The following is a 109980-nucleotide window of genomic DNA, read 5'->3' as shown; positions in this document are numbered from 1 at the left end:
AGGCGATCTCGCCACGGTTCGCAATGAGGATCTTGGTGAACATGGAAACTTCCTAGGCGGGGGCGGTGAAGAAGGAGCGCGCACGGCGAAACACCGCGCGCAGGAACTTGAAAAGCATCCAGGTGACGATCCACATCAGCACCACGGTGATGACCAGCAGGACGATGAAGACGACGGGGTTGTTGGTCGCGAGCCAGACGGCACCGACCACCAGCCCGTCTTCGACCAGGCTCATGGCGACGTTGGAAAAAGGTTCTGGCGAGCTGTTGATGGCCGCACGCGTGGTGGTTTTGGCGGCCTGGCTGGTGGCGGCCAGCGAGCCACCGAGCAGCGCCGCGGCCAACGCCATGGCGCCGCCGTCGGCCCCGAACACGCCGGCGGCCAGCGCGGCGCCAGCAGGGATGCGCACCACGCTGTTGACCATGTCCCAGAGCGAGTCGACCACCGGAATCTTGTCGGCGAAGAACTCGACGAACAGCATGAAGCCGCTTGCACCAAGCAGCGCCGGGTGCTGCAGCACTTGCAGCCCCGTGGGCAGGTCCATCCAGCCCAGCGCGCCTGCCGCGCCCACCAGAAACACCACCGCATACAGGCGGAAGCCACTGGCCCAGCCGAGTGCGCCGGCCAGCGCCAGCAGTTCAGGGGTACCCAGGGTGGAGAACCAGTCGGCCATGGTCGTGAACCTGCGGCGGTGCCTCAGTCGGCCGGCAGCCAGGCGGGCGCGCGCTTGTTCAGGAACGACTGCAGGCCTTCGCGGCCTTCGTCGCTGGCGCGCACATCGGCAATGCGGCGTGCCGTCTCGGCGCGCAGGGCTTCGGTGATGGGCACACCCACCACGTCTCGCACCAGCCGCTTGCATTCGCGGGAGGCTTTGGAGCCGTTGGCCACCAGCGTGCGAACGAGTTCATCGACTTTTTCGTCCAGCGCCTCAGCGCTGGTGAGTTCGTGCACGAAGCCCAGCGCATGGGCGCGCGCGGCGCTGAAGCGCTCGGCCGTGACCATGTAGCGGCGCGAGGCCTGTGCGCCCATGGCGCGTGCCACATAGGGACTGATGGTGGCGGGCAGCAGGCCCAGGCGCGCTTCCGACAGGCAGAAGGTCGCGCCCTCCACCGCCACCAGCACATCGCAGATGGCCGCCAGCCCCATGCCGCCGGCATAACAGTCGCCCTGAATGCGGCCAATCACCGGCACCGGGCACTGGTCCAGCGTCCAGAGCATGTCGGCCAGCTTCTGCGCGTCGGCGCGGTTCTGGTCCCAGTCGTAGCCTGCCATGGTCTTCATCCAGTTCAGGTCGGCACCGGCACAGAAGGCCTTGCCGTGCGCGCCGAGCACCACCACGCGCAGGTCTTCATCCCTGGCCAGACCTTCAAAAGTGGCCGTGAGCGCAGCGATCACGTCGTCGTTGAAGGCGTTGCGCACGTCGGGGCGGTTCAGCCACACGCGCGCCACGTGCGGCGTGGGGCGGGTCACATCGATCACATTGCTCATGGTGTTCCTCAATACCTCTTGGCCACTTCTTCCAGCATCACCTCGGTGGCGCCACCGCCAATGGCGAGCACGCGCGCATCCCGCCACAGGCGTTCAATCGCCGTTTCGCGGATGAAACCCATGCCGCCGTGAAACTGCTGGCAGGTCTGCACCACCTCGTTCACGAGCTCGCCGGTGAGCGCCTTCAGCATGGACACCTCCTGCACGATGTCCTTGCCCTGCGAGACGCTCCAGGCGCAGTGGTACATGAACTGGCGCGCCGCGCGCACCTTGGCGTCGAGCATCGAGATGCGCTGACGGATGGTCTGCTTGTCCCACAGCGTGGCACCGAAGGCCTGACGCTGGCGCACGTAGTCCAGCGTGATCTGCAAGGCCTGTGTGCAGTGGCCGATGGCCATGGCGCCCAGGGCGATGCGCTCGGTCTGGAAGTTCTTCATCACCGAATAGAAGCCCTTGCCCACGTCACCCAGCACGTTCTCCTGCGGAACCCGCACGTTGTCCAGTACGAGTTCCGCTGTGTCGCTGGAGAGCCAGCCGGTTTTCTTGAGCGCGCGGCCCACCGAGAAACCCGGCGTGCCCTTCTCCACGATGAACATGGTCATGTCGTGGCGCCCGCTGCCGGTTTTGGCGGCGATGAAATACAGGTCGGCGTGAACGCCGTTGGTGATGAACATCTTGGTGCCGTTGAGCACCCAGTCATTTCCTTCCTGTCGCGCCGAGGTGCGGATGCCCGCCACATCAGAACCCGCGCCGGGCTCGGTGATGCCCACCGCCGTGATCATCTCGCCCGAAGTCACCTTCTTCAGGTACTTCGCCTTCTGCGCCGCATTACCGGCGTGGTGCAGGTGCGGGCCAGCCATGTCGGTGTGCACGAGCACGGTGATGATGAAGCCGGCGAAGGTGGACTGCGAAAGCGCCTCGGCAAACACCAGATTGGTCATGGCGTCGGCCTCGCCACCACCGTACTCGCCCTCAAACGCAATGCCCAGCAGGCCAGCCTGCCCCATGCGGCGCAGCACGTCGCGCGGCACCATGCCGGTTTCTTCCCAGGCGGCGGCGTGCGGTTCCACTTCGCGTGCCAGAAAACGCGCAACCTGGTCGCGCAGCAGTTCGTGGTCGGGGTTGTCGTAGATCGTGCTGGTCATGCCCATGTCCTTGGCTGTTGCGGCGCCGAAGACGGCGCAGGGGTGCAGATTGCTACATCCGGAAAATGCCGAATTTCGGTTCGCCGATCGGCGTGTTCAGCGCGGCCGACAAAGCGAGCCCCAGCACGCGGCGGGTGTCGGCAGGGTCGATCACGCCGTCGTCCCAGAGGCGCGCGCTTGAGTAGTAAGGGTGCGACTGGTGGGCGAACTGGTCGAGCACCGGCTGCTTGAATTTCGCTTCCTCTTCGGCGCTCCAGGTACCGCCTTTGGCCTCGATGCCATCGCGCTTGACGGTGGCCAGCACGCCAGCGGCCTGCTCGCCGCCCATGACGCAGATGCGCGCGTTGGGCCACATCCAGAGGAAGCGCGGGCTGTAGGCGCGGCCGCACATGCCGTAGTTGCCGGCGCCATAGCTGCCGCCGATGATCACCGTGAACTTGGGCACCTGCGCGGTGGCCACGGCCGTGACCATCTTGGCGCCGTGGCGGGCAATGCCTTCGCTCTCGTACTTCTTGCCCACCATGAAGCCGGTGATGTTCTGCAGGAACAGCAGCGGCACCTTGCGCTGGCAGCAGAGTTCGATGAAGTGCGCGCCCTTCTGCGCGCTCTCGGAAAACAGCACGCCGTTGTTGGCGACGATGCCGATCGGCATGCCCTCGATGTGCGCGAAGCCGCAGACCAGGGTGGCGCCGTAACGCGCCTTGAACTCGTGGAACTCGCTGCCGTCAACGATGCGGGCGATGATTTCGCGCACGTCGTAAGGCTTGCGCGTGTCGACCGGGATCACGCCGTAGACCTCTTGCGGGTCGTAGAGCGGCGCGCGGGGTTCGCGCAGCGCCTGCGTCGCGATTTTTCGGCGGTTCAGAGTGGCCACCGCCTGGCGCGCCAGGGCGAGTGCGTGGGCATCGTTCTGCGCCAGGTGATCGGCCACCCCCGAGAGGCGCGTGTGCACGTCGCCACCGCCCAGGTCTTCAGCGCTCACGATCTCGCCAATCGCCGCCTTCACCAGCGGCGGGCCGCCCAGGAAAATGGTGCCCTGGTTTTTCACGATGATGGTTTCGTCGCTCATGGCGGGCACGTAGGCGCCACCGGCGGTGCACGAGCCCATCACCACGGCAATCTGCGCGATGCCGTTGGCCGACATGTTGGCCTGGTTGTAGAAGATCCGGCCGAAATGGTCGCGGTCGGGAAACACGTCGTCCTGGTTGGGCAGGTTGGCGCCGCCCGAGTCCACCAGGTAGATGCATATCAGGTTGTTCTGCATCGCCACCTCTTGCGCCCGCAGGTGTTTCTTCACCGTCATCGGGTAGTAGGTGCCGCCCTTCACCGTGGCGTCGTTGCAGACAATCATGCAGTCCACACCGCTCACCCGGCCAATGCCGGTGATGACGCCAGCGCAGGGTGCGCTGTCGGTGCCATCGCGATCGGGGTACATGTTCAGCGCGGCCAGCGGGCTGAGTTCGAGGAAGGGCGTGCCGGGGTCCAGCAGCATCTGCACGCGGTCCCGGGGCAGCAGCTTGCCCCGCTTGGTGTGCTTGGCGCGGGCAGCCTCGCCACCGCCCAGCGTGGCTTTTTCCACCTGCGCCCGGAGGTCGTCGACCACCGCGCGCATGGCCTGGGCGTTGGCCTGGAAGTCGGCGGAACGGGCGTTGAGTTGTGTCTCCAGGATCGACATGGTGGCATCCGTGGTTGTTTTTGGGGATTGTGGAGGATAGACATCGCGCCGACGCGCAGTGGGCCATGCAGGTTGCAAATCGCGCCAATCCGGTAGAAACTTCCCCGATGCCCAGTTCGACCGATACCGCCTCACCCTTTCAAGGCCCTGCGCTGACGCCAATGGCCTTCGTAAGAGCGATGGTGCAGGCCTATGCTGCTCGAAGCCTGGACCCGACTGCGGCCCTGGAACAGGCACAAATCAAGACAGAAGATATCGATGACCCCGCTGCGCGGATCACCGCCACGCAGATGGAGGTGATCTCCGGTGCCGCCATGCGTGAGCTCGACGACGAGGCCCTGGGTTGCTTCGACCGCGCCCTGCCCTGGGGCAGTTATGGGTTGCTCGCGCGCGCCTCGCTGTCATCGCCCACGCTGGGCGTGGCGCTCAAGCGCTGGTGCCGTCACCACGGCTTGCTGGCCACCGACCCGCTGCCGATGCTGGAAATCGAAGGCGACGTGGCGCGCATCGCCGTGCGCCTGCAGCGCGATGTCGGCGCCATGACCGAACTCTGCGTGGTCTCGCTCCTGCGCAACATCCATGGCCTGGCCTGCTGGTACGTGGACTCGCGCATCCCGCTGCGGGGCGCACAGTTGCCCTACCCTGCGCCGCCACACGTCGACGCCTATGCCCTGCTGTTCGACGGCCCTTCGCATTTCGACGCCGGGCACGCCGCCATCCAGTTCGACGCGCGCTACCTCGCCCTGCCGTTGCGCCGTGACGAAGCAGCCATGACGCAACTGCTGCAACGCGCGCTGCCGCTGACCGTGCGCTCTTTCCGGCGCGACCGCCTGCTGGTGCAGCGCGTGCGCCAGGTGCTGGCCACACAACCGCTGGACGCGCACAACGCCGACGACCTGGCGGTTCTGCTCAACCTCTCGGCCCGCACGCTGCACCGCCAGTTGAAAGAGGAAGGCGCCTCGCTGCAGGCCCTGAAAGACGAGGTGCGCCGCCAGCGCGCCACCGAATTGCTGCTGCGCACGAAGCGCCCCATCAAGCAGGTGGCGCAGGCGGCCGGGTTTCAGAACGAGAAGAGCTTCATCCGGGCGTTCAAGGCGTGGACAGGGGAATCACCGGGCGAGTGGCGCGGCAAACAGGTTCTGTAGCTCGTCCATGTGGGCAAACACCCGCTCCACCGCCAAGCCCTCGAACGACCGACCGTGCCCCTCCGGGCAATACCCCCACACCGTCGCCCCCGCCGCAAGCCCTGCCTGTGCGCCGGTGGCCGTGTCTTCAATCACAAGGCAGCGCGCCGGGTCCACACCCAGGTGGGCGGCAGCGGCCAGGTAGACGTCGGGCGCTGGCTTGGAGCGCGGCTGATCGTGGCCGCTGAAGATGCGCTCGCCGAAATAAGGCAGCATGCCCACGTGGTCCAGTTGCATCACCACCTTGGGCCGGTCGGCGCCAGAGGCGCAGGCGATGCGGCCATCGACGTGGCGGTGGATCGCTGCCACCGCTTCCACCGCACCCTGCACCGCCTTGAGCTCGGCCAGCAGGCGCGTGTTGCGCCGTTCGTAGAAGGCCTGCATCCAGGCCTCGGTGAGGGGTTGGCCCGTTTCGGCTTCGATGCGCGCGCGCTCATCGCGCACCGCCTTGCCAATGAACACCTGCATGCACTCGGCCTGCGTGATGGCCCAGCCGCTCTCGTTCAAAACCTCGCGCAGCACGCCATTGGTGATGGGCTCGCTGTCCACCAGCACGCCATCGCAATCAAAAAGAACCGCTTCGAACATGTCGTCCTTCAAGGGAGGATGTCGCCATCCACATAAAACCACTGGCCATCTTCCTGCACGAACTGGCTGCGTTCGTGCAGGCGCTGGCCCCGACCCTGGATGCGAGACCGGGCCACGAACTCGACCTCGGCATGTGAGGCGTCCAGGACCTTGTGGTGCTTCACCTCCAGACCCAGCCATTTCACGCTGCCATCCAGTTCCAGCGACGCGGGTCGATGGCTGGGATGCCAGGTCGCCTGCAGATGCGGCACATCGCCGCGCACAAAGGCGGTGAAGCGCGAGCGCATGAGCAACTCGGCGTCGGGGGCGGGCACACCGGTGCCCATGTAACGGCCGCAGCAGCTGTCGAAAACCGTGCCACGGCCGCAGGGGCAGCTGTCCTTCATCCGGTCTTCTTCGCCTTGCGTTGCTCCAGCGTTTCGGTGGGAGCGCCCTGCTGCACCCACTCTGTGAATCCGCCGTCGATGTGGGCCACGTTGTCCATGCCCATGCGCTTGAGGGTCTCGGTGGCCAGAGCGCTGCGCCAGCCGGCACCGCAGAACAGCACGAATTCCTTGCCTTCGTCGCCGAACACCGGCTTGAAATAGGGCGACGCAGGGTCAACCCAGAATTCGAGCATGCCGCGCGGCGCGTGCAGTGCACCCGGGGCTGTGCCTTCGCGCTCGAGTTCACGCACATCGCGAATGTCCACCAGCTGCAGGGTGGGGTCGCCGGTCTGCATGCGCTCGCGCACCTGGGCAACGCTGTAGGTGGTGATTTGCGCGGTGGCTTCGTCCACGAGCGCGCGGAATCCTTTGGTGACGGGCATGGTCGGGTTCTCCGTAGATGCCGAATTATCGATGTCCTTGCGCGCTGGCGGGTCTTGCCGCGGCGGGTTCCAATGGCGGCTTGTCTTCACCGCAGCCAAGGACCCCCAGATGAGCGCACTCGACAGTTTTCCCATCACGAAGAAGTGGCCCGCCACCTACCCCGATCGCCTGCAACTCTATTCACTGCCCACACCCAACGGCGTGAAGGTGTCGATCATGCTGGAGGAGACCGGCCTGCCCTACGAACCGCACCTGGTCAGCTTCGAGACCAACGACCAGATGTCGCCGGCCTTTCTCTCGCTCAACCCGAACAACAAGATCCCGGCCATCCTGGACCCGAACGGTCCTGATGGTCTACCGCTGGCGTTGTGGGAATCGGGCGCCATCCTGATCTACCTGGCGGGCAAGACCGGCAAGCTGCTGCCCGCTGACGTGGCGGCGCGCTTTGAGACCCTGCAGTGGTTGATGTTCCAGATGGGTGGCGTGGGGCCGATGTTTGGTCAGCTCGGCTTCTTCCACAAGTTCGCCGGCAAGGAATTCGAGGACAAACGCCCACGAGACCGTTACGTGGGGGAGACGAAGCGGCTGCTGGGTGTGCTGAACCAGCGCCTGGAAGGACGCGACTGGATCATGGGCGACGAATACACCATCGCCGACATCGCCACCTGGCCGTGGGTGCGCAACCTGGTGGGTTTCTACGGCGCGGGCGACCTCGTGGGGTTCAAGGATTTCCCCAACCTGGCGCGTGTGCTCGAAGCCTTTGGCGCGCGTCCGGCCGTGCAGCGCGGCCTGAACATCCCACCGCGCGGCTGAACCTACTTCTTCCAGAAGTGGCCGGTGAATAAGACCAGGACGGCAAGCAGTTCGAGGCGACCAAGCAGCATCGCAAAAGTCAGCACCCAGATCTGCACCTGGTTGAGCACGCCGAAGTTGCTCGCCGGGCCCACTTCGCCCAGGCCGGGCCCAATGTTGTTCACGGTGGCGACCACCGCCGAGAACGCGGTGACGATGTCCAGCCCCGTGAACAGCAGCACCATGGTCAGGCCCATGGTGGCCGCGCCGTAGATCAGCATGTAGCCGAGCACGGCGGTCATGACCGTGGGTGGCATGACACGCCCGCCCAGCGTGACGGGGTTGACCACGCGCGGATGGATGATGCGGACCAGCTCACGCCGCGCCTGCTTGACCAGCAGCACCATGCGAACGAGCTTGATGCCGCCGCCGGTGGAACCCGCGCAGGAAACGAAGCAGCCCAGGAACATGAGCAGCACCGGCGCGAACACCGGCCACTGCGCGTAGTCGGTCGACGCGTAACCGGTGGTGGTGGCCACCGACACCACGTGAAAGGCGCTGGTGCGCAAGGCTTCGGGGAAATCGGCCACCACGCCGTGCGCCGTGAGCAGGATGGCCACGGCCACGATGGACACGGTCAGGATGGCGATGTAGGTGCGGATCTCGCGGTCGTTGGTGAGTGGGCGCAGTGTGCGGTGCCGCAGCACGATGAAATAGCGCATGAAGCTCACGCCAGCCAGGGTCATGAAGACGGTGGCCACGGCCTCGATGGCGTGCGAATCCCAGTGACCGAAGCTTGCATCGTGCGACGAAAAGCCCCCCAGACCCATGGTGGTGCACATGTGCATGAAGGCGTCGGCCCAGTCCATGCCGGCCCAGCGGTAAGACAACATGCAGGCCACGGAAAACATCACATACACGCCCCACAGGCCACGCGCCGTCTCCGATATTCGCGGCGTGAACTTGGTGTCTTTCATCGGGCCCGGCGTCTCGGCCCGGTAGAGCTGCACGCCGCCCAGGCCCAGCAGCGGCAGCACCGCCACCACCAGCAGCATGATGCCCAGCCCCCCCACGAGCTGCAGGAAACAGCGCCAGACGTTGACCGAAATGGGCAGAGCATCCAGGCCAGACAACGCGGTGGCACCGGTGGCGGTGAGCGCGCTCATGGCTTCGAAATAGGCCTTGGTCCAGGTGATGTCGGGCACGGTGAACATCAGCGGCACTGCCGCAAAAGCGGGCAACAGCGTCCACACCAGGTTAACCAGGAGAAAGCCATCCTTGGCCTGGAGTTCACGCCGGTGTCTGCGGGTGGTCTGCCAGAGAATCAGGCCGCAGGTGGTGGTGAACGCGAAGCCGTAGGCCCACACCAGCGCATGGTGGCGCTCGTCCAGAAACCAGGCCCAGGCCAGCGGCACCAGAAAAGCCGGCGAGAACGCCAGCACGATGCGCGAGAAGACCGAGAGAACAGGGAGCAGGCTGTGCAGCACGAAAAGATTCCGCCAGGCGTCAGCCGAAGAAGGTGGCACCCACCTGGAACAGCTTTTCCACTTCGCGCACGAGGCGCTTGTTCGGGATGAACATGATGATGTGGTCGTCGGCCTGGATCACGGTGTCGTGGTGCGGCATCAGCACCTCGGACTTGCGGCCTTCCCCGCGAACGATGGCGCCAATGCGCGTCCCCTTGGGCAGCTTGACCTCTTCCACCTTGCGGCCCACGAGCTTGCTGGTCTTCACATCGCCGCGCGCAATGCCTTCCAGCGCCTCGGCCGCACCCCGGCGCAGGCTGTGCACCGCCGCCACATCGCCACGGCGCAGGTGCGTGAGCAGCTCGCCGATGACGGTCTGTGAGGGCGAGATGGCGATGTCAATCGTGCTGCCCTGCATCATGTCGGCGTAGGCGCGGCGGTTGATCAGGGACAGGACTCGGTTGGCGCCCATGCGCTTGGCCAGCATGGCCGACATGATGTTGTCCTCGTCGTCGCTGGTGAGCGCGAGGAACATGTCCATCTGGCCCACGTTTTCTTCAAGCAGCAGGTCCTCGTCGGCACCGTCGCCCTGCAGGATGAGCATGCTGGAAGGCAACTGGCTGGCCAGATACTCGCACCGCTTCTGGTCGCGCTCGATGATCTTGACCTCGCACTGGCCCGACAGCGTTCGAGCCAGACGCAGACCGACCTTGCCGCCCCCGGCGATCATGATGCGGCGCACCGGCTCGTCGATGTTGTGGATCGCGCCCAGCACGTAGCGGATCTTCTGCGTGTCGGCCAGCACAAAGACTTCGTCGCCCGCGAGGATGCGCGTTTCCGGCGTGGCCCCCATCTCGGTGTCGAGGCGGTAGAGGGCCACCACGCGCATCTCGGCCTGAGGAAAGCGATCGCGGAACTCACCGATGGTGTGGCCCACGAGCGCGCCCCCGTGTGCGGCACGCACCGCGATGAGGCTGGCTCGTCCATCGGCAAACTCCAGCACCTGCAGGGCTTCGGGGTAGCTGATGAGCTGGTGGATGTAGCGGGTCACCGACTCTTCGGGGCAGATCACATGGTCCACCGCAAAGCCATTCTTGCCCAGCAGTGCGTCGCCTTCGTTGAACTCGGGAGAGCGCAGGCGCGCAATGGTGCTGGGCACGTTGAAAATGTCGTGCGCAATCTTGCAGACCACCAGGTTGGCTTCGTCGTTGGCGGCGCAGGCAATCAACATATCGGCGTCTTTGGCGCCGGCTTCCTGCAGCACCGAGGGCTGGATGCCGTTGCCGACCACGCCTCGAAGATCGATGCGCTCTTCCAGGCTGCGCAATCGGGCCGGATCCATGTCGATTACGGTGATGTCGTTCTGCTCGGAGACCAGGCTCTCTGCGACGCTTTCTCCGACGCGACCTGCACCCAGGATGATGATGTTCATGGTTTGGAATGGTACCCCCCGCGCCGCCTTCGGCGTCACCCCCCAGGGGGCGATGCCTGTGGCCCGGCAAAGCCGGTTCCACGGCATCCTGAAAAAATGCAGCCTCGCCCGCCGGAAGGTCGCCGGTGACCGGGTTGCCCGGCGCAGCGAAATTAAGGAGGAGGGGGCCGAAGGCCACCGGGGGACATTCGCGGAGCCGGGCAACCCGGTCACCGACGACCGCTCCCACCGGAGAGCTCTAAATTGGTCAAGCCAGCGCGCGCTGAATGATGATCTTCTGCACGTCCGACGTGCCTTCGTAGATCTGGCATACCCGCACGTCCCGATAAATGCGCTCGACCGGAAAGTCGTTCACATAGCCATAGCCACCATGCACCTGAATGGCCGCCGAGCACACCGCCTCGGCCATTTCGCTGGCAAACAACTTGGCCATGGCCGCCTCCTTCAGACAGGGCTCGCCCGCATCCCGCAGCGTGGCTGCATGGTGCGTTAGCGCGCGCGCAGCCTCGATCTGCGTGGCCATGTCGGCCAACCGAAAGCCCACGGCTTGGTGGTTAAAAATCGGCTGGCCAAAACTTTCGCGCTGCTTGGAATACGTGAGCGCACACTCAAATGCGCTGCGCGCCATGCCGATGCTCTGCGCGGCAATCCCGATGCGACCGCCCTCCAGCGCCGACAAGGCGATCTTGTAGCCCTCCCCCTCAGCGCCGATCAGGTTCTCCGCAGGAATCCGGCAGTTCTCGAAACGGATCTGCGCTGTGTCGCTGCTGTGCTGGCCCAGCTTTTCCTCCAGGCGCTCCACCAGATAACCCGGCGTGCTGGTGGGCACTACAAAGGCGCTCATGCCCTTCTTGCCAGCGCCCTTGTCCGTGACCGCGATCACGATGGCCAGGTGCCCGTTCTTGCCGCTGGTGATGAACTGCTTCACGCCGTTGATCACATACTCGTCGCCCTGCTTCACAGCCGTGGCGCGCAAGGCCGACGCATCCGACCCCACATGCGGCTCCGTGAGGCAGAACACGCCGAGCATCTGGCCAGCGGCCAGCGGTCGCAGCCATTGCTCCTGCTGACGGGCATTGCCGTAGCGCATCAGGATCGCATTCACCGGGCAGTTGGTGACACTGATGGCGGTGCTGGTGCCGCCATCGCCAGCGGCGATTTCCTCCAGCACCACGGCCAGCGTCACGTAGTCCAGCCCGGCGCCACCCAGGGCCTCGGGCACGCAGATGCCGTAGGCGCCCAGCTCGGCCAGCCCCTGGTGCACATCCTTCGGAAAATGGTGCTCCTTGTCCCAACGCGCGGCGTTCGGCCACAGCTGCTCCTGGGCGAATGCGCGCACCGCGTCGCGGATCATGAGTTGGTCCTGGTTCAGCATGGCTTGGGTCCAGTTCTGATCACATCAACTCGACAGCCATGGCGGTGGCTTCGCCGCCGCCAATGCACAGCGTCGCCACGCCCTTCTTGCCACCGCGCGCCTTCAGCGCATGGATCAACGTGACCAGAATGCGCGCACCGCTGGCGCCGATGGGGTGGCCCAGCGCGCAGGCGCCGCCGTTCACGTTCACCTTCTCGTGCGGAATGCTCAGCTCGGTCATGAGCGCCATGGGCACCACAGCGAAAGCTTCGTTGATTTCCCACAGGTCCACATCCGACACGGCCCAGCCGGTTTTTTCCAGCAGCTTCTGCGTGGCGCCGACCGGCGCGGTGGCGAACCAGTTGGGCTCCTGCGCGTGGGTGGTGTGGCCCACGATGCGCGCCAGCGGCTTGGCGCCCAGCTTCTGCGCGGTGGACTGGCGCATGAGCACCAGCGCGGCCGCGCCGTCGTTGATGGAGGAGCTCGAGGCCGCCGTGATGGTGCCGTCCTTCTTGAAGGCGGGCTTCAGGCTGGTGACCTTGTCGAGCTTGACCTTGCCCGGACCTTCGTCGGTGGACACCACGCGCTCGCCGCTGCGGTCCTTCACCGTCACGGGCGTGATCTCCACTGCAAAGGCGCCACTCTCGGTGGCCGCCTTGGCGCGCGTAACCGAGGCGATGGCGAAAGCGTCCTGCTGCTCGCGCGTGAAGCTGTACTTGGCCGCGCAATCTTCACCGAACGTGCCCATGGATCGGCCAGGTTCGTAGGCATCTTCCAGGCCGTCGAGCATCATGTGATCAAAGATCTTGTCGTGGCCCATGCGGTAGCCGCCCCGGCCCTTCTGCAGCAGGTAGGGTGCGTTGGTCATGCTTTCCATGCCGCCCGCCACCATCACGGTGGCGCTGCCGGCCGCCAGCATGTCGTGCGCGAGCATGGTGGCCTTCATGCCGGAACCGCACATTTTTGAGAGCGTGACGGCGCCGGCCGACTTCGGCAGGCCGCCCTTGAAGGCCGCTTGCCGCGCGGGGGCCTGACCCTGGCCGGCCATCAGGCAGTTGCCGAACAGCACCTCGTCAACCAGTGCGGGGTCGATGCCGGCGCGCTGCACCGCCGCCTGGATGGCAGCGCCGCCGAGGTCGTGCGCGGACAGGCTGGCAAAGTCGCTCTGGAACGAGCCCATGGGAGTGCGCGCGGCACCGACGATGACGATGGGATCTGCTTGTGACATGAAGGGTCTCCTTGAAGGGATGAAGAAAAAGGGTCAGGCGAGCGCATGCGCCAGGAAACGGCGATCGCGCTCGTAGGGGAAAACATCGTGCACATGGCCAGCGGCAATGCGCTCCTTGTGCTGCTGCCAGAAGTCGGCGTCGAGCAGGTCGGCGTGGTGCTTCATGAACACCTCGCGCACCCATTGATTGCCGAGCAGGAAAGGGCCGAAGGTTTCGGGAAACACATCGTGCTTGCCCACCGGGTACCAGACCTCGCCGGACAACTCGTCTTCTTCGTTGCGCGGCGCGGGCACGCGGCGGAACTGGCAATCGGTGAGGTACTCGATCTCGTCGTAGTCGTAGAACACCACCTTGCCGTGGCGGGTGATGCCAAAGTTCTTCCACAGCATGTCGCCCGGAAAAATGTTGCCGGCCACCAGGTCCTTGATGGCGTTGCCGTATTCGATCACTGCGCGCTCGACCTGCGCCTTCGCCCCGGTGTCGAAGGCCTCCTGCAGGTAGATGTTGAGCGGGATCATTCGGCGTTCGATGTAGACGTGTTTCAGCACCACTTCGATGGTGCCGTCGCCATCGCGGTCGCTGATCTCGAGCTGGCTGGGCGCGAACTGCTGGATTTCGGCAATCAGTTCATCGGTGAAGCGTTCACGCGGGAACCCCACTTCAGAGAACTCCAGCGTATCTGCCATGCGACCCACGCGATCGTGCTGCTTGACCAGCAGGTACTTGCCACGAATCTGCTCGCGCGAGGTGTCCTTCTGCGGCGGGTAGTAATCTTTGATGAGCTTGAACACGAACGGAAAACTCGGCAGATCAAACACCAGCATGACCATGCCCTTGATGCCGGGCGCGATGCGGAACCGGTCGGTGCTGTGGCGCATGTGGAAGAGGAAGTCGCGGTAGAACAGCGTCTTGCCCTGCTTGGCCAGGCCGAGCGCGTTGTAGAGCTCGGCGCGCGGCTTGCGCGGCATCATGCCGCGCAAGAACTGCACATACGCGCTGGGCACTTCCATGTCGACCATGAAATACGCGCGCGCAAAACTGAACAGCATGAGCAGGTCGTCGTCGCCAAACAGCGCGGCGTCGATCACCAGCTGGCCACCGATGTTGTGCAACACCGGCAGGGCGAACGGCACTTCCTGGAAGCCATTGATGATCTTGCCGACCACGTAGGCACCCTTGTTCCGGTAGAACAGGCTGGAGAGCACCTGGAACTGGAAGTTCGCACGCAAGCGGGTGTGGTCAAAGTGCTGCAGCATCGCGCCCAGCACCAGGCCCGCATCGCGCGGCAGGTCTTCAAAGGGCACGCGCAGATCGAAGTCTTCGAGCAGGTGAAGCAACTCGGCCTTCATGTTGTCGGCCGTGGGGTAGTAGCAGCGGTAGGTCGGTTTTGCGCTCGGTTCTTCGTTTTCGATGTACTCGGTCGAGACCGCCGGGCGCACGAAGATGAAGTCGTTTTGAAAGTACGCGCGCTTCAGAATCTTGGTGGTGACCGAATTGAAAAAGGTCTCGGCCAGCTCGGGCTGGTGGTGGTTCACCAGCAGCCCGATGTAGTGCAGCTTGACCTGCTCCCACACCGCCATGGGCTGCTGGTCGGCCTGGAATTCCTTCATGAGGCGCATGAGGCATTCCTTGACCCGCAGGTCGTAGAACTCGATGCGCTCGCGCTGCGCCCGCTGCTGCCCCAGCCAGTCACGCGTCTCGAACCGGTGCTTGGCGCGGGCCGACTCGGTGCGGAACAGCCGGTAGTGCCGGTTGAAGCCGTCCAGCATGGCCTTGGCGATGGCGTAGGCCTGCGGAGCGTCAAGGCGTTGAGGAAACATGGTGCGGGGTGGCTGGGTTGTCCCGCGATGTGGGTGAGCAGGGTCGAGCCGGCGCTCAGCTCTGCCGCACCGCCCCCACGCCTGCCACCGCCGCGCGGTAGACCGCTTCGATCTGGTCCTTCCCGTCGACGGTCATGTGCATGTCGTGCAGCAAGCCGTCGCGCAGGCCGTACACCCAGCCGTGCAGTGTCAGCGACTGTCCGCGCGCCCAGGCGTCCTGCACCACGGTGGTCTGTGCCACGTTCATCACCTGCTCGATGGCGTTGAGCTCACACAACACGTCGCCGCGGTGCTGCTCAGGTGTGGCTTCAATCAGCGCTGCGTGCCGGTCGCGCACATCCTTGATGTGGCGCAGCCAGTTGTCGGCCAGGCCCACGCGCACGTCGCGCAGCGCGGCCTGCACGCCACCACATCCGTAATGCCCCACCACCATGAGGTGCTGCACCTTGAGCATGTCCACCGCGTACTGGATGGTGGAGAGGCAGTTCAGGTCGGTCGGCACCACCACGTTGGCCACGTTGCGGTGCACGAACACCTCGCCGGGGTCCAGGCCGGTGATCTGGTTGGCTGGCACGCGGCTGTCCGAACAACCGATCCACATGTAGCGCGGGCTCTGTTGCGAGAGCAGGTCGGTGAAGAAGGTAGGACGCGCGGCCACCATCTCGGCGGCCCAGGCGCGGTTGCGATGAAACAGGTCGGTGAGTTGGGCGGTCATGGGGCGATCTTAATCAGCACGTTTCGGCAAACAGCTCCCGGCCGATCAGCATGCGGCGGATTTCGCTCGTGCCAGCGCCGATTTCGTAGAGCTTGGCATCCCGCCAGAGGCGTCCCAGCGGGTATTCGTTGATGTAGCCGTTGCCGCCAAAAATCTGGATGCCGTTGCCGGCCATTTTGGTGGCCTCTTCAGCGCACCACAGAATGACGGACGCGCAGTCCTTTCGGACCTGGCGGACATGTTCGGCGCCCAGCAAATCCAGGTTCTTTGCCACCGTGTAGGCAAACGAACGGCCGGCCTGCAGCACGGTGTACATGTCGGCCACTTTGCCCTGGATGAGCTGGAACTCGCCGATGCTCTGGCCGAACTGCTTGCGGTCGTGAATGTAGGGAACGATGTTGTCCATGACGGCCTGCATGATGCCCAGCGGTCCGCCGGTGAGCACGGCGCGCTCGTAGTCCAGTCCGCTCATAAGCACCTTGGCGCCGTTGTTCAGGCCGCCCAGGATGTTCTCGACCGGCACTTCGACGTTGTTGAACACCATCTCACCGGTGTGACTGCCGCGCATGCCGAGCTTGTCCAGCTTCTGCGCGGTGCTGAAACCTTTCATGCCTTTCTCGACGAGGAAAGCGGTGACGCCACGCGCGCCCATCTCGGGCTCGGACTTGGCATAGACCACCATGGTGTCGGCATCGGGCCCGTTGGTGATCCACATCTTGCTGCCGTTGAGCAGGTAGTAGCCGCCCTTGTCCTCGGCCTTGAGTTTCATGGAAATCACATCCGAGCCCGCACCGGGTTCGCTCATCGCCAGCGCGCCCACGTGTTCGCCCGAAATGAGCTTGGGCAGGTATTTCTTGCGCTGCGCGTCGTTGCCGTTGCGCTTGATCTGGTTCACGCACAGGTTGCTGTGCGCGCCGTAAGACAGTCCCACCGACGCACTGGCGCGGCTGATTTCCTCCATGGCGATCATGTGCGCCAGATAGCCCATGCCGGCGCCACCGTATTCCTCGCCCACGGTGATGCCGAGCACGCCAAGGTCGCCCATCTTGCGCCACAGGTCCATCGGAAACTGGTCGCTGGCGTCGATCTCGCCTGCGCGTGGGGCAATCTCGGCCTGGGCAAAATCGCGCACCGCGTCGCGCAGGGCATCGATGTCTTCGCCAAGCTGGAAATTCAGGCCGGGGAGCTGGTTCATGGTGGTCTTCCTCTTTGTGTTGATGTGTGTTGTCGGGCTCAGCCCTGGATGTGGTCTCGACCGACCACCGCCATGAGCGTGCAGCCCATGGTGGCCACCAGTTTTTCGCGCCCACCCTCGATGGCAAAAGCCTGGCCTTCGCACACCGTGACGGTGCGCCCGGGCTTGATCACGGTGCCGACCATGCGGAAATGTTCGCCTTGCGCGGGTGCCAGCAGGTTGATCTTGAACTCGATGGTCAGCACGGCTGCGTCCTCTGCCATCAGGGTGAAACCCGCGTAGCCACAGGCCGAATCGAGCGCGGTGGCGACCATGCCGGCGTGCAGAAAACCGTGTTGCTGGGTCAGCGGCTCGGCCCAGGGCAGCGTGATCACCACTTGGCCGGGCCTCACCTCGGCCAGGCTGGCACCCAGCGTCCGCATGGCCGCCTGGCGCGCGAAGCTCTCGCGCGTGCGGGCGTCAAACAGAGGGTTCCGGGGTTCGAATGCGGGTGGGTTCACGACAGCCTCGATGGTGCGGACAGCCCGCGATTCTACGTTGACGTTTACGTAAACGTCAACTCACGACAACTGGTGGAATCAGGCCGCGCTGCGGCTCAGGTAGAGCAGCACCAGGCCCACGGCCGCAGGCAGCGCCTGCACATAAAGAATCTTGCGGCTGGCGGTGGCCGCGCCGTACAGCCCGGCCACCAGCACGCAGGCCAGGAAGAACACCTTCACGCCGAAACCTTCGGCGCCGAGCCACAGGCCCCAGACCAGGCCCGCAGCCAGGAACCCGTTGTAGAGGCCCTGATTGGCGGCCAGCACCTTGGTGGCGGCCGCGGAAGCGGGCGTCTGGCCAAAGGCGCGCAGGCCAGCGGGCTTGTCCCAGAGAAACATCTCCAGCACCAGGAAGTAAACATGCAGAAGTGCGACGAGACCGATGACGACACTGGCGACCACTGACATGACGAATCCTTGTTGATGCAAGACACGGGCGCGAAAGCTTACGCCTTCTTCTCCACCTTGCCCAGCAAGGAGCGGGCTTCCTTCTCGTGCGTTTTCACCTCGTCGAGGTTGGCCACCAGATCGGCCATTTGCTCTTCGAGTTCGCGGCGGTGATCGGCCAGCACCGCGAGAAACTTGCGCAGCTGTGGCCCGGTGTCGCGCGGGCTGTCGTACATGTCGATGATCTCGCGCGCTTCGGTGAGTGAGAGCCCCAGCCTTTTGGCGCGCAAGGTGAGCTTGAGACGCGTGCGATCGCGCGAGGTGTAGACGCGGTTGCGTCCGCCCGGGCCTTCTCGCTGTGGCTGCAGCAGCCCCATGTCTTCATAGAAACGAATGGCGCGGGTGGTCAGGTCGAACTCGCGCGCCAGGTCGCTGATGGTGTAGGTCGGGTTCGTCGCCATGGGTTGGAAATGACCTTGCGTGCCGTGTCGGGTTTCAGACAGTGCGAGACGCCGTCGCTCCTTAGAATGCCGGGAGTCTTTACGTTTACGTCAACGTCACTTGGCGATCTTAACGGAATCCCGCCTCCATGAGCCTCTCCCGCGAGCAGCTTGAAGCCCGGCTGCACTACCCCCTGGGTGATACGTTGCCCGACACCGGCCGATCCCTGGAGGTCGCGCCCGGTGTGCGATGGGTCCGCATGGGGCTGCCCTTTGCCCTCGACCACATCAACCTGTGGTTGCTGCGTGACCATCTCGACGGCCGTGAAGGCTGGACGGTGGTGGATTGCTGCATTGCGCATGAGGCCGCTCAGGCGCAGTGGGAAACGATCTTCTCCAATGAGCTGCAGGGCCTGCCCGTGCTGCGCGTGATCGTCACCCACATGCACCCGGACCACATCGGCCTGGCCGACTGGCTGTGCGAAAAGTGGAACTGCCGGCTGTGGGTCAGCGCGACCGACTTCTCCATGGCGCGCCTCGGCTCGCAAAGCACCACCGGCTTCGGTGGCGAGGCGGCCGCGAACTTCTTTGCCGCGAACGGCCTCAGCGACCCTGAGAGCCTGGCGAAGATTCGGGGCCGAGCCAGCTACTACCCCAGCCTCGTGCCTTCGGTACCCAGCGAGTACCGCCGTCTCTACGACGGCCTGCTAGTCCCGATCGGCGGTCACCACTGGCGCTGCATCAGCGGCTACGGTCATGCACCGGAACACATGGCGCTGCACTGCGAGACACTCGGCGTGCTGATCAGTGGCGACATGGTGTTGCCGCGCATCTCCACCAACGTGAGCGTTTACGACCAGGAGCCCGAGGCCGACTCGCTCACGCTGTTCCTCGATTCGCTGGAGAAATACCTGCCGCTGCCGACCACCACCTTGGTATTGCCTTCCCACGGCAAACCGTTCACCGGGTTGCACGAGCGCATTCAGCAACTGAAAGACCACCACCGCGATCGCCTCGCCGAAGTCAGGCAGGCCTGCGGCGAAAAACCCTGTAGCGGCGCGGACGTGCTGCCGGTGCTGTTCCCGCGCGCCCTCGACCTGCACCAGACCACCTTCGCCATGGGCGAGGCGGTGGCACACCTGCACTGGTTGTGGATGGCCGGTGAGCTCAGGCGCGAGCGCGACGCGCAGGGCGTGTGGCGGTTCAGCGCCGCCTGATCACTCGTCCAGCGGCACCGCCGCCTCCCGCAGCGCGCGCCGCCGATCGGCGTGGTCGGGCAGCACGCTGGCCACCACGTCCCAGAAACGCGGGCTGTGGTCCATGTGGCGCAGGTGGCTGAGTTCGTGCACCACCACGTAGTCCACCATGTCCAGCTTCAGGTGGATGAGCCGCCAGTTCAGGCGGATGCTGCCGTCGGCGCTGGCGCTGCCCCAGCGCGTGCCGGCGCTCGACAGCCGAAGCTTCGTGTAGCGCACGCCAAGCTGCGGCGCGAAGTGGTCGAGCCGTTCGATGAAGAGCGCCCTCGCCTGACGCATGAGCCAGGCTTGCGCCGCATCGCGGATCTGGCCTTCGTTGGCGTTGTGGGCCAGCCCCAGGCGCAGCGTGGCCAGCTCCCCGTCGGTGTCGAGCACGGCACCCACCTGCGTGAAGCCATGCGCCGGGTCGAGCACAAGCCGCAGACGGCGGCCCAGGTAATCGAGCTCGGCGCCATCGGCCCAGACGATCCGGGCCTGGTCGAGCTCGCTGGCGCGTTCGCGAGCGCTCTGCAGCTTCTCAAGCACCCAGGCCGATTTGTCGTGAAGCAGCGCCTCGACCTCGCCCACCGGGGTCCAGCGCGGCGCCCGCACGCTCAGGCCATCGGTGCTGATGGACAAGCCGATGGTGCGGCGCTTGGCGCGCTTGAATTCGTAGCCCACTTCACAGGAGCCAAGTCGCAACATGCGGTTGGCGCGCGGGTGGTGCCATGCAGCAGGCTGGAACACCTGCGTCATCGAAAGCGCAGGCGGCTCCTGCTTGCGGGGTGCAGGCGCAGCGGGCGCCACGGTGGCCTCGGACCCACCGAAAAAATCGAGCGCCAGTTGCACGAAGCGCTGCATGCTGTGCCTCAGGCGGCGCGGTACGCCTCGGGGTCGAGGCGCCGCATCTCGGCTTCGATCCATGCCTCGACTTCGCGCATCAGCTCATCGGGCTCGCGACCCTGGCTGGGAATGGGCTTGCCAATGGAGAACTCCACCACACCCGGCTTCTTGATGAACGCCTTGCGCGGCCAGCACTTGGCGGAGGTCACGGCAATGGGAATCACCGGCGCGCCGGTTTCCACGGCCAGCCGCGTGCCGCCACTTTTGTAGGTGCCCTTCTGTCCGCGCGGGATGCGCGTGCCTTCGGGGAACATGATGACCCAGGTGCCCTGGTTCAACAGCCGCTGGCCCTGTTCCACCACCTTGTTGAAGGCCTGCGCGCGCTTGCTGCGATCGATGTGGATCATGTCCATGCGGCCCATGGCCCAACCGAAGAACGGCACGTAGAGCAGCTCCTTCTTGAACACGTAGGCCAGCGGATGCGGCATCAGCGTGGGCATGCAGAAGGTTTCCCAGGTGGACTGGTGCTTGAGCAGCAGAATGGCTGGCGCGGTGCTGCCCACGGGCAGGTTCTCGAAGCCGATCACCTCGTTGCGGATGCCCAGCATCAGCTTGCCGCTGTTGACCGCCAGCCGCAGCCAGCCAGCGCACATCCAGTAGATCTGGGTGCTGTTGAGAAACGGTGCGGCCACGAGCACGGCCAGCGCCCAGGGAACGACGGTGATCGCCATGAACACGGTGTGAAGAATGGCGCGCAGCAGGTTGACCAGGATCATGTTGTGGGGGGTGTCAGTTCGTGGTCGGCTGCGCGAGCAGCCAGTCGGCGAAGGCGCCGAGGTCTTCGTGGGTCATCGTGGCGGGTGGCAGGTTGGGCGCCAGCGCAGCGAGGTCTTGCGCACCGCCCAGACCCAGCCGACCGCGAAGGTGTTCGGATTTGCCGGTGAGCAGCAGGTGCGTGGGGCAGCCGGCACGCGCCGCCGCCTCCATGTGGCGGATGGAATTGCCGGCGGCCGGTGCACTTGCCAGAGGCGAACCGAAACGCTCGCCGATCTGCTCGAACAGGCCGGGCGCGGGCTTGCGGCAACGGCAGGCATCCTCAGGCGCGTGCGGACAGAAAAACACGGCCTCCACACGCGCACCCACCGCCGCGAGCTGGCGGTGCATCTTGGCGTGAATGGCGTTGAGCGAGGCCATGTCGAACAAGCCGCGCCCGATTCCCGACTGGTTGGTGGCCAGCACCACGCGCCAGCCGCCCTGGTTCAGCCTCGCCACCGCTTCCAGCGCACCGGGCAGCGCCTCCCACTCGTCCGGCGAGGCGACGTAGTCGTCGCGGCTGCGGTTGAGCGTGCCGTCGCGGTCGAGGATGAGGAGCTTCATGGCGTCAGGCCAGACGGGAAAGGTCGGCCACGCGGTTCATGGCTTCATGCAATTGCTTCAGCAAGCCCAGGCGGTTGGCCTTGAGCGCGGGGTCTTCGGCGTTGACCATCACACCATCGAAGAAGGCATCGACCGGCGCGCGCAGTGCGGCGAGCGATTGCAGTGAAGCGGTGTAGTCACCCGCCTCAAATTTTGCGTTGGCGGCGGGCACGGTGGACTGCATGGCGGCGAACAGGCCTTTCTCGGCGGCTTCGACCAGCATCGCCTCGTCGACCGTCGCCACAACTTCTCCTTCGGCCTTCTTCAGGATGTTCGAGATTCGCTTGTTGGCGGCAGCCAGCGAGGGCGCTTCGGGCAGTGCGGCGAAGGCGCGCACTGCGGCCAGCCTGGCTGGGATGGACGACCACTGGCCGAGTTGCCGCGCATAGATGGCGGCATCCACTTCGGCGGCGGAGAAGCCCGCGTCGCGCAGATAACCTTTGAGCCGCTCGATCAGGAACTCATCGAGCTCCACGCTTCGGTCCTGCAACAACCCGGCAGGGAATGCGGCAAACGCCAGCCGCGTGAGCTCATGGAATTGCAGCGCGAGCTTGCCCTCCATGAGCATGCGCACCACGCCCAACGCATGCCGCCGCAAAGCGAACGGATCCTTGTCGCCGGTGGGCACATTGCCAATGCCGAACATGCCCGCCAACGTTTCCAGCTTGTCGGCCAGCGCCACCACCACACCCGTTGTGTTGCGCGGCAAATCGTCGCCGGCAAAGCGTGGCTTGTAGTGGTCTTCAATGGCGAAGGCGATGTCTTCAGAGAGTCCGTCGTGGCGCGCGTAGTAGCCGCCCATGATGCCCTGCAGTTCGGGGAACTCACCCACCATGTCGGTGAGCAGATCGGTCTTGGCCAGCTGCGCGGCGGTGTCGGCGCCTTTTGCGAGCACTTCGCCACCGAGTTGCTGGCCGATGGCGCGCGCGATGGCGCGTACGCGCTCCACACGCTCGCCCTGTGTGCCGAGCTTGTTGTGATAGACCACCTTTGCCAGGCCTTCGACGCGCGAGGCCAGGGTTTTCTTGCGGTCCTGGTCGAAGAAAAACTTGGCATCGGCCAGGCGCGGGCGCACCACGCGCTCGTTGCCACCAATCACGGCGCTCGCGTCGTCGGGCGTGATGTTGCTGACCACCAGAAACTGGTGGGTCAGGCGGCCTTGCGAATCGAGCAGCGGGAAGTACTTCTGGTTCGCCTTCATCGTGAGGATCAGGCATTCCTGCGGCACGTCGAGGAACTGCTTCTCGAAAGCGCAGACGAGCACGTTGGGGCGCTCCACCAGCGCGGTCACTTCGTCGAGCAGGGCGTCGTCCTCGATCGGCTTGCAGCCGCCACCCACCTTCGCAGCCGCCGCTGCAAGCTGGCGCACGATCTCGGCCTTGCGTTCGACGAACGAGGCGATGACAGCGCCATCCTTCGCGAGCGTGGCGGCATAGCTGTCGGCATTCTTCAGCACCACTGGCGAAACGGCCGCTTCAAAGCGGTGTCCGTGCGTGGTGTGGCCCGCCTTGAGGCCAAGTGCTTTCACCGGCACGACCGCGCCGCCGTGCAAGGCCACCAGGCCGTGCGCGGGCCGCACGAAGTTGACGCTGCTCCAGCCGGGCATTTCGCAGTCCGTCTCGAGCTGGTAGCTCATGACCTTGGGAATGGGCAACTTCGCGATGGCTTCGTCGAGTGCCCTCTGCAGGCCGGTGCTCAGATCCGCGCCAGGCTGCACGCTGTCGAAGAACAGGGCTTCGGCCTTGCCATCGGGCGCGCGCTTGAGCCCCGCAACCGCCGATGCATCTGCACCCAGCGCGGCCAGTCGTTTCAGCAGCGCGGGCGTGGGTTGACCGGCTGCATCCAGCCCCACGCTCACCGGCATGAGCTTTTGCGACACGGCCTTGTCGGCAGCGCGAGCAAGCACGCCGTTCACGTGTGCAGCCAGCCGGCGCGGCGAAGCAAACGCCGTCACGGCAGCGTCGGCAGGGGCCAGCCCCTGGGCTTTGAGCTGGTCCGCCAGCACGGTGGCAAACGCATCGCCAAGTTTCTTCAATGCCTTGGGGGGCAGTTCTTCAACGAACAGCTCGACGAGCAGGTTCTGTGCAGTCATTCTTGTACTTTCACGCGGCCTTCAAGCGGCCTTCTTCTCAATCTGTGCCACCCACTCGCGCGGCGCCATGGGAAAGCCCAGACGCTCGCGGCTTTCGTAGTAGCTCTGCGCCACGGCACGCGCCAGGTTGCGGATGCGGCCGATGTAGGCGGCACGTTCGGTGACGCTGATGGCCCCGCGCGCGTCCAGCAGGTTGAAGCTGTGTGCGCATTTCAGGACCTGCTCGTAGGCGGGCAGCGCGAGCTGCTGCTCCATCAGGTACTTCGCCTGTTTTTCGTGTGCACCGAAGGCGGTGAACAGGAAGTCGGCGTCCGAGTGCTCGAAGTTGTAGGCCGACTGCTCCTTTTCGTTCTGGAGATACACGTCCCCATAACTCATGGTGTCGGTCCACTTGAGGTTGTAGACGTTGTCCACGCCCTGCAGGTACATGGCCAGGCGCTCCAGGCCATAGGTGATCTCGCCGGTGATGGGCTTGCAGTCGATGCCGCCCACTTGCTGGAAGTAGGTGAACTGCGTGACTTCCATGCCGTTCAGCCACACCTCCCAGCCCAGGCCCCAGGCACCCAGCGTGGGGTTCTCCCAGTCGTCTTCCACGAAGCGGATGTCGTTTTTCTTGAGATCGAAGCCGAGCGCCTCCAGGCTGCCCAGGTACAGCTCGAGGATGTTGGAAGGCGCGGGCTTCAGCACCACCTGGTACTGGTAGTAGTGCTGCAGGCGGTTGGGGTTCTCGCCGTAGCGGCCATCTTTAGGGCGGCGGCTGGGTTGCACATAGGCGGCCTTCCAGGGCTCAGGCCCGAGCGCGCGCAAGAAGGTGGCGGTGTGGCTGGTGCCTGCGCCGACTTCCATGTCGTAGGGCTGCAGCAGCGCGCAGCCCTGGCGGTCCCAATAGGACTGCAGGGTCAGGATGATTTGCTGGAAGGTCAACATGCAGGAAGGCCGGGGCGCTGCCCGGCGAGAGGGATCGGGATTGGGGAGGCGGGCGACCAGCCGATCGCGCCGGCCGATCGCGTGATTTTACGGGCCGCGCTCAGCGGCGGCGCGTGCGCCCGCCGCGCCGGCCCAGGCCCCGCATCGCGGCGATCAGCAGCACGAGCGTGAGGCAGCCGATCCAGAGGGGCGCCAGGCCCCAGCGCGCGGCCCAGTCGGCATAGGGCGTGAGGCCACTGCGGCCTTCCACCGTGGCTTCAAGCCGGCCGCGGGTGAGGCGCTCCAGCGCGTGCGTCACCTGGCCGCGGTGGTCAATGACAGCGGTGGCGCCGGTGTTGGTGGCTCGCAGCATGGGCCGCCCCAGTTCAATGGCGCGCAGGCGTGAAGCGTGAAGGTGCTGATCGATCGCGATGGTGTCGCCAAACCAGGCTATGTTGCTCAGGTTCACCAGCAAGGTGGGCGCGACCTCGGGATCCCGGAATGAGGCCGCGAGCTCTTCGCCGAACAAATCCTCATAGCAGATGTTGGGTGAGATGCGCTGGCTGCCCAGCACCCAGGCGGGTTGAGGCAATGCGCCCCGGTTGAAGTCGCCAAGCGGGATGTTCATGAGGTTGGTGAACCAGCGGAACAGGGGCGGGATGAACTCGCCGAAGGGCACGAGGTGGTGTTTGTCGTAGGTGTAGATGCCGTTGTCGCTGGCGTTGAGCCGGCCAGCTGCCTGACGCGCCGAATCGGCGGTGAGGCCCCACACCGAATTGGTGTACCCCGTTTCCATGCTGCCCAGTGGCAAACCCACCAGCACGCCCACGGCGTTGCTGCCGCTGGGCTGCTGCGCCAGGTCGCCCAGCAGCGGCTGCCAGAACGCCGGGCCCAGTTGGTCCGGCAGCAGGGGCACGGCGGTCTCGGGTGCCACCACCAGCTGCGGCCCGCTGGTGGGGGAGGCCCGGGTGGCGGCCACGGCCTCGGCGATCTGGCGTGGGTACCACTCCAGAGCCTGGGCGATGCCGGTGCCCGGCACAAATTTCTGATCCTGCGCGATGTTGCCCTGCAACAACCACACCCGCAGCTCACCCGTGCTGGCGGTATGGCGCTGGCCGAGATTGCGCCAGGCCTGGCCACCCCCGACCACGCTGGTCAGCAGCAGGCCTACCGAGAGGAGCAGCAAAAGCGTGCGCGCGAGCCCCCACCAGCCATCGGACAAGCCCGGCACGATGCGGGCCTGGACCCGAGCACCCGGCGCCGCCACGCGGGAACCTGCAGCAGTGCGCCCGGTGGGGCGGCTCACGGGTGAGAGCATCCACACGCTCAGCCGCCGCCACAACCCGGATACCACCGAGGCCAGCGTGTAGGCCAGCACCGCCGCAATGAAACCCATGCCGTACACGCCCACCAGAGGCGCCCACACGGCCATGAGATCGACCTGGGCGTAACCGCCCGCGCCCCACGGAAAGCCGGTGAACCAGTGACCGCGCGCGAGTTCGGCCAGCGTCCACAGCGAGGCGAACATGAGTGCTTGCGCCGTGCGGGAAACGGGCGCCCACGCACACAGAAAGCCGACGCCCACCGCGTAATAGATCGAGAGGAAACCGGCGAGAGCCAGCACCGCCAGCACCGCCAGCCACGCGGGCAGCCCGCCATAGGTGTGCATGGAAACGAACAGCCACCAGAACGTGCCGGCCAGCCACACCGTGGAGAACACCCAGCCGCGCCACACGGCCTGCCCGACGCGGGTGGCAAACTGCAGCGCCAGCACCAGCAGGGCCAGCGACACGATTTGCCAGAAACCATTGGGCTGGCCCGGCACCGCGCCGGGCAAGGCCCAGTCCTTCAGCGGCCAGGCGATGGAGGCCGCCTGCAAGGCGCCACCCAGCAGGCAGAGCAACCACCAGAAGAATCCGCTGCCGCGCGCGCTGCGCCCTGGCGGGCGCCGGCTCATCGGGTTGAAACTCGACGGCGTGTGCAGCGATCCGAACAGGCTTCGCATGGGTCAGGCGGCCTCAGGCCTCACCCGGTACAGGCGCGACCTTGAACCACTTCACCGCGCCACCCTTGGTGTGCAGCACGACAAAGCGCAGGCCTTCGAGTTCGTGCGTCTCTCCGCGTTTGGGCACATGACCCATGGCGTGCGCGATCATGCCGCCAATGGTGTCGAAATCTTCCTCGGGCAGTTTGAGGCCGAAGGACTCGTTGATGCGCTCGATCGGCGTGTCGCCGCTCACGCGCCAGGTGCCGTCGGCCAGGGCGAAAATGTCGCCCTCATCTTCAGCCACATCGAATTCATCCTCGATCTCGCCCACGATTTCCTCAAGCACATCTTCGATGGTGATGAGGCCGGCCACGCGGCCGAACTCGTCGATCACGATGGCGAGGTGGTTGCGGTTGCCACGGAACTCGCGCAACAGGTCGTTGAGACCCTTGGTTTCGGGCACAAAGGTGGCCGGGCGCAACAGGGCACGAATGTTGAGCTCGGGCGCGCGCTGCAACTTGAGCAGATCCTTGGCCAGCAGGATGCCGATGATGTTTTCCCGCTCCCCCTCGTAGACCGGAAAGCGCGAGTGCGCGGTGTCGATGACGAGGTGAAGCAACTCGTCGTACGGAGCGTCGATATCGAGCACGTCCATGCGCGGGGTGGCCACCATCACGTCGCCTGCGGTCATGTCGGCGATGCGGATCACACCTTCGAGCATCACCCGCGATTCGGCGTTGATGATGTCGTTGTCCTCGGCCTCGGCAAGGGTCTCGATCAGCTCGTCCTTGGAGTCCGGCCCGGGGTGGATGAATTCCGCGAGCTTTTGCAGGAAACCACGTTTGTCGGCATGCCGCAGGCTGCGCTGCGGCCCACTACTGGGAGGGGATTCGGCCACTGAAGATAGTTAGGGGGTTGTAACGGTCCGAAAGGATACCCCAAGCAGGTGGCGCGGCGCAAAGCAACGCCGCCCGTCGGTGCCGGGCGGCGCCTCAGCCGCGAACGCGTTCGCGCGCGTCGCGTACGCCGCGCCGAATGTCCTGCAGCACCGAGAGCAAACCCCAGAACTGCTTGGCCTGAGCCTTGAAGTGGTAGTCGGTGATGGCCACTTGCTGGTTGACCATTTCGGTCACGCGCGAATCGAAGTCGGCCGGGGGCAGGCGCAGGTGCGCCTCGGACTCCGAGCCATCTCGCTCGATGACCGCGCCGGCATGGCGTGCGATCTTGAGCATGGCCGTGTTCTCCGACAGCGCATGGATGAACAGCATGTTCACCCCCTCGTTGCGCGCGTGCATGACCGCGCGCTCGAACAGGCGGCTGCCGTAGCCCCGGCCGCGCGCGCTCTTCGCCACCGACACGCCGAACTCGGCGCAACTCGTGTACTTGGGGTCGAGCGAGAAGGCCAGGTGGGCCATGGCGATGAGTTCGAGCTTGCGGTTGAAAATGCCGAACAGCTCGTCTCGATCGAAATTCAACTGCGCCACGTAGCGCTGGATCTGCTCGTCGTTGGCCGCGTAGCCAAAACGCAGGTACCGGTCGTGCGGCTCCAGCGCCAGCAGGTGCGCCTCAATGCGCTCCACCTGCCCCGGGCCGATGGAGCGGATGGGCACGACGGGCGTGGAGGTTTTCTCGGAATTCACCATGCGGCGAATGTACGGGTTTTCCCTATATTCACAAGGACTGAGACCCCTAAAGCAAGGGGAACCGACGAGCGGGGCACTGGTGCGGCCTCAAACCGGCAGCGCCGTGGTGCTTTTCACGCGGTCCATCACGAAGCTGGTCTTGCAGTCCTGCACGCTGGGGTGTTTGAGCAGGGTGTCCATCATGAAGCGCGAGTAGGCCGCCATGTCGGCCACCACCAGGCGCAGCTGGAAGTCCATCTCGCCGGTGAGCGCTGCACACTCCACCACCTCCGGCCAGCTCAGCACGCTCGCTCGGAACTGGTCCATGGGGCTGCGTTTGGCGCTGCCAGCGTGTTTCTCCAGCCGCACGTTCACATGCGCCGTAAGCCCCAGCCCCACTGCCTCCGGCCGCACGAGCGCCACGTAGCGGTCGATCACATGCGCCTCTTCCAGGCGCCGCACACGGCGCAGCACCGCGCTGGGCGAGAGGCCCACGGATTCCGCAATCTGGTCGTAGGTGGCCCGGCCATCGGCCTGCAGGCTGCGGAGAATCTGGCGATCGAGCTTGTCAAGTGCATCCATAGGCGGAAGTTTGCAGGTTTCCTGCAATCCAGACAAGTGGGACGCCCCGAAACGCCGAAATCGTGACACGCTGCGCCGATACAGTGGCGCAATCCGCCAACCAATATGGAGACAGACATGAACAGCGCACTGCCCGCCGCCGCCCAGACCGCCGCGACCCCTTGGGAGAACCCCATGGGCACCGATGGCTTTGAGTTCATCGAATACGCCGCGCCCGATCCCGTGGCCATGGGTGCTCTGTTCGAGCGCATGGGATTCAAGCCGATCGCAAAGCACCGCCACAAGGCTGTCACGCTGTACCGCCAGGGGGAGATCAACTTCATCATCAACGCCGAACCCGACAGCTTCGCCCAGCGTTTCGCTCGTCTGCACGGGCCCAGCGTCTGCGCGATCGCTTTCCGGGTGAAAGACGCCAAGGCGGCCTATGAGCGCGCCATTTCGCTCGGCGCCTGGGGTTACGCGCAATCCGCCGGCCCGGGTGAACTCAACATCCCCGCCATCAAGGGCATCGGCGACTCCATCATCTATTTCATCGACCGGTGGCGCGGCAAGAATGGGGCCAAAGAAGGTGAAATCGGCAACATCGGGTTCTTCGACGTGGACTTCGAGCCCCTGCCCGGCGCCGAGCTCAACCCGGCGGGCCATGGCCTGACCTACATCGACCACCTCACCCACAACGTGCACCGCGGCCGCATGGAGGAGTGGGCTGGCTTCTACGAGCGCCTGTTCAACTTCCGCGAGGTGCGCTACTTCGACATCGAGGGCCAGGCCACCGGGGTGAAGAGCAAGGCCATGACCAGCCCCTGCGGCAAGATCCGCATCCCCATCAATGAAGAGGGCAACGAAAAAGCCGGCCAGATCCAGGAGTACCTGGACCGTTACCACGGCGAGGGCATCCAGCACATTGCCATGGGCTCGACCAACCTGTACGACACCGTGGACGCGCTCGAGCTCAGTGGCGTGAAGCTGCTCAACACCAGCGAGACCTACTACGAGCTGCTGCCCAAGCGCATTCCAGACCATGGCGAAAACCTGGAGGCCCTGAAGCAGCGCAACATCCTCGTCGATGGTGTGCCCGGCGAGCTGCTGCTCCAGATCTTCAGCGAGAACCAGCTCGGCCCGATCTTTTTCGAGTTCATCCAGCGCAAGGGCAACCAGGGTTTTGGTGAGGGCAATTTCAAGGCGCTGTTTGAAACCATGGAACTGGACCAGGTGCGCCGCGGCGTGCTGAAGGCATGAGGGGCCACCGCCATGGCCGTTGAACCTGTTGTGTATGGCGCCAGCGAGCGCCCACCCCGTGGCGACTACGAGCGCGCCCACGCCGACTACACCTGCCCACAAAACTGGGCGTCGTACACCGACGCCGACCACGACACCTACCGCCGGCTCTACGCACGCCAGACCGCGCTGCTGCCCGGCCTTGCGTGCGATGCGTTCATCGAGGCCCTGCCCTCGCTGGGCGTGCGCGACCGCATTCCACGCTTTGAAGAAATCAACGAGCGCCTGAAGCCCGCCACTGGCTGGGAGATCGTGGCGGTGCCGGGCCTGATCCCGGAGCGACCGTTCTTCGATCTGCTGGCGAACCGCCGCTTTCCGGTGACGGACTGGATCCGCACGCCCGAAGAATTCGACTACATCGTCGAGCCGGACGTGTTCCACGACCTGTTCGGCCACGTGCCGCTGCTGTTCAACCCGGTGTTCGCCGACTACGTGCAGCGATACGGCGCCGGTGGCCTCAAGGCGCATGATCTGGGCGCGGGGGAGCTGCTCTCGCGGCTGTACTGGTACACGATCGAGTTCGGCCTGATACGCCAGCCCGATGGCCTGCGGGCCTACGGGGCGGGCATTCTGAGTTCTTCCAGCGAGCTCAAGCACAGCGTGACCAGCCAGCACCCTCAACGGGTGAAGCTGGATTTGCTGCGCTGCATGCGCACGCGCTACAAGATCGACGATTTCCAGGCCACTTACTTTGTCATCGACAGCTTCAAACAGCTGTTCGACATGACCGCTCCCGACTTCGCGCCGCTTTATGCAGCGGTGCGCTCGCTGGGGGAACTCGCGGCCGACGAGAGCAGCGCGAGCGATTCGCTCATCACCCTGGGGTGAAACGCCATGGCCACGTGGGCTGCGCCGGGGAGCAGCCGGTTGTCGGCGCCGGGCAAGGTGGCGGTGGACGCCGGGAACACAATGTTGTCGGCGTTCGAGTACCAGCAGACAAACCGTGCGTAGGTGTGCGTCGGGTTGATCTGCGCTTCGCGCGCTTGCAGCGCCCGCAACCAGTCGCCGCCCAACCGCATCTGCCGGCCATTGGCGACCCGACTGAAGCGCCCCAGCCAGGTGCCCCGGTGCGGGCTGCCGATGGTGACCACCCGGTGCACCGGTGTCTCTGGCTCGCTGGCCAGCCAGACGCGCGCGGCCAGCCCCCCCATGCTGTGACAGACCAGCATCGGCGGTGCGCCCGTCAGGGCCTGCGCGCGCCGCACACCTTCGGAAATCAGCTGGGCATAGTCGTCGATGCTGCCGAACACCGGTTCGAGATTGACCGACACATAGGGCACGCCCTGATCGCGCAGGCGCTTCATCCAGGGGAGCCAGAGGCCGCGGTTGCAGACGAAGCCGTGGATGAACACCACGGCAGGCGTGCCGGAGCCTGAGGGCTCGTCGGAATCGGGCAGGCTGGCCCAGCGAAACGGCTGGCGCCAGGCGAACACCTGCGGGGCCACGCGAACTTCTTGCCACCAGGCCCCCAGCAGATCGCGCCATCCCGCGCGAGGCGCTTCATCGAGCCGGTTCAACCAGGCGGCCGCAAGGCCTTCAAGCGCCAGCACAAACGCGTAACCGCCCACACTCAGCACCACGCCCAGCAGCGCAACAAACGGCGAACGCGGCCACCAGAAAATCAGCCAGAACACGGTGAAGAGCAGCGTGGCCGCCATCAGCCACTGCTGCAGGCGCGCCAGGGCCGAACCGGCCCGCACCAGAGGCTCTGCGAGTTCTGTGGGTGGGATTTTGGAGATCGGTTCCTGCATCGCCACACTATCGCACGCGGCAGCCGCATCGAATTAGACTGGTCCGTCTTTCCCAGATCATCATTTCCCATGAGCCAGCCCGACCGTGCCGCCGACCGCATCCGCACCCATCTGGACCGCGTGCAACAACTGCGCCTGCAGGCCCAGGTGGCGGGCATGGCCGCGGCGGTGAACGAGGTAAAACACCTGCAGGCCCAGAGGTTCAGGGCCACCTATGCCGACCTTGCCCAGGAACCAACCTTTGCACCGGCGACACGCTTTTTTCTGGATGAGCTTTACGGGGTTCGAGACTTCGCCCAGCGCGACGCGCAGTTCGGCCGCATCGCGGGTGCGCTGGAGCGGCTGTTCCCCGAAGCGGTTGCGCAGCTCGCGGTGGACCTGGCCGAAGCGCATGCGCTGACCGAAGTGCTCGACCACGAGCTCGCCCGCCACTGGCTCGCCCAGGACGCTTCACTTCCTCCCGCCCGGCGCTACACGCTGAGCTGGCGCCTGGCCGGCGACCGACCCGCGCGCGAGCGGCAGCTCGCGGTGGTGCAGCACATGGGGTCTGAGCTGCAGCGGCTCACGCGCATGAAAGCGCTCCGTCTGGCCCTGCGGATGATGCGCAACCCGGCACGCGCGGCAGGCCTGGATTCGCTGCAGCACTTCCTTGAAAGCGGCTTCGACGCTTTTGCGGCGCTGGGCGATGCGCGCCCTTTTCTGGACCACATCCGCCAGAGGGAATCGCGCTGGATCACCACCCTGTTCGACGCACCCCTGGAAGATTGCAGCCTCGCACTGGCCGCCGAACTCGCTCGCGCTGACGGTTCGTCTCCGTGATGAGGCGCCGGTGTGCTTTGTGTGACAGACCCCTAGGGCTCGCCCGGTTCCCCGCCTCTCACTGCCTTGCCAGAATGCCTGTTCCGATCCACGCACACCCCGGACCACCATGACCCGTCACTGGCTATCCCAATACCCCGAAGGCGTTGCCCACGACGTGGCGCCCGAGCGCTACCGGTCGCTGGCAGCGCTGCTGGAAGAATCGTTCAAACAGCACGCGCGCGAGCCTGTCAGCGTCTGCATGGAACGCTGGACGACCTACGGCGAGCTGGACGAATACAGCAGCGCCCTGGGGGCCTGGCTGCAAGGGAAGGGACTTGCGCCAGGTGCGCGGGTGGCCATCATGCTGCCCAACATTCCCCAGTTTCTGGTGGCCATGGCGGCCGTGGTGCGCGCGGGATACACCGTGGTCAACGTCAATCCGCTCTACACCGCGCGCGAGCTGGAGCACCAGCTCAAGGATTCGGGCGCGCAGGCCATCATCATTCTCGAGAACTTTGCGCACACTTTGGAAGAAGTGATCGACCGCACGGCGCTGGAACACGTGGTGGTGAGCAGCCTCGGCGATCTTCTCGGCTTCTGGTACGGGCGCTGGCTGACGTTTGCGGTGCGTCACCTTGCCAGGATGGTGCCCTCTTACAAATTGCCGCTCACCGGCGCAGTGGGTGCACGCACCATCGTCTCGTTTCGCCAGGCGCTGGCAGAAGGCGCGGCCCGCCACCTCCAGCCCAGCGGCGAGACGCTCGATTCGGTGGCCTTCCTCCAGTACACCGGCGGCACCACCGGGCTGTCCAAAGGCGCGGTGCTGACCCACCGGAACGTGATCGCCGCCATCCTTCAGGCCGAGGCCTGGTTTTCGCCGGCGCTGCAGCGCGTGGGCGATCTGCGCCGCGTGAACGGCATTGCCGCCTTGCCGCTGTACCACATCTTCGCGCTGACGCTGAGCCTGCTGTGCATCCGCTGGGGCGCGCACATGACGTTGATTCCCAACCCCAGGGACATCCCGAAATTCGTGGAGACGCTCAAGCGCCGGCCTTTCCACCTGCTGCCCGCCGTCAACACGCTTTTCAACGCCTTGTTGCAAAACCCCCAGTTCCGCCAACTCGACTTTTCGCAACTGGTGATGTCGCAGGCTGGAGGCATGGCCGCTTCCGAAGGCACGGCACGGCAATGGATGTCGGTGACAGGCTGCGCCATGATCGAAGGCTGGGGCATGAGCGAGACCTGCGCCATCGGCACCAACAACCCGGTGAACGCGCGCGAATTCAGCGGCACCATCGGGCTGCCGCTGCCGGGCATCGACATCGCCATCAAGGACGAAGCCGGCAACAGCCTTGCGCTGGGCGAAACCGGTGAAATCTGCATCAAGGGCCCCAACGTGATGCAGGGCTACTACAACCAGCCCGAAGAAACAGCCAACGCATTCACTGCCGACGGATTCATGCGCACCGGCGACGTGGGCGTGATGGACGAGCGAGGCTACACGCGCATCGTCGACCGCAAGAAGGACATGATCCTGGTGTCGGGCTTCAACGTGTTCCCCAGCGAACTGGAGAACACCATCTCGCTGTGCCCCGGCGTACTGGAATGCGCAGCCATTGGCGTGGAAGACGACAAGCAGGGCGAAGCGGTCAAGGTCTTTGTGGTGCGCTCGGACCCCAGCCTCCGGGAGGAAGACGTGGCCCGCTTCTGCCAGGAGAACCTCACGGGCTACAAGCGGCCGCGCCACATCGAGTTTCGCGACGAGTTGCCCAAGAGCAATGTGGGGAAAATCCTCCGCCGGGCCTTGCGCACACCGGCCCCGCACTGAGCATGGCGACGTCTGGCTCATCTGCAGACCTGCTACTGGCCGGCGTGACCGTTCTGGAGCGTGGCTGGCTTTCGTCCAACAACACGCTCATTCAGGGCGATGGTCCAGCCACCCTGGTGGACTCCGGCTATTCAAGCCACGCCGAACAGACCGTGGCCCTGGTGGATGCCGCGCTCCAGGGGCGACCGCTCGAGCATCTGTTCAACACCCACCTGCACAGCGACCACTGCGGGGGAAACGCGGCGCTTCAACATGCCCATCCGTCGCTCGAGACCTGGATACCCCCAGGTCAGGCCGATGCGGTTCGGCGATGGGACGCCGTGGCCCTGACCTACGAGCCCACCGGCCAGACCTGCCCACGGTTCAGACACCAGCATCTGCTGACACCCGGGACCTCGGTGCAGATGGGTTCGCTGCTCTGGGAGGTTCACGCGGCCAAGGGCCACGACCCGCATTCCATCGTGCTCTTTCAACCCGAGCTGCGCGTGCTGATTTCGGCGGACGCGCTGTGGGAGAACGGCTTCGGCATCGTGTTTCCCGAACTCGAAGGCGAATCGGCGTTTGACGACGTGGCCCAGACCCTGGACCTGATTGAACGCCTGCAGCCCGCCACCGTCATTCCCGGGCACGGCGCGGTATTCCAGGATCTGGATGGCGCACTCGCACGGGCCCGCAGCCGCCTGGAACAGTTCGTCACGCAGCCCGAGAAACACCGGCGCCATGCGCACAAGGTGTTGATCAAGTTCAAGCTGCTTGAATGGCAGAGCATCCCGCTGGAAACGCTGCACAACTGGGTCCTGCAGACCGACTACTTCGCGCGCGGCCTGTCCCCTGAACTCAAGAGCGATGCCGCGGCCAGCAGAGCGTGGCTCATCGAATTGCTCAACGAGCTCGAGCGCGTCAACGCGCTTCGACGGGAAGGCGAATTGGTGGTGAACCTTTGACCACCCTCTGCAGCGAGAAACGCCCACAAAAAAGCCCTCGTTTCCGAGGGCTTCGATGACAAGCAAGTGCTTGATTTTGTTGGTTGCGGAGGCAAGATTTGAACTTGCGACCTTTGGGTTATGAGCCCAACGAGCTACCAGGCTGCTCCACTCCGCGTCAAGCCTTATATTCTATCACGCCTTGTCGGCATCTGCAGCCGGCGCCGCATCTTCTGCGCGGTCCACCAGCTCGACCAGCGCCATTGGTGCGTTGTCGCCCACGCGGTAACCCATTTTCAGGATGCGCGTGTAACCACCAGGACGGGCCTTGAAGCGCGGGCCCAGCTCGTTGAACAGCTTGACGACCACATCGCGGTCGCGCAGGCGGTCAAAAGCGAGGCGGCGGTTGGCCACCGTGGCCACTTTGGCCAGCGTGATCATGGGTTCGACCACGCGGCGCAGCTCTTTGGCCTTGGGCACCGTGGTCTTGATGACTTCGTGCGTGAGCAGCGAGTTCATCATGTTGCGCAGCATGGCGAGGCGGTGCTCGCTGGTGCGGTTGAGTTTACGAAGTCCGTGTCCGTGACGCATTTGAGTTTCCTTTTCAGTGTTTTGCCCCCAGCCGTATCAGGTACTGGGAGTTCGTCAGACAGTTGACTGTCTTCAGTGCTTGTCGAGGCCGGCGGGCGGCCAGTTTTCCAGCTTCATGCCCAAGGTCAGGCCGCGTGAAGCGAGCACTTCCTTGATCTCGTTGAGCGACTTGCGACCCAGGTTGGGGGTCTTGAGCAGCTCGTTCTCGGTGCGCTGGATCAGGTCACCGATGTAGTAAATGTTCTCGGCCTTGAGGCAGTTGGCCGAACGCACGGTGAGTTCGAGCTCGTCCACAGGGCGGAGCAGGATCGGATCGAACTGTTGCGAGCTGCGCTGGGCCGGTGCATCGAAAGCGGAGAGTTCCACGCCTTCGAGCTGCGCGAACACCGCGAGCTGTTCCACCAGGATCTTGGCCGAAGCGCGCACGGCTTCTTCCGGACCGATCGAACCGTTGGTCTCGATCTCCAGCACAAGCTTGTCGAGGTCGGTGCGCTGCTCGACGCGTGCACTCTCCACGGTGTAGCTCACGCGCTTGACAGGAGAGAACGAAGCGTCAAGCACGATGCGACCGATGGAACGCGCTTGGTCGTCGTTGCGGCGCAGGCTGCCGGGCACGTAGCCGCGGCCTTTCTCCACCTTGATCTGCATGTCCAGCTTGGCGCCGGCAGACAGCGTGGCGATTACGTGGCCCGGGTTGACGATCTCGACGTCGTGCGGCGTCTGGATGTCGGCGGCCGTAACCAGGCCTTCGCCATCCTTGCGCAGGCTCAGCGTGACTTCATCGCGGTTGTGGAGCTTGAACACCACGCCCTTGAGGTTCAGCAGCATGTTGACGACGTCTTCCTGGACGCCATCAATGGAGGAGTACTCGTGCACCACCCCGGCGATGGTGACTTCGGTCGGCGCGTGGCCGGTCATGGAAGACAACAGGACCCGACGCAGGGCGTTGCCCAGCGTGTGTCCGTAGCCGCGCTCGAAAGGCTCGAGCGTGACTTTGGCGCGATTGGTCGACACTTGTTCGACGTTGATGGTCTTGGGCTTGAGCAGATTGTTCAGCATTCAAACTTCCTTCAGTACCCTCGGCTCGTTACACCGATAAGGCAGACGGAGCATGGCCCGATCGCGCCGAAGGCGTGACCGGGAACGAAATTAACGGGAATACAGTTCGACGATCAGCGATTCGTTCACGTCGGACGCGAACTCATCACGATCAGGCGATTTCTTGAACACGCCTTCGACCTTGTCGACGGAGACGTCGACCCAGGCGGGGAAGCCAATTTGCTTGGCCAGTTCGAGCGCCTCGATCACACGGCCCTGCTTCTTGGACTTCTCGCGCACGGCGATCACGTCGCCGGCCTTGACCGAGTAGGAAGGAATGTTGACCGCTTTGCCGTTGACCGTGATCGCCTTGTGCGAAACGATTTGGCGGGCTTCGGCACGGGTGGATGCGAACCCCATGCGGAAAACGACGTTGTCCAGACGGGCTTCCAACAGGAAAAGGAGGTTGGCGCCGGTGTTGCCACGGCGGCGATCGGCTTCAGCGAAGTAACGGCGGAACTGGCGTTCCAGCACGCCATAGGTGCGCTTGACCTTCTGCTTCTCGCGCAGCTGCACGCCGAAATCGGAGGTGCGCTGGCCAGAGGTGCGGCCATGCTGGCCGGGCTTGGAGTCGAACTTGGCCTTGTCGCTGATGGAGCGGCGGGCGCTCTTGAGCAACAGGTCGGAGCCTTCCCGACGGGAGAGTTTGGCCTTGGGGCCGAGGTAACGTGCCACTTTGGTTTCCTTGTATCACTGCCGCAACCTGTTGTTGCGGGAGCCATCTCGCGGTGGAGGTGGCGGTGGGCTTAGCAAAAATGCCACCGCAGGCGACTGCGGTGGCGCTCGAAAAAAGCTTTCGATTATACCGCGTCAGCGGTCACGCATCAGATGCGGCGGCGCTTCTGTGGGCGGCAGCCGTTGTGCGGCACCGGCGTCACATCGGAAATCGAGTTGATGCGGATGCCCAGAGCACCCAGAGCACGCACCGAAGACTCGCGACCCGGGCCTGGGCCCTTGATCTCGACGTCCAGGTTCTTGATGCCCTGTTCAATGGCAGCGCGGCCCGCCACTTCGGACGCCACCTGGGCGGCGAACGGCGTCGACTTGCGCGAACCCTTGAACCCCTGACCACCCGACGATGCCCACGACAAGGCGTTGCCCTGGCGATCGGTGATGGTGATGATGGTGTTGTTGAACGACGCGTGCACGTGCGCGATGCCGTCGGCAATGTTCTTGCGGACTTTTTTGCGAACGCGGGCGGATGCGCTGGTGGAGGGAGACTTGGCCATGAGGGTCCTTCTTACCGATTACTTCTTCAGCGACTGGGCGGCCTTGCGGGGACCCTTGCGCGTACGGGCGTTGGTCTTGGTGCGCTGACCACGCAGCGGCAGACCACGGCGATGACGGAAACCACGGTAGCAACCGATGTCCATCAAACGCTTGATGTTCATGGTGGTTTCACGGCGCAGGTCACCCTCGATCGTGAACACACCGACCTGATCGCGCACTTTTTCAAGCTCCGCGTCGCTCAGGTCTTTGATCTTCTTCGAATAGTCGATTCCACAGGCTTCGCAGATTTTGCGAGCGCGTGTGCGACCAATGCCGAAGATTGCCGTCAAGCCGATTTCGGCGTGCTTGTGCGGCGGAATGTTGATGCCTGCAATACGAGCCATGTTGGGTCCTCTGAACTAAACAATCAGCCTTGGCGCTGCTTGTGACGCGGGTCGGTGCAAATGACTCGCACAACACCATGCCGCTTGATGATCTTACAGTTGCGGCACATTTTCTTGACCGAAGCCGAAACTCTCATAGTCTTCTCCTAGATATTCCAAAAACATTCAACAGCTGACCACTCACTTCGAGCGAAACACGATCCGCGCCCGCGTGAGGTCGTAGGGCGTGAGCTCTACCTTGACCTTGTCTCCCGGCAGGATCCGGATGTAGTGCATCCGCATCTTTCCGGAGATGTGCCCCAGAACCACATGTCCGTTTTCGAGTTTGACCCTGAAGGTCGCATTGGGGAGGTTTTCAACAACCTCTCCTTGCATCTCGATCACGTCATCCTTGGCCATAAAAACTAATTGCCGAGGGAGGTCTTGAAGTTGGCCTTTTTCAACAGCGACTCATATTGCTGCGACATCATGTAATTCTGAACCTGGGCCATGAAGTCCATGGTGACCACCACGATGATCAACAGGGAGGTGCCGCCAAAATAGAACGGCACGTTGTACTTCAGGATCAGGAACTCGGGCAGCAGGCAGACGGCGGTGATGTAAATGGCACCGGCCAGCGTCAGCCGCAAAAGTATCTTGTCGATGTAGCGGGCGGTCTGGTCACCAGGGCGAATACCAGGAATGAACGCGCCGCTCTTCTTCAGGTTGTCTGCGGTTTCGCGGCTGTTGAACACCAGCGCCGTGTAGAAAAAGCAGAAGAAGATGATGGCCGCCGCGTACAGCGCCACGTAAATCGGTTGTCCTGGCGACAGCGCCGAAGCGATATCGCGCAACCAGCGGGTGGAATCACCGGTACTCACCCAGCTCACCACCGTGGTGGGCAGCAGGATGATGCTGGACGCAAAGATGGGCGGAATCACGCCAGCCATGTTCAGCTTGAGCGGCAGGTGTGAGGACTGGCCCCCGTACACCTTGTTGCCCACCTGACGGCGCGCGTAATTCACCAGAATCTTGCGCTGACCGCGCTCGACGAAAACCACAAAGTAGGTGACGAGGACCACGAGCGCGATGATGAAGATCGACACCAGGATGTTCATGGCACCGGTGCGCACCAGTTCCAGCAGGCCACCCACGGCACTTGGCAACCCGGCAGCAATGCCTGCAAAAATCAGGATGGAGATGCCATTGCCGAGACCGCGCTCGGTGATTTGCTCACCCAGCCACATCAGGAACATCGTGCCCGCCACCAGGCTCACCACCGCAGTCAGTCGGAAGCCCATGCCTGGATCAATCACCAGACCGGCCTGACCTTCCAGCGCAAGTGCAATGCCCATGGACTGGAAGATGGCCAGACCCAGCGTGCCGTAGCGCGTGTACTGGGTGATCTTGCGGCGACCGGCTTCGCCCTCTTTCTTCAACTGCTCGAACGTGGGCACCACGTAGGTCATGAGCTGCATGATGATCGAGGCCGAGATGTACGGCATGATCCCCAGCGCGAACACGGTGAAGCGCGAAAGTGCGCCGCCCGAGAACATGTTGAACAGGCTCAGAATGCCGCCCTGCTGCCCCTGGAACAGTCGTTCCAGTTGAGCGGGGTCGATGCCGGGCACAGGAATGTGCGCCCCGATGCGATACACCACCAGCGCCAGCAACAGAAAGACCAGCCGGCGACGCAAGTCGCCGAACTTTCCGGTTTTGGCCAGGGACGTCGAACCAGTTGCCACAGATAGCTTCCGTTCAGTTCCAGTCAGGCTGCCAGGGAGCCGCCAGCGGCTTCAATGGCCAGCTTGGCACCAGCGGTGACGCCGATGTCCTTGAGCGTGACTGCGCGGGTGATTTCGCCGGTCTTGACGACCTTCACGCGCTTGGCCAGGTGCGGAACCAGGCCGGCCTGCTTCAGCACGAGCATGTCCACCTCGACAGCCTCGAGGGCGTTGAGGTCACTCAGCGTGACTTCGGCGTTGTACTGCAATTGCGTGGACTTGAAGCCACGCTTGGGCAGGCGACGTTGCAGGGGCATCTGGCCGCCTTCAAAGCCCACCTTGTGGTAGCCGCCCGAGCGCGACTTTTGACCCTTGTGGCCACGACCGGCGGTCTTGCCCAGGCCGGAGCCAATGCCACGGCCAACGCGGCGCTTGGCATGCTTGGAGCCTTCAGAAGGCTTGATGGTATTGAGTTGCATACAGTGACTCCGATCAGACGATCTTGACCAGATAGCTGATCTTGTTGATCATGCCGCGCACGGCGGGCGTGTCCTGCAGCTCGCTGATGCTGTTGAGCTTGCGCAGGCCAAGGCCGCGAACGGTGTCGCGGTGCGACTGCTTGGTACCAATGGGGCTGCGCACCAGTTGGACCTTGACGGTGTTTTGAGTGGTCATGTTCGCTCCAGTCAGCCCACGATTTCTTCGACCGACTTGCCGCGCTTGGCAGCCACGTCAGCAGGAGTGGTCGAGTTCTTCAGCGCGTCCAGAGTGGCGCGCACGAGGTTGTAGGGATTGCTCGAGCCATGGCTCTTGGCCACGACATCGGTGATGCCCAGGACTTCGAAGACTGCACGCATCGGGCCGCCGGCAATGATGCCGGTACCCTTGGCGGCGGGCAGCATCATGACGTTCGAAGCGCCGTGCTCGCCGTGCACGCTGTGGTGCAGCGAGCCGTTCTTGAGCGACACCTTGATCATGTTGCGGCGTGCCTGCTCCATGGCCTTCTGCACGGCCACCGGCACTTCACGCGCCTTGCCCTTGCCCATGCCGACGCGTCCATCGCCATCACCGACCACGGTGAGGGCAGCGAAACCGAGGATGCGGCCGCCCTTGACCACCTTGGTCACGCGGTTGATGGCGATCATCTTCTCGCGCAGGCCGTCTTCGTTCGCTTCGTTCTTGATGTTTGCCGTAAATTTAGCCATTTTGAGTATTCCGTTTGATCAGAACTGCAGACCGGCTTCACGGGCCGCGTCAGCAAGGGCTTTCACCCGGCCGTGATAGGCAAAACCGGAGCGGTCGAAGGCGACCTTCTCGATACCGGCGGCTTTCGCCTTCTCGGCGATGCGCTTGCCGATGATGGCGGCAGCGGCGGCATTGCCACCCTTGCCGGCGCCACCGATCTGGGCGCGCACTTCGGCTTCGGCCGTGGAGGCAGAGGCCAGCACCTTCGAGCCGTCGTCGGAAATGACGTTGGCGTAGATGTGCAGGTTGGTGCGGTTCACGGTCAGGCGCACGGCACCTTGCTGTGCAATGCGGATGCGCGTTTGACGCGCGCGGCGCAGACGTTGCTCTTTCTTGGTCAACATGATCCTGATCCTTATTTCTTCTTGGTTTCCTTGATCACGACCTTTTCATCCGCATAGCGGATGCCCTTGCCCTTGTAGGGCTCGGGGGGGCGAACGGCTCGCACCTCGGAAGCGATCTGGCCCACACGCTGACGGTCCGAACCCTTGATCACGATCTCGGTCGGCGTCGGCGTTTCCACCTTGATACCGGCGGGCATGTCCATCACCACGGGGTGCGAATAGCCGACGGTGAGGTTGAGCTTGGCACCCTGTGCCTGGGCCTTGTAGCCCACGCCCAGCAGAGTCAGCTTCTTTTCGAAACCCTTGCTGACGCCATTGACCATGTTGTTGACCAGCTGACGCATGGTGCCCGACATGGCATTGGCTTCGCGAGATTCGTTGGCAGGAACAAAGGTCAGCACGCCGGCCTTGTTCTCCACCTTGACCAGCGCGTTCTGCGCCAGCGCCAGGGCACCCAGGGTGCCCTTGACATTGATCAGGTCGTCCTTGACGGCAACTTCCACCCCATTAGGGACGGTGACCGGCAGTTTTCCAATACGTGACATTAAATTCTCCTCAATGCCCGCATCAGGCGACGTAACACAGGACTTCACCACCGACACCGGTGGCGCGCGCCTTGCGGTCGGTCATCACACCCTGGGGCGTCGTGACGATCGCCACGCCCAGACCGTTCTGGACCTGGGGGATGGCATTGCGACCGCGGTAGACACGAAGGCCGGGACGGCTCACGCGTTCGATGCGCTCGATGACGGGGCGACCGGCGTAGTACTTGAGGGCAATCTCGAGTTCGTTCTTGCCATCGGTGCTCTTCACCTGGAATCCGTCGATATAACCCTCGTCCTTCAGGACTTGGGCAATCGCGGCCTTGACCTTGGAGGCCGGCATCGAAACGCTGGCCTTTTCGACCATCTGCGCGTTGCGAATGCGGGTCAACATGTCAGCAATAGGATCACTCATGCTCATTTGTGGTTCTCCTAGGGCTTACCAGCTGGCTTTGGTGATGCCGGGGATTTCACCGGCAAACGCCATCTCACGAACCTTGGCGCGAGCCAGGCCGAAGTGGGCAAAGGTGCCGCGCGGACGACCGGTGATCTCGCAGCGGTTGCGCTGACGGGTCGGGTTCGAATTGCGCGGCAGCTTCTGCAGACCCAGACGGGCCGCATCTCGCTCTTCGTCGCTCTTCTTCGCGTCGTTGGCGGTCGCCTTCAACTCGGTGTATTTCTTGGCGAACTTGGCCGCGAGCTTTTCGCGCTTGAGTTCACGTTGCAGTAGTGCTTGTTTAGCCACGCGCCACCTCAGTTCTTGAACGGGAAACGGAAACCGGCCAGAAGAGCCTTGCACTCTTCATCGTTCTTGGCGGTCGTCGTGATGCTGATGTTGAGACCGCGCAAGGCATCAACCTTGTCGTACTCGATCTCAGGGAAAATGATCTGTTCCTTGACGCCGACGTTGTAGTTGCCACGGCCATCAAAGGAGCGACCGGAGATACCGCGGAAGTCGCGCACGCGGGGCAATGCCACGGTGACGAAACGGTCCAGGAATTCGTACATGCGGGCGCCGCGCAGGGTCACCATGCAGCCAATGGCCTGCTGCTCGCGAATCTTGAAACCCGCGATGGCCTTGCGGGCCTTGGTCACCACTGGCTTCTGGCCAGCGATCTTGGTCAGGTCGCCCACGGCGTTGTCCATGACCTTCTTGTCGGCCACGGCCTCGCTCACACCCATGTTGAGCGTGATCTTGGTGATGCGGGGCACCTCCATGATCGACTTGTAGCCGAACTTCTCGACGAGGCTGGGCGCGATGGTGTCGCGAAAAACTTCTTGCAAACGTGCCATGGTCATGCCGCCTTGATTTCTTCGCCGCTGGACTTGAAGACGCGCACTTTCTTGCCGTCAGCCAGAAGCTTGATGCCCACACGATCCGCCTTGCCGGTGGCGCCATTGAAGATGGCGACGTTGGATTGGTGGATGGGCATGGTTTTCTCGATGATGCCGCCGGTCTCGCCCTTGGCGGGGTTCGGCTTGGCATGCTTCTTGACGAGGTTCACGCCCTCGACCAGAACGCGGTCTTCGCTGCTGCGAAGCACAACCTTGCCGCGCTTGCCCTTGTCGCGCCCGGCAATCACGATGACTTCATCGCCACTACGAATCTTGTTCATGATGATTCCTCAGAGAACCTCGGGTGCCAGCGACACGATCTTCATGAACTTCTCGGTGCGCAGCTCGCGCGTGACCGGTCCGAAGATGCGGGTGCCGATAGGCTCCAGCTTGGCGTTGAGCAACACTGCTGCGTTGCCGTCGAATTTGATCAGGGCGCCGTCCTGGCGGCGAATGCCCTTGGCGGTGCGCACCACCACAGCGTTGTAGACCTCGCCTTTTTTGACGCGGCCACGAGGCGCTGCCTCCTTGATGGTGACTTTGATGACGTCGCCCACGCTGGCGTAACGGCGCTTGGAGCCGCCGAGCACCTTGATGCACATCACGGATTTGGCACCCGTGTTGTCGGCAACATCGAGTCGAGATTGCGTTTGGATCATTTGATTTAAGTCCCAACTTGAATCCCCCCAGCCACCACGGCCGGGAGTGATCAGTCTTGGGCCCGTCGTTCAAGGCCTGCCCTGGCATTGCGCCAGAAGAAGCCCCTCTCGGTGGGCAGATTGTTCTCCGCCTTTTCAAGCGAAGCCGCAAATTATGGCACGGTTTCCGTTTTGCGTCAAACCGCTGGCAGATAACGTTCGCACAGGGCCAGAAAACCCGCCAGGTCGGGGTCGCCGCCGAGCTCTTCGGCCAGGATGGCCGCCACCGCCGGTGCCATGAGGGCGGCCTGGCGCGCATCGAGGAACAGCACCCGCCAGCGGCGCGCCAGAACGTCTTCCACGGTTTGCGCGAACTCCTCGCGCGCCGCATGGCGCACCATGGCCTCATTCAACCCCATGCCCAGGAGGTTGCCCAGGCCCTGGCATTTCTGCACTTCGGCCCATTCCGAACCATAAAGGTGCATGCCCGGCGCCGCATGCAGGGGCGTGGCCGGCAAGCCGGTCAACCCCGCTCCGAGCAGGCGGTGGTTGTCGCTGCGGCTTCCAGCGCGGCGCGGCAACAGATTTGTTGCAAAGCAGCGCTCCAGCACGTCTTCGGCCATGGCGCGGTAGGTGGTCCATTTGCCGCCGGTCACAGTGACGAGGCCATTGGGGTCGACCACGATGGTGTGCTCACGCGACAAGGCCTGCGTGCCCCCCTCTGCCGAGGCGGGCGCAGCCACCAGGGGCCGCAGCCCCACCCAGAGACTGCGGATGTCGGCCTTGCGCACAGGACGGCCAAGCGCCTGGCTGGCCTCCGCGAGAATGAATTCCAGCTCTTCGGCAAAGGCGTCGGGCTCTCGCGGCAGATCTTTGCGCGGGGTGTCCGTGGTGCCCAGCACCAGTTTGCCCAGCCAGGGCACCGCAAACAACACGCGGCCGTCTCTCGTGCGAGGAACCAGCAGCGCGTGGCCTCCGGGCATGAACTCGCGATCCACCACCACATGCACCCCCTGGCTGGGGCTGACCATTTGCGACGGCCTGCCCTCCGTGGAAGCAGGCGGTTGTGTGCGATCGCGCAGCGCGTCCACCCAGACGCCGGTGGCATTGACCACACAGCGTGCACGCAACGTCAATGCCGTACCGGTGCGGCGGTCGGTGGCCTCCAGCGTCGACATCGGGTTCTGCCCATCGGTGGACTGGCGAATGGCGGTGACTTCGGCGTAGTTCAGTACCCGGGCGCCCGCAGCCGCTGCGCTGCGCGCGAGCGCGAGTGCCAGACGCGCGTCGTCGAACTGACCATCCCAATACTTCACCCCGCCCCGCAACCCCTTGGGGTTCACGCCGGGCAATGCCTGCAATGCCTGTGCACGGCTCAGGAACTCGGTGCGCCCCAGGCCGGCACTGCCTGCGAGCAAGTCGTAAAGCTTCAGGCCCAACCCATAGAAAGGGGTTTGCCACCAGCGGTAGGAAGGCATGACGAAGGGCAGCGGCTGCGCCAGGTGCGGCGCGATGCGCAGCACCGTGGCACGCTCGGCGAGCGCCTCGCGCACCAGCGCCAGGTTGCCCTGAGCCAGGTAGCGCACGCCGCCATGTAGCAGCTTGGTGGACCGCGACGAGGTGCCACCGGCGAAATCGTGCGACTCCAGCAGCACGACCGAAAAACCGCGCAGAGCCGCGTCGAGCGCCACGCCCAGCCCGGTGGCACCGCCCCCCACGATGGCCAGATCAAAATCCGGCGAAGCGGTGAGCGATGCAATCAGTTCTGCGCGTTTCATGAAGGAGAGGATGGTCCTTCGCACCGCTGGGGTGCGAAGGACGGGTTGCTACAGTTTCAGGGACACCGGTTCAGCGGACCTTGCCATTCTTCCATGCGTTGAGCAGCTGGTCGTAGGCGATGGTCTCACCCTTGGGCTTTTCGTTGGCCAGCTTCTTCCACGGCGCGGCCTTGTCACTGAGGTACTTGTTGGGGTCGCCTTTGGCGTTGAGCTTGGGTGCGCAACGCTCCATGCCAGCCCGCTCCAACCGCGACATGACCTGGTCCATCTGCTCGGCCAGGTTGTCCATGGCCGCCTGGGGCGTCTTCTCACCCGTAACGGCCTGTGCCACGTTCTGCCACCAGAGCTGGGCCAGCTTGGGATAGTCGGGCACGTTGGTGCCGGTCGGGGTCCAGGCCACGCGTGCCGGGCTGCGGTAGAACTCGACCAGGCCGCCGAGCTTGGGCGCCATGTCGGTCATGGCCTTGCTCTGGATGTCGCTCTCGCGAATGGGTGTGAGACCCACGATGGTCTTCTTGAGCGAGGTGGTCTTGGCGGTCACGAATTGCGCGTACAGCCAAGCGGCTGCCGTCCGGTTGGCGTCGTGCTTTTCGAAGAAGGTCCACGAGCCCACGTCCTGGTAGCCGTTCTGCATGCCTTGCTTCCAGTACGGTCCGTTGGGGCCAGGGGCCATGCGCCATTTCGGCGTACCGTCGGCATTCACCACCGGCAGACCGGGTTTGGTCATGTCGGCGGTGAAGGCGGTGTACCAGAAGATCTGCTGCGCGATCTGGCCTTGCGCAGGCACCGGCCCAGCCTCGCCGAAGGTCATGCCGGTGGCTTCCTTGGGCGCGTACTTTTTCATCCAGTCCACGTACTTGGTGAGTGCGTACACAGCCGCTGGGGAATTGGTGGCGCCACCCCGGGAGACGCTGGCGCCCTGCGGATTGCAGCCATCGGCCGACGCGCGAATGCCCCATTCATCCACCGGCTTGCCATTCGGAATGCCGACGTCGGCGGTGCCGGCCATCGACAACCAGGCATCGGTGAAGCGCCAGCCCAGCGAGGGATCCTTCTTGCCGTAATCCATGTGGCCATAGATCGCCTTGCCGTCAATGGTCTTGACGTCGTTGGTGAAGAATTCGGCGATGTCTTCGTAGGCGCTCCAGTTCAGGGGCACGCCCAGGTCGTAGCCGTACTTCGCCTTGAATTTGTCCTTGAGGTCCTGGCGCGCAAACAGGTCGGCGCGGAACCAGTACAGGTTGGCGAACTGCTGGTCGGGCAGCTGGTAGAGCTTCTTGTCGGGTCCGGTGGTGAAGCTGGTACCGATGAAGTCCTTGATGTCCAGACCCGGGTTGGTGAACTCTTTGCCCGCGCCGGTCATGTAGTCGGTCAGGTTCATGATCTTGCCGTAGCGGTAGTGCGTGCCGATCAGGTCAGAGTCGCTGATCCAGCCGTCGTAGATCGACTTGCCCGACTGCATGGAGGTCTGCAGTTTCTCCACCACGTCGCCCTCTTGAATGAGGTCGTGCTTGACGGTGATGCCGGTGATTTCGGTGAAGGCCTTGGCCAGCGTCTTGCTTTCGTACTCGTGCGTGGTGATGGTCTCGGAAACCACCGAGATCTCCTTCACGCCCTTGGCCTTCAGTTTGGCCGCGGCGTCGATGAACCACTTCATCTCGGTGGCCTGCTGGGCCTTGGTCAGGGTGGACGGTTGGAACTCGCTGTCGATCCACTTTTTGGCAGCGGCCTCGTCGGCCCAGGCGGGCAGGGAGCCCATGGCCAGCAACGCGGCCGTGGCCAGGACGGTGTGTCTTAATTTCATGCTGTCTCCTCTAGCGATGCGCTTCCCCGGTGTGTGACAGGTCTCGGCCCCGGGGAAACAATGGGCCGAATGCCGGAACGAGAAACAGATTCAGCCTTTTCGCAGCACCAGCAACAGCCAGCCCATGGATCCCACGAAGGCCCACCAGATGCTGGGCTCCTGCTCCAGCGAAAACCATTGCGTGAGCCAGCCCGCCACACCGATGAACGCCAGGTTGATGTAGGCGGCGCCGAGCAGGCCGATGAACAGGCGGTCGCCACGCGTGGTGACCAGGGGCAGGAAGCCCTTGCGCTCGACCGTGGGCGACTTGATTTCCCACACCGTCATGCCGATCAGCATGAGCCCGATGCAGGTGAAGAACACCGCCACGGGTGTGGTCCAGACCATCCAACTAAACATAAATCCCCCAATCGGTTGGGGTCAGAGCACGCTGCGCGTGGTCTGACCCACAAAGTTTCAGACACGCCCCATGGCAAAGCCCTTGGCGATGTAGTGCCGCACGAACCAGATCACGATCGCGCCCGGCACGATGGTGAGCACGCCCGCGGCGGCCAGCGTGGCCCAGTCCATACCGCTGGCGCTCACGGTGCGCGTCATCGTTGCCACGATGGGTTTGGCGTTCACGCTGGTGAGCGTGCGTGCCAGCAGCAGCTCGACCCAACTGAACATGAAGCAGAAGAACGCCGCCACGCCCACGCCCGCCTTGATCAACGGCAGGAAGATGGTGAAGAAGAAGCGCGGAAAGCTGTAGCCGTCGATGTAGGCGGTCTCATCGATCTCGCGCGGGATGCCGCTCATGAAGCCTTCCAGAATCCACACCGCCAGCGGCACGTTGAAGAGCAGGTGCGCCATGGCCACCGCGATGTGCGTGTCCATCAGGCCCAGCGTGGTGTAGAGCTGGAAGAACGGCAGCAGGAACACCGCCGGTGGCGTCATGCGGTTGGTGAGTAGCCAGAAGAACACGTGCTTGTCGCCCAGGAAGCGGTAGCGCGAGAACGCGTAGGCCGCAGGCAAGGCCACGGTGAGCGATATCACCGTGTTGATGCCGACGTAGATCAGGCTGTTGATGTAGCCCGAGTACCAGGAAGGGTCGGTGAAGATGGTCTGGTAGTTGGCCCAGGTGAACTCGGCCGGCCACAACGTGAACGACGAGAGAATTTCCTGGTTGGTCTTGAAGCTCATGTTGACCATCCAGTAGATGGGCAACAGCGCAAAGACCAGGTAGGCGAAGAGGAACAGCGTCCTCTTCTTGAACCGCTTGTCATTCATGACCTGGCTCCTTCTCCGACGTGCCCAGCCGCTGCATCCAGTTGTAGAGCACGAAGCAGAACAGCAGGATGATGAGGAAATAGATCAGCGAGAACGCTGCCGCTGGCCCGAGGTCGAACTGGCCGACCGCCTTGGTGGTGAGGTATTGCGAGAGGAAAGTGGTGGCGTTGCCGGGACCGCCGCCGGTGAGCACGAAGGGCTCGGTGTAGATCATGAAGCTGTCCATGAAGCGCAGCAGCACCGCGATCATGAGCACGCCGCGCATCTTGGGCAGCTGGATGTACCGGAACACCGCCCACTTGCTTGCGCCATCGATGCTGGCAGCCTGGTAGTAGGCGTCCGGAATGCTGCGCAGGCCGGCAAAGGCCAGCAAAGCGACCAGCGGCGTCCAGTGCCAGACATCCATCATGAGCACCGTCCACCAAGCGTGCACCGGGTTGCCGGTGTAGCTGTAGTCCATGCCGGCCCATTGCAGAAAGTAGCCCAGCAAACCGATGTCGGCACGGCCGAAGATCTGCCAGATGGTGCCGACCACGTTCCACGGGATCAGCAGCGACAGCGCCACCAGCACCAGTACGGCCGACGATTTCCAGCCCTGCGCGGGCATGGACAGCGCCAGCGCAATGCCCAGCGGAATTTCCACCAGCAGCACCGCCAGCGAGAACTGGATCTGCCGCCACAGCGCCAGATGCAGCTCCTCGTCGCGCATCACCGCCGCGAACCACTCGGTGCCGACGAACACGCGCCGATCGGGAGACAGCACATCCTGAACCGAATAGTTCACCACCGTCATCAGCGGCAGCACGGCGGAGAAGGCCACGCAGACGATGACGGGCAGCACGAGGAACCAGGCTTTCTGGTTCACGGGTTTGGTTGTGTTGCTCATGCGACGAGGACCTCATCCTTGTAGAAGCAGGTGTGCCGACCCAGCAACCGCAGGTGCACGGTATCGCCCGCCATCGGCGCGGTGACCTCAGGCGCCAGCCGGCACTTGAGTCGGTGTTCACCCGCTTCGCAGGTGACCATCACGTAGGTGCCAATGTCCTGCACGCGACTGACTTTCGCGGGCAATGTGTTGGGCTCGCCGGCCTGGCCGAGCGCGAGGTATTCGGGACGAATGCCGAGCTTGATCGGTCCTTCGGGCAGCACCTGGCCGCTGGTGAGCGCCAGCGGATGCTCCAGCACCACCACGCCGCCGCGTACGCTCGTCGCGGGCAGGAAGTTCATGCCCGGCGAGCCGATGAAGTGGCCCACAAACGTGTGCGCCGGCCGCTCGAACAGCGACTCGGCCGAACCCACCTGCACCGCCCGGCCGCGCGTCATCACCACCACCTCGTCGGCAAAGGTCAACGCCTCCACCTGGTCGTGCGTCACGTAGATCAGGGTCAGCTTGAGTTCGTGGTGGATCTGCTTCAGCTTGCGCCGCAGTTGCCATTTCAAGTGCGGATCGATCACGGTCAACGGCTCGTCGAACAGCACGGCCGAAACATCTGAGCGCACCAGGCCACGGCCGAGCGAGATCTTCTGTTTCTGGTCGGCAGACAGGTTGGCTGCGCGCTGGTCGAGCTGGTGGCTCATCTCCAGCATCTCGGCGATGCGCCCCACCTGGGCCCGGATCTCGGCCTCCGGCACCTTGCGGTTGCGCAGCGGGAAGGCCAGGTTCTGCGCCACCGTCATGGTGTCGTAGATCACCGGGAACTGAAACACCTGCGCGATGTTGCGCTGCTGCGGGCTCTGGCGCGTCACGTCCCTGCCGTTGAAATGCACAGTGCCCGTGGACGGCACCAGCAAGCCCGACATGATGTTGAGCATGGTGGTCTTGCCACAGCCCGAGGGACCGAGCAGCGCATAGGCGCCGCCGTCCTCGAAGGTCATCTTCAGCGGCAGCAGCGCGTAGTCTTCATCTGCCTTCGGGTTCGGCTTGTAGGCGTGCGCCAGGTCGAGTTCGATGCGGGCCATCAGGCGACCCTTCCCGGGCGGGCCGGCGAGCGCACCAGCGGACCTTCGGCATCGAAGACGAAAAGGCTCGCGGGCTGCAGGTACAACGTGATCGGGTCGCCCAACGGGCAGTCGTGCACACCGCTGAGCTGGGCCACCAGTTCGCCCACCGCCGTGTGCACATGCACGAAGGTGTCGGAGCCCGCGATCTCGGCCAGCTCGACGCGCCCGGGCAAAGCGACGTCGCCGGGCCGCGCGACCACGCGCAGACCGCCAGCGCGCAGGCCCAGCGTGAGGCGCGCCGGCGCATCAGACGGCAAGGTCAGGGACCACACCTCGCCGCCCTGCACCCGCACGCCACCTTCCACCGCTTCGGCAGCCATCAGGTTCATGGGCGGGTCGCTGAAGGCGCGGGCCACGCGAATGCTCTGTGGCGCGTGAAACACCTCGGCGGTGGGGCCGTACTGCAGCAGTTCGCCCGCGTCCATGACCGCGGTGTAGCCCCCGAGCAGCAGCGCCTCGCCGGGCTCGGTGGTGGCGTACACCACGGTGGCATCGCCGCTGGCAAACAGCTGGGTGAGTTCCTCTCGCAGCTCCTCGCGCAGCTTGTAGTCCAGGTTCACCAGGGGCTCATCGAACAGCATCAACGGCGCCCGCTTGGCCAGTGCGCGGGCCAGCGCCACACGCTGCTGCTGCCCGCCTGAGAGCTCGGCGGGCAGCCGATCCAGAAACATCTCGATGTGAAGCCGCTCGGCCAGCTCGCGCACCCGCTGGTCAATGTCGCGTTCGCCGCGCAAGCGCATGGGTGAGGCGATGTTTTGCGCGACCGTCATCGAGGGATAGTTGACGAACTGCTGGTAGACCATGGCCACGTTGCGCTGGCGCACCGGCACGCGAGTGACGTCCACGCCATCGGCCACCACGCGGCCCGTGCTGGCCACGTCCAGGCCGGCCATCACGCGCATCAGGCTGGTCTTGCCGGCTTGCGTGGCGCCCAGCAGCACCGTGACAGCGCGCGGCGCCAGGCTCAGGCTTTGCGGGTAGAGGTGGACGGCAGGCCCCACGGTCTTGCCCACTTGCTCCAGAGAAAGCTGCATTCGAGTCCCTGTGTGATAAACCGCACACCCAGCGGGTGGCCAATTTCGTTTCGGCGATTTTATTGTTCGCTTCTGTTCTTTTTTATTCGGTACTTACCCTGACCAGTGCCAAATAAAATTCCGTTATGTTCGAGGGACACCGCCGCCTTTCCCCATGAACCTCAATCCCCGCCACACCCAGTTGCTAGATGAAGTGCGCACGCACGGCCCGCAGACGATCGAAACCCTGGCGGAGCGCTTCGGTGTCACCCTGCAAACCGTGCGCCGCGACGTGCAGCGTCTGGCCGAGGCCGGCCTTCTTTCGCGCTTTCATGGCGGGGTGCGGCAGCCGGGCTCGACCACCGAGAACATTGCCTACCGGCAGCGCCAGGCCATGCAGTCCGATGCCAAGACCCGCATCGCACGGGCGGTCGCCCGCCGGGTGCCCAACGGCTGCTCGCTGATCATGAACATCGGCACCACCATTGAAGCCGTGGCGCGCGAGCTGCAGCATCACCGCGGCCTTCGGGTGATCACCAACAACCTGCACATCGCATCGCTGATGAGCACGCACCCGGATTGCGAAGTGATCGTGGCGGGGGGCCAGGTGCGCAGCGCCGACCAGGGCATCGTGGGCGAGGCCACGGTGGACTTCATGCGCCAGTTCAAGGTCGACATCGGCCTGATCGGCATCAGCGGCATCGAGGCCGACGGGACGCTGCGCGACTTCGACTACCGCGAGGTAAAGGTCGCACGCGCCATCGTTGAACAATCGCGCGAGGTCTGGCTGGCGGCCGACCACAGCAAATTCAACCGCCCCGCCATGGTGGAACTGGCCCGGCTGGACGACCTGGACGTGATCTTCACCGACGTGCCGCCGCCCCCGCCCTTCGACGAATTGCTGGTGCTGGGCAACGTGGAGTGTGTGATTGCCGGCGACTTCACCGTCAAGGCCTGAGGCCTCCGGTCTTTTCTTTCCCGCGAGAACCGAGATGACCTACCTGCTTGCCCTGGACCAGGGCACCTCCAGTTCGCGCAGCATCGTGTTCGACGGCGCGGGCCGCGTGGTGACGATGGCGCAACGTGAGTTCGCCCAGATCTACCCGCAGCCTGGCTGGGTAGAACACAACCCGCACGACCTGTGGCAGACGCAGCTGGAGACCGCTCGCGAGGCGCTACGCCAGGCCGGCCTGCGCGGCGATCAGATTCAGGCGGTGGGCATCACCAACCAGCGCGAGACCACGCTGGTGTGGAACCGCAAGACCGGCGAGCCCGTGTACAACGCCATCGTCTGGCAGGACCGCCGGGCCGAAGGCACCTGCGCTGCGCTGCGCGAGAGAGGCCTTGAGGACACCGTGCGGCAAAAGACCGGGCTGCGCATTGACGCCTATTTCTCCGGCACCAAACTCAAGTGGATTCTCGACAACGCATCGGGCGCGCGCGCGCAGGCCGAGCGCGGCGAACTTGCCTTCGGCACCGTGGACAGCTGGCTGATCTGGAACCTGACGGGTGGCGAACGCCACGTGACCGATGTGAGCAACGCTTCGCGCACCATGCTCTTCAATGTGCACACCCGCCAGTGGGACGACGAACTGCTGGCGCTGCTGGACATCCCGCGCAGCCTCATGCCCGAGGTCCTGCCTTCGAGCGCCCTCTTCGGCCGCATGAAAGCCGAATGGCTGGGTGCGCCACTGGAGATTGGCGGCGTGGCCGGCGACCAGCAGAGCGCGCTGTTCGGCCAGGCCTGCTATCAGGCCGGCATGGCCAAGAACACCTATGGCACCGGTTGCTTTCTGCTCATGCACACCGGCGAGCGCTTCCAGACCAGCGAGAACGGCCTCATCACCACCGCCACCGCCCAGGCCGCTGGCGCGCCGCAGTACGCGCTGGAGGGCAGCGTGTTCATTGGCGGTGCGGTGGTGCAGTGGCTGCGGGACGGGCTGCAGGCCATAGAAGCCAGCAGCGAGGTGCAGGCACTGGCCGAAAGCGTGGCAGATGCTGGCGGCGTGGTGCTGGTGCCGGCCTTCACCGGCCTGGGCGCACCCTACTGGCAACCCGACGCGCGCGGCAGCATCACCGGCATCACGCGCGGCACCACCATGGCCCACATTGCGCGCGCGGCGCTGGAGAGCATCGCCTTTCAGAGCGCGGCCCTGCTCGAAGCCATGAGCCGCGACGCGGTGGCCGCGGGTGGCGTGCCGGTGCGAGAGCTGCGGGTGGATGGCGGCGCGTGTGTGAACGACCTGCTGATGCAGTTCCAGGCCGACCTGCTGGGCATTCCGGTGGTGCGGCCGGAGGTGATCGAGACCACTGCGCTGGGTGCCGCCTATCTGGCGGGTCTGCATGCCGGCGTGTACAGCGGAACGGAGGAACTGGCGGCGCAGTGGCGCGCCGAGCGGACCTTCAAACCCCGCATGCCGCGTGATCAGGCTCAGGAAAAGATGGCGCAATGGGAGCGGGCCGTGCGGCAGACCACCCGACAATAGCCGCATGAACACGCCTACCTCACCCACCATCACCTTCATCGGCGGCGGCAACATGGCCAGCGCGATCGTTGGCGGCCTGCTGCGCCAGGGTCATCCGGCCAGCGCCGTGCAGGTGGTCGAGCCGTTCGACGAGCAACGCGCGAAGTTCGCACAGCAATTTCCCGGTGTGAGCCTGCTGGCCGAGAGCAACGGGCTCCAGGAACCCTCCGATCTGGTGGTCTGGGCGGTCAAGCCACAAACCTTCAAGGCCGCCGCGCTGGCCAGCCAGCCTCATCTGGCCGGCGCGTTGCACCTGAGCGTGGCGGCGGGCATCACCAGCGACAGCATCTCGGCCTGGTTGCAGACCCAACGCATCGTGCGTGCCATGCCCAATACGCCGGCGCTGGTCGGCCTCGGCATGACCGGGCTGTTTGCCCGCGACGGCGCGAGCACCGCCGACCGCGCGCTGGTGGAGACGGTGGTCAAGACCACCGGCGAACTGGTGTGGGTGGCGACCGAAGAACAGCTCGACGCCGTGACCGCACTGTCGGGCTCCGGTCCAGCCTACGTTTTCTATTTCCTGGAGGCCATGCGCGACGCCGGCGCCCGCATGGGCCTGCCACCCGAAGTGGCCTACCAGCTCGCCGTGGGGACTTTCGTGGGTGCGGCCACGCTGGCACAGCGAAGCGAAGACCCTCCACAAACGCTGCGCGAGCGCGTCACGTCCAAGGGTGGCACGACCTACGCGGCGCTGACCTCGATGGAATCTGCAGGCGTCAAAGCGAAGTTTGAAGAAGCCTTGTTTGCGGCGCAAAAACGTGCGGAGCAACTGGGCCGCGAGTTCGGCAGCTAGATCGCCGCAATACTCACCACCACACCGACGAACACGGTGAACCCGAGCCAGTGGTTCAAGCGGAAGGCCTTGAAGCAGCCGTCGCGGCTGCGGTCCTTGATGAGCTGGAAGTGCCAGGCCACCTGGGCCAGCGCCACCAGCAGCATGCCGCCCCACACCCAGGCGTTCACCCGCGCCCACAGTGCGACCGTCCAGATGGCCAGGTAGAGCAGGTAGAACGCGGTGACCGCTGGCACGTCGGCGCGGCCGAGCGTGATGGCTGACGTTCTCATGCCGATGCGGATGTCGTCGTCGCGATCGACCATGGCGTACTCGGTGTCGTAAGCCAGCACCCAGAACAGATTGCCCACCAGCAGCACCCAGGCCAGCAGCGGCACCTGCGCCTGCACGGCCGCAAACGCCATCGGCACGCCGAAGCTGAAGGCCACGCCCAGCACCGCCTGCGGCATGGAGACGAAGCGCTTGGCGTAGGGATAGATGAGCGTGATGGCGAGTGCCGCGAACGACATCTGCACCGTAAGCGGGTTGGTGGTGAGGACCAGGCCGAAGGCGGCGAGCGCCAGCACCGCGCCCACCACCAGTGCCTCGCGTGGCGAGACCTGGCCCGAGGTCACGGGCCGTTGCGCCGTGCGTTTGACGTGTTTGTCGAACTCGCGGTCGGCCACGTCGTTGACGCAGCAGCCCGCGCTGCGCATGAGGATGGTGCCGAGCACGAACACCACCAGCAGGTGCCAGCCCGGGAACCCGCCCGCCGCAATCCACAGCGCGCCCAGCGACGGCCAGAGCAGCAGCAACCAGCCCGCCGGGCGGTTCCAGCGGATCAGGTCGAGGTAGAGGGCGAGCTTATTCCTCAAGGAGTGAGCGCAGCATCCAGGCGGTCTGCTCGTGCACCGTGAGGCGCTGCGTGAGCAAGTCGGCGGTGGGCTCGTCGCCGGCCTTGTCGGCCAGCGGGAAAAGCCCGCGCGCGGTGCGCGCCACGGCCTCATGCCCCTGCACCAGGATGCGCACCATCTCCAGCGCCTTGGGTGGCGTGGTGGGCGCATCGGGCACCGAGGCCAGCTTGCCGAACTGGGCGTAAGAACCCGGTGCCGGGTGGCCCAGCGAGCGGATGCGTTCGGCGATCGGGTCCACCGCGCCCCAGAGTTCGGTGTACTGGGTCATGAACATCGCGTGCAGCGTGTTGAACATGGGCCCGGTCACGTTCCAGTGGAAGTTGTGTGTGGTGAGGTACAGCGTGTAGGTGTCGGCCAGCAGGTGCGACAGACCTTTGGAAATGGCAGCGCGGTCCTTTTCGCCAATGCCGATGTTGATGGCGGGCGCAGCAGGGGTTTTGGCGGGGGATCTGGCCATGGAAAGTGCTCCTGAAGAAGAAAGGAAAGGAAAGCTGGAAGTTTAAGCAGCGCTTCAAGAAAGCCGTTTGACGCCGGGCAACTCGCAGGCATAAATCGCGTTGCGCAATTCGGCGATGGCCTCGTAGCGCGTGAAACTGCGCCGCCACGCCAGCACCACGCGCCGGGTGGGCGCTTCGCCCTTGAACGGGAGGTAGCGCACGTAGGAGGAATCGCCGAAATCCTGCCCCGGGCGGGCGGCCCCGTCCAGCGCCGAGCTGGGCACCGACAGGCGCGGCACCAGCGTCACGCCCATGCCTGCGGCCACCATGTGCTTGATGGTCTCCAGCGAGGAGCCTTCAAAACTTTTTCGGATGCCTTCGGTGTCGTTGGAGAAGCGCGCGAACTCGGGGCAGACCTCCAGCACATGGTCGCGGAAACAATGGCCTGTGCCCAGCAGCAGCATGGTTTCGCGCTTGAGCTCTTCGTTGGTGATGTGGCTCTGGCTGGCCAGCGGATGCGTGTGCGGCACGGCGGCCATGAAAGGCTCGTCGTAGAGCGGCGCAATGGCGAGGTTGGTGTCGGGAAACGGTTCGGCCAGGATGGCGCAATCGATCTCGCCCAGACGCAGCTGCTCCAGCAACTTGACGGTGAAGTTCTCCTGCAGCATCAGGGGCATCTGCGGCGTGCGGTCGATCACGTGGCGCACCAGATCGGGCAGCAGGTAGGGGCCTATGGTGTAGATCACGCCCAGCCGCAGCGGCCCGGCCAGCGGGTCTTTGCCGCGCTTGGCGATTTCCTTGATCGAAGCCGCCTGCTCCAGAACCGTCTGTGCCTGGCGCACGATTTCTTCGCCCAGTGGCGTCACGCTGATCTCGGTCGCGTTGCGCTCGAAGATCTTGAGTTCGAGTTCTTCTTCCAGCTTCTTGATCGCCACCGAGAGCGTGGGCTGGGAAACGAAGCAGGCCTCGGCCGCCTTGCCGAAGTGCCGCTCACGCGCGACCGCGACGATGTATTTGAGTTCGGTGAGCGTCATGGGGCCATATTCTGCGCTTGCGACTTCGCTCCACAAATCCCATTTGGGGCAAACACTCAGGCTTTCAGGAATTCGGCCTTGCCGCCCAGCCAGCGAGCAATGTGTTTTTCGGCCAGATCCGGATGTCGTGCCAGCATCTGCGGTGCGGCCTGTCGAGCCCATTCGAGAAGGTGGGTGTCGGTGGCGAGGTCGGCGAATCGCAGCAGGGGCGCCCCCGACTGGCGAGCGCCCAGAAATTCACCCGGACCGCGTATCTCCAGATCGCGCCGTGCGATTTCGAACCCATCGCTGGTGTCCACCATGGCCTTGAGGCGCTCCCGCGCGGTCTCGCCCAGGCGCCCGCCATCGGGCGGTGTGTACAGCAGCACGCAAGCCGAGGCCGCGGCGCCGCGCCCGACCCGGCCGCGCAGCTGGTGCAGCTGGCTCAGGCCAAAACGCTCGGCGTGCTCGATCACCATCAGCGAGGCGTTGGGCACGTCCACGCCGACTTCGATCACCGTGGTGGACACCAGCACACCCATCTGGCCTCCGGTGAACAGCGACATCACCGCCTTCTTCTCGGCCACCGGCATGCGGGAGTGGAGCAGGCCCACGAGCACGCCGGGCAAGGCTTCGCTCAGTTCGGCGTGGGTGGCGGTGGCATTCGAGAGATCAAGCGCCTCGCTTTCTTCAATCAATGGGCACACCCAGTACACCTGCCTGCCCTGCTCCACCTGGCTGCGAATGCGTTCGATCACCTCGGCACGCCGGCTGTCGGCCACCACTTTGGTGACGATGGGCGTGCGGCCAGGTGGCAGCTCGTCGATGGTGGAAACGTCGAGGTCGGCGTAGTAGCTCATGGCCAAGGTGCGCGGGATGGGGGTGGCGGTCATCATCAGCAGGTGAGGCTCCTGCGAGGGACCGTCAGCGCTCGAACCCATCTTCCCCCGCAACGCCAGCCGCTGTGCCACGCCGAAGCGGTGCTGCTCGTCGATGATGGCCAGCCCCAGGCGGTGGAACTGCACCTGTTCCTGGATCACGGCGTGCGTGCCCACCACGAGCGCGGCTTCGCCGCTGGCCACCAGCGCAAGCATCTCGCCACGCTGCTTTTTCTTCTGGCTGCCGGTGAGCCAGGCCACCCGCTTTCCCAGCGGCGCGAGCAAAGGTTCGAGCCAGCCGATGAGCTTGGCGAAATGCTGTTGCGCCAGGATCTCGGTGGGCGCCATCAGAGCACATTGCCAGCCCGCGTCGATGGCAACAGCGGCAGAGAGAGCGGCCACCACGGTCTTGCCCGACCCCACATCGCCCTGCAGCAGGCGGTGCATGGGAACCTGACGCGCCAGATCGCGTGCGATCTCTTCGACCACGCGGTGCTGGGCACGCGTCAAGCTGAAGGGCAGCACCGCCAGCAATTGCTCTTGCAGCCCGCCGGCTCGGGCAGACAGGGCCGGCGCGCGCAACTGGGCGCGCTCCTGTTTGGCGGTGTGCTGCGAGAGCTGCTGCGCCAGCAGTTCTTCGGCCTTGAGGCGCTGCCAGGCCGGATGGCTGCGGTCTTCGAGCGCATCGAGCGACACATCAGGCCCCGGGTGGTGCAGGTAGCGCAAGGATTCGCGCAGGCCCCAGGGGGTACGTACCACGCTCTGCAAGCCCTTGAGCAGTTCGGGCGGCAGCGTCTCGCCCAGATCGGCGCGGTTCAGGCCGCTGGCCACGGCCTTGCGCAGGTAAGCCTGCGGCAACTGCGCACTGGTGGGGTAGACCGGCGTGAGCGCATCGGGCAGTTCGCCGCCCGCAGCGTGGAAGGCAGGATGCACCATGGTCCAGCCCAGAAAGCCGCCGCGCAACTCGCCGCGCACCCGCACGCGCTCGCCCACGGCCAGCGCTTTCTGGTGGGTGGGGTAGAAGGTGAAGAAGCGCAGGGTGCAGGTGTCGCTGCCGTCGTCCAGCGTCACGAGCAACTGGCGGCGGGGCCGGTTGCTCACCTCGCTGCGAGTCACGGTGCCTTCGATCTGCGCCAGTTGGCCGTCTCGGGCATCTCGCAGCCGCACGATGCGGGTCTCATCCTCGTAGCGCAGCGGCAGATGCAGGGCCAGATCGATGTCGCGCACCAGCCCGAGCTTGTGCAAGGCCTTCTGCGGGGCAGACAGTGGCTTGCGTTCGGGGGTGGGTTCGGGCATGGGACAATTCTGCCCGGTTCCATCCCTCTTCCCGATTCACTTGGCACGGGCTTTGTACGGCCCTCAAGCAGCATGAACACTCCCCTTTCCTCCGTTGCTCGCGAATTCAGCGTCGCAGACTTCGACTTCCAGCTCCCGCCCGAGCTCATTGCCCAGCACCCCGCACCCGAACGCAGCGCCTCGCGCCTGCTCGACGGCACCAGTGCGGTTGCGGTGGACCGCATCTTCCGCGAGCTGCCCGGCTTGCTCGATGCCGGCGACCTGCTGGTGTTCAACGACACACAAGTGATCAAGGCGCGCCTGTTCGGGCAGAAGGCCACGGGCGGCCAGCTGGAGATGCTGATTGAGCGCGTGCTGCTGCCGCACGAGGCCAGCGACGGGTCGGCGCACGAGGTGGTGGCACATCTGCGGGTGAGCAAGAAGCCCTTGAAAGGTGGGCGGCTGCACATGGCGGGAGGCCTGGGCCGGGGCGGGTTCGACGCCGTGTTCCTCGGCCGCTGGCCCGACGAGCACGGCCAGCTCTTCCGCTTCCGGCTGCTCGGCCCGGCGGGCGACACGCCTTACGACCTGATGGCGCGCCACGGCCACGTGCCGCTGCCGCCGTACATCGAACACACCGACAGCGCCGACGACGAGCGTCGCTACCAGACCGTTTTCGCGCGTGTGCCGGGTGCGGTGGCTGCGCCCACCGCCGCGCTGCATTTCGACGATGCGCTGCTCGCCGCGCTGGAGGCGCGGGGCGTGCAGCGCGCCAGCGTCACGCTGCATGTGGGCGCGGGCACTTTCGCGCCCATGAAGGTCGAGCGCATTGCCGACCACGTGATGCACCATGAGCGCTACGCCATCCCGGCCGAAACACTCCAGGCCATCGCCGACTGCCGCGCGCGCGGCGGCCGCGTGGTGGCCGTGGGCACCACCACCGTGCGCACGCTGGAGAGCTGGGCCCGCAGTGGTGAGACGAGCGGCGACACCAACATCTTCATCACGCCGGGCTTCGACTTCCACGTGGTGGACCGGCTGGTCACCAACTTCCACCTGCCCCAGTCCACGCTGATGATGCTGGTGAGCGCCTTCGCCGGCTTCGATCACATTCGCTCGCTGTACGCGCACGCCATCGAGCAGCGCTACCGCTTCTTCAGCTATGGCGACGCCATGCTGTTGCAACGCGCTTGAAGCTGACCATGAGCGCATTGAAAACACTGGTCCTGGGCGGCTACGGCAATTTCGGCGCACGCATCGCGCGCGCTCTGGTGAACGAACCCGGGATCGATGTGGTGGTGGGCGGGCGCGACCTTTTGCGCGCTGCGGTGTTCGCGGCCGGTCTGGGCGGCGGAGCGCAGGCCCTGCGGGTCGATGCCGCCAGCCCGAGCCTGGCAGCCACCCTGCAAGCGAACGGCATTGGTCTGGTGATCCACACCGCAGGGCCGTTCCAGGCGCAAGGCCATGGCGTGGCGCTCGCTTGTGCCGCCGCGGGCTGCCACTACGTCGACCTGGCCGACGGACGCCGCTTTGTCTGCGACTTTCCCGCCGCGCTGCACGAAACTTTCCAGCGAGCGGGTCGCAGCGCCATCACCGGCGCGAGCACTGTGCCCGCGCTGTCATCGGCCGTGGTCGAGCACCTGTGCGCGGGCTGGCAGGCGATCTACAGCGTGGACATCTGCATCGCACCCGCCCAATCGGCACCACGCGGCGTGGCCACGCTGGCTGGCGTGCTCAGCTATTGCGGCGCGCCGGTGTCGGTGTGGCAGGAAGGCCGCTGGCAGCCACGAACCGGTTGGGCGCAACCCGAACCCGTGCGCTTCGCTCGCATGAAACCCCGGCTCGGCGCACTGTGCGATGTGCCCGACCTGGAAATCTTTCCCGAGCGCTACCGCGTGCGCGACCGGGTAATGTTCCGCGCCGCGCTGGAGGTGGGCTTGTCACAGCGCGCGTTTGCCTGGATCGCCGCGGCGCGCAGCAAAGGCTGGTTGTTCCGCCCCGAAAAACTGGCCAGGCTGCTGCACTGGAGCGCGCCAGTGCTCAACCCTTGGGGCAGCGCGCTCGGTGGCATGGTGGTGCGCGTCTCGGGGCTCGATTCGCAGGGTGAGGCCCTGCAGCGCGCCTGGCACTTGAGCGCCGACAACGACCACGGCCCCGAGATTCCCGCCATGCCGGCCATCCTGCTCGCGCGGCGGCTCGCGCAGGGTCACGCCCTGCCGGTTGGCGCGCACACCGCCACCGGCCTCATCCCGCTGGCGTCGTTCACGCCAGAGTTTGCGCGCTGGGGCATGGTCACCGATGAAGCATGAGTCCCCAATCCCCCATCGTCGCCCACAATCCCCCCCATGCTCCAGTTTGAACTGCTCAAAACCGAAGGCCACGCGCGCCGTGGCCGCCTCACGCTGAACCACGGCGTGGTCGAAACCCCCATCTTCATGCCCGTGGGCACCTATGGCACGGTCAAGGGCGTGATGCCTGCCAGCCTTCATGACATGGGCGCGCAGATCATCCTGGGCAACACCTTCCATTTGTGGATGCGGCCGGGCCGCGAAGTGATGGACAGTTTCGGTGGGCTGCACGCCTTCGAGCAATGGCACAAGCCCATCCTCACCGACTCGGGTGGTTTCCAGGTGTGGTCGCTGGGCGCCATGCGCAAGATCACCGAAGAAGGCGTGACGTTCGCATCGCCCGTGAACGGCGACAAACTCTTCATGTCGCCCGAGGTGAGCATGCAGATACAGACCGGCCTGAACAGCGACATCGCCATGCAGCTGGACGAATGCACGCCCTACGAAACCAATGGCCACCTCACCACCGAAGCCGAGGCGCGCAAAAGCATGGAAATGAGCCTTCGCTGGGCGAAGCGATCGCAAGATGAGTTCGCGCGGCTGGAGAACCCCAACGCCCTCTTCGGCATCGTGCAGGGCGGCATGTTCGAGCACCTGCGCCAGGAGTCGCTGGACGCGCTGGTGGCCATGGACTTCCCCGGCTATGCCATTGGCGGCGTGAGCGTGGGCGAGCCGAAAGACCAGATGCTGCAGATCATGGCGCACACACCGCACCGCCTGCCCGCGCACAAGCCGCGTTACCTCATGGGCGTGGGCACGCCCGAAGACCTGGTGCAAGGCGTGGCCGATGGCGTGGACATGTTCGACTGCGTGATGCCCACGCGCAATGCGCGCAACGGCACACTCTTCACCCGCTTCGGCGACCTGAAGATCCGCAATGCCCGCCACAAGACCGACCACCAGCCGCTCGACACCACATGCACCTGCAACGCTTGCACCGGTCGAAGTGGCGTGAGCTGGGACGAAGGCGGGCGCGACGGATTCAGCCGCGCCTACCTGCACCACCTGGACCGGTGTGGCGAGATGCTCGGCCCGATGCTGGCGACCATCCACAACCTGCACTACTACCTGAACCTCATGCGAGAGGTGCGGGAGGCGCTGGATGCCGGGCGTTTCGAGGCTTTCCGCGCCCAGTTCAAGACCGACCGGGCACGCGGCGTGTAGCCGCCTCATCCTTCAGAAAATGATGCCTTTTGTATTACATTTGCGCGTCACTCAAGCTTCTGGAGGATTCGCATGCACACCCCCCATCAAAAACCCACGGGCGCCTTCATTGCCGCCTCCTGGACGGCCCTGCTGGTCGGCGCGCTGGTCTACCTTGCTGGCCTCTGGAACGCCGAGATGCAGCTCAATGAAAAGGGCTACTACTTCATCCTGCTGATGTACGGCCTGTTTTCCGCCGTGTCACTGCAGAAGTCGGTGCGCGACAAGCTCGAAGCCATTCCCGTGACCGGCATCTACTACGGCCTGTGCTGGGTGTCGCTGGGGTTGGCCGTGCTGCTGCTGACGGTCGGCCTGTGGAACGCCACGCTGGCCGACAGCGAAAAGGGCTTCTACGACATGTCTTTCCTGCTGGCGTTGTTCGGGTCTGTGGCGGTGCAGAAGAACATCCGCGACCTGGCCCGTTTCAAGAACGACGAGCCAGCCTACGAAGACACCAGCACCGCTTCATAAACGCCAGGGAGGCATGCCCGGTAACATGCCGGGCACATGAGCGCCTCCCAGCCCGCCACCCAGCGGGTACCTCCTCACATCCTGCCCATCCTGGTCCTCGCCCAGTTGCTGGGCACCTCGCTGTGGTTCGCGGTGAACGCGGTCATGCCGGACCTGCAGCGCGAACTGGGCTGGTCCACCGCTTCGGTGGGCACGCTCACTTCATCGCTGCAGTTCGGTTTCATCGTCGGCACGCTGGTGTTTGCACTGCTGGCACTGGCCGATCGTTTCCCGCCCCGTCTGGTGTTTCTGCTGTGCTCGCTGGCCGGCGCAGTCTGCACGGTGGGCGCCTGGTGGATGGTGCGAGATTTCACGGCGCTGCTGACCTGGCGATTTGCCACGGGTTTCTTTCTCGCCGGGATCTACCCGGTGGGGATGAAGATCGCCGCGCAGTGGTATTCGCGCGGTCTGGGTGGTGCACTGGGCCTGCTGATTGGCGCGCTGGTGCTGGGCTCGGCCAGTGCGCACGCGTTGCGCGCGCTGAGCGGTGCGCTTCCCTGGCCCACGCTGATGCTGGGGGTGGCCGCGCTCGCCGCCGCTGGCGGACTGTTGTTGTACTTCGGCACCACCGACCCCCCGGGCGCGCAGCCGCGCGTGACCACTCTGCAATGGCAGGCCCTGGGTACGCTGTGGACCGACCCGCGTGTGCGCAGCTCGGTGCTGGGTTACTTCGGCCACATGTGGGAGCTCTACACCATGTGGGTGATGGTGCCGCTGGTGCTGGCCACGCGGTTGCAGGGTACCGCGCTTTCCTGGGCGGCGTTTCTGGTGCTCGGTGCGGGCGTGATCGGCTGTGCCGGGGGCGGCTGGGTCGCGCAGCGCTGGGGCAGCGCGCGCGTGGCCGGCAGCCAGCTCGCGGTCAGTGGCGCCTGCTGCCTCGCCGCGCCCTTGCTGATCGACGCGCCAGCGACGGCGTTCTACGCCTGGCTGGTGCTGTGGGGCATCACCGTATCGGGCGACTCGCCTCAGTTCTCCACACTCACCGCGCGCAACGCGCCGCCGCAGGCGGTGGGCAGCGTGCTCACGCTCACCAACAGCATCGGCTTCGCGATTTCCATCGTGAGCATCCTGCTGTTTGTTTCGCTGGCCGAGCATGTTGCGCTTGGCGCGCTGCTGCCCTGGCTTGCGGTGGGCCCGGCGCTCGGGCTGTGGGCGCTGCGCACGCTCTGGCGCGAAGAATCCACTGGGCTCAGCACCTGAAGCCTCGTGCTACAACCGCCCATTGCCCGCCAACGCCACCACCGCATTCATGTCCACGCTGATCCACCTGAATGCCTGGCAGCGCCAGGGCGTTGCCTTGCTGCCTGCTGTTGCGGCGGGCACTTTCGGGGCGCTATGGATGCCTGGCGTGGAACCGGCGCCGTGGCTGATCGGCTGGGCGACCTACTGCACGACCTACGTCGGGCTGGTGTGGCACCTGGCTGCGCGTCTGGATGCAAACGCCACTCGAGAGCGAGCACAACGCGAGGACCCGGGCGCCGCCATGCTGTTCGTGCTGGTCACCCTGGCCGCTTGCGCCAGTCTGTTGGCGGTCGCCATGAATGTGGGTGACACCCAGACGCTGGCCGGCTGGGCGCGCGGCGCTCAGTTGGGGCTCATGGCGCTGTCGCTCGCGGGAGCGTGGCTGCTCATTCAGGGTGTGTTCACGCTGCACTATGCGCGTGTGTACTACCGAGACAGCGAGAAGGATGGATCGCCGGATCGAGGTCTGGCGTTTCCCGATGGGCGCGACCCCGACTACCTCGACCTGCTCTACCACAGCATGGTGGTGGGCATGACGTCTCAGGTGTCTGATGTGTCGGTGCGAAGCCGCCCCATGCGCCATCTGGTGCTGGTGCACGCCTTGCTCTCGTTTGCGTTCAACCTCGGCGTGCTCGCCACCGCCGTGAACGTGTTGGCAAGCGCGGGTCGTTAGGGCGACTCAGCGGCCACCAGCACAGCCGCCTCAAGGCAACGCCAGCCGCTGCGGCGCAGAGCCCAACCCCGACCTGGTCAGCCAGTCGAACACCGAATCCACGGTCACCGTCTCGATGCGATCGGAGAACCGTTTGTCGTTGGGGTGGTCGTCAAACGCGATATGGGCCGAACTCACCCGGGCGCCCAGCCGTGTCATGGCACCCAGTCGCAACGTGGTGGGCTCATACGCTTTGAAGCGCAACCAGGCCTGCGCCTGCTCGCGCGTGTTCACACCGGGTTCGGCGGCAGCGGCCAGCGTCTCCAGCGCCCACTGGTTCGACTGCTGGTAGCGCGTGCTCCACGGGTAGCTCACCATGTTGTAGTCGCGCGTGTGCAGCGCGACCCCGCGCGCGCGATCGGTCAGCAACGCGTGCAGTGGCGCCTGCAGCGCGGGCGCTGGCACTGCCCAGGCGGCTTCATGGCGCCAGAGATCGTCCAGAAAAAACTCGCCCAGCCCTTGTCGGTAGATGGAGCCCACCGACGAGCCGCACTGGTTGAGCTTGTGCAGCACTCGCCAGGGGCCTTCGGCCGTCTTGTAAGCCCAGCCCAGGTGGGAGTAACGCAGGCCGTATTTGCCCAGGTCCTGGCCGGCGCGGGCCAGCACCACCACGCGCGCACCGCTGCGACGGTGCTCGGCATCCAGCGCCTCGGAGGTGCGTTGTGCGAGGTCCATGCCGCGCTGGATGCCCTGGGCATTCAGGGGTTTGCCTTCGCACGATCGCCCCGCCTGGACGGCGGGTGAAGCGAGCAGGGCCAGGCAGGTGGTCAGAACAGCCAACAAAGTCTTCATTTTTCGCTCTCCGCTCAGTGTGTGACGCGTTCGTTGTGGAGCAGCGCGCGGCCCAGCTCATTGGGAATGAAGGCGATCACCTCGCCCGCCGCCGAGAGCAGCACACCCGTGCCGATGACGCTGACCGTGAGCGCCGTGCCCACGCCCACCGAGACGGCAGACACTGAGCGAGCACCCACCTCCACGCTGGCGCGGGCACCGTCTGAGGCGCGTTCGAGCACATACACGGTGCCACGGGCGGTGATCTCCACCGCCTTGACCACGACCACCGACCCTGCGACGGAAAGGGCCACCGGCACCACGCTGACCGCTGCGGCTGCGGTGGATGCGGTCACCACCACCGAGGCCACAGGCAGCGCCGAGAGCGCCACGGAGGCTTCGCTCTGGGCACGGGCGGGGCCGCTCAGGCAGAGCACCAGCGCCAAGCCAGCGACCAGGGAAAGGGAATGCGATTTCTTCATGAAGGAACTCCTGAATGCGGGAAGGTTTGAACAGCGGCTCATTCGGCGGCAGCAGAGGCAGAGCGCTCCAGCAGGTCCGCTTCGTGGCGGTCGCGCAGCGTCTTGGCCAGCGTGAAGGCGGACGTGACCAGGTAGAGCCAGCTCACACCCAGGTAAGCGCGGTAGGTGTCGTTGATCTCCATGCGCAACAAGCCCCAGCCGGTCAGGCCCATCGCCACGGCAAAACCGCCCCACACCACCATGCGCCACATCGGCGTTTCAGGAACGCCCGCCTGTGCAGCCTGCTGGCTGTCGCGCACCGACTTGGCCAGCACGAACACGGTGGACAGACAGAACACATAGCCCATCACCATGAACGCGCGGTCCAGGTCCTGCCCGGGCAGCCAGGCCAGCCCGGTGGCGCACAGGAACACAGCGATACCGAAAGAGACCCACACCTGGAGCTGCCAGGCACGGGTGTCGCGCATCACGATGAGGGGGGAACGGTTTGAAGCCATGAATCACCTTGGGTGGTTGTTGAACACGGCGCGATGGTCGGGGCTGGACCCTCTCTGGGCATCGAAATTGATGACCGGTTGAACCAGTGGGGCCGACTGGTACTGCAATTCGATACTTCTGACGCGACTCGCGCTCCCGCGCGTGTGCCTTGACCGGTATCAAGCCCCGCAGAACCAGCCCGTGCTCGAATGGAGACATGCCCAGCCCAGATCCAGTCTTCGTCGCCCAGGGCCTGACCAAGGTCTATGGCGAGGGTGCCACCGCCGTGCATGCCTTGAGGGGTGTCGACCTGGTCATCGTTCGCGGGGAATTCGTGGTGCTGCTCGGCGCCTCGGGCAGCGGCAAGTCCACGCTGCTCAACATTCTCGGCGGGCTCGACAGTGCCACCAGTGGCACTGCCCGATGGACACACCAGGGCACGACGCACGAGCTCACGGGCGCCCGCGATGCGGAGCTCACGCGCTACCGGCGCGAGCATGTGGGCTTCGTGTTCCAGTTCTACAACCTCATTCCCAGCCTGACGGCGCGCGAGAACGTGGCCCTGGTGACCGACCTGGCTGAGGACCCCATGACGCCAGAAGACGCGCTCGCTCTGGTGGGTCTGGGCGAACGGCTCGACCACTTTGTCTCGCAACTCTCAGGCGGTGAGCAGCAGCGCGTGGCGATTGCGCGCGCCATTTCCAAGAAGCCGGCGGTGCTGCTGTGCGACGAGCCCACCGGCGCCCTCGATTGCGCCACTGGCGTGATGGTCCTGCAGGCCATCGAGCGCGTGAACCACGAGCTGGGCACCACCACGGTGGTGATCACGCACAACGCACCCATCGCCGCCATGGCAGACCGGGTGCTGCGCCTGGCCGACGGCCGAATCGTCGACGTGCAGGCGAACCCCCACAAGGTGGCCGCGTCCACCCTGTCCTGGTGAGAGCGCAGCCATGAAGGCTATCCACATCAAGCTCTGGCGCGACCTGCGGCGCCTGCGCGCACAGGTGGCCACCATCGCCATCGTGGTAGCCATCGGCGTGGCTGGTTTTGTGGGCATGTTCTCGGTGCACGAATCGCTGCAGGGCTCGCGCGACGACTTCTACCGCGACAACCGCCTGGCCGACGTGTTTGCCAGCGTCAAGCGCGCACCGGTGCACCTGCACGATCGTTTGACCGCCATCCAGGGAGTGGCCGAGGTCCGGCTCGATGTGGTGTTCGACGCGCAGATCGCCCTGCCCGACGCCGACGCCCCGGTGACCGGGCGCTTCATTGGCCTTGACCTGGCCCGCGTGCATGCGCACCGCCAGGGCTTGAACGCCCTCACCCTGCGCAGCGGTCGCTGGCCCGAGCGCGGGCGCGAGCTGGAGGCGGTGGTGAGCGACCGCTTCGCCGTGGCGCGCAACCTGAAACCCGGCGACCGCATCGACGCCATCCTGAACGGCCAGCTGGAGCGCGTGCACCTGGTGGGCACGGCGATCTCGCCCGAGTACGTGTTTGCCTCGCGCGGCGGCGCACCCGACGACATGAGCTTCGGCATCTGGTGGATCGACAGCGAGCGCATGCTGCAGGTGTTTGACATGCAGGGCGCGTTCAACCAGGTGGCGCTGCGGCTGGATGCCGGCGCGCGCGAGAGCGCGGTGATCGAAGCCGCCGACCGACTGCTCGATGCCTATGGCACGCTGGGAGCGGTGGGGCGCGACAAACAACTGTCGGCAAAGATCGTCTCCGACGAGCTCGCGCAGCTCAAGGTGATGGGGACCGTGCTGCCGGCCATCTTTCTGGCCGTGGCCATGTTCATTCTCAACGTGGTGGTAAGCCGCCAGGTGGCCACGCAGCGGGGACAGATCGCCGCGCTGAAAGCCCTGGGCTACGGCGACGGCGCCATCGCGTGGCACTACATCCAGCTCGCGCTGGTGATCGCCGGCCTGGGGGTACTTGCAGGCCTCGCGCTCAGCGTGTGGATCGGCCAGCTCATGCTGGGTCTGTACGACGAGGTGTTCCGCTTCAACCGCCTGGCCTACGTCACCACTCCCTGGCTCGTGGCGGTGGCGGCCACCATTGCGGCCGCCGCCGCCGCGCTCGGTACCTGGACCGCGATCCGCGCGGTGGTGCGCCTGAGGCCCGCGCAAGCCATGCAACCCCCGGCGCCGCCGCGCTACCGGCGCACCCTGCTCGAGCGCCTGGGCTTCGGGCGGCGGGTGAGCGCGGGCACGTTGATGGTGATCCGCGACTTCGAGCGTCGCCCCTGGCGCGCGGCCTTCACCGTGACCGGCATCGCCATGGCGGTGGCGCTGCAGATTTCGGGCGCCTTCTGGCTCGATGCCATCGCACACATCGTGGACGTGCAGTTCCGTCAGGTGCAGCAAGGGGATGTACTGCTCAACTTCCACAAACCGGTGCCGCTGTCGGTGGTGCGCGACCTGCAGGGTCTGCCGGGCGTGCTGGACGCCGAGCCCTACCGCAGCGAACCGGTCCGGGTCCGCCTGCACGGCCAGACCGAAGATGCGCAACTGGTGGGCCTGGAAGCCACGGCGCAACTGCTGCGCGTGGTGGATGAGACGCGTGGCCACGTGGCTCTGCCCGCGCAGGGCCTGGTGATGTCCTCCCTGCTGGCGCGCGCCATCGGCGCCAGGGTGGGTGACCGCGTGCGCCTGGAATTTCGCCTGTGGAACCAGACGCAGGCGGACGTGACAGTGGTCGACATCGTGCACACCATGATGGGCAAGCAAGCCTTCATGCGTCTGGACACCATGAACGCGTTGGCCCGGGATGGCGAAGGTGTGGCCGAGGCCGCGCTGCAGGTGGACCCGCTGGCCAAGCCCGCGTTCTGGGAGGCGATCAAACGTGCGCCTGTGATCAACGCCGTGTTCGACAAGGCCGGCTCCATGGCCAGCTTCAACGAGACCACCTCGCGCAACATGGGCGTGTTCAGCGGCATCCTCACGCTGTTCGCCATCGCGATGGCGGTGGGCATCGTTTACAACGCTGCGCGCATCACGCTTTCGGAACGCGCCTGGGAACTGGCCAGCCTGCGGGTGCTGGGCATGACGCGCGCTGAGGTATCGGTGCTGCTCCTGGCCCAGCTCGGCGCCGAACTGCTGCTGGCGCTGCCACTGGGCGCTCTCACCGGCTGGGCGCTGGCCTCGCTGCTGATGCGCCTGATGTCTTCGGACAACATCGACTTCCCGGTGGTCATCGAACCATCGACCTACGCGTCGGCGGCGCTCATCGTGCTCGCCGCCGGCCTCGCCAGCGCGTTTCTGGTGCGTCGCCAGATCGACCGCCTGGACCTGATCGCCGTTTTGAAAGTACGCGAATGAACCACGCCGCCTCTTCCGCCACCCGCTACCGTCGCTGGGCCCTGTGGGCCGCGCTCGCCCTGGGCGTCATCACGCTGATCGGCTGGGCCCTGCGACCGCGCCCCATCGTGGTCGAGGTCGCCAGCGTGGGCACCGGCCGTTTCGAGCAGGTCATCGAAGAAGACGGCCAGTTGCGGTTGAAGAACCGCTACGTGATCGCCGCGCCCACGTTGGCCGAACTCGTGCGGCCCACGCTCAAGGTGGGTGACGCGGTGCGCGCAGGGGATGTGGTGGCCACGCTCACACCGGTCGCCCCGCAGATGATCGATGCGCGCACGCGCAGTGTGTTGCAGCAGCGCGTGGGCAGTGCCGACGCTGCCCGGCTGGCAGCCAGCGCGCAGGTGAATCGGCTGGAAACCGCGCTTGCACAGGCCGGGCTGGAAGCGGATCGGGCCACAAAACTCGCCCGCGAAAATTTCATTGCCGTTTCTGCGCTGGACCAGACGCTGCTGGCGCAGCGCTCGGCACGCCAGGCCCTTGATGCGGGGCGCGCCGAATTGCGCGCCGCCGAATACGCCCAGGCCGAGGCTCGGGCCGCTCTGGCGCGCGCCGAGCCGGGCGCGGGCGCGCGCACCGAAGGCATCTGGGCGCTGAAAAGCCCGGTGGACGGCCGCGTGATCAAGCTGCATCTGGAAAGCGCAGCCCCCGTCACGGCCGGTCAACCTCTGCTGGTGGTCGGCGACACCGCGGCGGTGGAGGCGGTGATCGATGTCCTGTCCGGCGAGGTGCAACAGATTGCCCCGGGGGCGGCGGTGGGCTTGTCACTGGGCGGCACGGCGCCCGCCATCGTCGGCCGGGTCGCGCGTGTGGAACCGGTGGCCTTCACCAAAGTATCGGCGCTGGGCATCGAGGAACAGCGCGTCAACGTGATCGTCGATCTACCCGCTGGTGCGCCGGGCGTGGGCGATGGCTTCCGCGTGGACGCGCGCATCGTCGTGTCATCAAGAGAAGGCGCCTTGCTGGTGCCCAGCGCGGCGTTGGTGCGCGATGGCGAAGGCTGGCGCGTCTTCGAGGTCGAAGCGGGCCGGGCCCGCGCCAGAACCGTGACGGTCCAGGCACGTCACGCCGATACGGCCTGGGTTTCTGAGGGTCTGCGCGAGGGCGAGAAAGTGCTGCTCTACCCCGGTTCCACTGTGCGCGACGGCCAGGCCGTGCGCGTGCGCGAATGACGCCTCAGAACCCCACGGCCGCGCCATCGCGGCGCGAATCCGACGCCGCCACGTAGCCTTCCTGCTTCGGATCGCCCGCACGCCAGATGAACTGGCCGGCACCGAAGTCCTGGTAGTTGTCCTGAATGACCTCCGCCACGTGGCCCTTCTCCAGCAGCGCTTGCACGGTCGCCTTGTTCATCTGTTGCTCGACGTTGATTTCAAGACCCTGGTTGAACCGCCAGCGCGGCGCGTCGCAGGCGGCCTGCGGGCTTTGTGCGTGATCCAGCATGCGCACCAGCGTCTGCACGTGGCCCTGAGGCTGCATGTTGGCGCCCATCACGCCAAATGACATCACAGGCTGGCCACCTTTCGTGAGGAAGGCAGGAATGATGGTGTGAAACGGCCGCTTGCCGGGCGCCACCTGGTTGGGGCCGGGTTGAAGCGAGAAACCGTGCCCCCGGTTCTGCAAGCTGATGCCGAACTGAGGCTCCACGCAACCCGAGCCAAAGCCCATGAAGTTGCTCTGGATGAAGCTGACCATCATGCCGTCTTCGTCCGCCGCGGTGAGGTAAATGGTGCCGCCCTTCACCGGGTTGCCGGCGCCGAAGTCTTGCGCACGCTTCATGTCGATGAGCTTCGCGCGGCCCGCGAGGTAGGCGTCGTCGAGCATCTGCGCGGAGGTCACTTCCATGCTGGAGGGTTCGGCCACGAAGCGGTAGGTGTCTGCAAAGGCGAGCTTGATCGCTTCGATCTGCAGGTGCTGCGACTCGGGTCCGTCCACGGGCAGGCCGGCGAGGTCGAACTGCTCCAGGATGCCCAGGGCGATGAGCGCTGCGATGCCCTGGCCACTGGGCGGAATTTCGTGCAGCGTGTGTCCGCGGTAATTTTTCTCGATGGGCGTGACCCACTCCGGGCGGTATGCCGCAAGGTCCTGCGCGGTCAGTGCGCCACCGTGCTCCTTCATGAAGCGTTCCAGCGCGTGCGCAATCTCGCCGCCATAAAACGCCGCACCGCGCGTCTCGGCGATGAGTCGCAAGCCCCGCGCCGCAGCGGGAAAACGGAACAACTCGCCCACCTGCGGTGCGCGACCCCAGGGCAGAAAAGCCTGCGCAAAACCCGGCAGGCTGCCCAGCTCCGGCGTGGCCGCCGCCCATTTCTGCTGCACCACCACCGGCAACAGGTAGCCGCGCTCGGCGATCTCGATGGCGGGTTCCATGAGGTCGGCAAACGGCAACTTGCCGAACCGCTCCGAGAGCGCCACCCACGACGCCACGGCGCCCGGCACCGACACCGAATCAATGCCGCGCTTGGGCGGCGCTTTCGCGTCCGCACCGTGCTTGCGCTGGAAGTACGCGGCAGACCACGCCGCCGGCGCCGGTCCCGAGGCGTTAAGGCCATGCAGGGCCTTGCCGTCCCAAAGGATGGCGAAGGCGTCGCTGCCCAGTCCGTTGCTGACCGGCTCGCAAATCGTCATGGCTGCCGCAGCGGCCACCGCGGCGTCCACCGCGTTGCCACCTTTCCACAACATGCGCAAGCCGGCCTGCGCCGCCAGCGGGTGCGAGGTCGACACGACGTTGCGCGCGAAAACGGGAATGCGGGTGGTGGGATAGGGGTTGTGAAAGTCGAAGTGCATGCGACTACTCTATCGCGGCCCGAGCCGGCCTGTAACCTCGTCGTACCCGGTTTCATGGACAATTGAAACCAAATTACAAGCCGGCGCCGCCGGCCGTTCAATCCCAGGAGACATTTCCATGAACCCGCGCCGCGCCACCAAGATCGTTGCCACCCTCGGCCCCGCTTCCAGCGATCCCGCCCTTCTCGAAAAAATGATCCGCGCCGGCGTGAACGTGGTCCGGCTCAATTTCTCGCACGGCGTGGCGCAGGACCACATCGATCGCGCCGAACTGGTGCGCGCGGCCGCGCAGCGCGCCGGCCGCGAGGTCGGCATCATGGCCGATCTGCAGGGCCCCAAGATCCGCGTCGGCAAGTTTGCGCAGGGCAAGGTCATGCTGGAACCCGGCCAGCCTTTTGTGCTGGACGCATCGCGCACCGAGCCCGGCGACATCGAGGGCGTGGGGCTGGACTACAAGGAACTGCCGCGCGACGTCAAGGCCGGAGACACATTGCTGCTCAACGACGGTCTGATCGTGCTCACGGTGAACAAGGTGGTGGGCCCGGCGGTGCACACCACGGTGAAGCTGGGCGGCGAGCTGTCGAACAACAAAGGCATCAACAAGCAGGGCGGCGGGCTGACCGCGCCGGCGCTCACCGCCAAGGACATGGACGACATCAAGACCGCCATGGGCCTGATGGCCGACTACGTGGCCGTGAGCTTTCCCAAGAACGCCACCGACATGGAGCTGGCGCGCCAACTCTGCAACGTGGCCGGTGCGCACCTGAACCACCGGCCTGCGCTGATCGCCAAGATCGAGCGCGCCGAAGCCATCCCCGAACTCGCCAACATCCTCAAGGTGTCCGACGGCATCATGGTGGCGCGCGGCGACCTGGCGGTGGAGGTGGGCAACGCGGCCGTGCCGGGCCTGCAGAAGCACATGATCAAGATGGCACGCGAAATGGACAAGGTGGTGATCACCGCCACACAGATGATGGAGTCGATGATCATCCACCCCGTGCCCACGCGCGCCGAGGTGAGCGACGTGGCCAACGCCGTGCTCGACGGCACCGATGCGGTGATGCTCAGCGCTGAGACCGCCGCCGGCCGTTACCCGCTGGAAACCGTGCTGGAGATGGCGAACATCTGCTCCGAAGCCGAAAAGGCCGAGTACCGGGAACTCACCGCCGATTTCCAGGGCAAAACCTTCAAGCGCATCGACCAGTCGATTGCCATGGGCGCGCTGTTCACCGCACACCATCTGGGCGCCAAAGCCATCGTGGCACTCACCGACTCCGGCTCCACCGCACTCTGGATGAGCCGGCACAACGTGCGCATGCCGATCTATGCCATGACGCCCAACCTCTCCACCCAGCGCCGCATGACGCTCTATCGCAACGTGCGCCCGCTGCTGATGGACAACAGCATCGATCGCGATTCCGCGCTGATGGACGCCGAAGCCCACCTGAAAAAGCGCGGCATCGTGGAAACGGGCGATGTCTACGCCATCACCGTGGGCGAGCCGATGGGGCAGCCCGGCGGCACGAACACCCTGAAAATCTGTCGGGCTGCTTAATCGAAACGCAGCGACACGCCGGTCACAAACATCGCATCGCCCTTTTCCAGGCCGGTGCCGGGGTCGCTGTCGTAGCGGTAGCTGAAGCCCGCGGACAGGTTCAAAGCCTGTGTCATGGCCACGGTCAGGCCGGTGTCGAGCACCGCGCGGTACTTGCCGGAATCGCGAAGGTCGGGGTACAGGGTGAATTTCTGGCGCAGGCTGGTGGTCTCGGTGAGCTTGTGGCTGGATTCCTCCGCCAGCACCAGTTCCAGGCGACCGTAGCGGTCCCGCATGGCGCCGGCGATGTCGGTGGCGCTGAGGTACCGGTCGTAGGTGTAGCCCAGACCGGCGGAGACATCGAAGTAGCCGCGCTCCTCGCGCCACACATGTCGACCCACACCGCTGGCCACTGAGTAGCGGGCGTCGATGTTGGCCAGCTTGTCTCGCAGCGTTTCGCCGGAGCCGAAGCCGAACCAGTCGGGTGAGATGTTGCGGTCGTACTGGGTGCGCAGACCGTAGCGGTCGGTGGTCGACACGCCCGAATTGCTGGCCTGATCGGCTCGGGCATTCCAGGTCCATTTGTCGTCGTCGGTCTGGCGGGCCGCTTCACCCGACAGGTTGAGCGAGCGCGCATCGTTGTTGCCCGATGAAATGTTGGCGCCAGCGGTCAGCAGGTAGCGCCACTGACCATCGGGCTTGAGCGTGACCTGAGCCTGCGACAGGGGCGGCGCCAGCAGGGCAGCGGCGGTGAGCGTCACGTACAACGGACGACAGGGCATGGCGGTTCCTTTCTTGTGGGTACGGGAGGGGTCTGGCTTCTCCCCTGGAGGGTTCACCCAGCATGCGCTCCAGTTCCGCGGGATTTGTGACGAAAGGTGTCGATCGCTTGAATCCGGGGGCCCTCCGCGTGCGTAAATCTGTCATGACCTCGCCACAGTCCCATCCGTCCACCCGCCGCCGACGCTGGCTCACCGCGCTCGGTCTGGCCCCGCTGCTGCAAGCCTGTTCGCCGCTGCGCCTCATCAATGCCACTGTGCCCTCGCACACCCACAGCGTCAGGCGCGATCTGGCCTACGGCAGCGCCGAGCGCCAACGGGCCGACGTCTACCTGCCCGAGCCGGCCGTGGCGGGCGCACCCATCGCGGTGTTCTTCTACGGCGGCAGCTGGAGCAGCGGCTCGCGCGCCGACTACCGTTTTGTCGGCGAAGCGCTGGCCTCGCGCGGCATCGTCACCGTGGTGGCCGACTACCGCCTGAGCCCCGAGGTGCGCTACCCGGTTTTCCTCGAAGACTGCGCGCTGGCCGTGCGCTGGGCGGGCGCACAGGCTGTGGCCCTGGGCGCGTCGCGGGAACGCCTGTTCATCGTGGGGCACAGCGCGGGCGCCTACAACGCCGCCATGCTGGCGCTGGACCCGCGCTGGCTGGGGCGCGAACCGATTGCCGGCTGGGCCGGTCTGGCCGGTCCCTACGATTTCCTGCCGATCGGCAACCCGGACGTTCGCATTGCCTTCGAGTGGCCCGGTACCCCGGCCGACTCTCAGCCCCTCTTCCACGCCCTGGCCCACGCGGCACCCGAGCGCCGCGCCCTGCTGCTCGCCGCCCGCAACGACACGCTGGTGAACCCGCAGCGCAACACCCTGGCGCTCGCCCAGACTTTGAAAAGCCAGGGCACACCGGTCGAGCTGGAGCTGTTCGACCGTGTCAGCCACACCACCCTGATCGGCGCCCTCGCCCCGCCTTTGCGGGGGCTCGCGCCGGTGCTCGATCGGTTGAGCGGGTTCCTGCTGGAGTCCAGAAGCTGAAGCATCGCGTGACATTTGGCGCGCTGCAATCAGGCTTTACAGCGTTCCCCAAAGTTAAACTCCCCGGTTACACCACGGTTACCAACTGAACTAGGGGATTCACATGGCGCTCGTTTCCATGCGCGAACTGCTCGACCACGCCGCCGCCAATGGCTACGGCATTCCAGCGTTCAACGTCAACAACCTCGAACAGGTGCAGGCCGTCATGGCGGCAGCCGACGAAGTCGGTGCACCGGTGATCCTGCAGGCCAGTGCCGGTGCCCGCAAGTACGCCGGCGAGCCCTTCATCAAGCACCTCATCCAGGCCGCCATGGAGAGTTATCCGCACATCCCGCTGGTGATGCACCAGGACCACGGCACCTCGCCAAAGGTTTGCGAAGGCGCCATCAACCTGGGCTTCGGTTCGGTGATGATGGACGGCTCGCTGATGGAAGATGGCAAAACGCCGGCTTCCTTCGAATACAACACCGAGGTCACCCGCAAGGTGGTGGAGATGGCCCACAAGGTCGGCGTCACGGTGGAAGGTGAACTCGGCTGCCTGGGCAACCTGGAAACCGGTGAGGCCGGCGAAGAAGACGGCATCGGCGCCGAAGGCAAGCTGGACCACAGCCAGATGCTGACCGACCCTGAAGAAGCGGCCCAGTTCGTCAAGGCGACGCAGCTCGACGCCCTGGCCATCGCCATCGGCACCAGCCACGGCGCCTACAAATTCAGCCGGCCGCCCACCGGCGACATCCTCGCCATCAGCCGGGTGAAGGAAATCCACCAGCGCATTCCCAACACCCATCTGGTGATGCACGGTTCCTCCAGTGTGCCGCCCGAGCTGCTGGCCATCATCAACCAGTACGGCGGCAAGATGAAGGAAACCTACGGCGTGCCGATCAAGGAAATCCAGGAAGCCATCAAGCACGGCGTGCGCAAGATCAACATCGACACCGACATCCGCCTGGCCATGACCGGCGCGGTGCGCAAGTTCCTGGCCGAGAACCCCGACAAGTTCGACGCCCGCGAATGGCTCAAGCCGGCGCGCGAAGCCGCGAAGGCAATCTGCAAGCAGCGCTACCTGGAGTTCGGCTGCGAAGGACAGGGCAGCAAGATCAAGGGCGAAACACTGCAGGTGGTGGCCTCGAAATACGCCAAGGGCGAACTCGCACAAGTGGTGCACTGAACTTGCGATAATCCCCCGGAATGGTTCAAAGCCCGTTGACTGTTCAACGGGCTTTTTTCTTGTCCTGAATTCCCTTCCGACCATGACCCCTGCCCTGCACACTTCGGCCCTGACCTCCCTGCCCCTGCTGGCGCGCGGCAAGGTGCGCGACAACTACGCCGTGGGCGACGACCGCATTCTCATGGTGGCCAGCGACCGCATCAGCGCCTTCGACGTCATCATGGGCGAGCCCATTCCGGGCAAGGGCGAACTGCTCACGAGGCTCTCGCTGTTCTGGTTTGAACAGCTCGGCCCCAAGGGCCTGAACATCTGCCCGATTCACCTCACCGGCCAGGCCCCCGAGAGCGTGGTGTCGCCGGAAGAAGCCGCGCAGGTCACGGGCCGTTCCATGCTGGTTCAGCGCTTGAAGCCGATTCCGGTGGAAGCCGTGGTGCGCGGCTACCTGGCCGGGAGCGGCTGGAAGGAATACCAGGACAGCCGCTCGGTGTGTGGCGTGAAGCTGCCCGAAGGTTTGCAGAACGCGTCGAAACTGCCCGAGCCCATTTACACGCCCGCGGCAAAGGCGGATATGGGCGAGCACGACGAGAACATCACCTTCGAGCGCACGGTCGAGATGATCGGCCCCGAACTCGCGGCGCAGATTCGCGACGTGTCGATTGCGCTCTACAAGGCGGCGGCTGCGATCGCGCTCGAGAAGGGCATCATCATTGCGGACACCAAGTTTGAGTTTGGCCTGGACAAGGCGGGCAAGCTGGTGTTGATGGACGAAGTGCTCACGCCCGACAGCTCGCGCTACTGGCCGGCCGAGAGCTATGTGGTGGGCCAGAACCCGCCGAGCTACGACAAGCAGTTTCTGCGCGACTGGCTGGAAACCGCGCAGGTGGGCGGCAAGCCCTGGGACAAGACGCCACCGGCACCGCGCCTTCCCAAAGAGGTGATTGAAAAAACCGCAGCGAAATACCAGGAAGCGCTGACGCGCCTGATGGGCTAGCTCAACACCACGCTCGACAGCCGACGCCGGTACGTCGCCACCGTCGGGTCTTCGGGTGGCACCTGGCCTTCGGCCACCTTCGGCTTAGGCGGCTCGATGATGTCGAGGATGGCGATGAAGGTCTTGCGCGCCAGGTCTTCGTTCCAGGCCTTGTTGCGCATCAAAATTTCCAGCAGTTCGTCCATGGCGGGCACCCACTGCCCGTAGGCGATGAGCAGCTGCGCCAGGGCAAAGCGCGCATCGAAATCGCGCTTGTTGGTGGCAATGGCGGCCTGCAGTTCGGCCGCGCGCGCCTCGGGGTCGCTCACGTTCGCTTGCGCGTCGCGCGCGGTCATCCAGCGCTGCAACGAGTCGAGGCGGCGCACACCGGCTGCTTTGGCGATCACGGGGGCGAAGGCCACCTTGGCGTCGTCGTCCTGCCCCAGTTCCAGCAGCAGCTTCACGAGGTCGAAGCGCGCGTCGTCGTTGTTCGGATCGGTCTGCACGGCCTGCTGGAGTTTCTCCAGCGCACCTTCAATGTCGCCCTCGGCCAGCGCGTCCATGGCCTCGGCTTCCACCTCTTCAGCCTCGGCCTCTTCGGCGCTGGGCAGGTGCTTGTCGAGAAAGGCCTTGATCTGGCCTTCGGGCAGCGCGCCCATGAAGCCGTCGACGGGCTGACCGTTGATAAGCAGCACGCAGGTGGGGATGCTGCGGATGCCGAAGGCCGCGGCGAGCTGCTGCTCCTGGTCGGAATCGATCTTGACCAGTTTGAAGCGACCGCCGTAATCGGTCTCCAGCTTCTCCAGCATGGGGCCGATCACCTTGCAGGGGCCACACCAGGGCGCCCAGAAATCCACCAGCACGGGCGTGTGCTGCGAAGCCTGGATGACCTCGGCTTCAAAATTGGCGACGGTGACGTTGATCATGGAAGGAACCTGGGGAAGGGGCGCGTGCGATCTGGGGGCACAGGCCAAACGTAAAATCGACACTTTACCGGAGAGCGCACCTTCATGAATCCCATCCAAGTGGGCGTGCTCATGGGCTCCAGCAGCGACTGGGAGACCATGCAGCATGCCGTTCAGATCCTGCAGGACTTCGGCATTGCGCACGAGGCGCGTGTTGTCTCGGCGCACCGCATGCCCGACGACATGTTTGCCTACGCCGAGTCGGCCGTCTCGCGCGGGCTGAAGGCGATCATTGCGGGCGCGGGCGGCGCGGCGCATCTGCCCGGCATGCTGGCGGCCAAGACGCTGGTGCCGGTGCTGGGCGTGCCGGTGGCCAGCAAACACCTGAGCGGAGTGGATTCGCTGCACAGCATCGTGCAGATGCCCAAGGGCGTGCCGGTGGCCACGTTTGCCATCGGTCCGGCGGGTGCGGCCAATGCGGCGCTGTTTGCGGTGGCCATGCTGGCCACCCACGACGCCGCGCTGCTCGAAAAGCTGGAGGCGTTTCGCGCCCGGCAGACCGACACGGCCAGGGCCATGACGCTGCCGCCGACATGAACCTCAAGACCTTTCTTCCCGGTGGCAGCTCGCCCACCGGCCAGCCGATCACGCTGGGCGTGATGGGCGGTGGCCAGCTCGGACGCATGTTTGTGCAGGCGGCGCAGGCCATGGGCTACACCACGGCGGTGCTGGACCCCGATCCGGCCAGTCCGGCCGGGCTCATCAGCCACCACCACATCAAGACGCCCTACACCGACGAAGCCGGCCTGGCACAGCTCGCACAGCGCTGCGATGCCATTACCACCGAGTTCGAGAACGTGCCCGCGCCTGCGCTGCTCACGCTCGCGGCGCAACGCACGGTGGCGCCATCGGCCGCCTGTGTGGCGGTGGCGCAGGACCGCGTGAAGGAAAAAGCGCACTTCGTGGATTGCGCAACCCTCAGCGGCGTGAGCCCGGCGCCGCACGCGGTCATCACCACCGATGCATCGCTGGCCGCCGTGTCCGCCGATCTGCTGCCCGGTATTCTGAAAACCGCGCGCATGGGTTACGACGGCAAGGGCCAGGCGCGTGTGTCCACGCGCGAGGAACTCGCCGCCGCCTGGGACGCCATGGACAAGGTGCCCTGCGTGCTGGAGAAGATGCTGAAGCTGAGCGCTGAATGCTCGGTGATCGTGGCGCGCGGCGCCGACGGTGCCAGCGTGAGCTTTCCGGTGCAGAAGAACACGCACCACGACGGCATCCTCGCATTGACCGAGGTGTTTGAGGGCGCACTGGAACCCGCCCTGGCGCAACGCGCACAAGCCAGCACGGTGGCCATTGCCAACCACCTGCACTATGTGGGGGTGCTCTGCGTGGAGTATTTCGTGGTGGAGAACGCTGAAGGCGCGCTCGACCTGGTGGTGAATGAAATGGCGCCCCGCCCACACAACAGCGGCCACTACACGCAGAACGCCTGCGACATTTCACAGTTTGAAGCACAGGTGCGCACGCTCGCCGGCCTCCCCTTGCCCACACCGCGCCAGCACAGCCCGGCCATCATGGTCAACCTGCTGGGCGACCTGTGGTTCGAACCCAATGCCGTGCGCACGCAGCGCAGCGAACGCCCCACGCCGCCACCGTGGGCGCAGGTGCTCGCGCTGCCGGGCACGAACCTGCACCTCTACGGCAAGCTGAGCGCGCGCGCTGGCCGCAAGATGGGCCACCTGAACATCACGGCACCCAGCGTGGCGCAGGTGCGCGAGACAACGGCGAAGGCGCTGAAGCTGCTTGGCCTTCCCGCACTCGAAGCCTGATCACATGCCGCTGCTGCTGCCCGCCAGCGACACCGCATCGATTGTCCAGGCGGCGCAACGCCTTGCCAGTGGTTCGCTCGTGGGCATGCCGACCGAAACGGTGTACGGCCTCGCGGCCGATGCCGCCAACGCCACCGCGGTGCACCGCATCTTCGAAGCCAAGGGCCGACCGAGCGACCACCCGCTGATCGTGCACCTGGCTGCGGGTTCGGGAGGCCAAGGCTGGCGCGCCGGGGTGGACCACTACGCGCGCGAAGTACCGCCGTTTGCCGCCGCACTCATGCAGGCTTTCTGGCCCGGGCCACTCACGGTCATCCTGCCGCGCCGCAGCGCCGTGGCCGCCGTGGCCGCCGGCGGGCAGGATTCAGTGGGCTTGCGTTGCCCCAGCCACCCGGTGGCGCAGGCGCTGCTGGCTGCAGCGGCGCGCCACGGCGTGAACGGCGTGGCCGCACCCAGCGCCAACCGCTTCGGCCGCGTGAGCCCCACCACCGCCGCGCACGTGGCGGAGGAATTCGCGGCTTTGCCCGAAGAAGACCTGCTCATCCTCGACGGCGGCGCGTGCCCGGTGGGCATCGAATCCACCATCGTCGACGCAACACGCGGCCACCCGGTGCTGCTGCGCCCGGGCATGATCACCAGCGCCCAGCTGGAAGCCGCCTGCGGCCTGCCGGTGCGATCACGCGACGATGCCGCGCCCCGCGCCTCGGGCACGCTCGAATCGCACTACGCGCCGCGAGCCCAGGTGCGGCTGATGGACACCAAGCCGTTGCAGGCCGCGCTCGACGTGCTCGGCAGCGACGCCCGGCACATCGCCATCTACGCGCACAGCCCGCTCCATGCCGCACGTGGCGTGGCCGTGCGCCGCATGCCACTGGACGCCGCGCAGTGCGCGCAGGAACTCTTTGCCGTGCTGCGCGAACTCGACGCCACCGGCGTGCGCCTGATCTGGGTGGAAACGCCGCCGGCCGACGCCGCATGGGACGGCGTGCGCGACCGGCTGCAGCGCGCAGCGGCCTGAACCCCAGCGGCGAACGGCCTCAGCGCGCGGGCCGGCTGCCGTAGCGCAGCTTCATCACCAGGATCGACACGGCGAGTGCCAGGGTGATGGCGTTGGCCGCCACCACCGGCCATGCCGCCAGGCTCAGGCCGTACACCAGCCAGAGCGCCACCCCGAGAGTGAACACGCTGTACATGCCCAGCGAAATGCCGCTCACATCGCGCGTGCGAAAGGTCAGCCAGACCTGCGGCACGAAGCTCGCGGTGGAGAGGAAAGCGGCGCCGAAGCCAATGAGTTCGCTGGTTTGCATGGCGGAATGATACGGACCACGTCGTTCATCAGTGCCGGATCTGAACCGGATCTGAAGCGCTGAAATGAGTACTTTTGTTATCATTTCAGGCTTCTAAAACGCCGCGACCCACCGAGGAGGCGCGAACCAGGGAAACCCATGATCAACAGATTTCTGCCCGCCGTGGCGCTCACCCTTGCGCTGGCCGGCTGCGGGGGCGGGGGCGGTGACGAAGACGAAGGCACGGCAGCCAACTCCGCATCTGTCAACGCCGGCCTGCAACTCACCGTGCCCACGCCAAGCTACGCAGCGCTTTCCGAAGAACTGCAGGCGTTCACCACGCTCAATGAAATCCGCGGCCGCTGCGGCCACGGGCAGCTCGCCCAGCACACGGCGCTCGACACGAGCGCTGCGGGACACGCCCGGTGGCTCGCCTACCACGCAGCCTTCAGCCACACACAAACGACTGGCTCGGCGCATTTCACTGGAGCCGCGCCGCTCGATCGCATGATTGCCGCAGGCTATCTGACCAGTTCTTTGCAGGCTGCGGTCTCCGAGCAACTGGCCTACTACAGCAGCGATGTTGATGGCAACGACACCATCGGCTTCGGCATCGGTGGCACGCGCAGTCTGCTCAACGCGCCCTACCACGCCAACGCCATGCTCGACGGCTACCGCGACGTGGGCGTCGCCATTCGCAACGCCATCGATGCCGGCGCGCCCGATGCCAGCACCCCCGGGGCCGGCCGCCGGTCGATCGTGTTCAACACTGGCTACCAGACAAGCGCAGGCAGCCAGGCGGCCGCGCAGGACGACAACGCCGTGCTGACCTACCCCTGCGATGGCGACAGCAACGTCGCCGCCGCGCTGTACCACGAAGAACCGAATCCGGTGCCGGGACGCGATCTTTCGACCAGCCCCCTGGGCACGTCGATCATGGTCAGCCTCAAGGAAGGCCACACGCTCACGATCACCAGCACCGTGCTCACCAACACCAGCAGCGGTTTCACCGTGCCGCTGCGCCCACCCATCACCGGCGCCAACGACCACCTCGGCGCGTTCGGCGCGCACCAGGGCTATGTGGCAGCTGACGCGCCCCTGACCGCCTTCACCACGTATCGGGTGTCGCTCGGTGGCACGAACAACGGAGTGTCGTTTCTCAAGACGTTTTCGTTCACGACCGGGGCGGACTGATCAATCCGGCTGCTGCGCCACCCACTCCAGCAGCGCATCCAGCGCCGGCCGCGCCGCTGGCGCATTCGGGTGGTTGATGAAGCCGACCACGGCGTAGCGGGCGCCGTTGACGGCGTTGACGTAACCGGCGATGCCGGTCACGTCGCGCAGGGTGCCGGTCTTGATCCAGGCGTTGCCGCGTGCGGCGCTGGTGGGGCCGCGCGCCAGGCGCGAAGCGGTGCCATTGACGCCGGCCACCGAGAGCGACTGCACGAACTGCGCACCCTGCGGATGCAGGGCGGCGTGTCGCAGCAGGCCGGCGAGCGATTCGGGGGTGATGCGTTCGTCGCGCGAGAGGCCGGAGCCGTTGTCGAGCACAGGCGCAATGGCGCGCGGGCCGAAGGTGCGTTGCCACCATTCGGCCATCACTTCGCGCGAGCGCTCGAAGCGGCCGGGGCGCACCAGCGTCTGGCGGTCGGCGATGGAGCCTTGCGACACGTAGTTGACCGGTGAGAGTTGTCCGAGCGTGAGGAACAACTGCTGCGCCATCACGTTGTTGCTCCACTGGTTCACGTCCACGATGATTTCGGACAGCGGCAGCGAGCGCGCTTCGTGCAGCAACTGCACGCCGGGCGGGGTGAGGCCGGTGCGCACGGCGCCGGTGATGGAGCCACCGGCGGCACGCCACACGCCTTCCATGGCGCGCGCGGCGTAGGTGCCAGGCTCCTGGTAGGCCACCGGCCACTTGAGTTCGCCGCAGCTCTGCGGGTAGCGGCCTTCGAAGCGGATGGCGTTGGCGTCGTCGAAGCGCGCCAGCAAGCCGCCGCGCCAGTCGCCGCAGGTGCCCGCGCGCGCCAGCGGCACGGTGGCGTCGATGGTCAGCCGCGCCATGGGCGGCTCGCTGAACACGCGGGCCACGCCGTTGGCGGGGTCGGGCGCAAAGGTGAGGATGACCGACTTGAAGTTCACCAGCAGCGCATCGGGCGTGGCGTTGTAGGGGCGCAGGGCTTCGCCGTCGAAGGCGCCGGGGTCGATCAGGGGCAGCTCGAAGGCGCTGTGGTCGAGCACCATATCGCCCAGGATCACGTTCACGCCCTGCGCCTGCAGCGCAAGAAAGGCCTGCTGAATGCGCTCGAGCACGAGCTTGGGGTCGCCGCCGCCGCGCACATACAGGTTGCCGCGCAGCACGCCGCCCTCGACCACCCCATCGGTGTAGAAACGGGTGGCCCAGGTGAAGTCGGCGCCCAGCATGTCGATGGCGGCGTAGGTGGTCACCAGCTTCATCACCGATGCCGGGTTGACCGAGGTGTTGGCCCGGTGGCGCAGGCGCTCATGGCCACCGGGTTCGATGGACACCACCAGCGTGGACAAGGCGCTCGGCGGCACCTGGGCTCGCTGCAGCGCGGCGAGCACCGCTGGCGGCAGCGGATCGCCCCGGCCGGGCAACTGCGCGCAGGCGGGCAGGCACAGGCCCGTCAACAGGCCAATGACCAGCACGCGCAAGTGGCGAGGCAGGAGGGTGAGCTGATTGAAAAGTTGGGAAATCGGCATGACCGTTTCATTATGAAACGCGCGAAGTGCCACGGGGGGCCTGCAGGCACGCATTGAGGCGAGAGAGAGACAGACTGCCGCCCGACCGTGCAACCTGACACGGTGGCCGATAATGCCCGGATGCCCGAAACGACGCGCCTGCTTGCCATAGAAACCAGCACCGACACCCTCTCGGTGGCCCTGGGTTCCGGCGCGCCGGGCGGTGCCATGTGGCTGCACAGCGGCCCGGGCGGCGCGCAGGCATCGGCCACGCTGCTGCCCTTGGTGCGTGACCTGCTGAACCAGGCCGACTGGCCGCTGGCCAGCCTCGATGCGGTGGTGTTCGGCCGAGGTCCGGGTTCGTTCACCGGTCTGCGCACCGCCTGCGCGGTGGCCCAGGGCCTGGCCTACGGCGCGCGGCCGGGGGGCATTCCGGTGCTGCCAGTGGACACCCTGCTCGCGCTTGCCGAAGAAGCCCGCCACGCCACGGAGCAACGCGGCGAACCGCTGCCCGGCCACATCGTGGTGCTGCTGGATGCGCGCATGAGCGAGCTGTACGTGGCGCCGTATGCGCTCAGTGCCGATGGCTTGCGCGCACTCGCCCCCGCGCGCCTGTGCGCCCCGGCCGACCTGGCTGGTTACCTTGACGGCGTATTGCCCGTCGGCCCCATCCCGCTGCTGGTGGGCAATGCGCTGCACGCCTACCCCGATCTGCTGACCAGCGTGCGGGGCGCGCATGCGAGCGCCCTGCCCACCGCCAGCGCCTTGCTGCGCCTCGCGCCGCGCCTGCTCGCGGGCGGGGGTGGCCTGGCGGCCCGGGACGCACTGCCGCTCTACGTGCGAGACAAGGTGGCGAAAACCACGGCCGAACGCGAGGGCCAGCGCACCGCCGTGCGCAACGCGGAGGTGACCCCATGAGCGGCTCCTGGAACGGCGGCGCCATGGGGCGCGTGGGTGCAGGTGTCGAACTCCCGGCCTGGGCCAGCGGCCTCTGGCCAGGCTCTTCCACCCCCATGACCCGCCCTGGCCCAGCTGCACAGGCGGAGCGGCGCGTGGCCTTCGAGCCCATGACCACGCCCGACCTCGATGCCGTCCATGCGCTGGAGATGAGCGCCTACGCACACCCCTGGTCGCGCAAGCATTTCCGGGATTCGCTGCAGGCCGGCTACCCCGCCGTGATGCTGCTGGGCGAATCGCTGCCGGGTGAGAACACGGCCAGTGAGCGAGCCGATGGGCGCCGCCTGCTCGGCTACCTCGTGGCCATGTCGGGGGTGGACGAGGTGCACCTCCTCAACATAACCGTAGCGCCGGCGCACCAGCGGCAGGGCTGGGCGCGCTTCATGCTCGACGCGCTTGCGCTCTGGTCGCGGGGCCAGCAGGCGCACTGGCTGTGGCTGGAAGTGCGCGAGAGCAATGCGCCGGCGCGTCGCCTCTACGAGGGGTACGGCTTCAAGCAGGTGGGCGTGCGCAAGGGCTACTACCCCACGGGACACATCCAGCGCGAAGATGCAGTGGTGATGAGCCTGCAACTCGAAGAGCCCACCGCGAGTCCGCCATGAGCGAAACGGTCGATACCTCCTTTGTGCCGCAGCTTGATGCGCGCCAGCGCGCCATGCTGGCCGAAATGGGTGTGCGCGTGTGGGCGCCCAAGCCGCGGCCGGCCACCGTTGCAGCGGTTCCGCTGCCGCCTGCAGCGGCCTCACCGGTTGCGGTCCGCCCTGCAGCCCCGTCCAACCGCGCGCCTTCGCCAGCCGTGGCAGAAGCCGTGGTGGACATGCGCCCTTCCCGGGCCGGAAGCGTGCACACCATGGACTGGGCAACCTTGCGCGAGACGGTCGCGGGTTGTGAAGCCTGCGGCTTGTGCAAGAGCCGCAAGAACACCGTGTTCGGCGTGGGCGACGAGCAGGCCGACTGGATGATCGTGGGCGAGGCGCCCGGCGAAAACGAGGACCTGCGTGGCGAGCCCTTCGTGGGCGCGGCCGGCGAATTGCTCGACAACATGCTGCACGCCGTGGGCCGCAGCCGCACCGGCCAGGGGGCACAAGGCGCGTTCATTGCCAATGTGCTCAAGTGCCGCCCGCCAGCCAACCGCAATCCACTGCCCGAAGAAGTGGTGCAGTGCGAGCCGTACCTTGCGCGCCAGGTGGCGCTGGTCAAGCCGCGCGTCATCGTCGCCATGGGGCGCTTCGCGGTGCAGGCACTGCTCAAGACCACCGAGCCCATCGGTCGCCTGCGCGGCCGGGTACACCATTACGAAGGCGTGCCGGTGATCGTGAGCTACCACCCGGCCTACCTGCTGCGCACGCCCACCGACAAGGGCAAGGCCTGGGCCGATCTTTGCCTGGCGATGGACGTACTGGAACGCTGAACTCAGCTGCTGGCGCTCCGTGGGGGCCAGAGCACGGTTGCAATGGCAAACAGGATCAGGACTACCGCAGCCCAGTCCTGCCAGTGCAGCACCTCGCCGAGCCAGAGTGCGCCGCTGAACACACCCAGCACTGGAATGAACATCACCGACAGCGTAGAAGCGATCGGGGGCAGATCGCGCGCGAGCGAGAGCCACGCCACCTGCGCAAAGGCGAACACGCCCAGCGCGTTGTAGACAATCGCGCTCCACACCGGCAACGTCGGCCACTTCCAGGCTTCACGCTCGAACACCACGGCCAGCGCGGTCATCCAGAACATGGTGATCACCGTCATCCAGAACGAGATCGTGAGCGTGGATTCCGGCAGCTTCGTGCGGCGCATCATCTGCGTGCCGAAGGCCCAGGCCACCGCCGCCAGCAGCATCAGGGCCACCCCCATCGGCCCGCCGGAGAGCTGCGTGACCTCGTGCCAGAGCAGCAGCACCACGCCAGTGGCCGCCGCCGCCACGCCGCCCCAGGCGCGCCCTGCCAGACGTTGACCAAACCACCACGCACCCACCATGGCGGAGAACACCGGCATGGTGTAGCCCAGGATCGCCGTGCGCCCGCTGGAGAGCGTCTGGATCGCCAGCATCACCAGCGTGTGCCAGATCAGCATGTTGAACAAGGTGAGCACGCCCACCTCGCGCCAGTGCGCACGCTCGATGCGAAACGACACCCGCCGCCACACCAGCACGAGCGCCAGAAACGGCAAACCGATCCACATGCTGAGCGTGCGGAACGTGAGCGGCGGAAAATCGCTCACGCCCAGCTTCATGATGGGCCAGTTGATGCCCCACACCAGCGTGAGCAGAACGAGGACGACGAGTTGCCGGCGGGAGAGGGCTTGCATGAGGCGAACTATAGGGGCCGCAGCGCCGGGCCGCCCCAAGCAAGGCCAACCCCCGCGGGGGGCAGCGACCCGCGCAGCGGTGGAGCGTGGGGGCAAACCCCGGCAACTAGAATTACCTCCATGACTTTTCTCGACAAGCTGAGCAGCGCCGAGCGCCTGAACCGTTCCCTGCTGTGCGTGGGCCTGGACCCCGATCCCGCCCGGTTTCCCGCTCACCTGAAAAACGACGCCAGCCGCATCTACGATTTCTGCGCCGCCATCGTCGAGGCCACGGCCGACACGGCCATTGCGTTCAAGCCCCAGATCGCCTACTTCGCCGCACACCGCGCCGAAGAACAGCTCGAACGCCTGATGGCGTTCATGCGCCGCACCGCGCCGCAAGTGCCGGTGATCCTGGACGCCAAGCGCGGCGACATCGGCAGCACCGCGCAGCAATATGCCATTGAAGCCTTCGAGCGCTACGGGGCCGACGCCGTCACGCTCTCTCCCTTCATGGGCTTCGACTCGGTGCAACCCTATCTGCAATTTCACGGCAAGGGCGCGTTCCTCTTGTGCCGCACCTCCAACCCCGGTGGCGACGACCTGCAGAACCAGCGCCTGGCCTCGGTGGACGGCCAGCCTCTTCTGTATGAACATGTGGCGCGCCTGGCACAAGGCCCGTGGAACCTCAATGGTCAGCTCGGCCTGGTGGTGGGCGCCACCTACCCCGCAGAAATCGAGCGCGTGCGCGCCATTGCACCCACGTTGCCCCTGCTGATTCCTGGTGTGGGCGCACAAGGGGGCGACGCGGTGGCCACTGTGAAAGCCGGCCTGCGCACACAGGGTGAAACCACCACCGGCGCCATCATCGTGAACTCTTCGCGCGCCATTCTGTATGCCTCCAGCGGAGCCGACTTTGCCGCCGCCGCACGCCTCGCCGCGCTGAAAACGCGGGACGAATTGCGCGCCGCGCGCACCTGACTTTCGACCAGCGGCAGCCGCTCAACGCCGAGCGGCATGACCGTCTGGCGGCTGCCGCTCGGGCGCCACACCCACCTGTAACGACTTGAAAATCGGGCTTGTAAAAAAAAGCAGCCACCTAGACTCGCGCTCGTTGAACCGAGGAGGAATCCCATGACGGACATCGAGTCGCCCCCGAAACCCGCCGGCGTTGACGCGCCTGAACATGCACCAGAGTCCATGAACCTGGCGCCACTGGCCACGGCGGCAGCCGCTGCCGCCTTGCTCGCCGCCTGCGGTGGCGGTGGTGGTGGTGGAGACACCCCCGAAGCACCACCCGCCGTTGGGGTGGTCGACTTTCCCACCAGCGGATTCACTCACGCCGCGCCGGCCTCCGACGCCGATGCCGCGCGGTTCCTGCAGCAGGCGCAGTTCTCGTCGACCAACGCGGAAATCACCGAGTTGCGGAACAACGGCAGCTACGCGCAATGGCTCGCCAACCAGTTCGCCAACTACCGAAGCATCACCGGCTGGAACTGGCTCGAAGCGCGTGGGTACGGCGCGGTGGACACGAACCACTATTTCTTCAACCACTACCCCGCCGACTTCATGATCTGGAACCAGCTGCTCAGCGGTCCGGACATGATGCGCAAGCGCGTGGCGCTGGCGCTCTCGGAATTCTTCGTCACTTCACTGACCACGGCCGAGTTCACCTGGCGTGCCCATGCCTATGCCAGCTGGTGGGACACGCTGATGCGCAACGCCTTCGGCAACTACCGCCAGTTGCTCGAAGACGTGACGTTGCATCCGGCGATGGGGTACTTCCTCAACACCAAAGGCAACCAGAAAGAGAACACGTCCACCGGCCGTGTGCCCGACGAGAACTACTCACGCGAGGTGATGCAGCTCTTCAGTCTGGGCGTGTACCGGCTCAACCTGGACGGCTCGGTTCAAACCAGTGGCGGCGTGCCGCTGGAGAGCTACACGCAGGACGACGTGACCAACCTGGCGCGCGTGTTCACGGGTTACGACTTCGACCGCTCCGACAACATCCGCCACACGGTGCCGGGCCAGACCTACACCATCGAGTCCAAGGAGTTCGCGCGCAAGCCAATGTCGCTCAACGCGAGCCGCCACTCCAACCTGGCGGCCACGTTCCTCGGTGTGACGGTGCCGGCGAACACACCGGGTCGCGAGGCGCTGCGCATCGCGCTCGACGCGCTGTACAACCACCCGAACGTGGGCCCGTTCTTCGCGCGCCAGATGATCCAGCGGCTGGTGACGAGCAACCCCAGTCCGGCCTACGTGGCGCGGGTGGCGGCTCGCTTCAACAACAACGGTTCGGGTGTGCGGGGCGATCTGAAAGCGGTCTGGGTGGCGATCTTGCTCGACGACGAGGCGCGCGGCCAGCAGTCGCTGCAAAGCACCACCTTCGGCAAACTGCGTGAACCCATGGTGCGCTTCGTGCAGTGGGCGCGCACCTTCGGGGGCACGTCGCTTGCCGGCAGCTGGAAGATCTTCGAACTGGTGAACCCGGCAAACCAGATCGGCCAGAGCCCTTTGCGACCGCCTTCGGTGTTCAACTTCTTCCGCCCCGGTTACGTGCCCCCGGGCACGGCGCTTTCGGCATCGGGCGCCACCGCACCTGAGTTCCAGCTTGTCAATGAAACGTCGGTGGGCGGTTACCTCAACTTCATGCAGGGATTGATCGAGCGCGGCATCAACTGCCCCAACCCGGGCGTGCCGCAGGCGGCCTACAACAACTACGCCTACGACGTGGTGGCCAACTACGCCCGCGAACTCACGTTGGTGACCAATGCCACCGCGCTGGTCGATCACCTCGCGCTGGTGCTCACCGCCGGCCAGCTCTCCGCCAACTCCCGACAACTGATGGTGACAGCGCTCAACGCCACACCTGTGGATGGCACCAGCTCCGACACCGTGAGGCGCCGGCGCGTGTGGGCGGCGATCCTGATGGTGATGGCTTCGGCCGAATACCTGATCCAGAAGTAAGGGGCACACCATGCATTTCATTCAACCCGACAAACACACACGCCGCGCCTTCCTGCGCCGTGCCGGTCAACTCGCCTTCACGGGCGCGGCGCTGCCCACCGCGCTGAACCTCGCGGCCATGGCCGATGCCGCCGCCTTCGATGCCACCGACTACAAAGCCCTGGTCTGCGTGTTCCTCAACGGGGGCAACGACTACGCCAACACCGTCATCAACTACGACAACGCCAGCTACGACCAGTACAGCGCGATTCGTGGTGGTGGTGCGGGCCGCACGGCGGGTGGCATTGCGCTGGCGCAGGCCGACCTCACCCCCACGCTGCTCAACCCCACCGTGGCGCTCCCCGGCGGCAAGCAGTACGCCATGCACCCCGCCATGACCGGGCTGGCCGGCCTGTTCAACAGCGGTGCCGCGGCGGTGCAGCTCAACGTGGGGCCGCTGGTGGTGCCCATCACGCGGCAGCAGTACCAGGGCAGCAACCGCACGCTCTACCCCATTCCACCCAAGCTGTTCTCGCACAACGACCAGCAATCGGTGTGGCAGTCGTCGCAACCCGAAGGCGCCACCACCGGCTGGGGCGGCCACATCGGCGACCTTGCGCTGTCCTCCAACACCAGCCGCGTGCTCACCTGCATTTCAGTCACGGGCAACACGGTGTTCCTGTCGGGCGATTCCGCGCTGTCCTACCAGGTCAGCACCGGCGGCGCGGTGAAGATCAACGCGCTCAACGGCAATGTGTACAACTCGGCGGCCGTGCGCGGCGCCATGACGCAGCTGGCGCTGCAGACGCGCACGCACGTGCTGGAGAACGAATACAACCTCGTGACCGCACGCGCCGTGGGTGCCGAGAGCGCCATCACCGCCGCATTGGCCAGCTACCCCGCCAACGGCGCCGCGTTCAGCGCCTTCCCCACCGGCAACAACCTGGCCGATCAGCTCAAGCTGGTGGCGCGCCTCATTGCGGCGCGCAACGATCTGGGCAACCGCCGCCAGGTGTTCTTCGTCTCCATGGGCGGCTTCGATCTGCACGACAACCTGATTGGTGGCCAGGCCACGCTGATGGGCAGGCTGAGCGCGGCGCTCACTGCGTTCCACGCCTCCACCGTGGCGCTGGGCGTGGCCAACCAGGTGACCGCATTCACCGCTTCGGACTTCGGCCGCACGCTCACCTCCAACGGCGACGGCTCCGATCACGGCTGGGGCAGCCACCACTTCATGGTGGGTGGCGCGGTGCGCGGCAAGGCCTTCTACGGCAAGGCGCCGCCGGTGAGCGTGACGAACTCCAGCGTGGACGCCAACGACCAGTGGCACGTGGGCCAGGGCCGCCTTCTGCCCAGCACGTCGGTGGACCAGTACGCCGGCACCATGGCCACCTGGTTCGGCGTGCAGGGCGCCGAGATGAACGGCATCCTGCCGAACCTGACCAACTTCAACAGCGTCGACTACCCCCGCGATCTCGGCTTCATGGCCTGAAAGAATTTCGCATCGGCGATAGGATGGCCCCTGGTTTTCAACAGGGCCCTCCATGATCGACCTCTACACCGCCGCCACGCCCAACGGACACAAGGTGTCCATCGCGCTGGAAGAACTGGGCCTGCCCTACACGCTGAAGGTGATCGACCTCACCGCCGGCGAACAGCGCACACCGGCGTTTCTGGCCCTCAATCCGAACGGGCGCATTCCCGCCATCGTCGATCGCGAGGCCGACGACTTCGCGGTGTTCGAGTCGGGCGCGTGCCTGATCTACCTGGCTGAAAAAACCGGGCGCCTCATGCCCACCGATGTCAAAGGCCGCTCGCGCGTTCTGCAGTGGCTCATGTTCCAGATGGGCGGGATTGGTCCGATGATGGGCCAGGCCAATGTGTTCTTCCGCTACTTCCCTGAGAAGATTCCCGCCGCCATCGACCGCTACCAGGGCGAGTGCAAGCGCCTGTTCCGCGTGCTCGACGGCCATCTGCAACAGCACGAATACCTGGCCGGCGATTACTCCATTGCCGACATCGCCAACTGGGCCTGGGTGCGCACACACCGGTGGTCGGGTGTGGAGATCGACGACCTGCCGCATCTGAAACGCTGGCGCGATGCGATCCGCCAGCGTGCGGCGGTGCAGCGCGGCATTGAACAACCGCCATCGAAGGTGGACCTGACGCGCGACGGCGACGAGGCCGCCAAGCGCTTTTCCGAGCAAGCCCGCACGATGGTGGAAACCGGCCGGGGCACCGCATGAAGCTCTATGTGGCGCCACGCGCGCCGAACCCGCGCCGCGTGCAGATGTTCATGGCCGAGAAGGGTATCGAGCACATCGAGCAGGTCAACGTGGACCTCAATGCCAGTGAGCACAAGGCCGCCGAATTCCGGCACAAGAGCGCGCTGGCGCGCGTGCCGGTGCTGGAACTGGACGACGGCCGCACGCTGAGCGAAACCCGCGCCATCTGCACCTGGCTGGAAGGCCACCAGCCCACGCCCAACCTGATGGGCGTGGACGCCGACGAACGCGCCTTCATCGAAATGGCCGATCGGCGCATGGAGTGGTACCTCATGCTGCCGCTGGCCAACGCAATTCGCCACACCCACCCGGGTCTGGCGCCACTGGAGCAACCGCAGTTTGCCGAGTTCGGCCAGTCTCAGTTGCCCAAAGCCATGGAAACCGCCGCCTGGCTGGATGCCGAACTGCAGCGCCACGAATGGGTGGCGGGAGATCGATTCACGATTGCAGACATCACGGCCTTCTGCTCGGTGGAGTTCGCGCGTTTGCTGCGCTTCAAGCCGTCTGAATCGGGGCTGCACGCGCTGCAGGCCTGGCGCGATCGCGTCGCCGCGCGGCCGAGTGCGCAGGCCTGACGCCGCAGGGCTCTAGCGCCAGGGCGTGGAGGTCTGCTCCAGCGCTTCTTCCATCGCCGGCAAGGCTTGCAAACCGGTGTCCAGCCGCTGCTGCAGCCCCGCCTGCAAACCCGCCACCACCGAAGGCGCGAGCGTGGCCGGGGCGTGAGCCAGCAGGCCCTGTGCGGTGCTCAGGTCGTTGAGGCCGCCGAGCAAGGCCTGCGCGTCCGACAAGGCAGCGGCGCTGCGGGCCAGCCCTTTGGCCGGCAGCAGGCTGCCGAGAAACTCCTGCGAATAGCGCAGCTTCTTGAGCGCGATGCGCAGCTCGTGCCGGCCCTCCGGGCCCAGCCGCCGTGCCTGGCGGGCCTCGCGCCGCAAGCCCGCGTGGCCTTTGCGGAGGGTGTCGTGCGCCCAACGCGCCAGCCCCTCATCGGGCCACGGCGAACCGGCTGGCGGATCGGCCGGCTGCAGGCTCAGCACCGCGCGGGTGAAGGCGAGCAGGCGCAAGGCGTGCGCGCTGTCGCTGAGCGCATGGTCCGCGCGCTCGCAAGCTGCCTGGCGTTCGGTGCTCACCCAGGCCAGCAAGGCGTCCATCTGATCGGTGGATGTGGAATTGGTTGGCAGTTCGGCCAGCAGGCCGGGCAGCCACTCGGTGGCGAACACGTCCCAGTTGCGCGCGTCACCGAGCTCGTTGGCCAGGCGCTTCCACTCGCCGGCCCAGTGGCGGGCGAAACGCATCGGCAGGTGCGGCTGGAACAGGCGCAGGCCAGTGCGCAGGCGGCGCAGCGCCACACGCGCCTGGTGCACGAACTCGGGATCGGGCGGGGCCCCGTCCGGCCCGTGCTGGCACACACCGCCTTCATTGGCCTGCAGGTGCGCCAGGCACCCGAGCGCAGCGGCGCGAAAGGCCTGCACGGGGTGCATGCCGGGATCGAGCTGAAGCGGTGTGGCCTTCTGCGGCTGCGCCCGCTCACCCATGAAAAGTGCGTAGCCGCGTTCGGCCTTGCTGCGGTTGGCCGGCAACAGCCGCAGCCCTTCAGTGGCACGACCTTTGGGTCCCAGGGCCAGCGTGTGGGCGAGGTCCAGCAGGGCATCCACCGAGCCCGACAGCAGCTCCAGTTCGAGCTCGAGGATGGGCTGGCGCAGGCTGCCGGTGGCAATGAAACCCTGGTCCAGCGCAACCTCCACCTGCGCGCCGCCGTGCGTGATCAGCCAGGTGCGGCGCGTGAAGTCGGTGCGGAACACCGGCACCAGTTGCCAGGCCACGCGGATCAGTTGCTGGGCCAGCGCCTCGTCGTCCACCAGCGCCGCGAAATCGAACGCGCCGGGCCGCGTGGTGGCCTCCCATTCGCCGCGCCGAGAGAGTCCGCCCACCGAGGTGCCCGCCGTCTTCACGGTGAGCAGCGTGCGTCGGCCCACGCGGCGCTCGCGCACGGCCATGCGCTGGGCGCGAAGCGCCAGCGTGGAGGTGTCGAAATAGGTGTTGAGCAGGCGCTCGCGCCGGGGGGCCTGCTGGGTGAGCAGGGGATGGGCCAGCAGACGTGGCAGGTCCTGCGGGTGCAGCTCGAGCTTGAGTTCGGTTTCCAGGGACATGGGGGAGAGTGGCGAACCGGGGGTGCAAAACGGCGAGTCTGCCAGCATGGGCCCGATCGCACCACCTCGGTACCGTGACACAGGCGCGCGATTACAGCCTGTAACCGCGTTTTGAAGGCTGGGGTCGACAATCACTCACCCGGCCATTGAAGCTGGGATCACCCTATGAAGCCCCACCATGATCTCTTCTGCAACCCCGCGTATCTCCGCTCTCGCCCTGGTCCTTGGCATCGCCATGGGCGTGGGCACCACCTCAGCGCTGGCCGAAAAACCCGATTGGGCCGGCAAGCCCGGCAAAGGCGAAAAGCACAAGAAGGAACTTCAGCACGACGACCGCGCCCCCAGCCGCGATCGGGACCGCGGATCTTCGTCATCGAACATCGCCATCAACGTGCAGATCGGTGGCTACTTCGGCGAGCCCCAGCGCATGGCCGCGCGCGAGTACTACGCACCGCGCTTCCAGGCCGGCAACTGCCCACCGGGCCTGGCCAAAAAGAACAACGGCTGCCTGCCCCCCGGCCAGGCGAAGAAGTGGCAGCTGGGTCGCCCGCTGCCGCGCGACGTGGTGTATTACCCCGTGCCCAGCGGCGTCTCGATCCAGCTCGGCCTGCCGCCGTCGGGTCACAAATACGTGCGCGTCGCGGCCGACATCCTGCTCATCGCCATCGGCACGGGCCTGGTGGTGGATGCGATTGAAGATCTGGGTCGCCTCTGATCGACCATGCCGCGAGCCCACGCCGCGTCGAAAACGCTGCAGGCCGGGCTGCTGTGCCTTGCCGGCGTGGCCCATGCCGATGAGCCGCCTGCACCTGCCGTGCTCGAAGCCAGTCGCGACTATTTGATCGGTGTCTCGGTCGTTTCTTCTGCTGCGCAACTGGGCAGCGACACCAGCCAGAGCACACGCGCCCGCCCCATGTGGGCCTTTCAACTCGGGCGCTTCCGCTTCGCAAGCTCGGGCGCCAGCGCCCTGCTCACCCAGGGCCGCCAGACCGTGGACACCGGGGTGAGCACGGTGGTGGCCGGCAGCGATCGCTGGTCGCTCAGCACCTCGTTGCGCATCGACGAAGGCCGTTCCTGGGACGGTGACGCCCGCTTGAGAGGCTTGCCCGACGTCCGCGGCACGCTGCGCGGACGCGTAACCGCCAACGTGGCCCTGAGCAAACGCTGGAGCGCATCCGTGCGCGGCTCGCAGGACCTGCTCGGGCGCGAAGGCGGCCTGCGCATCGACAGCGGTCTGGGCTATCGCCATCCCATCTCGTCGCAAACGCATTGGGACCTGTCGCTGGGCGCCGGCTGGGCCAACGCCACCTACGCCAACACGCACTACGGCATCGCCCCCGAGGCCGCCCTGGCCACCGGCCTGCCGGCCTACGGCCTCGGCTCGGGATGGGACAGCGCCTCTGTCGGCTGGCGCCTGACCTCGGCGCTGAACCGGAACTGGGTCATGTACGGCGGCCTCGGCGCATCGCAGTTGCAGGGCGCAGCAGCGCGCAGTCCGCTGGTGGGGCGAAAGACGGTCTACAGCGCGACGGTGGGGCTGGCGTACCGGAACAACTGAGCGGCAGTCAGTCCGGGTTGACGCGCTCCAGCAACCGCCGCAGGTAGTGCCCCGTGTGGCTGGCCGCATTCGCCGCCACGTCTTCCGGCGTGCCTTGTGCCACCACCGTGCCACCGCCCGCACCGCCTTCGGGGCCCATGTCGATCACCCAGTCGGCGGTCTTGATGACGTCCAGGTTGTGTTCGATCACCACGATGGTGTTGCCGGCGTCGCGCAGCTGGTGCAGCACCTTGAGCAGCAGTTCGATGTCAGCGAAGTGCAGGCCGGTGGTGGGTTCATCGAGGATGTAGAGCGTGCGGCCGGTGTCGCGCTTGGAGAGTTCGAGCGCGAGCTTGACGCGCTGCGCTTCGCCACCCGAGAGCGTGGTGGCGCTCTGGCCGAGCTGGATGTAGGACAGGCCGACGTCGAGCAGGGTCTGCAGCTTGCGGTGCAGCGTGGGCACGGCGCTGAAGAAGGCGTGTGCCTGTTCCACAGTCATGTCCAGAATCTGCGCGATGTTGCGGCCCTTGTACTGCACGTCCAGCGTTTCGCGGTTGTAGCGCTGGCCGCGGCAGACCTCGCAGGGCACGTAGACGTCGGGCAGAAAGTGCATCTCGACCTTGACCACGCCATCGCCCTGGCAGGCCTCGCAGCGGCCACCCGCCACGTTGAAGCTGAAGCGGCCCGGGCCGTAGCCGCGTTCGCGCGCGGTGGGCACCTCGGCCATGAGTTCGCGAATGCCGGTGAACAGCCCGGTGTAGGTGGCCGGGTTGCTGCGCGGCGTGCGGCCGATGGGCGACTGGTCCACATTGATGACCTTGTCGAAATGCTCGATGCCTTCGATCGCCTCGTGCGCGGCGGGCTCTTCGTGCGAGCGGTACAGCGTGCGCGAAACGGCGGCGTACAGCGTGTCGTTGACGAGCGTGGACTTGCCCGAACCAGAAACGCCCGTGACGCAGGTGAGCAGGCCCACCGGGAAGGCCGCACTCACCCCGTGGAGGTTGTGCCCGCTGGCGTTGACCACGCGGATTTCCTGCAGCTCGCCCAGCGTGGCCTGGTGCGCGGCTTCGCGCGCGGCGCGGCGCTCGGCGGCCGGGCTGGGCGGAAACTTGGGTTTCGGCGCAACGGCCGCGCCGGCCTTGTGCACCACGGGCAGCCAAGGCGTGCGGCGCTCCGGCACGGCAATGCGGCGCGCGCCGCTGAGGTACTGGCCGGTGAGCGAGCCGGGCGCGGCCATCACGTCGGCACAACTGCCTTGCGCCATCACGCGGCCACCGTGCACGCCTGCGCCAGGTCCCATGTCGATCACGTGATCGGCGGTGCGAATCATGTCTTCGTCGTGCTCGACCACGATCACCGTGTTGCCCAAGTCGCGCAGGTGCTGCAGGGTGCCGATGAGCCGATCGTTGTCGCGCTGATGCAGGCCGATGCTGGGCTCGTCGAGCACGTACATCACGCCCGTGAGGCCACTGCCGATCTGGCTGGCCAGGCGGATGCGCTGCGCCTCGCCACCGGAGAGCGTGTCGGCGCTGCGGTCGAGGCTCAGGTAGTTCAAACCGACGTCGTTCAGAAACTTCAGGCGCTGGCGTATTTCGTTGATCACGCGCGCGGCGATATCGGCCTTGGACCCTTTGAGCTCCAGACGCTGGAAGTAGCTGAGCGCTTCGCCCAGCGTGACGTGGCTGATCTTGTAGATGGGCTGCTTCTGGTCGCCCTCGCCCACGAACACGTGGCGCGCCTCGCGGCGCAGGCGCGAACCACCGCAGTCCGGGCAAGGCTGCACGGCGCGGTAACGCGCCAGCTCTTCGCGCACGGCCACGCTGTCGGTCTCGCGGTAGCGGCGCTCGAAGTTGCGGATGATGCCTTCGAAGGGGTGCTTCTTAGTGATGCGCTTGCCCGCGCGTTCGCCCGATTCCAGCGCATAGGAGAACTTCACGTCTTCCGTGCCCGAACCGTAGAGCAGCACCTGCCGCACGGCATCGGGCAGCGACTCCCACGGCGCCTCGGTGTCGAACTTGTAGTGAGCCGCCAGGCTTTCGATCATGGCGAAGTAGTAGCCGTTGCGGCGGTCCCAGCCTTTGATGGCGCCACTGGCCAGACTCAGGGTGGGAAAGGCCACCACTCGCGCCGGGTCGAAGAACTCGGTGTGGCCCAGGCCATCGCACGTGGGGCAAGCGCCCATGGGGGAGTTGAAAGAGAACAGGCGCGGTTCCAGCTCGCCCACGGTGTAGTGGCACAGCGGGCAGGCGAAGCGTGCGGAGAACGTGTGCTCATGCGGCGCCGCCTTGGTGTCTTCCTCGCCGTCCATTTCCATGGCGATGGCCTTGCCATCGGCCAGACGCAGCGCAGCCTCAAAGCTCTCCGCCAGCCGCTGCCGAAGTGGATTGACCCCTTCGTCTTCGCCATCGGTGCGAACCTTGATGCGGTCGATCACCACGTCGATGTTGTGCTTCTCGGTCTTCTTCAGCGCCGGCAGGGCGTCGAACTCGAGCACCGCGCCATCAACGCGGAAACGCACATAACCCTGGGCCTGCATGTCGGCAAACAGCTCGACGAACTCGCCCTTTTTCTCGCGCGCCACGGGCGCCAGGATCATCAGGCGTGTGCCTTCGGGCAGGGCCAGCACGGCGTCCACCATCTGCGCCACGCTCTGCGAGGTGAGCGGCAGGTCGTGATCGGGGCAATGCGGCGTGCCGGCACGCGCGAACAGCAGGCGCAGGTAGTCGTGAATCTCGGTCACCGTGCCCACGGTGGAGCGCGGGTTGTGGGAAGTCGCCTTCTGCTCGATGGCAATGGCCGGCGAGAGACCCTCGATCAGGTCCACGTCGGGCTTGTCCATGAGCTGAAGGAACTGGCGCGCGTAGGCAGACAGGCTTTCCACGTAGCGCCGCTGGCCTTCGGCGTACAGCGTGTCGAACGCCAGGCTGGACTTGCCCGAACCCGACAGCCCGGTGATGACCACCAGCGAATGCTTGGGGATGTCGAGGTCGATGTTCTTGAGGTTGTGCGTGCGCGCGCCGCGCACCGACAAAAAGGCACTGGCGTGGCGCAACGCCGGGGCCAGATCGGTAAGGTTCAGGGCCGGTGGCAGGTTCTGGTTCAAGGCGCGCTCGGGGGTGTTCAGGGCAACCCGACATGATAAGCCGGCCTGTGTTTTCATGCGAACCCACCCGGTGCGCCCGGCGCTTTCGCTGACAATACCGCTCTCCCGCCCACCCGCCGCTCCTGCCTTGTCGTCCCCCCAACCCGCCCTTTCACACCCGGTGTCCGAGCCGAACGCCAGCATGCGCATGACGCCTGCCGAGCGCCGCGCCAGCGGGGCGCTGGCTTCCATTTACGCGCTTCGCATGCTGGGCCTGTTCCTGGTGTTGCCGGTGTTCGCCCTGCAGGCCCGCCACTACCCTGGGGGTGACGACCCCGCCCTGGTGGGCCTGGCCATGGGCATCTACGGGCTCACACAGGCGCTGCTGCAGGTGCCGCTGGGCATGGCGTCGGACCGCCTCGGCCGCAAGCCGGTGATCCTGGCCGGGCTCGCGCTGTTCGCCCTGGGCAGCCTGCTGGCGGCCTGGGCGCCCTCGCTCCCCTGGCTGGTGGCGGGGCGCGCGCTGCAGGGCGCGGGCGCCATCTCGGCGGCGGTGACCGCACTGCTGGCCGACCTCACGCGCGACCAGGTGCGCACCAAGTCGATGGCGCTGGTGGGCATCAGCATCGCGCTCATGTTCGCGCTCTCCCTGGTGATGGCACCGCTGCTGGTGCCACACATTGGTCTGGAGGGCCTGTTCGCCCTCACTGCCGTGCTCGCGCTCGCCGGCATGGCGGTGGTGGTCTGGGTGGTGCCACCCGAGCCTGCGTTGCCGCAGGTCGGTGGCCGAGGTGGCCTGCGCGAAGTGCTGGCCAATGCCGAGCTGCTGCGCGTCGATGTGGGCGTGTTCGTGCTGCACGCGGTACAGATCGCCATGTGGATGGCCGTTCCCGCGCTGCTGCTGGAAACCGGCATACCCACAGCCGAACACTGGAAGGTCTACCTGCCCGCCGTGCTGGCTTCGCTGCTGATCATGGGCGGCCTGCTGTTCCGCCTGGAGCGCATGGGCCACTTCAAGGCCGTGTACCTGGGTTCGATCGCGCTCATCGCGCTGGTGCAGCTGGGTTTCCTGTTCAGCCTGCAGGCCCCTTCGCTGTGGCTGGCGGCGCTGCTGCTGTGCCTTTATTTCGTCGGCTTCAACACGCAGGAAGCCAGCCAGCCCAGCCTCGCCTCGCGCCTGGCAGAGCCTCGCCAGCGCGGTGCGGCGCTGGGTGTCTACAACACGCTCATGTCGCTCGGCATTTTTGCCGGCGGCAGCCTGGGGGGTGTGGTGGTCAAGGCCTGGGGCAGCGCCGGCATCTTCGCCGCCAGCGCGGTGCTCATGCTGGTCTGGCTTGTCATCGCGTGGCCGATGAAGCCAGCCGCTTCTTCAACGCAGCGTTGACGGGCCGGTCGTGGGTGGCAAGCCGGTGGCGTCGAGCGGCCGGGGCTCGCGCAGTGAACGCATCATCAGCAAGGACATGGTGCTGTAGAGCGGGCGGCTGATCATGCGAGAGACCAGGCTGGCCAGCAGCGCGCAGGCCATCAGGCTCAGCACCATGTTATGGCCATCGGTCATCTCCATCACGATGATCATGGCGGTGATGGGCGTCTGCGTGACGGCCGCCAGAAAGCCGCACATGCCCAGCGCGATCAGCGCCACCCCATGCGGCGAACCCAGCAGCCAGGCCACATCGGCCCCCAGCCCGGCGCCGATCGACAGGCTCGGCCCGAAGATGCCGCCCGGCACGCCACTCCACGCGGACAGCCACGAAGCCACGAACTTCAGGCCGGTGAACAGGAAAGGCTGATGCCCGCCCTCGGCGTTTGCCGCCTGATCCAGCAGCTCGCGCGTGTGCTCATGCCCCACGCCCACCGTCGCACCGTTGCTGACCACCACAATCAGCGCCACCATGAATCCACAGAAGGCGGCGAAGGTTACCGGCCGCTTGCGGCGGTAGGCGCAAAAACGATCCGGCAGGCCGGTGAACGACGCCAGCATGAGGCGCGACAGCAGGCCGCCCAGCAGACCACAACCGATCGCCACCACGGCGCCCGGCAACAACAGGTTCCACCACGACAACGCATCGGCACGCACGCGACCGAAATACGACAGGTTGCCGAAAGCGGACACGGCCACCAGGCCGGCGATGACGATGGCCGCGAGCATGAGGCCGCTGCTGCGGTCCTGCAGGCGACGCGAGAGCTCTTCGATGGCGAACACGATGCCACCCAGGGGCGTGTTGAACGCGGCGGCAATGCCGGCCGCGCCTCCGGCCACCAGCAGTTCGCGGTCGCTGATGCCCGAGGCGGGCGAGAGCCAGCGCCGCGCGTGCAGCATGATGCCGGCCGCCACCTGCACCGAAGGTCCCTGTCGTCCGATGGAAAGGCCGGCCAGCAAGCCGCCCGAGACCGCCAGGATCTTGGCGATGCTCAGGCGCAGCGACACGAAGCGCGAGCGTTCTTTCAGCGGCGTGGCCGGGTCCAGCGCGGTCAGCACCTGCGGCACGCCCGAGCCGGCCGCACCCGGCGCCCAGCGGCGCACGGCCCACACCACCAGCGCGGTGAGCGCGGGCGTCCACAACAGCGGCGCCCACCACCAGCCACCGCGCAGCTGGCCATAGAGCTCGACCGCGGCGTCTGCCAGCAAGGTGAACAGCACCACGGCGAGACCGGTGAGCACGGCGTAACCGATGACCACCACACGGTCCAGCCACTGACGCATGTCGCCCATCTCGTCGCGCAGGTTCTGCAGGAAGTCGGGTTCGCCTTTCATGGTCGGCCAGTGTAAGGCGCGGCTGTGCGGCGTCCCGGTCGCAGCGCGGCAGTTGCGGCACAATGACAGGTCGTTTTTGCGGCCGCGCCCACGCGGGCTGCCGCCCCCACCTCAGGACACCACCATGGCATCTGTCAACAAAGTCATCCTCGTCGGCAACTGCGGCCGCGACCCCGAAATCCGCTACCTGCCCTCGGGGGGTGCCGTGGCGAACATCAGCATCGCCACCACCAGTCGCCGCAAGGACCGCACCTCCGGCGAGTTCATCGAAGAAACCCAGTGGCACCGCGTCACCTTCTTCGAACGCCTGGCCGAAATCGTGGGCGAATATGTGAAAAAAGGTACCCCCATCTACGTCGAAGGCCGCCTGACCTACCGCAAGTACACCGACAAGGATGGCATCGAGAAAAGCGCCACGGACATCATCGCCAGCGAAATGCAGCTGCTGGGTGGCCGGCAGGGCATGGGCGGCCCCAGCGGTGAGGAAGGCGGCGGTGGCGGTAGCGGTTATTCGCGCCCGGCGGCTGCAGCCCCACGCGCCCCGGCCGCTGCACCGCGCCAGGCCCCGGCAGCAGCACCGGCACGGCAGTCCAGCGGTTTTGATGACATGGACGACGACATTCCGTTCTGATCCTGCCTCCGTTCACGCCAAAGCCCGCTGCCTTTCAGGCACCGGGCTTTTTTCATGGCGTGTTCACTTTGCGTAGGTGAGCGGCAGCGCCGTGGTGAGCTTGAGCTCTTCCATGGCAAAGCTGGAGCTCACGTCGTGCAGGCTGGTGCCATCGGTCAGGCGCTTGTAGACGCGGTCGTAGGCGGCGATGTCCGGCACCACCACCCGCAGCAGATAGTCCACGTCGCCGCTCATGCGGTAGAACTCGACCACTTCGGGAATGGCCTGCACGGTGGCGCGGAACTGCTCGAACCACGCCTGGGTGTGCGTGCTCGTGCGCACCGACACGAAGACCGTCACACCCACGTTGACCTTCTGCGGGTCCACCAACGCCACCTGCCGTGTGATGACGCCCGCCGCCTTGAGGCGCTGGATGCGCCGCCAGCAGGGTGTGGCAGACAGGCCGACCTGCTCGGCAATCTGCGCCACCTGCTGCTCGGCGTCGTGCTGCAGGATATCGAGAATGCGGATGTCGGTGGAATCCATTTTCATAGAATCCATCATAAATGGAACAGCATGCTCTTTTGCGACCATTTCATCGAACAGAAGGCATGTGGGTTCCGCCTGACCCCCAGCAGAATTCCAGGTTACGCCAACACCAGGGATTCAGGATGGATATTTACCTCGACGCCAATGCCACCACACCGGTCCTGCCGCAGGCGCGCGCGACGGCACTGGCTGTGATGGCCGAAACCTTTGGCAACCCGAGCAGCATCCACGTCAGCGGCCTTCGGGCGCGCGCCATGCTGGAACGCGTGCGGGCCAGCGCACACCGCGTGCTGGATGTGCCGACGGGACAGATGTTGTTCACCAGCGGAGCGACGGAGGGCATCCAGACCGCCGTGCTGTCCGCGCTCGTGGAGCTGCGCGGGCGGCGCGACGCTGACGCGAATGCGCCTTCGCTGCTGCTCTACGGCGCCACCGAACACAAGGCCGTGCCAGCGGCGCTGAAGCACTGGAATCAACTGCTGGGGCTGGACTTTCCCATCCTGCCCATTCCCGTGGGCTGCGACGGCCGCCACGATCTGGCCTGGCTCGCCGAACACGCACCCCGCGCCGGGCTGGTCTGCACCATGGCTGCGAACAATGAGACCGGCGTGGTCAGCGACCTCGACGGCATCGAGGCCGCCCTGGGCACCAGCAAAGCCCTGTGGACGGTGGACAGCGTGCAGGCCCTGGGCAAGCTGGACCTGAAACTGGCCGAGCGGCGCATTCACTACGCGCCGTTTTCGGGCCATAAGCTCTATGCGCCCAAGGGCGTGGGCCTGCTGTATGTGCGCGAAGGTGCACCCTTCACGCCCCTGCTCACGGGCGGCGGCCAGGAAGGCGCGCTGCGCGCCGGCACCGAGAACATGGCGGGCATCGCCGCGCTCGGCGCCGTGCTGGACGCGCTGGAGGACGGCCAGACTTTCCACGCCGAGGCAACGCTGCAAGCCCATCGCCAACGCCTCGCCTGCGCACTGCAGGAGGCCTTCCCCGGCCTGGTGTTCAACGCACCTGCCGAGCTGTGCCTGCCCACCACCCTGAACTTCGCCGTGCCGGGCCTGCGTTCCAGTCTGCTGCTGGACGTGTTCGATTCTGCGGGGCTCCGCGTCAGCGGAGGGTCGGCCTGTGGCTCTGCCCAGGCGCAGCCCAGCGAAGTGCTGGAGGCCATGGGGCTTCCAGCCTGGCAGGCGACGGCAGCCGTTCGCCTGTCATTCGGTGCGGCGGATGGCGCCGAATTCATCGACGAGGCCTGTGCGCGCATCCGGGCCTGTGGAGCCACGCTGCGTGCCACACCCTCACTGGTCGACGTGGGGCTGAGTGCATCACGCCTCCATGCCTTGATGCTGGCCCAACCCAGGCCCTTGCTGGTGGACGTGCGTGAGACCAGTGAACATGGCGTGTCCGACGAACCGGCACTGGGTGCGGGGTTTGCGTGCGAGCAGGTTCCCTTGTCCAGCTTGCTGAACCACCTGCCCGATGGGCTCCCATTGCCCGCCGACCTGCCGGTGGTTTTTTTCTGCCGCAGCGGCAACCGCAGCACACTGGCCGCACGCGCATTGCGGCACCGCGGCCACGCCCAGGCGTTCAGTCTGGAAGGCGGGCTGGCGAACTGGACGGTCCACCAAGCCTCCACCCTCTCCTGAAAGCCCGCCTCAGACCAGCAGCGCGCCCACCCGCTGTTGCAGCAGCTCGGGCGACACCGAGCCTGGCGACACGGGTGCTCCGACGTTGAGGCCCACCCGGTTGAACAAACCCCGGCGGAACGGCCGCACCATGGCCACGCGCTCGCCGTCGCGCTCTTCCACGCGACTGAAGAACGAGCCCCAGAGGTTGGTGAGGCCCATGGGAATCACCGGCGGGTGCATGCCCTCGCGTGCAGCGAGTTCCAGGATCTTCATCACACCGCCCTTGAAGGGCTGCAGCTGGCCGTCGCGCGTGATGCCGCCTTCGGGAAATATGGCCAGCAGTTCGCCTTCGCGCAGCGCGGCAGTGGCGGCCCCGAACGCGGCTTCGTAGGCCGCTGGGTCGTCCTTCTGCGGTGCAATGGGAATCGCCTTGGCCAGGCGGAACAAACCGCCAAGCACCGGCACCTTGAAGATGCGGTGGTCCATGAGGAAGCGGATCGGCCGCGGGCTCGCGGCCATGAGCAACACGGCGTCGACAAAGCTCACGTGGTTGCACACGATCACGGCCGCGCCTTCGGTGGGAATCTGAGCGTCGCCCGTGACCCGGAAGCGGTACACGAGGCGCGAAGCGATCCATGCCACGAAGCGCAACAGGTATTCGGGCACCAGCATGAAGATGTAGAACGCCACCACCGCGTTGGCCAGCCCGACCAGCAGGAACATCTGCGGAATGGTGAAGCCGGCCTTGAGCAACGCACCGGCAATCACCGCGCTGGCGATCATGAAGAGCGCGTTGAGGATGTTGTTGGCGGCGATGATGCGTGCGCGGTGCGTGGGCTGGCTGCGCATTTGAATCAGCGCGTACATGGGCACGCTGTACAGGCCGGCGAACAGGCTGAGCAAGGTCAGGTCGGCCAGCACACGCCAGTGGGCCGGCTCCGCCAGGAACTCGGCCACACCGAGGCTGCCCGCAGGCGGCAGACCGCGCGAGGCAAAGTAGAGATCGATCGAAAAGATGCTCATGCCGATGGCGCCCAGCGGCACCAGGCCGATCTCAACATGCCGGCGAGACAGCACTTCGCACAGCAGCGAACCGGTGCCGATGCCGATGGAGAACACGATCAGCAGCAGCGAAGCCACCTGCTCGTTGCCGTGCAGCACTTCTTTGGCGAAGCTGGGGAACTGGCTCAGGAACACCGCGCCGAAGAACCACATCCAGCTGATGCCAAGCACCGAACGAAACACCACGGTGTTGCCGTGCGCCAACTTCAGGTTGCGCCAGGTTTCGGTGAACGGGTTCCAGTTGATCTGGAGGCCCGGGTCGGTGGCGGGCGTGGCCGGCACATAGTGCGACATGGCGCGACCCAGCAGGGCGAGCGCCACGCAGCTGAAGCCGACGTGGTGCGCGCCGATTTCAGGCACGGCGATGATCAATCCACCCGCCAGGTTGCCCAGCAGGATGGCCACGAAGGTGCCCATCTCCACCATGCCGTTGCCACCGGTGAGTTCGCGCTCGCCCAGGTGGTGCGGCAGGTAGGCGAACTTCACCGGGCCGAACAGCGTGGAATGCAGGCCCATCAGAAAGGTGCAGACCAGCAGCAGCGGAATGTTGGCCGAGAAGAACGACCACGCGGCCAGCGCCATGATGAGGATTTCGAGCCGCTTGACGAAGACGATGAGTGTTTTCTTGTCGTACTTGTCGGCCAGTTGCCCACTTGTGGCCGAGAACAGCAGAAAGGGCAGGATGAACAGCGCGCCGATCACCAGGCCGGCCAGCGAAGGCGGCAGCCAGGCGACCTGCAGCTGGTAGGTCACCATCACCGTGAAGGCGAACTTGAACAGGTTGTCGTTGGCTGCGCCGAGGAACTGGGTCCAGAAAAACGGGGCGAAACGGCGCTGCCGGAGCAGTGCAAACTGGCCACCTTCGTGGCTGGATGGGGTTGCAGACATGGGGTCTCCTCCTGTCGGGCTGTGGTTGAGTTGTGGTTGGGTTCAGCGCCGTGCCGCTGGATTCTGCCGTAGCGGCAGGCGCTGGATGGCGACGAGCACCGGCCAGGCCGCCAGCGCTGCCGCCACGTGCTTCAGGCTGTGACCGGAAATCCATTCGCCAGTGGCCTGGAACACGGCGGCGTCGCCCATCTCCAGCGCCTTGGCCAGCGCGTAGAGCGCGATCAGCGCGCCCAGGCGCACGCCGATGGCACCCGCTACCGGGCGCAGGCACGCGGCCCAGACGATGAGCGCCACACCGCCGAACTGCACCACGGCCCAGGGCAACACGTTGGAGTGCGTGAGCGGCAGCACGGCCGACACCAGCGCCGTCAACAGGGTGAGGCCCAGCACCGCAGCAGCGGGGCGTGGCCCCACCCGCTCGGCCACGGCCAGCGACAAGGCACCGGCAAACGCGACCGCCATGCCGATGCGGTCCAGCACCAGGCCCGAAGGGCTGGGCATGGAGTGGTACCACGCGGAGCCCAGCCCGGAGAGCAGCAGACCGAAGAACAAAACCCGCAATGCCCAACCCGTTTCCAGAGACACGCGATGCGATGACATGGCCCACAGACCCGCCACGCCCGCCACCGCCAGCGGCAGGTTGCTCAGCACGTCCATGGCGTTCGGCAAGCCCCAGAGCACCCGCGCATCGGCAAAGGGGTGGCCGTGGGCATGCAGCTGCGTGTGGCCATGCGGGTTGAACGCGAACCCGGCCGCCTGGAGCAGTTCTGGCCCGATCAACAAAGCCAGCAGCCAGAGCACCAGCAACACCCCGCCGATGAGATGCAGCCGGGGGCGGGACGGGGAGAGAG

General features: G+C 65.7%; 113 protein-coding genes and 1 tRNA gene (2 of these 114 only partly in view). 41 read left to right on the top strand and 73 right to left on the bottom strand.

The annotated features are described in order from the left end of the window. The 5 genes in view from CAP37_RS00825 to CAP37_RS00805 are tightly spaced (at most 52 nt apart) and all read right to left on the bottom strand, a layout consistent with a single transcriptional unit that may run on beyond the window. Positions 1-43, bottom strand: partial view of an acetyl/propionyl/methylcrotonyl-CoA carboxylase subunit alpha gene (locus tag CAP37_RS00825; protein WP_086122412.1) — the 5' portion only. Its footprint begins 1976 nt before the window's first position; 43 of the gene's 2019 nt are visible here — the first part of the coding sequence; its start codon is at positions 41-43; its stop codon lies beyond the left edge, outside the window. A 9-nt stretch (positions 44-52) separates the two neighbouring features. Next, on the bottom strand, positions 53-673 hold the full coding sequence (locus CAP37_RS00820) for a DUF4126 domain-containing protein (protein WP_086122411.1): 621 nt from the start codon (positions 671-673) through the stop codon (positions 53-55). 23 nt (positions 674-696) lie between these two features. Beyond that, on the bottom strand, positions 697-1488 hold the full coding sequence (locus tag CAP37_RS00815) for an enoyl-CoA hydratase/isomerase family protein (protein WP_086122410.1): 792 nt from the start codon (positions 1486-1488) through the stop codon (positions 697-699). 8 nt (positions 1489-1496) lie between these two features. Further along, a complete protein-coding gene (locus CAP37_RS00810; protein WP_086122409.1) occupies positions 1497-2633 on the bottom strand; it encodes an acyl-CoA dehydrogenase family protein in 1137 nt (378 codons plus the stop codon). A 52-nt stretch (positions 2634-2685) separates the two neighbouring features. Then, positions 2686-4308 carry a carboxyl transferase domain-containing protein gene (locus CAP37_RS00805; RefSeq protein ID WP_086122408.1) on the bottom strand — a complete coding sequence of 541 codons (1623 nt, stop codon included), beginning with the start codon at positions 4306-4308 and terminating at the stop codon, positions 2686-2688. Between the two features lie 107 nt (positions 4309-4415). On the opposite strand from CAP37_RS00805, the gene CAP37_RS00800 reads away from it, so the two are divergent. Beyond that, complete coding sequence (locus CAP37_RS00800) at positions 4416-5453, top strand: AraC family transcriptional regulator (RefSeq protein WP_086122407.1); 1038 nt, start codon at positions 4416-4418, stop codon at positions 5451-5453. Here the strand turns inward: CAP37_RS00800 and CAP37_RS00795 are convergent. Genes CAP37_RS00795 through CAP37_RS00785 form a run of 3 tightly spaced genes read right to left on the bottom strand, consistent with a single transcriptional unit; the run spans position 5418 to position 6888 of the window. Further along, positions 5418-6080 carry an HAD family phosphatase gene (locus tag CAP37_RS00795; RefSeq protein WP_086122406.1) on the bottom strand — a complete coding sequence of 221 codons (663 nt, stop codon included), beginning with the start codon at positions 6078-6080 and terminating at the stop codon, positions 5418-5420. The genes CAP37_RS00800 and CAP37_RS00795 overlap by 36 nt on opposite strands. A gap of 8 nt (positions 6081-6088) precedes the next feature. Beyond that, entirely contained in the window at positions 6089-6466 is a 378-nt protein-coding gene (locus CAP37_RS00790) for a YchJ family protein (RefSeq protein ID WP_086122405.1), read from the bottom strand. Then, entirely contained in the window at positions 6463-6888 is a 426-nt protein-coding gene (locus tag CAP37_RS00785; protein ID WP_086122404.1) for a rhodanese-like domain-containing protein, read from the bottom strand. The genes CAP37_RS00790 and CAP37_RS00785 overlap by 4 nt, the downstream gene beginning before the upstream one ends. A gap of 109 nt (positions 6889-6997) precedes the next feature. On the opposite strand from CAP37_RS00785, the gene CAP37_RS00780 reads away from it, so the two are divergent. Next, positions 6998-7702 (top strand): glutathione S-transferase C-terminal domain-containing protein, encoded by a 705-nt coding sequence (locus CAP37_RS00780; protein WP_086122403.1) that lies wholly within the window; start codon positions 6998-7000, stop codon positions 7700-7702. Between the two features lie 2 nt (positions 7703-7704). Here CAP37_RS00780 and CAP37_RS00775 read toward each other — a convergent pair whose 3' ends face one another. From CAP37_RS00775 to CAP37_RS00730, 10 genes are all read right to left on the bottom strand, one after another. Continuing rightward, complete coding sequence (locus tag CAP37_RS00775) at positions 7705-9165, bottom strand: TrkH family potassium uptake protein (RefSeq protein WP_086124754.1); 1461 nt, start codon at positions 9163-9165, stop codon at positions 7705-7707. A 22-nt stretch (positions 9166-9187) separates the two neighbouring features. Then, positions 9188-10579, bottom strand: coding sequence for a Trk system potassium transporter TrkA (gene trkA, locus CAP37_RS00770; protein ID WP_086122402.1), 1392 nt, complete (start codon positions 10577-10579; stop codon positions 9188-9190). A 247-nt stretch (positions 10580-10826) separates the two neighbouring features. Further along, positions 10827-11954 carry an acyl-CoA dehydrogenase family protein gene (locus CAP37_RS00765; RefSeq protein ID WP_086122401.1) on the bottom strand — a complete coding sequence of 376 codons (1128 nt, stop codon included), beginning with the start codon at positions 11952-11954 and terminating at the stop codon, positions 10827-10829. Between the two features lie 19 nt (positions 11955-11973). Continuing rightward, entirely contained in the window at positions 11974-13161 is a 1188-nt protein-coding gene (locus CAP37_RS00760) for an acetyl-CoA C-acyltransferase (protein WP_086122400.1), read from the bottom strand. A 33-nt stretch (positions 13162-13194) separates the two neighbouring features. Beyond that, entirely contained in the window at positions 13195-14982 is a 1788-nt protein-coding gene (aceK, locus tag CAP37_RS00755; RefSeq protein ID WP_086122399.1) for a bifunctional isocitrate dehydrogenase kinase/phosphatase, read from the bottom strand. Positions 14983-15037: 55 nt separating this feature from the next. Continuing rightward, the gene (can, locus tag CAP37_RS00750; protein ID WP_086122398.1) at positions 15038-15697 is read right to left on the bottom strand and encodes a carbonate dehydratase; all 660 of its coding nucleotides are present in this window, start codon (positions 15695-15697) and stop codon (positions 15038-15040) included. A gap of 13 nt (positions 15698-15710) precedes the next feature. Continuing rightward, on the bottom strand, positions 15711-16892 hold the full coding sequence (locus CAP37_RS00745) for an isovaleryl-CoA dehydrogenase (RefSeq protein WP_086122397.1): 1182 nt from the start codon (positions 16890-16892) through the stop codon (positions 15711-15713). A 38-nt stretch (positions 16893-16930) separates the two neighbouring features. Further along, positions 16931-17392: a PaaI family thioesterase gene (locus CAP37_RS00740; protein WP_373271028.1), complete on the bottom strand. Its 462-nt coding sequence runs from the start codon at positions 17390-17392 to the stop codon at positions 16931-16933. A 78-nt stretch (positions 17393-17470) separates the two neighbouring features. Beyond that, positions 17471-17839 (bottom strand): DUF1304 domain-containing protein, encoded by a 369-nt coding sequence (locus CAP37_RS00735; protein ID WP_086122396.1) that lies wholly within the window; start codon positions 17837-17839, stop codon positions 17471-17473. Positions 17840-17877: 38 nt separating this feature from the next. Further along, positions 17878-18279: a MerR family DNA-binding transcriptional regulator gene (locus tag CAP37_RS00730; RefSeq protein WP_086122395.1), complete on the bottom strand. Its 402-nt coding sequence runs from the start codon at positions 18277-18279 to the stop codon at positions 17878-17880. A 128-nt stretch (positions 18280-18407) separates the two neighbouring features. Here CAP37_RS00730 and CAP37_RS00725 point away from each other — a divergent pair, with 128 nt between their 5' ends. Next, on the top strand, positions 18408-19475 hold the full coding sequence (locus tag CAP37_RS00725; RefSeq protein ID WP_086122394.1) for an MBL fold metallo-hydrolase: 1068 nt from the start codon (positions 18408-18410) through the stop codon (positions 19473-19475). Here the strand turns inward: CAP37_RS00725 and CAP37_RS00720 are convergent, their stop codons facing one another. From CAP37_RS00720 to CAP37_RS00680, 9 genes are all read right to left on the bottom strand, one after another. Beyond that, positions 19476-20354: a M48 family metallopeptidase gene (locus CAP37_RS00720; protein ID WP_086122393.1), complete on the bottom strand. Its 879-nt coding sequence runs from the start codon at positions 20352-20354 to the stop codon at positions 19476-19478. A gap of 8 nt (positions 20355-20362) precedes the next feature. Next, complete coding sequence (locus tag CAP37_RS00715; protein ID WP_086122392.1) at positions 20363-21112, bottom strand: 1-acyl-sn-glycerol-3-phosphate acyltransferase; 750 nt, start codon at positions 21110-21112, stop codon at positions 20363-20365. A gap of 13 nt (positions 21113-21125) precedes the next feature. Next, a complete protein-coding gene (gene gmhB / locus CAP37_RS00710; RefSeq protein WP_086122391.1) occupies positions 21126-21713 on the bottom strand; it encodes a D-glycero-beta-D-manno-heptose 1,7-bisphosphate 7-phosphatase in 588 nt (195 codons plus the stop codon). Positions 21714-21717: 4 nt separating this feature from the next. Next, positions 21718-23844: a glycine--tRNA ligase subunit beta gene (gene glyS, locus CAP37_RS00705; protein WP_086122390.1), complete on the bottom strand. Its 2127-nt coding sequence runs from the start codon at positions 23842-23844 to the stop codon at positions 21718-21720. A 21-nt stretch (positions 23845-23865) separates the two neighbouring features. After that, the gene (gene glyQ, locus CAP37_RS00700) at positions 23866-24771 is read right to left on the bottom strand and encodes a glycine--tRNA ligase subunit alpha (protein ID WP_086122389.1); all 906 of its coding nucleotides are present in this window, start codon (positions 24769-24771) and stop codon (positions 23866-23868) included. Between the two features lie 100 nt (positions 24772-24871). Continuing rightward, positions 24872-26755, bottom strand: coding sequence for an apolipoprotein N-acyltransferase (gene lnt / locus CAP37_RS00695; RefSeq protein ID WP_256926843.1), 1884 nt, complete (start codon positions 26753-26755; stop codon positions 24872-24874). 13 nt (positions 26756-26768) lie between these two features. After that, positions 26769-27635 carry an HlyC/CorC family transporter gene (locus CAP37_RS00690; RefSeq protein ID WP_179190097.1) on the bottom strand — a complete coding sequence of 289 codons (867 nt, stop codon included), beginning with the start codon at positions 27633-27635 and terminating at the stop codon, positions 26769-26771. A gap of 94 nt (positions 27636-27729) precedes the next feature. Continuing rightward, positions 27730-28380 carry a GNAT family N-acetyltransferase gene (locus CAP37_RS00685; RefSeq protein WP_086122388.1) on the bottom strand — a complete coding sequence of 217 codons (651 nt, stop codon included), beginning with the start codon at positions 28378-28380 and terminating at the stop codon, positions 27730-27732. Positions 28381-28467: 87 nt separating this feature from the next. Then, positions 28468-28941 carry an Lrp/AsnC family transcriptional regulator gene (locus tag CAP37_RS00680; RefSeq protein ID WP_086122387.1) on the bottom strand — a complete coding sequence of 158 codons (474 nt, stop codon included), beginning with the start codon at positions 28939-28941 and terminating at the stop codon, positions 28468-28470. Positions 28942-29058: 117 nt separating this feature from the next. On the opposite strand from CAP37_RS00680, the gene hppD reads away from it, so the two are divergent. Next, entirely contained in the window at positions 29059-30180 is a 1122-nt protein-coding gene (hppD, locus tag CAP37_RS00675) for a 4-hydroxyphenylpyruvate dioxygenase (RefSeq protein WP_086122386.1), read from the top strand. Between the two features lie 12 nt (positions 30181-30192). Further along, positions 30193-31047 (top strand): phenylalanine 4-monooxygenase, encoded by an 855-nt coding sequence (phhA, locus tag CAP37_RS00670; protein WP_086122385.1) that lies wholly within the window; start codon positions 30193-30195, stop codon positions 31045-31047. On the opposite strand, the gene CAP37_RS00665 is transcribed toward phhA, so the two are convergent. Then, positions 30969-31919, bottom strand: a complete 951-nt coding sequence (locus tag CAP37_RS00665; RefSeq protein ID WP_256926842.1) for an alpha/beta fold hydrolase — start codon at positions 31917-31919, stop codon at positions 30969-30971. The genes phhA and CAP37_RS00665 overlap by 79 nt on opposite strands. A gap of 120 nt (positions 31920-32039) precedes the next feature. Between CAP37_RS00665 and CAP37_RS00660 the strand changes: the two genes are divergently transcribed. From CAP37_RS00660 to CAP37_RS00650, 3 genes are all read left to right on the top strand, one after another. Next, positions 32040-32789 (top strand): hypothetical protein, encoded by a 750-nt coding sequence (locus tag CAP37_RS00660; protein WP_256926841.1) that lies wholly within the window; start codon positions 32040-32042, stop codon positions 32787-32789. 109 nt (positions 32790-32898) lie between these two features. Beyond that, the gene (locus tag CAP37_RS00655; RefSeq protein WP_086122384.1) at positions 32899-34599 is read left to right on the top strand and encodes an AMP-binding protein; all 1701 of its coding nucleotides are present in this window, start codon (positions 32899-32901) and stop codon (positions 34597-34599) included. A 2-nt stretch (positions 34600-34601) separates the two neighbouring features. Next, on the top strand, positions 34602-35543 hold the full coding sequence (locus CAP37_RS00650; protein WP_086122383.1) for an MBL fold metallo-hydrolase: 942 nt from the start codon (positions 34602-34604) through the stop codon (positions 35541-35543). 80 nt (positions 35544-35623) lie between these two features. Here CAP37_RS00650 and CAP37_RS00645 read toward each other — a convergent pair. From CAP37_RS00645 to CAP37_RS00520, 26 genes are all read right to left on the bottom strand, one after another. Continuing rightward, positions 35624-35700: transfer RNA gene (locus tag CAP37_RS00645), tRNA-Met, on the bottom strand. Between the two features lie 17 nt (positions 35701-35717). Then, positions 35718-36113, bottom strand: a complete 396-nt coding sequence (gene rplQ, locus CAP37_RS00640; RefSeq protein WP_086122382.1) for a 50S ribosomal protein L17 — start codon at positions 36111-36113, stop codon at positions 35718-35720. Between the two features lie 72 nt (positions 36114-36185). Continuing rightward, complete coding sequence (gene rpoA / locus CAP37_RS00635; RefSeq protein WP_086122381.1) at positions 36186-37172, bottom strand: DNA-directed RNA polymerase subunit alpha; 987 nt, start codon at positions 37170-37172, stop codon at positions 36186-36188. Positions 37173-37262: 90 nt separating this feature from the next. Continuing rightward, a complete protein-coding gene (gene rpsD, locus CAP37_RS00630; RefSeq protein ID WP_086122380.1) occupies positions 37263-37886 on the bottom strand; it encodes a 30S ribosomal protein S4 in 624 nt (207 codons plus the stop codon). 149 nt (positions 37887-38035) lie between these two features. Beyond that, the gene (gene rpsK, locus CAP37_RS00625; RefSeq protein WP_056268973.1) at positions 38036-38440 is read right to left on the bottom strand and encodes a 30S ribosomal protein S11; all 405 of its coding nucleotides are present in this window, start codon (positions 38438-38440) and stop codon (positions 38036-38038) included. An 18-nt stretch (positions 38441-38458) separates the two neighbouring features. Next, entirely contained in the window at positions 38459-38824 is a 366-nt protein-coding gene (rpsM, locus tag CAP37_RS00620) for a 30S ribosomal protein S13 (RefSeq protein WP_086122379.1), read from the bottom strand. A gap of 23 nt (positions 38825-38847) precedes the next feature. Then, the gene (gene rpmJ / locus CAP37_RS00615) at positions 38848-38961 is read right to left on the bottom strand and encodes a 50S ribosomal protein L36 (RefSeq protein ID WP_009514917.1); all 114 of its coding nucleotides are present in this window, start codon (positions 38959-38961) and stop codon (positions 38848-38850) included. A 43-nt stretch (positions 38962-39004) separates the two neighbouring features. After that, the gene (gene infA, locus CAP37_RS00610) at positions 39005-39223 is read right to left on the bottom strand and encodes a translation initiation factor IF-1 (protein ID WP_066267877.1); all 219 of its coding nucleotides are present in this window, start codon (positions 39221-39223) and stop codon (positions 39005-39007) included. A 5-nt stretch (positions 39224-39228) separates the two neighbouring features. Beyond that, positions 39229-40548 (bottom strand): preprotein translocase subunit SecY, encoded by a 1320-nt coding sequence (secY, locus tag CAP37_RS00605; RefSeq protein WP_086122378.1) that lies wholly within the window; start codon positions 40546-40548, stop codon positions 39229-39231. Between the two features lie 23 nt (positions 40549-40571). Next, positions 40572-41006, bottom strand: a complete 435-nt coding sequence (rplO, locus tag CAP37_RS00600; RefSeq protein WP_086122377.1) for a 50S ribosomal protein L15 — start codon at positions 41004-41006, stop codon at positions 40572-40574. A gap of 13 nt (positions 41007-41019) precedes the next feature. Then, entirely contained in the window at positions 41020-41202 is a 183-nt protein-coding gene (rpmD, locus tag CAP37_RS00595; RefSeq protein WP_086122376.1) for a 50S ribosomal protein L30, read from the bottom strand. 11 nt (positions 41203-41213) lie between these two features. After that, positions 41214-41732, bottom strand: a complete 519-nt coding sequence (gene rpsE, locus CAP37_RS00590) for a 30S ribosomal protein S5 (protein WP_086122375.1) — start codon at positions 41730-41732, stop codon at positions 41214-41216. A gap of 18 nt (positions 41733-41750) precedes the next feature. After that, the gene (gene rplR, locus CAP37_RS00585; protein ID WP_086122374.1) at positions 41751-42116 is read right to left on the bottom strand and encodes a 50S ribosomal protein L18; all 366 of its coding nucleotides are present in this window, start codon (positions 42114-42116) and stop codon (positions 41751-41753) included. An 11-nt stretch (positions 42117-42127) separates the two neighbouring features. After that, complete coding sequence (gene rplF, locus CAP37_RS00580) at positions 42128-42661, bottom strand: 50S ribosomal protein L6 (protein WP_086122373.1); 534 nt, start codon at positions 42659-42661, stop codon at positions 42128-42130. A 22-nt stretch (positions 42662-42683) separates the two neighbouring features. Then, a complete protein-coding gene (gene rpsH / locus CAP37_RS00575; RefSeq protein WP_086122372.1) occupies positions 42684-43079 on the bottom strand; it encodes a 30S ribosomal protein S8 in 396 nt (131 codons plus the stop codon). Between the two features lie 18 nt (positions 43080-43097). Continuing rightward, entirely contained in the window at positions 43098-43403 is a 306-nt protein-coding gene (rpsN, locus tag CAP37_RS00570) for a 30S ribosomal protein S14 (protein WP_086122371.1), read from the bottom strand. A gap of 8 nt (positions 43404-43411) precedes the next feature. Beyond that, positions 43412-43951 carry a 50S ribosomal protein L5 gene (gene rplE / locus CAP37_RS00565; protein WP_086124748.1) on the bottom strand — a complete coding sequence of 180 codons (540 nt, stop codon included), beginning with the start codon at positions 43949-43951 and terminating at the stop codon, positions 43412-43414. A 2-nt stretch (positions 43952-43953) separates the two neighbouring features. Then, positions 43954-44274, bottom strand: coding sequence for a 50S ribosomal protein L24 (gene rplX / locus CAP37_RS00560; protein WP_086122370.1), 321 nt, complete (start codon positions 44272-44274; stop codon positions 43954-43956). Between the two features lie 9 nt (positions 44275-44283). Then, positions 44284-44652: a 50S ribosomal protein L14 gene (rplN, locus tag CAP37_RS00555; RefSeq protein WP_056268999.1), complete on the bottom strand. Its 369-nt coding sequence runs from the start codon at positions 44650-44652 to the stop codon at positions 44284-44286. 176 nt (positions 44653-44828) lie between these two features. Then, positions 44829-46409: a glycerol-3-phosphate dehydrogenase/oxidase gene (locus tag CAP37_RS00550; protein WP_086122369.1), complete on the bottom strand. Its 1581-nt coding sequence runs from the start codon at positions 46407-46409 to the stop codon at positions 44829-44831. A gap of 70 nt (positions 46410-46479) precedes the next feature. Next, positions 46480-48213: an ABC transporter substrate-binding protein gene (locus CAP37_RS00545; protein ID WP_086122368.1), complete on the bottom strand. Its 1734-nt coding sequence runs from the start codon at positions 48211-48213 to the stop codon at positions 46480-46482. Between the two features lie 90 nt (positions 48214-48303). Continuing rightward, positions 48304-48612 carry a DUF2160 domain-containing protein gene (locus CAP37_RS00540; protein WP_086122367.1) on the bottom strand — a complete coding sequence of 103 codons (309 nt, stop codon included), beginning with the start codon at positions 48610-48612 and terminating at the stop codon, positions 48304-48306. A gap of 57 nt (positions 48613-48669) precedes the next feature. After that, positions 48670-49482: a carbohydrate ABC transporter permease gene (locus CAP37_RS00535; RefSeq protein WP_086122366.1), complete on the bottom strand. Its 813-nt coding sequence runs from the start codon at positions 49480-49482 to the stop codon at positions 48670-48672. Then, positions 49475-50368 (bottom strand): carbohydrate ABC transporter permease, encoded by an 894-nt coding sequence (locus tag CAP37_RS00530; RefSeq protein ID WP_086122365.1) that lies wholly within the window; start codon positions 50366-50368, stop codon positions 49475-49477. Before CAP37_RS00530 ends, CAP37_RS00535 begins: the two co-directional genes overlap by 8 nt. Continuing rightward, complete coding sequence (locus tag CAP37_RS00525) at positions 50365-51441, bottom strand: ABC transporter ATP-binding protein (RefSeq protein ID WP_086122364.1); 1077 nt, start codon at positions 51439-51441, stop codon at positions 50365-50367. Before CAP37_RS00525 ends, CAP37_RS00530 begins: the two co-directional genes overlap by 4 nt. Beyond that, positions 51441-52517: an ABC transporter ATP-binding protein gene (locus CAP37_RS00520; RefSeq protein WP_086122363.1), complete on the bottom strand. Its 1077-nt coding sequence runs from the start codon at positions 52515-52517 to the stop codon at positions 51441-51443. Before CAP37_RS00520 ends, CAP37_RS00525 begins: the two co-directional genes overlap by 1 nt. Positions 52518-52671: 154 nt before the next feature. On the opposite strand from CAP37_RS00520, the gene CAP37_RS00515 reads away from it, so the two are divergent. From CAP37_RS00515 to proC, 3 genes are read left to right on the top strand one after another with little or no spacing between them, the layout of a single operon-like run. Then, positions 52672-53454, top strand: a complete 783-nt coding sequence (locus CAP37_RS00515) for a DeoR/GlpR family DNA-binding transcription regulator (protein ID WP_086122362.1) — start codon at positions 52672-52674, stop codon at positions 53452-53454. A 34-nt stretch (positions 53455-53488) separates the two neighbouring features. Further along, entirely contained in the window at positions 53489-54982 is a 1494-nt protein-coding gene (gene glpK, locus CAP37_RS00510; protein WP_086122361.1) for a glycerol kinase GlpK, read from the top strand. A gap of 4 nt (positions 54983-54986) precedes the next feature. Further along, positions 54987-55814: a pyrroline-5-carboxylate reductase gene (gene proC / locus CAP37_RS00505; protein WP_086122360.1), complete on the top strand. Its 828-nt coding sequence runs from the start codon at positions 54987-54989 to the stop codon at positions 55812-55814. On the opposite strand, the gene ubiA is transcribed toward proC, so the two are convergent. Genes ubiA through recG form a run of 4 tightly spaced genes read right to left on the bottom strand, consistent with a single transcriptional unit; the run spans position 55811 to position 60331 of the window. Beyond that, a complete protein-coding gene (gene ubiA, locus CAP37_RS00500) occupies positions 55811-56668 on the bottom strand; it encodes a 4-hydroxybenzoate octaprenyltransferase (protein WP_256926840.1) in 858 nt (285 codons plus the stop codon). The two genes, proC and ubiA, sit on opposite strands and share 4 nt — an antisense overlap. Further along, the gene (locus CAP37_RS21855) at positions 56658-57164 is read right to left on the bottom strand and encodes a Dps family protein (RefSeq protein WP_086122358.1); all 507 of its coding nucleotides are present in this window, start codon (positions 57162-57164) and stop codon (positions 56658-56660) included. The genes ubiA and CAP37_RS21855 overlap by 11 nt, the downstream gene beginning before the upstream one ends. A 54-nt stretch (positions 57165-57218) precedes the next feature. Further along, on the bottom strand, positions 57219-58178 hold the full coding sequence (locus CAP37_RS00490; RefSeq protein ID WP_086122357.1) for a hydrogen peroxide-inducible genes activator: 960 nt from the start codon (positions 58176-58178) through the stop codon (positions 57219-57221). Positions 58179-58234: 56 nt separating this feature from the next. Further along, the gene (gene recG / locus CAP37_RS00485; RefSeq protein WP_086122356.1) at positions 58235-60331 is read right to left on the bottom strand and encodes an ATP-dependent DNA helicase RecG; all 2097 of its coding nucleotides are present in this window, start codon (positions 60329-60331) and stop codon (positions 58235-58237) included. Positions 60332-60403: 72 nt separating this feature from the next. Here recG and queA point away from each other — a divergent pair, with 72 nt between their 5' ends. The 6 genes from queA to CAP37_RS00455 all read left to right on the top strand — a co-directional run bounded on the left by queA (position 60404) and on the right by CAP37_RS00455 (position 66286). Then, complete coding sequence (queA, locus tag CAP37_RS00480) at positions 60404-61504, top strand: tRNA preQ1(34) S-adenosylmethionine ribosyltransferase-isomerase QueA (RefSeq protein ID WP_086122355.1); 1101 nt, start codon at positions 60404-60406, stop codon at positions 61502-61504. Between the two features lie 8 nt (positions 61505-61512). Further along, complete coding sequence (locus tag CAP37_RS00475) at positions 61513-62619, top strand: saccharopine dehydrogenase family protein (protein ID WP_086124747.1); 1107 nt, start codon at positions 61513-61515, stop codon at positions 62617-62619. 36 nt (positions 62620-62655) lie between these two features. After that, positions 62656-63822, top strand: coding sequence for a tRNA guanosine(34) transglycosylase Tgt (tgt, locus tag CAP37_RS00470; protein WP_086122354.1), 1167 nt, complete (start codon positions 62656-62658; stop codon positions 63820-63822). A 72-nt stretch (positions 63823-63894) separates the two neighbouring features. After that, positions 63895-64332, top strand: a complete 438-nt coding sequence (yiaA, locus tag CAP37_RS00465; RefSeq protein ID WP_086122353.1) for an inner membrane protein YiaA — start codon at positions 63895-63897, stop codon at positions 64330-64332. 36 nt (positions 64333-64368) lie between these two features. Continuing rightward, positions 64369-65571 (top strand): nitrate/nitrite transporter, encoded by a 1203-nt coding sequence (locus CAP37_RS00460; RefSeq protein WP_086122352.1) that lies wholly within the window; start codon positions 64369-64371, stop codon positions 65569-65571. 49 nt (positions 65572-65620) lie between these two features. Continuing rightward, positions 65621-66286: a DUF1345 domain-containing protein gene (locus CAP37_RS00455; protein WP_179190095.1), complete on the top strand. Its 666-nt coding sequence runs from the start codon at positions 65621-65623 to the stop codon at positions 66284-66286. Between the two features lie 30 nt (positions 66287-66316). Here the strand turns inward: CAP37_RS00455 and CAP37_RS00450 are convergent, their stop codons facing one another. From CAP37_RS00450 to CAP37_RS00440, 3 genes are read right to left on the bottom strand one after another with little or no spacing between them, the layout of a single operon-like run. Next, positions 66317-67117 carry a DUF2145 domain-containing protein gene (locus CAP37_RS00450; protein ID WP_086122350.1) on the bottom strand — a complete coding sequence of 267 codons (801 nt, stop codon included), beginning with the start codon at positions 67115-67117 and terminating at the stop codon, positions 66317-66319. Between the two features lie 14 nt (positions 67118-67131). Next, on the bottom strand, positions 67132-67578 hold the full coding sequence (locus tag CAP37_RS00445; RefSeq protein WP_086122349.1) for a hypothetical protein: 447 nt from the start codon (positions 67576-67578) through the stop codon (positions 67132-67134). A gap of 38 nt (positions 67579-67616) precedes the next feature. Beyond that, positions 67617-68075: a YiaA/YiaB family inner membrane protein gene (locus CAP37_RS00440; RefSeq protein WP_086122348.1), complete on the bottom strand. Its 459-nt coding sequence runs from the start codon at positions 68073-68075 to the stop codon at positions 67617-67619. A 197-nt stretch (positions 68076-68272) separates the two neighbouring features. Here CAP37_RS00440 and CAP37_RS00435 point away from each other — a divergent pair, with 197 nt between their 5' ends. From CAP37_RS00435 to CAP37_RS00425, 3 genes are read left to right on the top strand one after another with little or no spacing between them, the layout of a single operon-like run. Next, complete coding sequence (locus CAP37_RS00435) at positions 68273-68998, top strand: ABC transporter ATP-binding protein (RefSeq protein ID WP_086122347.1); 726 nt, start codon at positions 68273-68275, stop codon at positions 68996-68998. A gap of 10 nt (positions 68999-69008) precedes the next feature. Further along, positions 69009-71378 carry an ABC transporter permease gene (locus CAP37_RS00430; RefSeq protein ID WP_086122346.1) on the top strand — a complete coding sequence of 790 codons (2370 nt, stop codon included), beginning with the start codon at positions 69009-69011 and terminating at the stop codon, positions 71376-71378. Then, on the top strand, positions 71375-72586 hold the full coding sequence (locus CAP37_RS00425; RefSeq protein WP_086122345.1) for an efflux RND transporter periplasmic adaptor subunit: 1212 nt from the start codon (positions 71375-71377) through the stop codon (positions 72584-72586). The genes CAP37_RS00430 and CAP37_RS00425 overlap by 4 nt, the downstream gene beginning before the upstream one ends. 4 nt (positions 72587-72590) lie before the next feature. Here CAP37_RS00425 and CAP37_RS00420 read toward each other — a convergent pair whose 3' ends face one another. Further along, positions 72591-74201, bottom strand: coding sequence for a gamma-glutamyltransferase family protein (locus tag CAP37_RS00420; protein ID WP_086122344.1), 1611 nt, complete (start codon positions 74199-74201; stop codon positions 72591-72593). Between the two features lie 118 nt (positions 74202-74319). Between CAP37_RS00420 and pyk the strand changes: the two genes are divergently transcribed. Further along, on the top strand, positions 74320-75756 hold the full coding sequence (gene pyk / locus CAP37_RS00415; protein WP_086122343.1) for a pyruvate kinase: 1437 nt from the start codon (positions 74320-74322) through the stop codon (positions 75754-75756). Here pyk and CAP37_RS00410 read toward each other — a convergent pair. Further along, positions 75753-76517, bottom strand: coding sequence for a YdiY family protein (locus CAP37_RS00410; protein WP_086122342.1), 765 nt, complete (start codon positions 76515-76517; stop codon positions 75753-75755). The two genes, pyk and CAP37_RS00410, sit on opposite strands and share 4 nt — an antisense overlap. A 143-nt stretch (positions 76518-76660) precedes the next feature. Between CAP37_RS00410 and CAP37_RS00405 the strand changes: the two genes are divergently transcribed. The 3 genes from CAP37_RS00405 (at position 76661) to CAP37_RS00395 (ending at position 79698) form a co-directional block, all read left to right on the top strand. Next, positions 76661-77539, top strand: a complete 879-nt coding sequence (locus CAP37_RS00405; protein ID WP_086122341.1) for an alpha/beta hydrolase — start codon at positions 76661-76663, stop codon at positions 77537-77539. A 103-nt stretch (positions 77540-77642) separates the two neighbouring features. After that, a complete protein-coding gene (fba, locus tag CAP37_RS00400; protein ID WP_086122340.1) occupies positions 77643-78707 on the top strand; it encodes a class II fructose-bisphosphate aldolase in 1065 nt (354 codons plus the stop codon). An 82-nt stretch (positions 78708-78789) separates the two neighbouring features. Beyond that, positions 78790-79698: a phosphoribosylaminoimidazolesuccinocarboxamide synthase gene (locus tag CAP37_RS00395; RefSeq protein WP_086122339.1), complete on the top strand. Its 909-nt coding sequence runs from the start codon at positions 78790-78792 to the stop codon at positions 79696-79698. Here the strand turns inward: CAP37_RS00395 and trxA are convergent. Then, entirely contained in the window at positions 79695-80603 is a 909-nt protein-coding gene (trxA, locus tag CAP37_RS00390; RefSeq protein ID WP_086122338.1) for a thioredoxin, read from the bottom strand. The two genes, CAP37_RS00395 and trxA, sit on opposite strands and share 4 nt — an antisense overlap. 84 nt (positions 80604-80687) lie before the next feature. Between trxA and purE the strand changes: the two genes are divergently transcribed. The 3 genes from purE to CAP37_RS00375 are packed head-to-tail and all read left to right on the top strand — an operon-like array spanning position 80688 to position 83432. Further along, a complete protein-coding gene (purE, locus tag CAP37_RS00385) occupies positions 80688-81179 on the top strand; it encodes a 5-(carboxyamino)imidazole ribonucleotide mutase (RefSeq protein ID WP_086122337.1) in 492 nt (163 codons plus the stop codon). Then, complete coding sequence (locus CAP37_RS00380) at positions 81176-82414, top strand: 5-(carboxyamino)imidazole ribonucleotide synthase (RefSeq protein WP_086122336.1); 1239 nt, start codon at positions 81176-81178, stop codon at positions 82412-82414. Before purE ends, CAP37_RS00380 begins: the two co-directional genes overlap by 4 nt. Positions 82415-82424: 10 nt before the next feature. Beyond that, the gene (locus tag CAP37_RS00375) at positions 82425-83432 is read left to right on the top strand and encodes an L-threonylcarbamoyladenylate synthase (RefSeq protein WP_373271083.1); all 1008 of its coding nucleotides are present in this window, start codon (positions 82425-82427) and stop codon (positions 83430-83432) included. A 19-nt stretch (positions 83433-83451) separates the two neighbouring features. On the opposite strand, the gene CAP37_RS00370 is transcribed toward CAP37_RS00375, so the two are convergent. Further along, positions 83452-83721: a SemiSWEET transporter gene (locus tag CAP37_RS00370; RefSeq protein ID WP_086122334.1), complete on the bottom strand. Its 270-nt coding sequence runs from the start codon at positions 83719-83721 to the stop codon at positions 83452-83454. Between the two features lie 138 nt (positions 83722-83859). Between CAP37_RS00370 and CAP37_RS00365 the strand changes: the two genes are divergently transcribed. After that, positions 83860-84894 (top strand): CAP domain-containing protein, encoded by a 1035-nt coding sequence (locus CAP37_RS00365; protein WP_086122333.1) that lies wholly within the window; start codon positions 83860-83862, stop codon positions 84892-84894. Here CAP37_RS00365 and dacB read toward each other — a convergent pair whose 3' ends face one another. Further along, positions 84895-86424: a D-alanyl-D-alanine carboxypeptidase/D-alanyl-D-alanine-endopeptidase gene (dacB, locus tag CAP37_RS00360; RefSeq protein ID WP_086122332.1), complete on the bottom strand. Its 1530-nt coding sequence runs from the start codon at positions 86422-86424 to the stop codon at positions 84895-84897. A gap of 120 nt (positions 86425-86544) precedes the next feature. Here dacB and tsaB point away from each other — a divergent pair, with 120 nt between their 5' ends. The 3 genes from tsaB (at position 86545) to CAP37_RS00345 (ending at position 88771) form a co-directional block, all read left to right on the top strand. After that, complete coding sequence (tsaB, locus tag CAP37_RS00355) at positions 86545-87321, top strand: tRNA (adenosine(37)-N6)-threonylcarbamoyltransferase complex dimerization subunit type 1 TsaB (protein WP_086122331.1); 777 nt, start codon at positions 86545-86547, stop codon at positions 87319-87321. Between the two features lie 95 nt (positions 87322-87416). Next, positions 87417-87962: a ribosomal protein S18-alanine N-acetyltransferase gene (rimI, locus tag CAP37_RS00350; RefSeq protein WP_086124746.1), complete on the top strand. Its 546-nt coding sequence runs from the start codon at positions 87417-87419 to the stop codon at positions 87960-87962. Beyond that, positions 87959-88771 carry a uracil-DNA glycosylase family protein gene (locus CAP37_RS00345; protein WP_086122330.1) on the top strand — a complete coding sequence of 271 codons (813 nt, stop codon included), beginning with the start codon at positions 87959-87961 and terminating at the stop codon, positions 88769-88771. Before rimI ends, CAP37_RS00345 begins: the two co-directional genes overlap by 4 nt. A gap of 2 nt (positions 88772-88773) precedes the next feature. On the opposite strand, the gene CAP37_RS00340 is transcribed toward CAP37_RS00345, so the two are convergent. Next, on the bottom strand, positions 88774-89661 hold the full coding sequence (locus CAP37_RS00340) for a DMT family transporter (protein WP_086122329.1): 888 nt from the start codon (positions 89659-89661) through the stop codon (positions 88774-88776). Positions 89662-89781: 120 nt separating this feature from the next. Between CAP37_RS00340 and pyrF the strand changes: the two genes are divergently transcribed. From pyrF to CAP37_RS00315, 5 genes are all read left to right on the top strand, one after another. Then, positions 89782-90621, top strand: coding sequence for an orotidine-5'-phosphate decarboxylase (gene pyrF, locus CAP37_RS00335; RefSeq protein WP_086122328.1), 840 nt, complete (start codon positions 89782-89784; stop codon positions 90619-90621). 153 nt (positions 90622-90774) lie between these two features. Then, on the top strand, positions 90775-92613 hold the full coding sequence (locus tag CAP37_RS00330) for a DUF1800 family protein (RefSeq protein WP_086122327.1): 1839 nt from the start codon (positions 90775-90777) through the stop codon (positions 92611-92613). A 10-nt stretch (positions 92614-92623) separates the two neighbouring features. Then, the gene (locus tag CAP37_RS00325) at positions 92624-94084 is read left to right on the top strand and encodes a DUF1501 domain-containing protein (protein WP_086122326.1); all 1461 of its coding nucleotides are present in this window, start codon (positions 92624-92626) and stop codon (positions 94082-94084) included. Between the two features lie 52 nt (positions 94085-94136). Further along, entirely contained in the window at positions 94137-94838 is a 702-nt protein-coding gene (locus CAP37_RS00320) for a glutathione S-transferase family protein (RefSeq protein WP_086122325.1), read from the top strand. After that, positions 94835-95452 (top strand): glutathione S-transferase family protein, encoded by a 618-nt coding sequence (locus tag CAP37_RS00315; protein WP_086122324.1) that lies wholly within the window; start codon positions 94835-94837, stop codon positions 95450-95452. The genes CAP37_RS00320 and CAP37_RS00315 overlap by 4 nt, the downstream gene beginning before the upstream one ends. Positions 95453-95464: 12 nt before the next feature. Here CAP37_RS00315 and CAP37_RS00310 read toward each other — a convergent pair whose 3' ends face one another. Further along, positions 95465-97024 carry a CYTH and CHAD domain-containing protein gene (locus tag CAP37_RS00310; RefSeq protein ID WP_179190094.1) on the bottom strand — a complete coding sequence of 520 codons (1560 nt, stop codon included), beginning with the start codon at positions 97022-97024 and terminating at the stop codon, positions 95465-95467. A gap of 178 nt (positions 97025-97202) precedes the next feature. Between CAP37_RS00310 and CAP37_RS00305 the strand changes: the two genes are divergently transcribed. Both CAP37_RS00305 and CAP37_RS00300 read left to right on the top strand, forming a co-directional pair. Continuing rightward, positions 97203-97739, top strand: a complete 537-nt coding sequence (locus CAP37_RS00305; protein ID WP_218776818.1) for an RcnB family protein — start codon at positions 97203-97205, stop codon at positions 97737-97739. A gap of 6 nt (positions 97740-97745) precedes the next feature. Beyond that, positions 97746-98582 carry a MipA/OmpV family protein gene (locus CAP37_RS00300; RefSeq protein WP_086122322.1) on the top strand — a complete coding sequence of 279 codons (837 nt, stop codon included), beginning with the start codon at positions 97746-97748 and terminating at the stop codon, positions 98580-98582. 7 nt (positions 98583-98589) lie between these two features. Here CAP37_RS00300 and uvrA read toward each other — a convergent pair whose 3' ends face one another. Then, positions 98590-101721, bottom strand: coding sequence for an excinuclease ABC subunit UvrA (gene uvrA / locus CAP37_RS00295; RefSeq protein WP_086122321.1), 3132 nt, complete (start codon positions 101719-101721; stop codon positions 98590-98592). Between the two features lie 130 nt (positions 101722-101851). Here uvrA and CAP37_RS00290 point away from each other — a divergent pair, with 130 nt between their 5' ends. Beyond that, positions 101852-103027 (top strand): MFS transporter, encoded by a 1176-nt coding sequence (locus CAP37_RS00290; protein WP_086124744.1) that lies wholly within the window; start codon positions 101852-101854, stop codon positions 103025-103027. Here CAP37_RS00290 and CAP37_RS00285 read toward each other — a convergent pair. After that, positions 103013-104398 carry a chloride channel protein gene (locus tag CAP37_RS00285; protein ID WP_086122320.1) on the bottom strand — a complete coding sequence of 462 codons (1386 nt, stop codon included), beginning with the start codon at positions 104396-104398 and terminating at the stop codon, positions 103013-103015. The two genes, CAP37_RS00290 and CAP37_RS00285, sit on opposite strands and share 15 nt — an antisense overlap. Positions 104399-104522: 124 nt before the next feature. Here CAP37_RS00285 and ssb point away from each other — a divergent pair, with 124 nt between their 5' ends. After that, positions 104523-105029, top strand: coding sequence for a single-stranded DNA-binding protein (ssb, locus tag CAP37_RS00280; protein WP_086122319.1), 507 nt, complete (start codon positions 104523-104525; stop codon positions 105027-105029). Between the two features lie 63 nt (positions 105030-105092). On the opposite strand, the gene CAP37_RS00275 is transcribed toward ssb, so the two are convergent. Then, a complete protein-coding gene (locus tag CAP37_RS00275; protein WP_086124743.1) occupies positions 105093-105554 on the bottom strand; it encodes an Lrp/AsnC family transcriptional regulator in 462 nt (153 codons plus the stop codon). A gap of 125 nt (positions 105555-105679) precedes the next feature. Between CAP37_RS00275 and CAP37_RS00270 the strand changes: the two genes are divergently transcribed. After that, positions 105680-107197 (top strand): aminotransferase class V-fold PLP-dependent enzyme, encoded by a 1518-nt coding sequence (locus CAP37_RS00270; RefSeq protein ID WP_086122318.1) that lies wholly within the window; start codon positions 105680-105682, stop codon positions 107195-107197. Positions 107198-107206: 9 nt separating this feature from the next. Here CAP37_RS00270 and CAP37_RS00265 read toward each other — a convergent pair whose 3' ends face one another. Together CAP37_RS00265 and CAP37_RS00260 are read right to left on the bottom strand one after the other, a co-directional pair. After that, positions 107207-109129, bottom strand: coding sequence for an MFS transporter (locus CAP37_RS00265; protein ID WP_086122317.1), 1923 nt, complete (start codon positions 109127-109129; stop codon positions 107207-107209). A 42-nt stretch (positions 109130-109171) separates the two neighbouring features. Then, positions 109172-109980 carry the 3' portion of a hypothetical protein gene (locus tag CAP37_RS00260; RefSeq protein WP_086122316.1) on the bottom strand. Its footprint extends 7 nt past the window's final position, so 809 of the gene's 816 nt are visible here — the last part of the coding sequence; the start codon falls outside the window, past its right edge — the gene reads right to left on this strand; the stop codon is at positions 109172-109174.

The organism is Hydrogenophaga sp. IBVHS1, assembly GCF_002127265.1.
In the GTDB taxonomy this organism is placed as follows: domain Bacteria; phylum Pseudomonadota; class Gammaproteobacteria; order Burkholderiales; family Burkholderiaceae_C; genus Hydrogenophaga.
This window is presented reverse-complemented; position numbering and strand designations above follow the sequence as displayed.

Bases quoted from the DNA above. Each gene is read 5' to 3' on its own strand.
- CAP37_RS00820 (WP_086122411.1), bottom strand. From the start codon at position 673: ATGGCCGACTGGTTCTCCACCCTGGGTACCCCTGAACTGCTGGCGCTG.
- CAP37_RS00815 (WP_086122410.1), bottom strand. From the start codon at position 1,488: ATGAGCAATGTGATCGATGTGACCCGCCCCACGCCGCACGTGGCGCGC.
- CAP37_RS00810 (WP_086122409.1), bottom strand. From the start codon at position 2,633: ATGACCAGCACGATCTACGACAACCCCGACCACGAACTGCTGCGCGAC.
- CAP37_RS00805 (WP_086122408.1), bottom strand. From the start codon at position 4,308: ATGTCGATCCTGGAGACACAACTCAACGCCCGTTCCGCCGACTTCCAG.
- CAP37_RS00800 (WP_086122407.1), top strand. From the start codon at position 4,416: ATGCCCAGTTCGACCGATACCGCCTCACCCTTTCAAGGCCCTGCGCTG.
- CAP37_RS00795 (WP_086122406.1), bottom strand. From the start codon at position 6,080: ATGTTCGAAGCGGTTCTTTTTGATTGCGATGGCGTGCTGGTGGACAGC.
- CAP37_RS00790 (WP_086122405.1), bottom strand. From the start codon at position 6,466: ATGAAGGACAGCTGCCCCTGCGGCCGTGGCACGGTTTTCGACAGCTGC.
- CAP37_RS00785 (WP_086122404.1), bottom strand. From the start codon at position 6,888: ATGCCCGTCACCAAAGGATTCCGCGCGCTCGTGGACGAAGCCACCGCG.
- CAP37_RS00780 (WP_086122403.1), top strand. From the start codon at position 6,998: ATGAGCGCACTCGACAGTTTTCCCATCACGAAGAAGTGGCCCGCCACC.
- trkA (WP_086122402.1), bottom strand. From the start codon at position 10,579: ATGAACATCATCATCCTGGGTGCAGGTCGCGTCGGAGAAAGCGTCGCA.
- CAP37_RS00765 (WP_086122401.1), bottom strand. From the start codon at position 11,954: ATGCTGAACCAGGACCAACTCATGATCCGCGACGCGGTGCGCGCATTC.
- CAP37_RS00760 (WP_086122400.1), bottom strand. From the start codon at position 13,161: ATGTCACAAGCAGATCCCATCGTCATCGTCGGTGCCGCGCGCACTCCC.
- aceK (WP_086122399.1), bottom strand. From the start codon at position 14,982: ATGTTTCCTCAACGCCTTGACGCTCCGCAGGCCTACGCCATCGCCAAG.
- can (WP_086122398.1), bottom strand. From the start codon at position 15,697: ATGACCGCCCAACTCACCGACCTGTTTCATCGCAACCGCGCCTGGGCC.
- CAP37_RS00745 (WP_086122397.1), bottom strand. From the start codon at position 16,892: ATGAACCAGCTCCCCGGCCTGAATTTCCAGCTTGGCGAAGACATCGAT.
- CAP37_RS00735 (WP_086122396.1), bottom strand. From the start codon at position 17,839: ATGTCAGTGGTCGCCAGTGTCGTCATCGGTCTCGTCGCACTTCTGCAT.
- CAP37_RS00730 (WP_086122395.1), bottom strand. From the start codon at position 18,279: ATGGCGACGAACCCGACCTACACCATCAGCGACCTGGCGCGCGAGTTC.
- CAP37_RS00725 (WP_086122394.1), top strand. From the start codon at position 18,408: ATGAGCCTCTCCCGCGAGCAGCTTGAAGCCCGGCTGCACTACCCCCTG.
- CAP37_RS00720 (WP_086122393.1), bottom strand. From the start codon at position 20,354: ATGCAGCGCTTCGTGCAACTGGCGCTCGATTTTTTCGGTGGGTCCGAG.
- CAP37_RS00715 (WP_086122392.1), bottom strand. From the start codon at position 21,112: ATGATCCTGGTCAACCTGCTGCGCGCCATTCTTCACACCGTGTTCATG.
- gmhB (WP_086122391.1), bottom strand. From the start codon at position 21,713: ATGAAGCTCCTCATCCTCGACCGCGACGGCACGCTCAACCGCAGCCGC.
- glyS (WP_086122390.1), bottom strand. From the start codon at position 23,844: ATGACTGCACAGAACCTGCTCGTCGAGCTGTTCGTTGAAGAACTGCCC.
- glyQ (WP_086122389.1), bottom strand. From the start codon at position 24,771: ATGTTGACCTTCCAGCAAATCATCCTGACCCTGCAGTCCTATTGGGAC.
- lnt (WP_256926843.1), bottom strand. From the start codon at position 26,755: ATGCGAAGCCTGTTCGGATCGCTGCACACGCCGTCGAGTTTCAACCCG.
- CAP37_RS00685 (WP_086122388.1), bottom strand. From the start codon at position 28,380: ATGGTGAATTCCGAGAAAACCTCCACGCCCGTCGTGCCCATCCGCTCC.
- CAP37_RS00680 (WP_086122387.1), bottom strand. From the start codon at position 28,941: ATGGATGCACTTGACAAGCTCGATCGCCAGATTCTCCGCAGCCTGCAG.
- hppD (WP_086122386.1), top strand. From the start codon at position 29,059: ATGAACAGCGCACTGCCCGCCGCCGCCCAGACCGCCGCGACCCCTTGG.
- phhA (WP_086122385.1), top strand. From the start codon at position 30,193: ATGGCCGTTGAACCTGTTGTGTATGGCGCCAGCGAGCGCCCACCCCGT.
- CAP37_RS00660 (WP_256926841.1), top strand. From the start codon at position 32,040: ATGAGCCAGCCCGACCGTGCCGCCGACCGCATCCGCACCCATCTGGAC.
- CAP37_RS00655 (WP_086122384.1), top strand. From the start codon at position 32,899: ATGACCCGTCACTGGCTATCCCAATACCCCGAAGGCGTTGCCCACGAC.
- CAP37_RS00650 (WP_086122383.1), top strand. From the start codon at position 34,602: ATGGCGACGTCTGGCTCATCTGCAGACCTGCTACTGGCCGGCGTGACC.
- rplQ (WP_086122382.1), bottom strand. From the start codon at position 36,113: ATGCGTCACGGACACGGACTTCGTAAACTCAACCGCACCAGCGAGCAC.
- rpoA (WP_086122381.1), bottom strand. From the start codon at position 37,172: ATGCTGAACAATCTGCTCAAGCCCAAGACCATCAACGTCGAACAAGTG.
- rpsK (WP_056268973.1), bottom strand. From the start codon at position 38,440: ATGGCCAAGTCTCCCTCCACCAGCGCATCCGCCCGCGTTCGCAAAAAA.
- rpsM (WP_086122379.1), bottom strand. From the start codon at position 38,824: ATGGCTCGTATTGCAGGCATCAACATTCCGCCGCACAAGCACGCCGAA.
- rpmJ (WP_009514917.1), bottom strand. From the start codon at position 38,961: ATGAGAGTTTCGGCTTCGGTCAAGAAAATGTGCCGCAACTGTAAGATC.
- infA (WP_066267877.1), bottom strand. From the start codon at position 39,223: ATGGCCAAGGATGACGTGATCGAGATGCAAGGAGAGGTTGTTGAAAAC.
- rplO (WP_086122377.1), bottom strand. From the start codon at position 41,006: ATGCAACTCAATACCATCAAGCCTTCTGAAGGCTCCAAGCATGCCAAG.
- rpmD (WP_086122376.1), bottom strand. From the start codon at position 41,202: ATGACCACTCAAAACACCGTCAAGGTCCAACTGGTGCGCAGCCCCATT.
- rpsE (WP_086122375.1), bottom strand. From the start codon at position 41,732: ATGGCTAAATTTACGGCAAACATCAAGAACGAAGCGAACGAAGACGGC.
- rplR (WP_086122374.1), bottom strand. From the start codon at position 42,116: ATGTTGACCAAGAAAGAGCAACGTCTGCGCCGCGCGCGTCAAACGCGC.
- rplF (WP_086122373.1), bottom strand. From the start codon at position 42,661: ATGTCACGTATTGGAAAACTGCCGGTCACCGTCCCTAATGGGGTGGAA.
- rpsH (WP_086122372.1), bottom strand. From the start codon at position 43,079: ATGAGCATGAGTGATCCTATTGCTGACATGTTGACCCGCATTCGCAAC.
- rplE (WP_086124748.1), bottom strand. From the start codon at position 43,951: ATGGCACGTTTGCAAGAAGTTTTTCGCGACACCATCGCGCCCAGCCTC.
- rplX (WP_086122370.1), bottom strand. From the start codon at position 44,274: ATGAACAAGATTCGTAGTGGCGATGAAGTCATCGTGATTGCCGGGCGC.
- rplN (WP_056268999.1), bottom strand. From the start codon at position 44,652: ATGATCCAAACGCAATCTCGACTCGATGTTGCCGACAACACGGGTGCC.
- CAP37_RS00550 (WP_086122369.1), bottom strand. From the start codon at position 46,409: ATGAAACGCGCAGAACTGATTGCATCGCTCACCGCTTCGCCGGATTTT.
- CAP37_RS00545 (WP_086122368.1), bottom strand. From the start codon at position 48,213: ATGAAATTAAGACACACCGTCCTGGCCACGGCCGCGTTGCTGGCCATG.
- CAP37_RS00540 (WP_086122367.1), bottom strand. From the start codon at position 48,612: ATGTTTAGTTGGATGGTCTGGACCACACCCGTGGCGGTGTTCTTCACC.
- CAP37_RS00535 (WP_086122366.1), bottom strand. From the start codon at position 49,482: ATGAATGACAAGCGGTTCAAGAAGAGGACGCTGTTCCTCTTCGCCTAC.
- CAP37_RS00530 (WP_086122365.1), bottom strand. From the start codon at position 50,368: ATGAGCAACACAACCAAACCCGTGAACCAGAAAGCCTGGTTCCTCGTG.
- CAP37_RS00525 (WP_086122364.1), bottom strand. From the start codon at position 51,441: ATGGCCCGCATCGAACTCGACCTGGCGCACGCCTACAAGCCGAACCCG.
- CAP37_RS00520 (WP_086122363.1), bottom strand. From the start codon at position 52,517: ATGCAGCTTTCTCTGGAGCAAGTGGGCAAGACCGTGGGGCCTGCCGTC.
- CAP37_RS00515 (WP_086122362.1), top strand. From the start codon at position 52,672: ATGAACCTCAATCCCCGCCACACCCAGTTGCTAGATGAAGTGCGCACG.
- glpK (WP_086122361.1), top strand. From the start codon at position 53,489: ATGACCTACCTGCTTGCCCTGGACCAGGGCACCTCCAGTTCGCGCAGC.
- proC (WP_086122360.1), top strand. From the start codon at position 54,987: ATGAACACGCCTACCTCACCCACCATCACCTTCATCGGCGGCGGCAAC.
- CAP37_RS21855 (WP_086122358.1), bottom strand. From the start codon at position 57,164: ATGGCCAGATCCCCCGCCAAAACCCCTGCTGCGCCCGCCATCAACATC.
- CAP37_RS00490 (WP_086122357.1), bottom strand. From the start codon at position 58,178: ATGACGCTCACCGAACTCAAATACATCGTCGCGGTCGCGCGTGAGCGG.
- recG (WP_086122356.1), bottom strand. From the start codon at position 60,331: ATGCCCGAACCCACCCCCGAACGCAAGCCACTGTCTGCCCCGCAGAAG.
- queA (WP_086122355.1), top strand. From the start codon at position 60,404: ATGAACACTCCCCTTTCCTCCGTTGCTCGCGAATTCAGCGTCGCAGAC.
- CAP37_RS00475 (WP_086124747.1), top strand. From the start codon at position 61,513: ATGAGCGCATTGAAAACACTGGTCCTGGGCGGCTACGGCAATTTCGGC.
- tgt (WP_086122354.1), top strand. From the start codon at position 62,656: ATGCTCCAGTTTGAACTGCTCAAAACCGAAGGCCACGCGCGCCGTGGC.
- yiaA (WP_086122353.1), top strand. From the start codon at position 63,895: ATGCACACCCCCCATCAAAAACCCACGGGCGCCTTCATTGCCGCCTCC.
- CAP37_RS00460 (WP_086122352.1), top strand. From the start codon at position 64,369: ATGAGCGCCTCCCAGCCCGCCACCCAGCGGGTACCTCCTCACATCCTG.
- CAP37_RS00455 (WP_179190095.1), top strand. From the start codon at position 65,621: ATGTCCACGCTGATCCACCTGAATGCCTGGCAGCGCCAGGGCGTTGCC.
- CAP37_RS00450 (WP_086122350.1), bottom strand. From the start codon at position 67,117: ATGAAGACTTTGTTGGCTGTTCTGACCACCTGCCTGGCCCTGCTCGCT.
- CAP37_RS00445 (WP_086122349.1), bottom strand. From the start codon at position 67,578: ATGAAGAAATCGCATTCCCTTTCCCTGGTCGCTGGCTTGGCGCTGGTG.
- CAP37_RS00440 (WP_086122348.1), bottom strand. From the start codon at position 68,075: ATGGCTTCAAACCGTTCCCCCCTCATCGTGATGCGCGACACCCGTGCC.
- CAP37_RS00435 (WP_086122347.1), top strand. From the start codon at position 68,273: ATGCCCAGCCCAGATCCAGTCTTCGTCGCCCAGGGCCTGACCAAGGTC.
- CAP37_RS00430 (WP_086122346.1), top strand. From the start codon at position 69,009: ATGAAGGCTATCCACATCAAGCTCTGGCGCGACCTGCGGCGCCTGCGC.
- CAP37_RS00425 (WP_086122345.1), top strand. From the start codon at position 71,375: ATGAACCACGCCGCCTCTTCCGCCACCCGCTACCGTCGCTGGGCCCTG.
- CAP37_RS00420 (WP_086122344.1), bottom strand. From the start codon at position 74,201: ATGCACTTCGACTTTCACAACCCCTATCCCACCACCCGCATTCCCGTT.
- pyk (WP_086122343.1), top strand. From the start codon at position 74,320: ATGAACCCGCGCCGCGCCACCAAGATCGTTGCCACCCTCGGCCCCGCT.
- CAP37_RS00410 (WP_086122342.1), bottom strand. From the start codon at position 76,517: ATGCCCTGTCGTCCGTTGTACGTGACGCTCACCGCCGCTGCCCTGCTG.
- CAP37_RS00405 (WP_086122341.1), top strand. From the start codon at position 76,661: ATGACCTCGCCACAGTCCCATCCGTCCACCCGCCGCCGACGCTGGCTC.
- fba (WP_086122340.1), top strand. From the start codon at position 77,643: ATGGCGCTCGTTTCCATGCGCGAACTGCTCGACCACGCCGCCGCCAAT.
- CAP37_RS00395 (WP_086122339.1), top strand. From the start codon at position 78,790: ATGACCCCTGCCCTGCACACTTCGGCCCTGACCTCCCTGCCCCTGCTG.
- trxA (WP_086122338.1), bottom strand. From the start codon at position 80,603: ATGATCAACGTCACCGTCGCCAATTTTGAAGCCGAGGTCATCCAGGCT.
- purE (WP_086122337.1), top strand. From the start codon at position 80,688: ATGAATCCCATCCAAGTGGGCGTGCTCATGGGCTCCAGCAGCGACTGG.
- CAP37_RS00380 (WP_086122336.1), top strand. From the start codon at position 81,176: ATGAACCTCAAGACCTTTCTTCCCGGTGGCAGCTCGCCCACCGGCCAG.
- CAP37_RS00370 (WP_086122334.1), bottom strand. From the start codon at position 83,721: ATGCAAACCAGCGAACTCATTGGCTTCGGCGCCGCTTTCCTCTCCACC.
- CAP37_RS00365 (WP_086122333.1), top strand. From the start codon at position 83,860: ATGATCAACAGATTTCTGCCCGCCGTGGCGCTCACCCTTGCGCTGGCC.
- dacB (WP_086122332.1), bottom strand. From the start codon at position 86,424: ATGCCGATTTCCCAACTTTTCAATCAGCTCACCCTCCTGCCTCGCCAC.
- tsaB (WP_086122331.1), top strand. From the start codon at position 86,545: ATGCCCGAAACGACGCGCCTGCTTGCCATAGAAACCAGCACCGACACC.
- rimI (WP_086124746.1), top strand. From the start codon at position 87,417: ATGACCCGCCCTGGCCCAGCTGCACAGGCGGAGCGGCGCGTGGCCTTC.
- CAP37_RS00345 (WP_086122330.1), top strand. From the start codon at position 87,959: ATGAGCGAAACGGTCGATACCTCCTTTGTGCCGCAGCTTGATGCGCGC.
- CAP37_RS00340 (WP_086122329.1), bottom strand. From the start codon at position 89,661: ATGCAAGCCCTCTCCCGCCGGCAACTCGTCGTCCTCGTTCTGCTCACG.
- pyrF (WP_086122328.1), top strand. From the start codon at position 89,782: ATGACTTTTCTCGACAAGCTGAGCAGCGCCGAGCGCCTGAACCGTTCC.
- CAP37_RS00330 (WP_086122327.1), top strand. From the start codon at position 90,775: ATGACGGACATCGAGTCGCCCCCGAAACCCGCCGGCGTTGACGCGCCT.
- CAP37_RS00325 (WP_086122326.1), top strand. From the start codon at position 92,624: ATGCATTTCATTCAACCCGACAAACACACACGCCGCGCCTTCCTGCGC.
- CAP37_RS00320 (WP_086122325.1), top strand. From the start codon at position 94,137: ATGATCGACCTCTACACCGCCGCCACGCCCAACGGACACAAGGTGTCC.
- CAP37_RS00315 (WP_086122324.1), top strand. From the start codon at position 94,835: ATGAAGCTCTATGTGGCGCCACGCGCGCCGAACCCGCGCCGCGTGCAG.
- CAP37_RS00310 (WP_179190094.1), bottom strand. From the start codon at position 97,024: ATGTCCCTGGAAACCGAACTCAAGCTCGAGCTGCACCCGCAGGACCTG.
- CAP37_RS00305 (WP_218776818.1), top strand. From the start codon at position 97,203: ATGATCTCTTCTGCAACCCCGCGTATCTCCGCTCTCGCCCTGGTCCTT.
- CAP37_RS00300 (WP_086122322.1), top strand. From the start codon at position 97,746: ATGCCGCGAGCCCACGCCGCGTCGAAAACGCTGCAGGCCGGGCTGCTG.
- uvrA (WP_086122321.1), bottom strand. From the start codon at position 101,721: ATGAAAACACAGGCCGGCTTATCATGTCGGGTTGCCCTGAACACCCCC.
- CAP37_RS00290 (WP_086124744.1), top strand. From the start codon at position 101,852: ATGACGCCTGCCGAGCGCCGCGCCAGCGGGGCGCTGGCTTCCATTTAC.
- CAP37_RS00285 (WP_086122320.1), bottom strand. From the start codon at position 104,398: ATGAAAGGCGAACCCGACTTCCTGCAGAACCTGCGCGACGAGATGGGC.
- ssb (WP_086122319.1), top strand. From the start codon at position 104,523: ATGGCATCTGTCAACAAAGTCATCCTCGTCGGCAACTGCGGCCGCGAC.
- CAP37_RS00275 (WP_086124743.1), bottom strand. From the start codon at position 105,554: ATGGATTCCACCGACATCCGCATTCTCGATATCCTGCAGCACGACGCC.
- CAP37_RS00270 (WP_086122318.1), top strand. From the start codon at position 105,680: ATGGATATTTACCTCGACGCCAATGCCACCACACCGGTCCTGCCGCAG.
- CAP37_RS00265 (WP_086122317.1), bottom strand. From the start codon at position 109,129: ATGTCTGCAACCCCATCCAGCCACGAAGGTGGCCAGTTTGCACTGCTC.